Annotated in this window: 103 protein-coding genes, 2 pseudogenes and 1 riboswitch (1 of these 106 running past the window's edge); of the genes and pseudogenes, 63 read left to right on the top strand and 42 right to left on the bottom strand. The window is 67.6% G+C overall.

Annotated features, from left to right (window positions below; translation table 11 throughout):
* Positions 1 to 485 precede the first annotated feature (485 nt).
* Entirely contained in the window at positions 486 to 2141 is a 1656-nt protein-coding gene (locus AB0H00_RS15445) for an ABC-F family ATP-binding cassette domain-containing protein (RefSeq protein WP_357266114.1), read from the bottom strand.
* Positions 2142 to 2287: 146 nt separating this feature from the next.
* On the opposite strand from AB0H00_RS15445, the gene AB0H00_RS15440 reads away from it, so the two are divergent.
* Together AB0H00_RS15440 and AB0H00_RS15435 are read left to right on the top strand one after the other, a co-directional pair.
* On the top strand, positions 2288 to 2479 hold the full coding sequence (locus AB0H00_RS15440; protein ID WP_357266112.1) for a PspC domain-containing protein: 192 nt from the start codon (positions 2288 to 2290) through the stop codon (positions 2477 to 2479).
* Positions 2480 to 2553: 74 nt separating this feature from the next.
* A complete protein-coding gene (locus tag AB0H00_RS15435; RefSeq protein WP_357266110.1) occupies positions 2554 to 2862 on the top strand; it encodes a DUF6802 family protein in 309 nt (102 codons plus the stop codon).
* A 534-nt stretch (positions 2863 to 3396) separates the two neighbouring features.
* Here the strand turns inward: AB0H00_RS15435 and AB0H00_RS15430 are convergent.
* Entirely contained in the window at positions 3397 to 4122 is a 726-nt protein-coding gene (locus tag AB0H00_RS15430; RefSeq protein ID WP_357266108.1) for an ElyC/SanA/YdcF family protein, read from the bottom strand.
* Between the two features lie 566 nt (positions 4123 to 4688).
* Between AB0H00_RS15430 and AB0H00_RS15425 the strand changes: the two genes are divergently transcribed.
* Genes AB0H00_RS15425 through AB0H00_RS15415 form a run of 3 tightly spaced genes read left to right on the top strand, consistent with a single transcriptional unit; the run spans position 4689 to position 7099 of the window.
* A complete protein-coding gene (locus AB0H00_RS15425) occupies positions 4689 to 5000 on the top strand; it encodes a hypothetical protein (protein WP_357266106.1) in 312 nt (103 codons plus the stop codon).
* Positions 5001 to 5058: 58 nt separating this feature from the next.
* Complete coding sequence (locus AB0H00_RS15420) at positions 5059 to 6693, top strand: hypothetical protein (protein WP_357266104.1); 1635 nt, start codon at positions 5059 to 5061, stop codon at positions 6691 to 6693.
* 49 nt (positions 6694 to 6742) lie between these two features.
* Positions 6743 to 7099, top strand: coding sequence for a hypothetical protein (locus AB0H00_RS15415; protein ID WP_357266102.1), 357 nt, complete (start codon positions 6743 to 6745; stop codon positions 7097 to 7099).
* Between the two features lie 10 nt (positions 7100 to 7109).
* On the opposite strand, the gene AB0H00_RS15410 is transcribed toward AB0H00_RS15415, so the two are convergent.
* Entirely contained in the window at positions 7110 to 7967 is an 858-nt protein-coding gene (locus AB0H00_RS15410; RefSeq protein WP_357266100.1) for a hypothetical protein, read from the bottom strand.
* A gap of 36 nt (positions 7968 to 8003) precedes the next feature.
* On the opposite strand from AB0H00_RS15410, the gene glmS reads away from it, so the two are divergent.
* Positions 8004 to 9887 (top strand): glutamine--fructose-6-phosphate transaminase (isomerizing), encoded by a 1884-nt coding sequence (gene glmS, locus AB0H00_RS15405; RefSeq protein WP_357266099.1) that lies wholly within the window; start codon positions 8004 to 8006, stop codon positions 9885 to 9887.
* A gap of 217 nt (positions 9888 to 10104) precedes the next feature.
* Here glmS and AB0H00_RS15400 read toward each other — a convergent pair whose 3' ends face one another.
* Entirely contained in the window at positions 10105 to 10530 is a 426-nt protein-coding gene (locus AB0H00_RS15400; protein ID WP_357266097.1) for a cupredoxin family copper-binding protein, read from the bottom strand.
* A 173-nt stretch (positions 10531 to 10703) separates the two neighbouring features.
* Here AB0H00_RS15400 and AB0H00_RS15395 point away from each other — a divergent pair, with 173 nt between their 5' ends.
* From AB0H00_RS15395 to tsaD, 7 genes are all read left to right on the top strand, one after another.
* Entirely contained in the window at positions 10704 to 12152 is a 1449-nt protein-coding gene (locus tag AB0H00_RS15395; RefSeq protein WP_357266095.1) for an NAD(P)H-hydrate dehydratase, read from the top strand.
* Positions 12153 to 12606: 454 nt separating this feature from the next.
* Positions 12607 to 13830, top strand: a complete 1224-nt coding sequence (alr, locus tag AB0H00_RS15390; protein ID WP_357266094.1) for an alanine racemase — start codon at positions 12607 to 12609, stop codon at positions 13828 to 13830.
* Positions 13827 to 14915, top strand: coding sequence for an alpha/beta hydrolase (locus AB0H00_RS15385; RefSeq protein ID WP_357266092.1), 1089 nt, complete (start codon positions 13827 to 13829; stop codon positions 14913 to 14915). The genes alr and AB0H00_RS15385 overlap by 4 nt, the downstream gene beginning before the upstream one ends.
* Positions 14908 to 15360: a tRNA (adenosine(37)-N6)-threonylcarbamoyltransferase complex ATPase subunit type 1 TsaE gene (gene tsaE / locus AB0H00_RS15380; RefSeq protein WP_357266090.1), complete on the top strand. Its 453-nt coding sequence runs from the start codon at positions 14908 to 14910 to the stop codon at positions 15358 to 15360. Before AB0H00_RS15385 ends, tsaE begins: the two co-directional genes overlap by 8 nt.
* Positions 15361 to 15415: 55 nt before the next feature.
* The gene (gene tsaB, locus AB0H00_RS15375) at positions 15416 to 16135 is read left to right on the top strand and encodes a tRNA (adenosine(37)-N6)-threonylcarbamoyltransferase complex dimerization subunit type 1 TsaB (protein WP_357266088.1); all 720 of its coding nucleotides are present in this window, start codon (positions 15416 to 15418) and stop codon (positions 16133 to 16135) included.
* 5 nt (positions 16136 to 16140) lie between these two features.
* Positions 16141 to 16653 carry a ribosomal protein S18-alanine N-acetyltransferase gene (gene rimI / locus AB0H00_RS15370; RefSeq protein WP_357266086.1) on the top strand — a complete coding sequence of 171 codons (513 nt, stop codon included), beginning with the start codon at positions 16141 to 16143 and terminating at the stop codon, positions 16651 to 16653.
* Positions 16650 to 17693, top strand: a complete 1044-nt coding sequence (tsaD, locus tag AB0H00_RS15365) for a tRNA (adenosine(37)-N6)-threonylcarbamoyltransferase complex transferase subunit TsaD (RefSeq protein WP_357266084.1) — start codon at positions 16650 to 16652, stop codon at positions 17691 to 17693. The genes rimI and tsaD overlap by 4 nt, the downstream gene beginning before the upstream one ends.
* A gap of 397 nt (positions 17694 to 18090) precedes the next feature.
* Here the strand turns inward: tsaD and AB0H00_RS15360 are convergent, their stop codons facing one another.
* Complete coding sequence (locus AB0H00_RS15360) at positions 18091 to 19485, bottom strand: Hsp70 family protein (RefSeq protein WP_357266082.1); 1395 nt, start codon at positions 19483 to 19485, stop codon at positions 18091 to 18093.
* A 573-nt stretch (positions 19486 to 20058) separates the two neighbouring features.
* Between AB0H00_RS15360 and groES the strand changes: the two genes are divergently transcribed.
* Both groES and groL read left to right on the top strand, forming a co-directional pair.
* On the top strand, positions 20059 to 20358 hold the full coding sequence (gene groES / locus AB0H00_RS15355) for a co-chaperone GroES (RefSeq protein ID WP_014981824.1): 300 nt from the start codon (positions 20059 to 20061) through the stop codon (positions 20356 to 20358).
* A 141-nt stretch (positions 20359 to 20499) separates the two neighbouring features.
* A complete protein-coding gene (gene groL / locus AB0H00_RS15350) occupies positions 20500 to 22110 on the top strand; it encodes a chaperonin GroEL (RefSeq protein ID WP_357266080.1) in 1611 nt (536 codons plus the stop codon).
* A 256-nt stretch (positions 22111 to 22366) separates the two neighbouring features.
* Here groL and AB0H00_RS15345 read toward each other — a convergent pair whose 3' ends face one another.
* The 3 genes from AB0H00_RS15345 to AB0H00_RS15335 all read right to left on the bottom strand — a co-directional run bounded on the left by AB0H00_RS15345 (position 22367) and on the right by AB0H00_RS15335 (position 23908).
* Positions 22367 to 22618, bottom strand: a complete 252-nt coding sequence (locus tag AB0H00_RS15345; protein WP_357266078.1) for a hypothetical protein — start codon at positions 22616 to 22618, stop codon at positions 22367 to 22369.
* 1 nt (position 22619) lies between these two features.
* Positions 22620 to 23195: a sigma-70 family RNA polymerase sigma factor gene (locus tag AB0H00_RS15340; protein ID WP_357266138.1), complete on the bottom strand. Its 576-nt coding sequence runs from the start codon at positions 23193 to 23195 to the stop codon at positions 22620 to 22622.
* 419 nt (positions 23196 to 23614) lie between these two features.
* Entirely contained in the window at positions 23615 to 23908 is a 294-nt protein-coding gene (locus AB0H00_RS15335) for a WhiB family transcriptional regulator (RefSeq protein WP_357266076.1), read from the bottom strand.
* A 625-nt stretch (positions 23909 to 24533) separates the two neighbouring features.
* On the opposite strand from AB0H00_RS15335, the gene AB0H00_RS15330 reads away from it, so the two are divergent.
* The 3 genes from AB0H00_RS15330 to AB0H00_RS15320 all read left to right on the top strand — a co-directional run bounded on the left by AB0H00_RS15330 (position 24534) and on the right by AB0H00_RS15320 (position 27265).
* Positions 24534 to 25406: a hypothetical protein gene (locus AB0H00_RS15330; protein WP_357266074.1), complete on the top strand. Its 873-nt coding sequence runs from the start codon at positions 24534 to 24536 to the stop codon at positions 25404 to 25406.
* Positions 25407 to 25539: 133 nt separating this feature from the next.
* Positions 25540 to 26118, top strand: a complete 579-nt coding sequence (locus AB0H00_RS15325; RefSeq protein ID WP_357266072.1) for a sigma-70 family RNA polymerase sigma factor — start codon at positions 25540 to 25542, stop codon at positions 26116 to 26118.
* On the top strand, positions 26111 to 27265 hold the full coding sequence (locus AB0H00_RS15320) for an anti-sigma-D factor RsdA (RefSeq protein WP_357266071.1): 1155 nt from the start codon (positions 26111 to 26113) through the stop codon (positions 27263 to 27265). The genes AB0H00_RS15325 and AB0H00_RS15320 overlap by 8 nt, the downstream gene beginning before the upstream one ends.
* Before the next feature lie 156 nt (positions 27266 to 27421).
* Here AB0H00_RS15320 and AB0H00_RS15315 read toward each other — a convergent pair whose 3' ends face one another.
* A complete protein-coding gene (locus AB0H00_RS15315) occupies positions 27422 to 27835 on the bottom strand; it encodes a DUF5319 domain-containing protein (protein ID WP_011207424.1) in 414 nt (137 codons plus the stop codon).
* A 329-nt stretch (positions 27836 to 28164) separates the two neighbouring features.
* On the opposite strand from AB0H00_RS15315, the gene guaB reads away from it, so the two are divergent.
* Positions 28165 to 29709, top strand: a complete 1545-nt coding sequence (gene guaB, locus AB0H00_RS15310; RefSeq protein WP_357266069.1) for an IMP dehydrogenase — start codon at positions 28165 to 28167, stop codon at positions 29707 to 29709.
* Between the two features lie 284 nt (positions 29710 to 29993).
* The gene (locus tag AB0H00_RS15305; protein ID WP_357266067.1) at positions 29994 to 31154 is read left to right on the top strand and encodes a GuaB3 family IMP dehydrogenase-related protein; all 1161 of its coding nucleotides are present in this window, start codon (positions 29994 to 29996) and stop codon (positions 31152 to 31154) included.
* A gap of 213 nt (positions 31155 to 31367) precedes the next feature.
* Here the strand turns inward: AB0H00_RS15305 and AB0H00_RS15300 are convergent, their stop codons facing one another.
* Positions 31368 to 32168 (bottom strand): alpha/beta fold hydrolase, encoded by an 801-nt coding sequence (locus tag AB0H00_RS15300; RefSeq protein WP_357266065.1) that lies wholly within the window; start codon positions 32166 to 32168, stop codon positions 31368 to 31370.
* 120 nt (positions 32169 to 32288) lie between these two features.
* Here AB0H00_RS15300 and guaA point away from each other — a divergent pair, with 120 nt between their 5' ends.
* Complete coding sequence (guaA, locus tag AB0H00_RS15295) at positions 32289 to 33860, top strand: glutamine-hydrolyzing GMP synthase (protein ID WP_357266063.1); 1572 nt, start codon at positions 32289 to 32291, stop codon at positions 33858 to 33860.
* 331 nt (positions 33861 to 34191) lie between these two features.
* On the opposite strand, the gene AB0H00_RS15290 is transcribed toward guaA, so the two are convergent.
* Both AB0H00_RS15290 and AB0H00_RS15285 read right to left on the bottom strand, forming a co-directional pair.
* Positions 34192 to 34413 (bottom strand): hypothetical protein, encoded by a 222-nt coding sequence (locus tag AB0H00_RS15290; RefSeq protein ID WP_357266061.1) that lies wholly within the window; start codon positions 34411 to 34413, stop codon positions 34192 to 34194.
* Positions 34406 to 36013: a PspC domain-containing protein gene (locus AB0H00_RS15285; RefSeq protein ID WP_357266060.1), complete on the bottom strand. Its 1608-nt coding sequence runs from the start codon at positions 36011 to 36013 to the stop codon at positions 34406 to 34408. Before AB0H00_RS15285 ends, AB0H00_RS15290 begins: the two co-directional genes overlap by 8 nt.
* A gap of 309 nt (positions 36014 to 36322) precedes the next feature.
* Between AB0H00_RS15285 and AB0H00_RS15280 the strand changes: the two genes are divergently transcribed.
* Positions 36323 to 37615 carry a PspC domain-containing protein gene (locus AB0H00_RS15280; RefSeq protein ID WP_357266136.1) on the top strand — a complete coding sequence of 431 codons (1293 nt, stop codon included), beginning with the start codon at positions 36323 to 36325 and terminating at the stop codon, positions 37613 to 37615.
* A gap of 222 nt (positions 37616 to 37837) precedes the next feature.
* Positions 37838 to 38473: a response regulator transcription factor gene (locus tag AB0H00_RS15275; protein WP_357266058.1), complete on the top strand. Its 636-nt coding sequence runs from the start codon at positions 37838 to 37840 to the stop codon at positions 38471 to 38473.
* A gap of 111 nt (positions 38474 to 38584) precedes the next feature.
* On the opposite strand, the gene AB0H00_RS15270 is transcribed toward AB0H00_RS15275, so the two are convergent.
* Positions 38585 to 39706, bottom strand: coding sequence for a serine/threonine-protein kinase (locus AB0H00_RS15270; protein ID WP_357266056.1), 1122 nt, complete (start codon positions 39704 to 39706; stop codon positions 38585 to 38587).
* A 438-nt stretch (positions 39707 to 40144) separates the two neighbouring features.
* Here AB0H00_RS15270 and AB0H00_RS15265 point away from each other — a divergent pair, with 438 nt between their 5' ends.
* The 6 genes from AB0H00_RS15265 (at position 40145) to AB0H00_RS15240 (ending at position 44329) form a co-directional block, all read left to right on the top strand.
* Positions 40145 to 40579, top strand: coding sequence for a MarR family transcriptional regulator (locus AB0H00_RS15265; protein ID WP_357266054.1), 435 nt, complete (start codon positions 40145 to 40147; stop codon positions 40577 to 40579).
* Positions 40576 to 40920 carry a nuclear transport factor 2 family protein gene (locus tag AB0H00_RS15260; protein WP_357266052.1) on the top strand — a complete coding sequence of 115 codons (345 nt, stop codon included), beginning with the start codon at positions 40576 to 40578 and terminating at the stop codon, positions 40918 to 40920. Before AB0H00_RS15265 ends, AB0H00_RS15260 begins: the two co-directional genes overlap by 4 nt.
* Positions 40921 to 41326: 406 nt before the next feature.
* A complete protein-coding gene (locus tag AB0H00_RS15255) occupies positions 41327 to 41602 on the top strand; it encodes a hypothetical protein (RefSeq protein ID WP_357266050.1) in 276 nt (91 codons plus the stop codon).
* Positions 41603 to 41829: 227 nt separating this feature from the next.
* A complete protein-coding gene (locus AB0H00_RS15250) occupies positions 41830 to 42588 on the top strand; it encodes a hypothetical protein (RefSeq protein WP_357266134.1) in 759 nt (252 codons plus the stop codon).
* Positions 42585 to 42740 (top strand): hypothetical protein, encoded by a 156-nt coding sequence (locus tag AB0H00_RS15245; protein ID WP_357266048.1) that lies wholly within the window; start codon positions 42585 to 42587, stop codon positions 42738 to 42740. The genes AB0H00_RS15250 and AB0H00_RS15245 overlap by 4 nt, the downstream gene beginning before the upstream one ends.
* Before the next feature lie 68 nt (positions 42741 to 42808).
* Positions 42809 to 44329 (top strand): DNA polymerase Y family protein, encoded by a 1521-nt coding sequence (locus AB0H00_RS15240; RefSeq protein ID WP_357266132.1) that lies wholly within the window; start codon positions 42809 to 42811, stop codon positions 44327 to 44329.
* On the opposite strand, the gene AB0H00_RS15235 is transcribed toward AB0H00_RS15240, so the two are convergent.
* Positions 44320 to 45030, bottom strand: a complete 711-nt coding sequence (locus AB0H00_RS15235; protein WP_357266046.1) for a class I SAM-dependent methyltransferase — start codon at positions 45028 to 45030, stop codon at positions 44320 to 44322. The genes AB0H00_RS15240 and AB0H00_RS15235 overlap by 10 nt on opposite strands.
* Positions 45031 to 45237: 207 nt before the next feature.
* Between AB0H00_RS15235 and AB0H00_RS15230 the strand changes: the two genes are divergently transcribed.
* Complete coding sequence (locus tag AB0H00_RS15230; protein WP_357266044.1) at positions 45238 to 45993, top strand: alpha/beta hydrolase; 756 nt, start codon at positions 45238 to 45240, stop codon at positions 45991 to 45993.
* A 77-nt stretch (positions 45994 to 46070) separates the two neighbouring features.
* Here AB0H00_RS15230 and AB0H00_RS15225 read toward each other — a convergent pair whose 3' ends face one another.
* Positions 46071 to 47060, bottom strand: coding sequence for an SDR family NAD(P)-dependent oxidoreductase (locus AB0H00_RS15225; RefSeq protein WP_357266042.1), 990 nt, complete (start codon positions 47058 to 47060; stop codon positions 46071 to 46073).
* A 225-nt stretch (positions 47061 to 47285) separates the two neighbouring features.
* Between AB0H00_RS15225 and AB0H00_RS15220 the strand changes: the two genes are divergently transcribed.
* From AB0H00_RS15220 to AB0H00_RS15195, 6 genes and pseudogenes are all read left to right on the top strand, one after another.
* Positions 47286 to 47741 (top strand): hypothetical protein, encoded by a 456-nt coding sequence (locus AB0H00_RS15220; RefSeq protein WP_357266040.1) that lies wholly within the window; start codon positions 47286 to 47288, stop codon positions 47739 to 47741.
* 55 nt (positions 47742 to 47796) lie between these two features.
* On the top strand, positions 47797 to 51231 hold the full coding sequence (locus AB0H00_RS15215) for an error-prone DNA polymerase (RefSeq protein ID WP_357266038.1): 3435 nt from the start codon (positions 47797 to 47799) through the stop codon (positions 51229 to 51231).
* Positions 51232 to 51589: 358 nt separating this feature from the next.
* Positions 51590 to 51859: a helix-turn-helix domain-containing protein gene (locus tag AB0H00_RS15210; RefSeq protein WP_357266036.1), complete on the top strand. Its 270-nt coding sequence runs from the start codon at positions 51590 to 51592 to the stop codon at positions 51857 to 51859.
* Positions 51772 to 52059, top strand: a pseudogene (locus AB0H00_RS15205) (zinc ribbon domain-containing protein); the annotation flags it as partial. The gene AB0H00_RS15210 and the pseudogene AB0H00_RS15205, both read left to right, overlap by 88 nt.
* A complete protein-coding gene (locus tag AB0H00_RS15200; protein ID WP_357266034.1) occupies positions 52056 to 53057 on the top strand; it encodes a DUF4349 domain-containing protein in 1002 nt (333 codons plus the stop codon). The pseudogene AB0H00_RS15205 and the gene AB0H00_RS15200, both read left to right, overlap by 4 nt.
* The gene (locus tag AB0H00_RS15195) at positions 53014 to 53244 is read left to right on the top strand and encodes a DUF167 domain-containing protein (RefSeq protein ID WP_357266032.1); all 231 of its coding nucleotides are present in this window, start codon (positions 53014 to 53016) and stop codon (positions 53242 to 53244) included. Before AB0H00_RS15200 ends, AB0H00_RS15195 begins: the two co-directional genes overlap by 44 nt.
* Before the next feature lie 40 nt (positions 53245 to 53284).
* Here the strand turns inward: AB0H00_RS15195 and AB0H00_RS15190 are convergent, their stop codons facing one another.
* Genes AB0H00_RS15190 through AB0H00_RS15180 form a run of 3 tightly spaced genes read right to left on the bottom strand, consistent with a single transcriptional unit; the run spans position 53285 to position 54455 of the window.
* Positions 53285 to 53749: a tRNA (cytidine(34)-2'-O)-methyltransferase gene (locus AB0H00_RS15190; protein WP_357266030.1), complete on the bottom strand. Its 465-nt coding sequence runs from the start codon at positions 53747 to 53749 to the stop codon at positions 53285 to 53287.
* A gap of 44 nt (positions 53750 to 53793) precedes the next feature.
* Positions 53794 to 54207 carry a PIN domain-containing protein gene (locus tag AB0H00_RS15185; protein ID WP_357266028.1) on the bottom strand — a complete coding sequence of 138 codons (414 nt, stop codon included), beginning with the start codon at positions 54205 to 54207 and terminating at the stop codon, positions 53794 to 53796.
* Entirely contained in the window at positions 54204 to 54455 is a 252-nt protein-coding gene (locus AB0H00_RS15180; protein ID WP_357266026.1) for a hypothetical protein, read from the bottom strand. Before AB0H00_RS15180 ends, AB0H00_RS15185 begins: the two co-directional genes overlap by 4 nt.
* A gap of 396 nt (positions 54456 to 54851) precedes the next feature.
* On the opposite strand from AB0H00_RS15180, the gene AB0H00_RS15175 reads away from it, so the two are divergent.
* Positions 54852 to 55166, top strand: a complete 315-nt coding sequence (locus AB0H00_RS15175) for a DUF3017 domain-containing protein (protein WP_357266131.1) — start codon at positions 54852 to 54854, stop codon at positions 55164 to 55166.
* 68 nt (positions 55167 to 55234) lie between these two features.
* Here the strand turns inward: AB0H00_RS15175 and AB0H00_RS15170 are convergent, their stop codons facing one another.
* The 3 genes and pseudogenes from AB0H00_RS15170 to AB0H00_RS15160 form a co-directional block, all read right to left on the bottom strand.
* Complete coding sequence (locus AB0H00_RS15170) at positions 55235 to 56353, bottom strand: homoserine O-acetyltransferase (RefSeq protein WP_357266129.1); 1119 nt, start codon at positions 56351 to 56353, stop codon at positions 55235 to 55237.
* A gap of 38 nt (positions 56354 to 56391) precedes the next feature.
* Positions 56392 to 56664 (bottom strand): annotated as a pseudogene (locus tag AB0H00_RS15165) (PLP-dependent transferase); the annotation flags it as partial.
* 205 nt (positions 56665 to 56869) lie between these two features.
* Positions 56870 to 56980, bottom strand: a riboswitch (SAM riboswitch).
* A gap of 52 nt (positions 56981 to 57032) precedes the next feature.
* The gene (locus AB0H00_RS15160; protein WP_357266024.1) at positions 57033 to 57761 is read right to left on the bottom strand and encodes a TetR family transcriptional regulator; all 729 of its coding nucleotides are present in this window, start codon (positions 57759 to 57761) and stop codon (positions 57033 to 57035) included.
* 128 nt (positions 57762 to 57889) lie between these two features.
* Here AB0H00_RS15160 and AB0H00_RS15155 point away from each other — a divergent pair, with 128 nt between their 5' ends.
* Both AB0H00_RS15155 and AB0H00_RS15150 read left to right on the top strand, forming a co-directional pair.
* Entirely contained in the window at positions 57890 to 59407 is a 1518-nt protein-coding gene (locus AB0H00_RS15155; RefSeq protein ID WP_357266022.1) for an MFS transporter, read from the top strand.
* Between the two features lie 336 nt (positions 59408 to 59743).
* Positions 59744 to 60961 carry an NADP-dependent isocitrate dehydrogenase gene (locus tag AB0H00_RS15150; RefSeq protein ID WP_357266020.1) on the top strand — a complete coding sequence of 406 codons (1218 nt, stop codon included), beginning with the start codon at positions 59744 to 59746 and terminating at the stop codon, positions 60959 to 60961.
* A gap of 144 nt (positions 60962 to 61105) precedes the next feature.
* Here AB0H00_RS15150 and AB0H00_RS15145 read toward each other — a convergent pair whose 3' ends face one another.
* Positions 61106 to 61999 carry an NAD(P)-binding domain-containing protein gene (locus AB0H00_RS15145; protein ID WP_357266019.1) on the bottom strand — a complete coding sequence of 298 codons (894 nt, stop codon included), beginning with the start codon at positions 61997 to 61999 and terminating at the stop codon, positions 61106 to 61108.
* 126 nt (positions 62000 to 62125) lie between these two features.
* On the opposite strand from AB0H00_RS15145, the gene AB0H00_RS15140 reads away from it, so the two are divergent.
* Positions 62126 to 63163, top strand: coding sequence for a helix-turn-helix domain-containing protein (locus AB0H00_RS15140; RefSeq protein ID WP_357266017.1), 1038 nt, complete (start codon positions 62126 to 62128; stop codon positions 63161 to 63163).
* A 441-nt stretch (positions 63164 to 63604) separates the two neighbouring features.
* The gene (locus tag AB0H00_RS15135; protein ID WP_357266127.1) at positions 63605 to 64750 is read left to right on the top strand and encodes an MFS transporter; all 1146 of its coding nucleotides are present in this window, start codon (positions 63605 to 63607) and stop codon (positions 64748 to 64750) included.
* Between the two features lie 346 nt (positions 64751 to 65096).
* On the opposite strand, the gene AB0H00_RS15130 is transcribed toward AB0H00_RS15135, so the two are convergent.
* Positions 65097 to 66014 (bottom strand): alpha/beta hydrolase, encoded by a 918-nt coding sequence (locus AB0H00_RS15130; RefSeq protein ID WP_357266015.1) that lies wholly within the window; start codon positions 66012 to 66014, stop codon positions 65097 to 65099.
* A 62-nt stretch (positions 66015 to 66076) separates the two neighbouring features.
* On the opposite strand from AB0H00_RS15130, the gene AB0H00_RS15125 reads away from it, so the two are divergent.
* Genes AB0H00_RS15125 through AB0H00_RS15115 form a run of 3 tightly spaced genes read left to right on the top strand, consistent with a single transcriptional unit; the run spans position 66077 to position 67841 of the window.
* Positions 66077 to 66856 (top strand): exodeoxyribonuclease III, encoded by a 780-nt coding sequence (locus tag AB0H00_RS15125; RefSeq protein WP_357266013.1) that lies wholly within the window; start codon positions 66077 to 66079, stop codon positions 66854 to 66856.
* On the top strand, positions 66853 to 67350 hold the full coding sequence (locus AB0H00_RS15120; protein WP_357266011.1) for a ribonuclease domain-containing protein: 498 nt from the start codon (positions 66853 to 66855) through the stop codon (positions 67348 to 67350). The genes AB0H00_RS15125 and AB0H00_RS15120 overlap by 4 nt, the downstream gene beginning before the upstream one ends.
* On the top strand, positions 67350 to 67841 hold the full coding sequence (locus tag AB0H00_RS15115; protein WP_357266009.1) for a barstar family protein: 492 nt from the start codon (positions 67350 to 67352) through the stop codon (positions 67839 to 67841). The genes AB0H00_RS15120 and AB0H00_RS15115 overlap by 1 nt, the downstream gene beginning before the upstream one ends.
* A 9-nt stretch (positions 67842 to 67850) precedes the next feature.
* On the opposite strand, the gene AB0H00_RS15110 is transcribed toward AB0H00_RS15115, so the two are convergent.
* Positions 67851 to 68486 carry a TetR/AcrR family transcriptional regulator gene (locus tag AB0H00_RS15110; protein WP_357266007.1) on the bottom strand — a complete coding sequence of 212 codons (636 nt, stop codon included), beginning with the start codon at positions 68484 to 68486 and terminating at the stop codon, positions 67851 to 67853.
* Between the two features lie 408 nt (positions 68487 to 68894).
* Here AB0H00_RS15110 and AB0H00_RS15105 point away from each other — a divergent pair, with 408 nt between their 5' ends.
* Genes AB0H00_RS15105 through yhjD form a run of 3 tightly spaced genes read left to right on the top strand, consistent with a single transcriptional unit; the run spans position 68895 to position 71951 of the window.
* The gene (locus tag AB0H00_RS15105; protein ID WP_357266005.1) at positions 68895 to 69827 is read left to right on the top strand and encodes an oxygenase MpaB family protein; all 933 of its coding nucleotides are present in this window, start codon (positions 68895 to 68897) and stop codon (positions 69825 to 69827) included.
* Between the two features lie 21 nt (positions 69828 to 69848).
* On the top strand, positions 69849 to 70880 hold the full coding sequence (gene trpS / locus AB0H00_RS15100) for a tryptophan--tRNA ligase (RefSeq protein ID WP_357266003.1): 1032 nt from the start codon (positions 69849 to 69851) through the stop codon (positions 70878 to 70880).
* Positions 70881 to 70919: 39 nt separating this feature from the next.
* Complete coding sequence (yhjD, locus tag AB0H00_RS15095; protein WP_357266125.1) at positions 70920 to 71951, top strand: inner membrane protein YhjD; 1032 nt, start codon at positions 70920 to 70922, stop codon at positions 71949 to 71951.
* A gap of 92 nt (positions 71952 to 72043) precedes the next feature.
* On the opposite strand, the gene AB0H00_RS15090 is transcribed toward yhjD, so the two are convergent.
* Positions 72044 to 73324, bottom strand: a complete 1281-nt coding sequence (locus tag AB0H00_RS15090) for a D-alanyl-D-alanine carboxypeptidase family protein (protein ID WP_357266001.1) — start codon at positions 73322 to 73324, stop codon at positions 72044 to 72046.
* Between the two features lie 128 nt (positions 73325 to 73452).
* Here AB0H00_RS15090 and AB0H00_RS15085 point away from each other — a divergent pair, with 128 nt between their 5' ends.
* Both AB0H00_RS15085 and AB0H00_RS15080 read left to right on the top strand, forming a co-directional pair.
* Positions 73453 to 74967: an MFS transporter gene (locus AB0H00_RS15085; protein ID WP_357265999.1), complete on the top strand. Its 1515-nt coding sequence runs from the start codon at positions 73453 to 73455 to the stop codon at positions 74965 to 74967.
* Positions 74957 to 75577 (top strand): TetR family transcriptional regulator, encoded by a 621-nt coding sequence (locus AB0H00_RS15080; RefSeq protein WP_357265997.1) that lies wholly within the window; start codon positions 74957 to 74959, stop codon positions 75575 to 75577. The genes AB0H00_RS15085 and AB0H00_RS15080 overlap by 11 nt, the downstream gene beginning before the upstream one ends.
* Positions 75578 to 75658: 81 nt before the next feature.
* Here AB0H00_RS15080 and AB0H00_RS15075 read toward each other — a convergent pair whose 3' ends face one another.
* Positions 75659 to 76558 (bottom strand): phenylalanine 4-monooxygenase, encoded by a 900-nt coding sequence (locus AB0H00_RS15075; RefSeq protein WP_357265995.1) that lies wholly within the window; start codon positions 76556 to 76558, stop codon positions 75659 to 75661.
* A 122-nt stretch (positions 76559 to 76680) separates the two neighbouring features.
* Entirely contained in the window at positions 76681 to 77214 is a 534-nt protein-coding gene (locus tag AB0H00_RS15070; RefSeq protein WP_357265993.1) for a DUF4396 domain-containing protein, read from the bottom strand.
* Between the two features lie 109 nt (positions 77215 to 77323).
* Between AB0H00_RS15070 and AB0H00_RS15065 the strand changes: the two genes are divergently transcribed.
* Both AB0H00_RS15065 and radC read left to right on the top strand, forming a co-directional pair.
* Complete coding sequence (locus AB0H00_RS15065; protein WP_357265991.1) at positions 77324 to 77527, top strand: type II toxin-antitoxin system VapB family antitoxin; 204 nt, start codon at positions 77324 to 77326, stop codon at positions 77525 to 77527.
* Between the two features lie 126 nt (positions 77528 to 77653).
* Complete coding sequence (gene radC, locus AB0H00_RS15060) at positions 77654 to 78337, top strand: DNA repair protein RadC (RefSeq protein WP_357265989.1); 684 nt, start codon at positions 77654 to 77656, stop codon at positions 78335 to 78337.
* A gap of 90 nt (positions 78338 to 78427) precedes the next feature.
* Here the strand turns inward: radC and AB0H00_RS15055 are convergent, their stop codons facing one another.
* The 4 genes from AB0H00_RS15055 to sdhC are packed head-to-tail and all read right to left on the bottom strand — an operon-like array spanning position 78428 to position 81832.
* A complete protein-coding gene (locus AB0H00_RS15055) occupies positions 78428 to 79201 on the bottom strand; it encodes a succinate dehydrogenase iron-sulfur subunit (RefSeq protein ID WP_357265987.1) in 774 nt (257 codons plus the stop codon).
* The gene (gene sdhA / locus AB0H00_RS15050; RefSeq protein WP_357265985.1) at positions 79201 to 80982 is read right to left on the bottom strand and encodes a succinate dehydrogenase flavoprotein subunit; all 1782 of its coding nucleotides are present in this window, start codon (positions 80980 to 80982) and stop codon (positions 79201 to 79203) included. Before sdhA ends, AB0H00_RS15055 begins: the two co-directional genes overlap by 1 nt.
* 15 nt (positions 80983 to 80997) lie before the next feature.
* Complete coding sequence (locus AB0H00_RS15045) at positions 80998 to 81429, bottom strand: succinate dehydrogenase hydrophobic membrane anchor subunit (RefSeq protein WP_327112926.1); 432 nt, start codon at positions 81427 to 81429, stop codon at positions 80998 to 81000.
* Between the two features lie 4 nt (positions 81430 to 81433).
* On the bottom strand, positions 81434 to 81832 hold the full coding sequence (gene sdhC, locus AB0H00_RS15040; RefSeq protein WP_357265983.1) for a succinate dehydrogenase, cytochrome b556 subunit: 399 nt from the start codon (positions 81830 to 81832) through the stop codon (positions 81434 to 81436).
* Positions 81833 to 82099: 267 nt separating this feature from the next.
* Here sdhC and AB0H00_RS15035 point away from each other — a divergent pair, with 267 nt between their 5' ends.
* The 3 genes from AB0H00_RS15035 to AB0H00_RS15025 all read left to right on the top strand — a co-directional run bounded on the left by AB0H00_RS15035 (position 82100) and on the right by AB0H00_RS15025 (position 85265).
* On the top strand, positions 82100 to 82501 hold the full coding sequence (locus AB0H00_RS15035) for a cytidine deaminase (RefSeq protein ID WP_357265981.1): 402 nt from the start codon (positions 82100 to 82102) through the stop codon (positions 82499 to 82501).
* 237 nt (positions 82502 to 82738) lie between these two features.
* Complete coding sequence (locus tag AB0H00_RS15030; RefSeq protein ID WP_357265979.1) at positions 82739 to 84028, top strand: thymidine phosphorylase; 1290 nt, start codon at positions 82739 to 82741, stop codon at positions 84026 to 84028.
* A 139-nt stretch (positions 84029 to 84167) separates the two neighbouring features.
* Positions 84168 to 85265, top strand: coding sequence for an adenosine deaminase (locus AB0H00_RS15025; protein WP_357265977.1), 1098 nt, complete (start codon positions 84168 to 84170; stop codon positions 85263 to 85265).
* 400 nt (positions 85266 to 85665) lie between these two features.
* On the opposite strand, the gene AB0H00_RS15020 is transcribed toward AB0H00_RS15025, so the two are convergent.
* From AB0H00_RS15020 to AB0H00_RS15000, 5 genes are all read right to left on the bottom strand, one after another.
* On the bottom strand, positions 85666 to 86910 hold the full coding sequence (locus AB0H00_RS15020) for a primosomal protein (protein WP_357265975.1): 1245 nt from the start codon (positions 86908 to 86910) through the stop codon (positions 85666 to 85668).
* 26 nt (positions 86911 to 86936) lie between these two features.
* Positions 86937 to 87284 (bottom strand): YbaB/EbfC family nucleoid-associated protein, encoded by a 348-nt coding sequence (locus AB0H00_RS15015; RefSeq protein WP_357265973.1) that lies wholly within the window; start codon positions 87282 to 87284, stop codon positions 86937 to 86939.
* Positions 87281 to 87622, bottom strand: coding sequence for a hypothetical protein (locus tag AB0H00_RS15010; RefSeq protein WP_357265971.1), 342 nt, complete (start codon positions 87620 to 87622; stop codon positions 87281 to 87283). Before AB0H00_RS15010 ends, AB0H00_RS15015 begins: the two co-directional genes overlap by 4 nt.
* Positions 87623 to 87692: 70 nt before the next feature.
* Positions 87693 to 88796, bottom strand: coding sequence for a C40 family peptidase (locus AB0H00_RS15005; RefSeq protein ID WP_357265969.1), 1104 nt, complete (start codon positions 88794 to 88796; stop codon positions 87693 to 87695).
* A gap of 4 nt (positions 88797 to 88800) precedes the next feature.
* Positions 88801 to 89163 (bottom strand): hypothetical protein, encoded by a 363-nt coding sequence (locus tag AB0H00_RS15000; protein WP_357265967.1) that lies wholly within the window; start codon positions 89161 to 89163, stop codon positions 88801 to 88803.
* Between the two features lie 102 nt (positions 89164 to 89265).
* Here AB0H00_RS15000 and upp point away from each other — a divergent pair, with 102 nt between their 5' ends.
* The gene (gene upp / locus AB0H00_RS14995) at positions 89266 to 89889 is read left to right on the top strand and encodes a uracil phosphoribosyltransferase (protein ID WP_357265965.1); all 624 of its coding nucleotides are present in this window, start codon (positions 89266 to 89268) and stop codon (positions 89887 to 89889) included.
* 33 nt (positions 89890 to 89922) lie between these two features.
* Here upp and AB0H00_RS14990 read toward each other — a convergent pair whose 3' ends face one another.
* Both AB0H00_RS14990 and AB0H00_RS14985 read right to left on the bottom strand, forming a co-directional pair.
* On the bottom strand, positions 89923 to 91419 hold the full coding sequence (locus AB0H00_RS14990) for a phospho-sugar mutase (RefSeq protein WP_357265963.1): 1497 nt from the start codon (positions 91417 to 91419) through the stop codon (positions 89923 to 89925).
* On the bottom strand, positions 91420 to 92199 hold the full coding sequence (locus AB0H00_RS14985; RefSeq protein WP_357265961.1) for a purine-nucleoside phosphorylase: 780 nt from the start codon (positions 92197 to 92199) through the stop codon (positions 91420 to 91422).
* A 107-nt stretch (positions 92200 to 92306) separates the two neighbouring features.
* Here AB0H00_RS14985 and AB0H00_RS14980 point away from each other — a divergent pair, with 107 nt between their 5' ends.
* From AB0H00_RS14980 to AB0H00_RS14970, 3 genes are all read left to right on the top strand, one after another.
* Positions 92307 to 93011, top strand: coding sequence for an enoyl-CoA hydratase-related protein (locus AB0H00_RS14980; protein ID WP_357265959.1), 705 nt, complete (start codon positions 92307 to 92309; stop codon positions 93009 to 93011).
* A gap of 130 nt (positions 93012 to 93141) precedes the next feature.
* On the top strand, positions 93142 to 94383 hold the full coding sequence (locus tag AB0H00_RS14975; RefSeq protein ID WP_357265957.1) for a M20 family metallopeptidase: 1242 nt from the start codon (positions 93142 to 93144) through the stop codon (positions 94381 to 94383).
* 83 nt (positions 94384 to 94466) lie between these two features.
* On the top strand, positions 94467 to 95627 hold the full coding sequence (locus tag AB0H00_RS14970; RefSeq protein WP_357265955.1) for a M20 family metallopeptidase: 1161 nt from the start codon (positions 94467 to 94469) through the stop codon (positions 95625 to 95627).
* A gap of 73 nt (positions 95628 to 95700) precedes the next feature.
* Here AB0H00_RS14970 and AB0H00_RS14965 read toward each other — a convergent pair whose 3' ends face one another.
* On the bottom strand, positions 95701 to 96177 hold the full coding sequence (locus AB0H00_RS14965) for a gamma-glutamylcyclotransferase (RefSeq protein ID WP_357265953.1): 477 nt from the start codon (positions 96175 to 96177) through the stop codon (positions 95701 to 95703).
* A 169-nt stretch (positions 96178 to 96346) separates the two neighbouring features.
* Between AB0H00_RS14965 and AB0H00_RS14960 the strand changes: the two genes are divergently transcribed.
* From AB0H00_RS14960 to AB0H00_RS14945, 4 genes are all read left to right on the top strand, one after another.
* Positions 96347 to 97750 carry an NAD(P)H-quinone dehydrogenase gene (locus AB0H00_RS14960; protein ID WP_357265951.1) on the top strand — a complete coding sequence of 468 codons (1404 nt, stop codon included), beginning with the start codon at positions 96347 to 96349 and terminating at the stop codon, positions 97748 to 97750.
* Positions 97751 to 98046: 296 nt separating this feature from the next.
* Entirely contained in the window at positions 98047 to 99045 is a 999-nt protein-coding gene (locus tag AB0H00_RS14955; protein WP_357265949.1) for a hypothetical protein, read from the top strand.
* Positions 99046 to 99119: 74 nt separating this feature from the next.
* Positions 99120 to 100124 carry a hypothetical protein gene (locus tag AB0H00_RS14950; protein WP_357265947.1) on the top strand — a complete coding sequence of 335 codons (1005 nt, stop codon included), beginning with the start codon at positions 99120 to 99122 and terminating at the stop codon, positions 100122 to 100124.
* Positions 100125 to 100215: 91 nt separating this feature from the next.
* A complete protein-coding gene (locus AB0H00_RS14945; protein ID WP_357265945.1) occupies positions 100216 to 101394 on the top strand; it encodes a PLP-dependent aminotransferase family protein in 1179 nt (392 codons plus the stop codon).
* Positions 101395 to 101428: 34 nt separating this feature from the next.
* Here AB0H00_RS14945 and glpK read toward each other — a convergent pair whose 3' ends face one another.
* On the bottom strand, positions 101429 to 102928 hold the full coding sequence (gene glpK, locus AB0H00_RS14940; RefSeq protein ID WP_357265944.1) for a glycerol kinase GlpK: 1500 nt from the start codon (positions 102926 to 102928) through the stop codon (positions 101429 to 101431).
* A gap of 403 nt (positions 102929 to 103331) precedes the next feature.
* Here glpK and AB0H00_RS14935 point away from each other — a divergent pair, with 403 nt between their 5' ends.
* On the top strand, positions 103332 to 105065 hold the full coding sequence (locus AB0H00_RS14935) for a glycerol-3-phosphate dehydrogenase/oxidase (RefSeq protein ID WP_357265942.1): 1734 nt from the start codon (positions 103332 to 103334) through the stop codon (positions 105063 to 105065).
* Positions 105066 to 105139: 74 nt separating this feature from the next.
* Here the strand turns inward: AB0H00_RS14935 and AB0H00_RS14930 are convergent, their stop codons facing one another.
* On the bottom strand, positions 105140 to 105322 hold the full coding sequence (locus tag AB0H00_RS14930) for a hypothetical protein (RefSeq protein WP_357265940.1): 183 nt from the start codon (positions 105320 to 105322) through the stop codon (positions 105140 to 105142).
* A gap of 81 nt (positions 105323 to 105403) precedes the next feature.
* Positions 105404 to 105614: the 3' end of a DNA-formamidopyrimidine glycosylase family protein gene (locus tag AB0H00_RS14925; RefSeq protein WP_357265938.1), read on the bottom strand. It continues 602 nt past the right edge of the window; 211 of the gene's 813 nt are visible here — the last part of the coding sequence; its start codon lies beyond the right edge, outside the window; its stop codon occupies positions 105404 to 105406.

Here is a 105614-nt window from a genome sequence, read left to right as displayed (position 1 = left end):
CGCGGCCCCCTGTTGGCTCGCGTCCGAGCGCCCGCCACTGGCGACTTCGTCGCGGACGCGCCGGCCGCTCGGACGCGAGCCGGGCCGCGAACGGCGAATGCTTGATCTCGCTTCGCTCGGAAGTGGGGGTCCGGCCGATTCTGCTGCGTGGGGCGGCGATCGCAAGTGCTTCGGCTGTGCCTTGGAAACTCGGCGTTTGCGGCCTCTGGTCCTCGAGTTCGATCGGCCCGCTGGCGACTGCTTTCGCATGCGCTTCGCCCCGCTCGGGCGGCGAGTCGGCCTGTGTTGGAATGTGCAGCGCTCGAGGCGCTGATTATTTGCGTCCCCTCATGGCTTGCGGGGCGGGCGAACGGGCGATGCCAGGTCTCGCTTTGCTCGGAGGTGGCGCTGGGTCGATGCGGTTGCCTGGGCGGCGGCCACACGTGCTCTCAGTGGTGCATCGGCCTTGCGGTGTCGTTCGGGTTCTCGACTGGAGACGACTGTGTTCAGAGCGTCTCGCTGAGAGTGCCCGCTTCCATGTGCCAGCGGCGGGTCCCGTGAACGGTGTCGAGCATGCGGCGGTCGTGAGTGACCAGCAGGAGTGTGCCGGTGAACGATTCGACGGCCTGCTCCAGTTGTTCGATGGCGGGGAGGTCGAGGTGGTTGGTCGGTTCGTCGAGCACGAGCAGGTTGACGCCGCGGGCCTGGAGCAGTGCGAGGGCGGCGCGGGTGCGTTCGCCGGGAGAAAGGGTGTCGCAGGCGCGCAGTACCTGCGCGCCCCGCAGGCCGAACTTGGCCAGTAGCGTGCGGATCTCGGCGTCCGGCCAGTCCGGCATCTCGGCGCCGAAGGTGTCGGCCAGCGCGACAGTCCCGCGGAACAGGCCGCGCACCTGGTCGACTTCGCCGATCTCGACGCCGGAGCCTAGGCTCGCGGTCCCGCTTGCCGGGGGGATCCTTCCGAGCAGCATCGCAAGTAGCGTGGACTTGCCGGAGCCGTTGGCGCCGGTCAGCACAATGCGATCGGCCCAGTCGATCTGGGTGCTGATCGGGCCGAGAGTGAAAGCGCCGCGCGTGACGGTCGCGTTCGAGAGCATCGCCACCACAGAGCCGCTGCGTGGGGCGGTGGCGATGCTCATCCGCAGCTCCCACTCCTTACGCGGTTCCTCCACCACCTCCAGCCGTTCGATGCGGCGCTGGGTCTGCCTGGCTTTGGCGGCCTGCTTCTCGGTGGATTCGGCGCGCATCTTGCGGCCTGCCTTGTCCGAGTCCAGCTTCCTGGGGTCGCGCGCCTTGCGGCGGGCGTTGCGAACGCCGTGTTCGAGCCAGTTGCGCTGCATCTGCGCGCGGGACTCCAGGCCCGCCTTGGTGTCCGCGTACTCCTCGTAGGTTTCGCGAGCGTGCTGACGGGCGATCTCCCGCTCCATCAGATACGACTCGTATCCGCCGTCGTACATGCCTACCTGCTGCTGCGTGAGGTCCAGCTCCACGATCCGATTAACGGTGCGGGCCAAGAACTCCCGGTCGTGGCTGATCACCACCAGCGGAACACGGACACCGGTGACGAACTGTTCCAGCTGGGCGAGGCCGTCCAGGTCCAGATCGTTGGTCGGCTCGTCCAGCAGCAGGATATCGAAGCGCGACAACAGGACCGAGGCCAATCCGGCGCGGGCGGCCTGGCCACCGGACAGGCCGGTCATCGGCGTGTCGAGGCCGTTCGGCAGGCTGTCGGCCAAGCCGAGATCGGCCGCCACCTCGTGGGCGCGCTGGTCGAGGTCCGCACCGCCGAGTGCCAGCCAGCGCTCCAGCGCGGGGGAGTATTCGTCCGCGCCGCCCTCGGTGAGTCGTTCGGCGGCCGCGTCCATGGTCTGTTGCGCCTCGGTGACTCCCGTTCGGCGACCGAGGAACGCGAGCACTGTCTCGCCCGGCACCCGCTCCGGCTCCTGCGCCAGGTAGCCCACTGTGGCGTCCGGCGGGCTCAACGTGATGCTGCCGGTCGGAGCGTGGCGATCGGCAAGCATACGCAGCAGTGTCGACTTGCCCGCACCGTTCATGCCGACCAGACCGATCACGTCACCCGGCGCGAGGGTGAGGTCGAGGCCGGCGAAGAGCGTGCGTTCGCCGTGGCCCGCGGACAGCCCGCGGGCATGCAGAGTGGTGCTCACCTGGACAAGTCTGCCGTGCTCGGGGTTGAACCCCGAGATCGGGCCCTGGAGAAATCAGGGTGGGTATCGGTCGCCGGACCGATGTCGCGGCGGGTGTCGCTCGGCAGAGTGGAGTTCGTAGCGATTACCTCCAGAGAGGGAAGACAATGACCGCCCCTATCCGTCGTTTCGCCCGTTCCACCCACGACAAGTGGATCGCAGGTGTCTGCGGTGGCATCGCCGACTACCTCGGCTGGAACGCCAACGTTGTGCGGCTGCTGTTCGTGGTGTCGTGCCTGCTGCCCGGCCCGCAGTTCGTCATCTACCTGGTGCTGTGGCTGCTGATGCCCAAAAAGTGACTCGGGCTCGTGCGGGATGACAGGATGGAGCGATGCCGCTCGCGGCACCGCACGAGTCCCGCTGAGGAGGAGTCTTGGTCACCTCGGGCGAATTACCCGGTCTGGATCTACCTGGTATCGACGCGTCCTCGCCATTGGACGGCCTGGGTGCGGTCGAATTGCAACACCCCACCCAGGACATCGACGGCGACGGCACCCTCGATACCATCACCACCACCGGTGATGAGGCGATGCAGGTCTGGACCGACTACGACCACGACGGTTTCGCCGACCATGTCACCGTGGTGGAGAAAGACGGCGACTACACCGCATGGGAGTTCCATCGCCACCCCGACGGCACCTCGGAGTGGCTCCGCACGGACAAGGGTAAGCTCGGCAACTGACCCGACACCCGCGCTGCCCGACTCTCCGTGTCCGGGTCACAGCAGATAGCGCCGCTCATTCGGCAGGTGCCGAAGCTCATTCGTATCGCCGGGAACCACAGTTGTCGTGTCGTTACCGTGGCGAATATGCCAGTCCATCGCGAACCGGAAGGCAGCGGTCCGGCAAGCGACGAAGTCCATGCGCACGCCACGCAGATAAACGCTCAGGTGTACGTCCGGCTCTCATCACCGATCACCACATCCCTTCTCGTCGGTCGCCCGCTTGGAATCAAACAGGTCATCGGTCACGCGGACGCCGGTGTAGGAGCAGCCGCCGCCCGCTAGCCCTGTGTGCTCGCCCATAACGCCATCGGCCGCGGGAGTCACACCAACGCAGCGCGGGCGCCCCACGAAGCGAGGATGTCAGCGTTGAAAACCGCACCCACAGGCCGACAATCGAATCGACGGCTCAGGCGAAGCCTCAGGGCATGCACTGCTGCCTTTCGGGATGCCGGCCCCGCCAGCCTCTGCTCAGCACACAGGGCCGTCCAGACACTACTGATCGATGGCGTCGGTGACGGAATGCTCCTGCGGGCCGAGGAACTGGGGGTCGGGTTGGGTCAGTATGTCCCACACCGCTTTGGTCGAAGCTAGTTGGTCGCGAGTCCAGTTGCGCCAGTACGTGGTGTTGTGCGGTTGACCGGTGTCGCCGACGCCGTCGGTGGCGATTCCGGCGGAGCGGCACAGGGACACGGTGCGCGGGAGGCTGAATTCCTGGGTGACGACGATGGCTCGGCGCACGCCGAAGATGCGGTAGGCGCGGGTGCAGGAGCTGTAGGTGTCGAAGCCGGCGTAGTCGAGTGCGATTTTGCGGGTGGGGACGCCATGCTCGATGAGGTAGCGCTTCATGGTTTCGGGTTCGTTGTGATCGGGCCTGCCGAAGTCCCCGGTGAGCAGGAGTGCCCGCACCTTGCCTTCGGCGAGCAATTGCGCTCCGAGGTCGAGCCGCCGGGCGAGGTAGCGCGACGGTTGGCCGTTCGGGTCGATTTGGGCGCCCGGGATGATCGCGACGGGAGCCGCCGGGACCGTGGCGACAGCGTAGCTGTGCCCGGCGGCACGCAGGCGCACGGTGGCGATGCACGCGGCGAGGACGACGATGCCCATGACGACGAGGATCGCGACAGCGCCCACGATGCGGCGCTGCCAGGTCTTTCGGCTGTGTTTCGGTGCTTGTTCGGCGGGCACGTCGTCTTTCGCTGCCGGACTGTGCTCGACTGTCATCCCGCCATCCTGCCTCACCCCCCCGCCCTGGGAGGGGCGATTTCTCTGGCGCAGGAGGACTGGCCGGACTGCCGACCTCGGCGTTTAGGCGGTGTCGAGGTTTGCCGTCTCTGTCGGGCCCTCCAGGCTGTGTCTCCTAGCTCGAGTTCTATCCTTTTCGGCGGCCGGGCCCCAGCGGGCTTGGCTGCTGTTTGGTTGCTAGTGGGCTTGATGTGCACGTCGTAGCGTGGGGCGGGCCGCGGGTTGCGGTGTCCGGCCAGTTGTCCGGGTCCTGGCCCGGTGGGTTCGGCGCATTTGGCGGGCATGGGGTGCGTGCGGAGTCACAACAGCTGGCCGGCCGCGACAACATCGACTCCGCCCCGCCGAAGGTGGACGTCATGGCAGGCAAGCGAATCGGATGAGACTGCGTGTTGGTTGTGGCCCGTTGGGCGCGGACAGTAGGTTTCTCGGGACATCGAGTCGATCGGAAGTCCGGGAACCGAACGTCGGTGGGTTGCGTCGAAGAAAGTATGGCCGCAGTCGGCGCGAAGCGGATTCGGTGACACTACGAGGACGGAGGGGCGTTCATGGGCGGGTCGGAGATGGTCGGGGTTCGGACGGGGGAGCTCGGTGCGCTGGGCAGCGACTATCGAAGATCAGCGGATGCGGTTCGCGCCCAGGCTGAGAGGGTTGCCGACCATATGTTCGGCGACGCCGACGAGGCGGGTCGGAACTACGCGCAGCAGGGCGTAGCGGTGCATCAGGGGCTGGAGCGGATCAGTGCGTGGCTGAAGACTTGGAGCGATGCCACCACCGCGACCGCTGATGCGCTCGGTGCGGCGGTTGTGACGTACGCGGAGACCGACCGGCAGCGCGCGGCAGAGACGAACAAGATGTGAGACCGCCGAATGACTCGTGTTTCCACTGACGACACCACACATTCGAGGAGTCGGGATCATGGCCGTTGCCTGGCAGGGTAAGACGATCGACGCCATTCTGGACGAAGGCAGCTACGGGCTGCAGTACTGGATAGAATTCATGCCGCTGTACGAGACCGCGTTCGGCGGCAATGGCGGCCGGGGGAATCTGGCCGAGCTGCTCGCGATGTACGACGAGCAACGCGGCATGCGGGTGGAAAAGCTGGAGCAGGCGGGGGAAGCGTTGAAAACCGCACTGGCCGAGGTGGATCGCCAGTGGGATGCGCAGCGGAGCTACACAGGTCGTCTCCCCGACCTGTGGCAGGGAGCGGCGGCTGACGCCGCGCTCGACATGCTGAGCAAGCAGTCCGTCTTGGCCGCCGAGGATCGGCAGCTGGCGCAGGCGGCGTGGAAGACGATCGACCCGATGGCGAACTCGCTGCGACAATCCGCCGGTGCGAAAGCCGAGGCCACACTTGGGCTGCTGGAGGATTCGGGGAACGGCAGCAGGGTCGTGAAAATCGACGGCAAGACTCCGGAAGACGTGAAAGTCATTGTCGATGTGCACAGTGCGCACGAGTGGATCAGTGGGAACCAGGTGCGCGACCTCGGCCGGATCTTCCCTACACTCGCCGGGCCCGACTACCAGACCACCCGTAAGCAGAAGCTGACCGACGCCTACGGCGAAAAGATTCGCAATACCGTCAACGATTGGCTGCAGAATCCCTTCAAACGGGACTTCGATGCGAAACTGATGCGCTACGTCGATGTCTGCACACAGACCGATGGTCACTTCAAGCTGCAGTACCAGAACCTGGCCGGTGCGTTGGCGGCGGTGTCCGACCACGTCTACCCGTGTCCGGAGGGGCTGTCGAAGCCATCTTCAGGCAAGCCGGACAACCAGAGCCAGCCCGGTTCCCCTGCGCGGCCCGGCCCTCCTGGCACACCGTCGACCCCCACGGTCCCGGCCGGCACCACGCCGAGCGCAGTCCCCGCCAGCACTGCTCCGACCACACCAACCACGCCGAACACTCCGACAACGCCGGCCCCCAAGATGCCGTCACTGGACGGCCTGGCCGCACTCAACCAGCTGGCGAAGGAATTCTCGCCGCTGACAACGGGTCTCACCCAGGCAGTCAACCAAGGCGTCACCGCACTGACCGGATCCATCAAGAGTGGAATCGACGGCGCGATCGAAAAGTTCAGAGAAAGCATCGATTCGAAGAACGCCGACACCGACGACGCGGATAAGAAGGACCGGGACGGCAAGCCGAAGGCCGAGTTCGACATCGCCGGAAAACATGTGAAATTCGAGATGGGGCCGGATGGCCAGTTGAAACTTGTGCTGTCCGACGCGGAGGGCAGGCAGCAGGAGTTCGATCTCGAGCTGGACGAGCATGGGGTACCGGTCATCTCGATGCACGAGCCGAAAGAGTCCGCGCCTCCCGCCGACACTCTGGCCCCCGAAACGCCAGGGAAGGACAAGCTGGTCGACACCACACCGGTCCCTGAACCGAACATCGGCCAGCCGGGCGTGCCGACCGGGACTCCTCCGACCACACGACGCGAAGAAGACGGCGAGCATTGGCCGAATCCCATCCCGGAGCAGGGCGAACCGGAATCCGAGAGCCCATTCGACAGTGGAGCGGAATTGGCCGAGGCAGGACCGCTGTGAGCCCGGACATGGGAGGTGCGGCCGTGCGTGGTCCGCGAGGACAAGCCGTATGGTGAACTATGCCGAGGAGGCGAGGCGACTCGCCGAGGAGAACCAGCGACGGATGGCGATCCTGATCGATGAACTTCAGGAGATCAACGAGCGGACCGCGGCGAAGGGCCGCGAATTCGCCGAGAACCTGGCGGCCGATATGGATCGGTTTTGGCAGGAGCACGCCGCCGAGCTAGAGCAATCTCGTGCCGAGGACGAGGCGAAAGAGCAGCTGGAAGCCGAGGCGCGCGAACACCGTGAAGCTGTTGCGCGGTCGATGACCGCCCGTCGGGCGAATCAGACGGTCGGGCCGGTCGACGACGAGGACGAAGACGAAGACGCGAAGTTCTATCAGCGCAAGAGTTGGCTGATCTGATCCGCGCTGATCATCGTCGGAGCAGCGCGGCCAACTGGCCGACTTTCAGCTTCGGCGGTTCCTCCTCGCGGGGCGCGTCGGGGTCTATGACCTTGGTGTGCGGAATGGTCTCTTCGGGGTCGGCGAAGGAGCGGTACGCCTTGTCGCCCGCCAGCGTGGCGAGCAGGTAGCCGGCCAGCATTGCGCGGGTGGTGCGGGCTGTTTTCGGTTCGTGCTTGCCCGCCCCGACCGCGGAGAGAACGCGGCGGCCCTCGATGATGCCGTTGTGCGAAGCCCCGTCGATGGCGCGCAGGATCGCCCTGCCGCCCCACGCGGTGGCCAGCGGGATGGCGTTGGAGCTGACCGAGGTGATGTCGGTGGCTCCCGCCAGGATCAGCGCAGGGACGTCGAGGTCAGGCGCGAGGGTTTCGGTGGACGGCGCCGTCGGCGCGGGGAAGAGAGCAGCGACGGCGGCGACCCGACGCTGGGCGGCGGCGATGGCGGCGGCACCCGCACCCATGCCGTGCCCGACCAGGGCGAGGCGTTCGGGGTGCACGCTGATAGCGCCGTCTCCGAGCCGGACGCCGGTGCAGATGTCGAGCGTGGTGAGCAGATCGGCGGCCAAGCCGAGGTGCGACGGGATCGGCCCGCGCTCGGTGTCCGGGGCGGCGGCCACAATCCCCCAGGAAGCGAGATGTTCGAGCAGGCCACGATACTGCGCGACACCGGTCAGCCAGCCGTGCCCGAACGCGACAGCAGGCAGGTTCAACCCGGACTCGGGCGTGCACACCACCCCCGGCTGGCCTGCGATGGCCAGATTGCCGCGCAGCACCCGGTGCGGGCCGCGGCCGGTAAGGGTGCTCAGAAGCGATTTCACAGACGCCGACACGACGTGAACGTTATCCGATAAGTAGTGTGGGGAGCCATGTGCGGAATCGTGGGGTACGTCGGGTACCGAGACGCGCTCGGCGTCGTCGTTGACGCGTTGCGCCGCATGGAATATCGCGGCTACGACTCCGCGGGTGTGGCGATCCTGGACGGCGCGGGGGCGCTGGCGGTGGAACGCAAAGCTGGTCGACTGGCCAATTTGGAGGCCGAGCTGTCGGTAGCCGAAGTCGACCGCTTCGTGGGCACCACCGGCATGGGACACACCCGTTGGGCGACGCACGGCGCGCCGACTGACCGCAACGCGCATCCGCACCGCGACGACAGCGGCAAGGTCGCAGTGGTGCACAACGGCATCATCGAGAACTTCGCACCGCTGCGTCGTGAGCTGGAGGATGCCGGGGTTGAGCTGCGCAGCGACACCGACACCGAGGTCGCCGTGCACCTGGTGGCTCGCGCCTACGCCGCAGGCCCGACCGCGGGCGACTTCGCTGCCAGCACGCTGGCTGTGCTCCGCCGGCTGGAGGGTGCGTTCACCCTGGTCTTCACGCATGCCGACCACCCGGACACGATCGTGGCCGCGCGGCGCTCCACACCATTGGTGGTCGGTGTCGGCAAGGGCGAGATGTTCATCGCCTCCGATGTCACGGCGTTCATCGAGCACACCCGGGAGGCGGTCGAACTCGGCCAGGATCAAGCAGTGGTGATCACCTCGGACAGCTACCTGGTCACCGACTTCGCGGGCAACGACGCGGGACCGCGTACCCGCCCGTTCACGATCGACTGGGATCTGGCGGCCGCGGAGAAGGGGGGCCACGACTACTTCATGCTGAAGGAGATCGAGGAGCAGCCGGCCGCCGTCGCCGACACCCTGATCGGCCATTTCAGCACTGATCAGGATGGTTCCGGCCGGATTGTGCTGGACGAGCAGCGTCTGGCCGACCAAGAGCTGCGCGACTTCGACAAGGTGTTCGTCGTCGCCTGCGGCAGTGCCTATCATTCCGGTCTGCTGGCCAAGTACGCGATCGAGCACTGGACCCGGCTGCCCGTCGAAGTGGAGCTGGCCAGCGAATTCCGATACCGTGATCCGGTTCTGGACCGTTCCACGCTGGTGGTGGCGATCTCCCAGTCCGGCGAGACCGCCGACACGCTGGAGGCCGTGCGCCACGCCAAGGAGCAGAAGGCGCGCGTCCTGGCGATCTGCAACACCAACGGCGCGCAGATTCCCCGCGAGTCCGACGCGGTTCTCTACACCAGGGCGGGCCCGGAGATCGGCGTCGCTTCCACCAAGGCGTTCCTGGCTCAGGTGACGGCGAACTACCTGGTCGGGCTGGCCTTGGCGCAGGCGCGCGGCACCAAATACCCGGATGAGGTCGCGCGCGAGTTCGCCGAACTCGAGGCGATGCCGCGGCTGGTCGAGCGGGTGCTGGAGACGGCGCCGCAGGTGCGGACCATCGCGCGCGAGCTGGCGCACGTGCCGACCGTGCTGTTCCTCGGTCGTCATGTCGGCTACCCGGTGGCGCTGGAGGGTGCCCTCAAGCTCAAGGAGCTGGCGTACATGCACGCCGAGGGTTTCGCGGCGGGTGAACTCAAGCACGGCCCGATCGCGCTGATCGAGGACGAGCTGCCGGTGATCGTGGTGATGCCTTCCCCGAAGGGCCGTGCGGTGTTGCACTCCAAGCTGCTGAGCAACATCCGCGAGATCCAGGCCCGTGGCGCACGCACCATCGTGATCGCGGAGGAAGGCGACGACACGGTCCGTCCGTTCGCCGACGACCTCATCGAAATCCCCACCGCCCCAACCCTTTTCCAGCCACTACTGTCGACGGTTCCGCTGCAGATCTTCGCCGCCGAAGTGGCGCAGGCCCGGGGCTACGACGTCGACAAACCCCGCAACCTCGCAAAGTCGGTCACAGTCGAATAACCCACCCGCTACAACGACGAGTGGCACATTATTGCGCGAAATACCGCAATGGTGTGCCACTCGACGTTTGTGGCGCGCAGCTCGGGTAGGTCACACTCGGGCCGGGACGAAAGGTTCGGTCGGAGTGGTCGGTCCAGTCGTCGTGGTGCGGCGCTCGAGGGTGCCGGAGCGGACGGCAAGGCCGAGGGCGACCAGCACCAGGGCGACGCCGAGCCTCCTACTCGACGGTGACCGTGCCGCGCATCTCCGGGTGCAGCGAGCAGAGGTAGCGGAAGGTGCCGGGGGAACTGAAGGTGTAGCTCCACTCGCCTTTGTCGAAGATGGGGCTGTTGATGCCCATCGCCTTGTCGCCGATGCCCTGCACGGTGTGTGGCACCTTGTCGTCGAACTTCCAGGTGACCGTGTCGCCGACCTTGACGGTGACCTCGCCGGGCGAGAACTTCATGTCATCGACCGCGACGGTGGCGGTGGCCTTGTGCGCGCCTGCCTGCTGGGAGGTCGTGGTGGCCGCGCGGGGAGGTCTCTTCGTGGTCGTGGTGGCCGAGCCGGAATCTCCGCCACCGCATCCGGACAGCACCAGCGCACCGATAACGAATCCCGTGACAACCCACGTGGGCCTTGTGCGACGGCGGACGATTGGCATGATGGCCAAGCGTAGTCTGCCGCCGTCGCGAGCCTATGTGGTGGCGCGGCGGCATTCCGATCGGCTCGGCGCCGCCGAGTCGGTGGGTGTCAGGATCGGCAGGCAGTGCCCATAACGACGAATCGGCCCATGACCATCGGCTCGGCACGGGCAAGACCGACGGAGGGAATGCGATGTCCACGCAGCGGGGCTATTTCACCGCCGACGAAGTGCGCGCGGCCGAGGCCGAGCTGTTCACCCGTGTTCCGGACGGTGTCCCCATGCGGCGCGCGGCGCATGGTTTGGCCACGGTCGTCGCGGCGGAACTGCGGTCGCGCACCGGTGGTATCGCGGGACGTGCGGTGACGCTCCTGGTCGGATCCGGCGACAACGGTGGCGACGTGCTCTGGGCCGGTTCGATGCTGCGCCGCCGAGGTGTCGCGGTGACCGCGGTGCTGTTGAACCCGGATCGGGCCCATGCGAAAGGGCTTGCCGCGCTGCGCAAGGCCGGCGGCCGGGTGCGGGACGAAATCGGCGATCCGGACCTGGTGATCGACGGTATCGTGGGCATCTCCGGTCACGGTGCGCTACGCCCGCGCGCCGCGGAACTCGTTGCGGCGCTGGATGCTCCGATCATCGCGGCCGACCTGCCGAGCGGCGTCGACCCGGACACCGGCGCGGTCGAAGGCCCCGCCGTGCGCGCCGAGGTCACGGTCGCCTTCGGCGCCTACAAACCGGTGCACGCACTCGCCGTGCCGTATTGCGGACGAATCGTCTTGGTCCCCATCGGTTTACGTCTCCAGGAACCGAATCTCGCCGCGCTGGAGCCCGCATCGATCGGCGCCGCATGGCCGGTACCCGGTCCGGCCGACGACAAGTACACACAGGGCGTCACCGGCGTCTGCGCGGGCAGCGCGACGTATCCGGGCGCGGCGGTGCTGTGTACGGGCGCCGCCGTCGCCGCAACCTCTGGCATGGTCCGTTATGCCGGAACCGGCGCGGCCGAGGTGCTGCGTCACTTCCCGGAAGTGATCGCGACCCAGCATGTTTCCGGGACCGGCCGGGTCCAGTCCTGGGTCTTCGGTCCCGGTGCCGGCACCGACAGCGACGCTAGGAAGCGCCTCGCCGAAATCTTGTCCACCGACCTCCCGGTCGTCGTCGACGCCGATGGCCTGACTTTGCTCGCCGCCGAGCCGACGCTGGTTCGCGATCGCCCGGCCCCAACTGTGCTGACGCCGCACGCGGGGGAGTTCGCCCGCCTCACCGGCCGTGAGGCGGGCAAGGACCGGGTGTCCGCAGTCCGCGACCTCGCCGACTCCTGGCGGGTCACCGTGCTGTTGAAGGGCCGTGCCACGCTGGTCGCCACGCCGGGGCACGCCGTTCTGGTCAACGAGGCGGGCGGATCCTGGACCGCCACCGCGGGCGCTGGCGACGTGCTCTCGGGCATCATCGGCACTCTCCTCGCCGCGGGCCGCGACCCCGCCTGGTCCGCCGCCGCCGCGGCTCGCGCCCACTCCCTCGCCGCCGACCTCGCCGCCCACGAGAACCATTCCATCGGCGCTCCCACCTCGGCCATGCCGCTGCTCGATCACGTCCGTCCGGCCATCCGCGCCCTCCGCGCCCTGGCTCTTCCGCAATCGTGAACCGGGTCGTCACCCCCGCATGATCGAGCTGATCCGGCCTGTCGACCGGAGGCTGCCGATCGGCTGGTCGTCATTACACCGACGGGGCCTGACGCCCACCGCGCTTCCAGGAACCGCCACACGAGCTGGCTGCAACCAGAGCCCAGCGCGCCAATACACTCGACCGAAACAAACGCGACAACTGATTCCGAAAGCACATGGGTAACTCGTCGGGTACGTCCAGAACTGAAGCGGTCCCAACGCAGGACCTGAACGAAAATCCCGTGTCACCCGACTGGTATGGCCTGAAGGCCCGGAGAGGCGGGGGAGCACATGGGTAACTCGTCGGGTACGTCCAGAACTGAAGCGGCACCAAACGCAGGACCTGAACGAAAATCTCACGTCACCCCACTGGTACGGCCTCGAGGTCCGGAGAGGCGGGGGAGTCTGAAGGCCCGGAGAGGCGGGGGAGCACATGGGTAACTCGTCGGGTACGTCCAGAACCGAAGCGATCCCAGCGCGGGACCCGAACGAAATTCCCGCGGCACCCGACTCGTCCGGCCTGGAGACCGGGCGAGGCGGGGGAGCGCAGGTCGAGACGGTCATCGATCTGGATGCCATCGCTCACAATGTGCGGATCCTGCGGGAACACGCACGCGATGCCGCGGTGATGGCGGTGGTGAAGGCGGACGGCTACAACCACGGCGCAGTCGAGGTCGCGCGCGCGGCGCTGGCGGCGGGGGCCGTCGAGCTGGGGGTCACCACGGTGGCCGAGGCGGTACGGTTGCGCACGGCCGGGATCACAGCGCCGATACTATGCTGGCTCAACAACTCCGACGCGGATTTCGCGACCGCGATCGCCGCCGATATCGAGATAGGCATCTCCTCGCTCGCCCATCTGCGCGCGGTCGAGGCGGCAGCGCGCAGCACGGGCCGCACCGCCACGGTCACGATCAAAGTGGACACCGGAATGAACCGCAACGGTGTATCGCCGATCGAATACCCTCAGGTCCTGACTGCCCTGCGCGCTCTGGTCGATGAGCAGGCGGTGCGCTTCCGCGCGATCTTCTCCCATCTCGCGCACGCCGACGAGCCGGAGCATTCCAACAACGACGTGCAGCGCGCCCGGTTCCTGGAGGCGATCGCCGCGGCCAAGGAGCACGGGCTCGAACCCGAGCTGGTGCATCTCGCCAATTCGGCCGCCACCCTGACCCGCTCCGACCTGGCCTTCGACATGGTTCGTCCAGGCATCGCCATCTACGGCCTGTCCCCGGTAACCGACCTCGGCGACTTCGGTCTACGTCCGGCCATGACTTTCCAGGCCAGGGTCGCCCTGGTCAAGAAGGTGGCGGCGGGGGAGGGTGTCTCGTACGGGCACCAGTGGACAGCGCCGCGCGACACCACCGTGGCGCTGATCCCCGCGGGCTACGCCGACGGCGTGTTCCGCCCCTTGAGCGGACGTTTCGACGTCTGGCTCGGCGGCGCGCGCCGCAGGAACGTCGGCCGGGTATGCATGGACCAGTTCGTCGTCGATCTCGGCGACAACGCTGCGGGCGTCCGCGAGGGTGACACCGCGGTACTGTTCGGCGTGGAACCGCACGCCCAGGACTGGGCGGACTTGCTCGGCACCATCCATTACGAGGTGGTGTGTTCGCCCCGCGGCCGGGTCGCCAGACGTTTCACCGGCGGTGCCCGATGAAACGCCAGCTGGTCACCCCGGTGCGCGGCGGGCTGGCCACCGTCGGCTTGGTCGGCGCATTGGCCGGCGCGCACGCGCTGCGCCGTGCCGGTGCGCGGATGCTGTGGCCCGCGCGTCGTGACGAATACCGCGACGAGAATTTCGCCCTCCTGGACGGGGACCGTCCCGGCGCGGTGTTCACCGAGGACGGCGTTCGACTGGCCACTCGCGAATGCGGTCCGCCGGATGCGCCGGTCACGGTGATTTTCGTGCACGGTTTCTGCAACAGCATGGAGTCTTTCCATTTCCAGCGCCGTGACCTGGAAAAGCGCTGGGGAGCACAAGTGCGCATGGTGCTGTTCGATCTGCGCGGACACGGCCGCTCCGGTACGCCGAGCACCGCGAGCTGCACCGTTGCCCAGCTCGGGCGCGACATCGTCACTGTGCTGGAGTCCACCGCCGCGACCGGACCCATCGTGCTGGTCGGGCATTCGCTGGGTGGGATGGCGGTGCTTGCCGCGGCCGCGCGGTACCCGGAGTTGTTCGCGGCCAGGGTGATCGGGATCGCCCTGTTCTGCACCGCCGCCGCCGAGGTCACTTCGGCGGGCATCGGACAGCTGCTGCGCAACCCCGCGATCGACGGCTTCCGGCTGGCCGTACGCACCGCGCCCGCACTCGTGCAGGTGGGCCGCACCACCGCACGCCACGTGATTACACCGATCTTGCACGTCAGCGCCTTTCACGGCCATGTGAGTCCGACCTTGTCGCGCTACTCGACGATGATGATCGATCAGACGCCGGTCGAGACCATAGTGAGCTTCCTCGAGGCGATCGAGCTGCACGACGAATCGGCGGCGTTGCCCACGTTGGCGGACACGCCGGTCCTGGTGCTCGGCGGCGCGCACGATCTGGTGATTCCTTGGCGCAATTCCCGCGCTCTCGCCGACGCGCTGCCGAACAGCGAACTGGTCTTGCTTCCGGGTGCGGCGCACATGCCGCAGCTGCAGTACCCGGAGATCGTCAACGCCGCACTCGACCGGTTGCTCCTGCGGGCGGGCGCGGTCGAACCGGCACCGCTGAGCGCACCGGAGGTGTCCGGTGGCTGAACGGCGGCAACGGATTCTGCCCACCGTCGCAGACACCGAGGCACTCGGCCGGGAACTGGCCAGAGACCTGCACGCCGGTGACCTGGTGGTGCTGGACGGCCCGCTCGGTGCGGGCAAGACCGCACTCGCCCGTGGCATCGCCGCAGGCCTCGGTGTGCAGGGCCGGGTCAGCTCACCGACGTTCATCATCGCCCGCCAGCACCGCGCCGGGCATCGCGAGGGCGCTCCCGCGGTGCCGATGGTGCACGTGGACGCGTATCGGCTCGGCGGCGACCTGGACGAGCTGGACGCGCTCGATCTGGACACCGATCTGCATCAGGCGGTGGTCGTTGTGGAGTGGGGCCGTGGGGTGGTGGAGCACCTCACGGATCGGCACCTGCGCGTGCTGCTCTCGCGCGAACCGGATTCGGATGTGCGCACCGCGATCTGGGAATGGGTGGATTAACTGCTAGATAGCTACGCGCCGGTGGCAACTACCAAGCGGTATCGTTAGGCCAATCATGCTTGTACTAGCCGTCGACACCGCGACACCCGCCGTCACAGCGGGACTGGTGGAACTGGAGCAAGGCGCCGATCCGGCCACCCCTGCCCAGACGCGCATTGTCGCCTCCCGGGTGCGGGTCGACCCGCGGGCGCATGCCGAGGTGCTCACCCCGCAGATCCTCGAATGCCTCACCGAGGCAGGCCGTTCCAGGACCGACATCGCCGCGCTCGTGGTCGGCGTCGGTCCTGGTCCGTTCACCGGCCTCCGGGTCGGCATGGCGACGGCGGCCGCATTCGGTGACGCGCTCGGCATTCCGGTCTACGGCGTGTGCAGTCTCGACGCGATCGCCGCCGACGCGGCGATCGATCTCGGCCAGCGCCCCGAGGCGGCCGTGCTCCCGCCGACCAGCGAGCTGCTGGTGGTGACCGACGCCCGCCGACGCGAGGTGTACTGGGCGCGATATCGCGAAGGTGCCCGCGTGGCGGGGCCAGAGGTGTGCAAGCCCGCCGACCTCGACGCAAATCAGGCCACGGCGATCGCCGGATCCGCGTCGCATGTCGACTTCTTCGATCTCCCCGTGCTTCCGGCCGAGACCCCCTCACCCGTCGGGCTGGTGCGGGTCGCGGCGGCAGAGGTGCTCGCCCGCACCGTGCCCGAGCCTTTGGTACCGCTGTATTTGCGCAGGCCGGACGCCGTCGAGAACGCCTACCGCGCCCTCGACCGGACGGGAGCGTGAGGCGGGTGGGTTTCCGGATCGAGCCGATGGTGGCTGCGGACATCGAGCGCTGTGTCGAATTGGAGCAGCTGCTGTTCCCCGAGGACGACCCATGGCACGCGATCGCGTTCCAGTCGGAGCTGGCCGGCCCGCACAACCGCTATATCACCGCTCGGGACGACGACGGGCGAATGGTCGGCTATGCGGGGATAGCCCTGCTTGGTGATGCCGAACACCCCGAGGCCGAGGTGCATACCATCGGTGTCGACCCCGGCTGTCATCGCGCGGGCATCGGCACGTTGCTGCTCGAGGCGCTGCTCGCCGAGGCGGGCGGCCGCGGCGGACCGGTGTTCCTCGAGGTTCGCACCGACAACGCGCCCGCGATCGCGCTGTATGCCAAGCACGGCTTCCACATCATCGGGTTGCGCAAGAACTACTACCACCCCAGCGGTGCGGACGCGTACACGATGCGCCGTCCCACGCTCACCGCCGAGGACCGGGAGTGGCGAGCGAGCAAACCGGATGAGGTGCTCTCGTGATCATCATGGGGATCGAGAGTTCCTGCGACGAAACCGGTGTCGGCATCGTCCGAAGGGACCCTGACGGCACCTGCGAACTTCTCGCGGACGAGGTCGCCTCCAGTGTCGACCAGCACGCGCGCTTCGGCGGCGTTGTGCCCGAAATCGCCTCGCGCGCACATCTCGAGGCGATCGTGCCTGCCATGCGGCGCGCGCTGTCCGCGGCGGGTATCGCGAAGCCGGATGCGCTGGCCGTGACGATCGGGCCGGGTCTGGCCGGTGCGCTACTCGTCGGTGTCGCGGCGGCGAAAGCGTATGCGGGGGCATGGGATGTGCCGTTCTACGCGCTCAATCACCTCGGTGGGCATGTCGCGGTGGACACCCTCGAACACGGTCCTATGCCGCCTTGTGTCGCGCTGCTGGTGTCCGGCGGGCATACGCATTTGCTGCATGTCACGGACCTGGCCGAGCCGATCGTGGAACTGGGCAGCACCGTCGACGACGCGGCGGGGGAGGCGTTCGACAAGGTGGCGCGCCTGCTCGGGCTCGGCTTTCCCGGTGGTCCCGCACTCGATGCCGCCGCGATGACCGGTAATCCGCGCGCGATCGCATTCCCGCGCGGCATGACCGGGCCGCGTGACCCGCGCTACGATTTTTCCTTCTCCGGTCTCAAGACCGCGGTCGCCCGCTATGTGGAGGCAGCGCAGCGCGACGGCATCGGCGCGGAGGACCTGCCGATCTCGGACATCGCGGCGTCGTTCCAGGAGTCGGTCGCGGACGTGCTCACCATGAAGGCCGTGCGTGCGGCCAAGGACATCGGTGTCGGCACGCTGGTGCTCGGCGGCGGCGCGACGGCCAACTCGCGGATCCGCTCGATGGCCGAGGAGCGGTGCGCGTCGGCCGGTTTGGCCCTTCGCGTGCCCAAGCCCCGGCTGTGCACGGACAACGGTGTGATGATCGCCGCGCTCGGCGCCCATGTGATCGCGGGCGGCGCGGCGCCGTCGCCGCTGACGGTCGCCACCGATCCGGGTCTGCCGGTGTCGGTCAGCTCGGTCCGGTGACCCGATCCGGACTCTGCGAACTCTGTCCGATTCGCTGATGCCTGCGGAGCAGGTGCTTCGGCCGCTCGGACGCCAGCCGTCCCGCGGGCGGTGCTCGTAGGACTCGCGCTCGACAGGGTCGGTTCTGGAGGTCGCGTCAGGTGGGATATGTCGGCCCTCGCCGTACTAGTGGTCACAGCGAATGCCGGTCCGGGAGTAGGCCCGGTTCGGGTGCGCCGCGACTGACATGGACTGCCGGTCGGTCGGGTTGGGCTGTGCCGGTCGGCGTCAGTGCTCGCCGCCGAAACCGAGTTCGCGCGCGAGGGGAACGGGATACCAGCCCGTGCGGGCGCTGGATCGTGTGCGGCTCGTGCTGGGTGCCCGGCTCGCGTGCGGGCCTGGTTGGTGTGCGGCTCTGCTACTGGCCGGACGAACCCCCCTGCGCCGACCTCGGATGGCCGAACAGTGGGCCGAGCAGTTCGGGGAACGGAATCGGCGGGAGGTTCGGATCCGGACGCAGCGTGGGCTGCGCCGGTGTGGTCGCCTGCGTTGTGGACGGAATGCCGGTCGGGCTCGGCTGCGCGCTGTCCGGGGTTGGTCCGGCGCTATCGCCGGGCCTGCTGGTGCTCTCCTGGTTCCGGCCTCCAAGGGCGGGTCCCGCTCCGTTCGGCGGCAGTATCGGCGGCGTCGGCGGCTGGGGGGCCGTACTCGTCGTTCCTGCTGGGGAAACCTCGTCGTCCGACGTGGGCGCGAACGTCTTCACGCCGTAGCCGATGATCAGGCCGACGACCACGATCGCGCCCGCGAGCGTGCCGACCACCTTGGCGAACGTCCCGGCGGGTGCATCGCTGCCGCGCGCGCCGACCGGAAACACCGAGGGCTGCACCGAATCGGCCACCAGCGCCGCGCCTTTGGCGGTGACGGCCTCCGGATCGGGCACGGTGAACACCGGCATGTTCAGCGTGCCGGTAAGCGTGTTCAGCGCGGCGGGGATGTTGGCTCCGCCGCCGATCAACGCGACTGCCTGCGGGAACTTCGGCGCCCGCGCGCACACCGCCGCGACGAACACGGCCATGTCGCGCAGTAGGTCGGCGATCAGCACCTCGAAGTCGGCCTTGGTCAGCTTCAGCGGACGTCCGGCGACGTGGTCGATGGTGACGGCGGGCGCGATCGACAGGTGCTCCTTGGCCGCGCGGCCCCGGTTGGTCAGCATGCCGCGGTTCGGGCGGGTGCCGCGCCGGGCGAAGTGCTGGTCCACCAGATGGTGGTAGACGAGGTCGTCGATGGCTTTGCCGCTGATGGTCGCGGTCCGATCGGACCGGAGCATGGCGTCGTCGGCCAAGTCGGCGATGGTGACGGTGAGCCCGGACGCGCCGAGGTCGACGATGGCGACGGTGTCGTAGCGGTCGAGCAGGCCGGTGTGCCGCAGATAGGTCAGCGCTGCGGTGCCCTCCGGGATCAGCCGTAGCTCGCGCTGCTTACCGGTTGCCGAGCGGATGGCCTGTGCCTGCTCCCTGGTGCGGTAGGCGACGGCCACGCTGGTGGGCGGCCGGCTGGTGGCGGACGCGTGCCCGCGCTGCGTGCCCGCGCTGCGTGCCCCGAGCGGATGGATGACCTCGCGCGGCGGCTGGGTGGTCGGCAGCTGAGTGGTCATCAGTTCGATCGAGGACGCCACCAGGTCGCCGAGATCGGAATTGGCCGCGTCGGCGGAGACGACGCGGTAGTCGAAGCTCTGCGCGCCGTTCGGCGCGGTAGCGACCAGCGCCGAGCACACGACCTCTGCCCCGGCCGAAATGCCCAGGGATGTTCGCATGTTCACCTCCCTTCGAGCGGATGGTCGTGGTGTCGTCGACCATCTCGAATGAACTGCCGGACCGTTGTATGGATGACGCACGACCCGAACCGGGGATAGGGCAGGCCCCTTGTCCGGGTGGGTCTCGGGGACCGGCCATGAATCACGTCTGGCTTGCTCTCTGGTGAAGCTGGGGTGGAACGATTGTTCTGTGACGCTGTCTATTCCGATGACGCTGCGGTACCCCTGCGTAGCCTCGGCGGCGCCGAGGCGCCGGACAGCGACCGTCGTCAATAGTGTCACAATCCGTTATCCGAACGTTACAGATTTCCTGAACCAATAGGAAGTCCCGACCATCATGGGCGAGCCGTCCGCAAACTTGGCACCGCCCGCCCTTGAGCGCTGGCACTCTCATGTATAGAGTGCTAGTCGGCACTGTGTTGTAGTGCGTGTGCCAGCAGTGTGACTACTGAGCAGGGGTCCCGGCACCCGCGACGACGGGGCTATGCGCAGGCGTCAGCATCGTGACCGAACCGACGAGTCCGGAACAACAGTTCCGGACGACCGAAATCCCCTGAAAGTGGAGGGCTCAACGTGGCGAGCGTGAACATCAAGCCGCTCGAGGACAAGATCCTCGTCCAGGCCAACGAGGCCGAGACGACGACGGCCTCCGGCCTGGTCATCCCCGACACGGCGAAGGAGAAGCCGCAGGAGGGCACCGTCATCGCCGTCGGCGAGGGACGCGTCACCGACAAGGGCGACCGCATCCCGGTCGATGTCAAGGAGGGTGACACCGTTATCTACAGCAAGTACGGCGGCACCGAGATCAAGTACCAGGGCGAGGAATACCTCATCCTGTCGGCGCGCGACGTGCTGGCCGTCGTCACCAAGTAGCCGATCAGGCACGAATGTGTTCCGCCCCGGTGTCTCTTTCGACCCGGGGCGGAGTGCGTTGTCCAGCGCCTTCGGCGTATTGCCTGGCGTGGTTTCGGTAACCACCCGGAGCGCCGTGAACCCGATACAGGAGCAAAATACATGGCAAAGCAGATCGCGTTCGACGAGAAGGCTCGTCGAGCTCTGGAACGCGGTGTCGACAAGCTCGCCGACGCCGTGAAGGTCACCCTCGGTCCGCGCGGACGCCACGTCGTGCTCGCGAAGGCCTTCGGCGGCCCGACCGTGACCAACGACGGCGTCACCATCGCGCGCGACATCGAGCTGGAAGATCCGTTCGAGAACCTCGGCGCACAGCTGGTCAAGAGCGTCGCCACCAAGACCAACGACGTCGCGGGCGACGGGACGACCACCGCCACCGTGCTGGCCCAGGCGCTGGTCCGGGCCGGACTGAAGAATGTGGCGGCCGGCGCGAATCCGATCTCGATCGGCTCCGGCATCGCCAAGGCCGCCGACGCGGTCTCCGAGGCGTTGCTCGCGCAGGCCACCCCGGTCTCGGGCGAGCAGGCGATCGCACAGGTCGCCACCGTGTCCTCGCGCGACGAGGAGATCGGCGCGATGGTCGGCAAGGCGCTGACCGCCGTGGGTAAGGACGGAGTCGTCACCGTCGAGGAGTCCTCGACATTGCAGACCGAGCTGGTGGTCACCGAGGGCGTCCAATTCGACAAGGGCTACCTCTCGCCCTACTTCGTCACCGACGCCGACAGCCAGCAGGCCGTCTTGGAGGACGCGTTCGTCCTGCTGCACCGCGAGAAGATCAGCTCGCTTCCGGACTTCCTCCCGCTGCTGGAGAAGATTGCCGAGAGCGGCAAGGCCGTCCTGATCATCGCCGAGGACGTCGAGGGCGAGGCGCTGTCCACCTTGGTGGTCAACGCGATTCGTAAGACGATCAAGGCAGTCGCGGTGAAGGCGCCGTTCTTCGGTGACCGTCGCAAGGCGTTCCTCGACGATCTTGCCGTGGTCACCGCGGGCACCGTGATCAACCCCGATCTCGGCATCTCACTGCGCGAGGCGGGCATCGACGTGCTGGGTAAGGCCCGTCGCGTGGTGGTCACCAAGGACGACACCACCGTCATCGATGGTGCGGGCACCGCGGAGGACATCGCAGCGCGCAGCGCGCAACTGCGCGGCGAGATCGAGGCCACCGATTCCGACTGGGACCGGGAGAAGCTCGAGGAGCGGCTGGCCAAACTGTCCGGCGGCGTCGCGGTGATCAAGGTCGGCGCTGCTACCGAGACCGCGCTCAAGGAGCGCAAGTACCGCGTCGAAGACGCGGTGAGCGCGGCCAAGGCCGCCGTCGAGGAGGGCATCGTGCCCGGTGGCGGCACCGCGCTGGTGCAGGCGAGCGCCAAGCTGGTCGAGCTGCGCGACTCGCTGTCCGGCGACGAGGCCGTCGGCGTCGAGGTGGTGCGCACCGCGCTGCGTGCGCCGTTGTACTGGATCGCCACCAACGCGGGGTTGGATGGGGCCGTGGTGGTCAGCAGGGTAACCGAGGGCAAAGAGGGCTTCAACGCCGCCACGCTCAGCTATGGTGACCTGCTCACCGACGGTGTCGTCGACCCGGTGAAGGTAACCCGCTCGGCTGTTGTCAACGCGGCTTCGGTCGCCAGGATGGTGCTCACCACCGAGAGCGCTGTGGTCGACAAGCCTGCCGAGGAGCAGCACGAGCACAGTCATCACGGACACGCGCACTGACTCCGTCGCCGCTCGGATAACGCAGGACGACGATAACGCAGGACGACAAGGCCCTCGGACCGCCTCTTGGCCCGGGGGCCTCGTCTGTGCACTCGACAACCCGAAGTCGCTACCTCGACCTGTGGCTCGCGGTGAGTACCAGGTATTCCGAAGCTCGACACACTGTCGACCGCGGGGCCGGAACAAGGGCCGCGGGTCCGTCCGACTGCTACGGTTCTGGACATGCGGAGCGGGAAATCCGTGGCGAAGCGCCGGATCAGCTGGCGACTGGTGGCTGTTCCGCGGCGATGGCCGCGAGTAAGCGAGCACGCAGCGCGGGCGACGGCGTAGCCGCCGTCGCTGCGGCAAGAAGGGAAAGAGCTTCCTTCGTATCTCGTACTTCCTGGCTGAACGCCGCGCGTAGCACGGGGTCCTCGCTGTCGAGCAGTTTCTGCACCTCGTGATGGTCTTCGTCGTCGATCGATCCGAGCGCGACGGTGTGCGCGAGATCGATCTGGTATTCGTTCATCTCACGTCACCCCCAAACTTCTTTTCAGTCGTGTCAATCCGTCCCGAATACGGGACTTAACGGTCGGTAACCCGATGCCGAGGTAGTGCGCTACCTCCGCATAGGTTCGCCCGCCGTAGTAGGCGAGCGAGATGGCTTCCCGCTGGGTCTCCGTCAGTGTGGCGAGACTCCCCAGGACGGCCTGTTGTTCGAGCCTACGCTCGACTTCTTCGGTGACCTCGTCGAATTCGTTGCCGAGAACCCGTATCCCATAGGCGGCTTCACGCTGGGTATGGGCCTGCTCGGCGCGGACCCGGTCGACGGCGCGTCGGTGCGCGAGAGTCATCAACCACGTCACTGCCGAGCCCTTCGCCGGGTCGAAACTCGCTGCCGTTCGCCAAATCTGCAGATAGACCTCCTGGGTGGTCTCCTCCGCATATCCGGGATCGTGTAGGACGCGCAGCACAAGACCGAAGACGCGCGCGCACGTCCGGTCGTACAGCTCCGCGAATGCTTCATGGTCCGACAGGCCGCATCGATGCAAAAGCGCGGCGAGCTCGATACTTTCGGCTGCGCGTGCCGTAACCGCAGAATCCACTGTGGGTGGGAAGGCTTCTCTTCGGAACGAGTCGCCCTCTGCGGCTGGCGGCCGCGTTGTCACAACGCTCCATTCTGTGTCATCGGTCACTACCGTAGCGTGCCGCTATGACCTCCCTTCCGGTGGGGTGCCGACAAACCGCCTGTAGGCCAGCGGCTTTACGAAAAGCGCCGACACGCAAGGCGGCTCAGGAGTGGACACGCCGTAACGCGCCGCGCGATGTCGCAAAACGCCGGACCGGCAGCTGCGCGCTGCGGCGGCCGGCGGATCGGTGGTGACCGATCGGAGCCCACGCGCCGATCCTCGGTGCGGAACCGATCACCGTGTTGCCGTGACCGGCTCGGCCGAGGCCAATTGCAGTGGCCCGTTGTTTGCTAGGCATTCGGCGCCCAGCGGCGTGTGGATGGGAAGGAATTCGTCTATACGGCCATGCGGCGGCGGTTGCGCCGCGTGTGCATCTCGCGCTCGGTCTCCGACATGCCGCCCCAGATGCCATAGGGCTCGCTGACTTTCAGCGCGTGACTGCGGCACTGCATGAGCACCGGGCAGCTGCGGCAAATCTCCTTGGCGCGCATCTCGCGCGCCGTGCGGGCTCTGCCTCGCTCGCCGTCGGGATGGAAGAACACCGCGGAGTCCTGCCCGCGGCAGGACCCTCGCATCTGCCAATCCCAGACATCGGCGTTCGGTCCGGGGAGGTGGGTCGGCATGGGCATGGTGAACTCCTCGTAGTGCGAGCTCGTCAGCATTGTCGAGCAGTTGTTCTGCAACAGTTGTGGGCCACGGCGCCGGGTCGGCGAGGGTGCCCTCGGGCTTGCCTTCGGTCGCTGCAATTTCGCGCGGCGCCGTCCGTGACGATGAGCTACGTTAGGTCCAGCCGCGAAATTCCGTCAATAGTTCCACGCAGCCGTTCTCCGAATTCTAGGCTGGGAAATTTAACCTCAGAGCTATTTACTTTTTGCGTCGGTTCCGGCGATACTGGTCGGTTGGCTAGCGGTTCGTGGCTTCGTGCTGCGTAAGTGGCTTCCCTATTTGCGCAGGTAGAAGCGTTTTATGGGTCTGGTCCCTTTGGCGGCCCGCCTTGGTCGGCTGGTTGGTGGGGTGGTCGCAGTGGTCGTCGGCGCGTTCGCGGTGTATGGAACCGAGATGGCGAAAAATGGGGCGCTCAGGTTAATTACTCGAAGCGCGGGTGAATTCCGATCGCGCACACCCCGAGGTTGCCGGACGAGATTTACCTGATGGAAACATCGAGAGACGGCGAAAATGCTGAGAAGTTGCCGGTTTGCCGCGGCCTCCTTTCTGCGGGCCGAGCCCGCGCGCACCACAGGATAGAGTGCGCCCGTGTTCGCGCCCGCTCCGCCAGGAGATCCTGACCTCGCGCTCCTCGCCGAGGCCGCCTTCGGCATCGACCCTGGTCGCGCCGTCGCCGAGTTGCCACCCGCCTCGGACGCCCTCGGCTCCTGGTATCGCGCGGTGGTACTCGGCGGCCAGGGGCGTTACGCTGCGGCTCGGGTCGAACTGCGAAAGGTATGCAATCACAGCACCGACCCGGTACTCCTCTCACTGGCGGGAAGTACGGCGGGTTCACTGTTGCGCCAACTCGGCTGGCATGCGCGCGCTGCGGCATTCGACGGACGCGCCGCCGCCCTGATCCTCGCGACCGATGCCGCCGCGACCGAGACCACTCGGAAACGGTCCGATGACGACGGCCCCGACCGCCACGACGCCCTCTGCGACGCGCTGACCGGGCTCGCCGCCGACGCGCTCGGCGTCGGGCGGCTCGCGCTGGCCGACCGGCTTCTGCGACGCAGTCGTGCGGCGACAGCGCCGGGGGAGATGGGTTGGCGCTCCGCGCTCAGGTGGCACTGGGTCTGCGCGGAAACCGCCCTGATCGCAGGAAATTCGGGGCCTGCGACCGGGCACGCCGATGCCGCGATGGAGTTGGCCGAAAGCGCACCGTCGGTGCGGCACCGGGTCAAATCCCGCCTACTGCTCGCCGCAGCCGCCGCGGCGGGGGGTGAGCACGACCGGTCCATGTCGCTTGCCGAAGAAGTCGCCGAGCAGTGTCGCGAGTACGGGCTGCTACCGCTGCGGTGGGCAAGCGATATGCTGCGCGCCGGGCTGGGGGTCGAGGGCGCTGCGGCGGAGGCTGCCGAGTGCGCCGCGACCATCGCTCGCCGGGGCGGGGTATTCCGTCCCATGGGTGGTCGGTAGGTGATCGCGGAGATGACCGTGTTGCCCGGTTCCCGGCAGCGGGTCGCTATTGTTAGATCCGTTCCGCCCCTTCGGTGGAAGCACTGGTCGTCACCGGACGGTGCCACTTGTAACGCCAGGAATATCTCTGACGATGACGCATACGGGCGAAGAGTTGGACCTCGCCGTCACTGCCGCTGCGCAGGGCGACAGATCCGCTTTAGCTCAGGTACTCGAGATGGTCCGCCCGCTGGTGGTGCGCTACTGCCGCGCGCGGATCGGAGCCGCGGAGCGTGGGCAGCTCTCCGCGGACGACGTTGCGCAGGAGGTTTGTCTGGCTGTGATGACCGCCTTGCCCAGGTATCAGGACCAGGGCAGGCCCTTCATGGCCTTCGTCTACGGAATCGCTTCGCACAAGGTCGCTGACGCGCATCGCAACGCCGCCCGTAACAAGGCGGAGGCGATGGCCGAAGTACCAGATGTCATATCCACCGACCAGGGACCGGAACAACGAGCTCTCGAGTCCGAGACGAGCAGGCAGATGAACCGTCTGCTCGCAACGCTTCCTGAGAAGCATCGGGAGATCTTGATCCTGCGCTTGGTCATGGGTTTGTCGGCAGAAGAAACCGCAGTCGCCGTGGGCAGTACGGCGGGCGCGATACGGGTGGCCCAACACCGGGCACTCGCGAAACTCAAGTCACAAGTGGCGAGGGCAGGTGAAATGTATGGCTAGGGATGGCGAGCGCGGTCGGGGTGACTGGAAGGCGCGGCTTGGATCGCGAAACAGCGGTCCCTACGCCGAGGCGTCCGGTGATTCCGGCCCGGTCGACATCGCAGCGGTACGCCGCGACGATGCTCTGATCGATGCCATCGCCAGCGATGGTCCGGTGAGCACCGACAGCGCCGAGGAGTATCAGCTCGCGACGCTGCTCGCGGATTGGCGGGCGGAGCTGATCGCCCCGCCGATGTCCGCGGAGCCGGACTTGGATGTGATCGTGGCAGCGGTCAATCAGGAGATCGGCGCGCGTCAGGTCCGCATCGGCGCGCACAGCGGAGGGCGGCTACGGCTACTTCGTCCGATCGCCGGAACCGCGGCGGCACTGGCCCTGGTCTTCGGCGGCATGACGGCGTTCTCGTACAACGCCGAGCCGGGTGATCCGCTGTGGCGGGTCAAAGAGGTCGTGTTCAGTGAACAGGCCCAGACCACCGTCGTGCAGCGTGCCGACAACGACCTGGCCGAGGCATCGACGTTGGTCGCCCAGGATCCGGTGCAGGCGAAGGCGCGTCTGGAGCGGGCCAAGGAGAACGCCGCGCAGATCAACGATCCGCAGAAGCGCAACGAAGTGATGACCGAGTGGGACCGTCTGCTCGTCGAACTGCGCAAGTTGTCGCCGGAGCTGGCCGATCAGCTCGACACGACGGTGCCGAAGTCGGGTGAACCGAGGCCGACCTCCGAGACTCACGCGACCTCGAAGCCGAAGCCGACCAGCGGAAGCACCGCGCCGACGATCCTGCAGCAGCCGGGGGAGCCATCCGGAAAGCCCTCGGCGCCGTCCGGGAAGCCCTCGGATTCCACCGATGCGACCACGCCGAACGGCAGCAAGCCGACGACCGCGTCGCCGCCGGTGGTGACCACGCCGCAGCAGCCCCCTGTCGAACCCAGCACGCAGGTGCAGTCGCCTCCGACTGCGCCCGACACCGGGAGCAAGCCGACGGTTGCCGTGCCCACGGGCGACACCGGGCCGCCGAGCGTGCCGCCGCCGCAGCAGCCGATCACACGGGTGCCGACTCAGATCCAACCGACCCAGGACTACCAACCGCCGACCATTGTCATACCAGGCCTGCCGGGTGTGCCGGGATCATCCCTGCCCGGTCGCTGACAAGAACCTCGAACAAGACATAACCGATCGCCCTCCGGCGGTCGGTTTTCTGTCGTTCCTGTGCGGCAACCGTGATCGTGTGCGTCGAAGATCACGGCGGCGTACGTCGAATTGCGCGAGCCTCGAAAGGCTCGCGCAGGAATCAGTAGGACTCGCTCAGCTATCGAATCCGTCGAACCCGTCGCCGTGGAATGCCTCATTCATCGAGGCGTCCGCGTAGCCCCGGCAGTAATCCCAGGTGACGTACGCTTCCGGCGTCGGATCATAGGCGGGCTCGTGCGGGCGGACCGTCCCGTCGACCAGCAGTTGAAGCAGGTTGGCGCGCAGCATGTCCCAGTCGTGGTAGTGGTCCTGTCTGCAGTCTTCGCAGCTGACCACGAGTCCGCGAATGCCACGGTGGGCCAGCAGTGCCTCGTATACCGCCAAGTCGGCGAGATCCTCCTCGACCGCAAGGCGCTCGTGGGGATCCAGCGGCTCGCCGGGCTCGATGGCATCGAGCGCGGCGGACGGGTCGGAGGGGTCTCCGGCGAACGGATCCGGCGGCAAGCCAGGTGGTAGATGGTCACGCACATCCCCACGGTACGCAGAACAGGGTGGTCTGCGCCAGCTATGCGGCGTGCAAGTTTCGGCGATGGGCTCACTTCCGTGAGTCAGCGTAGCGAGTGAACCATGGGCGCGTAACGAATGAACCATCGGCCCAGGCGCCCTCGCGCGCGACGGATCCCGAGCGTCAGCGAGGCGCGGTCGGGGCGAGTTCGCGGGACAGATACCATGGGTGGCAGGCGACGGCGGTCCCGAACACCATTTCCGCCGACCGCCACCGTCCATTCCATCAGCCGCCACGATGCCGGTTCGTCCGGCATCGGTCGCTAATCGACGTCCAGGAGGGGTCGATCCGAATGAGTAATCCCGTATCGGGCGAACGAATCGCAGTCCGCCCTCCTACGGGTGGCGACGATCCGAACAAGATCGCCATGCTCGGCCTCACGTTCGACGATGTGCTGCTGCTGCCTGCCGCCTCGGATCTCATCCCCAGCTCTGTGGAAACATCCAGCCGGTTGACCAGGGAGATCCGCCTGCGCACCCCGCTGGTCAGCTCGGCCATGGACACGGTGACCGAGGCCAGGATGGCCATCTCCATGGCCCGCGCGGGCGGCATGGGCGTATTGCATCGCAACCTTTCGGCATCTGATCAGGCTGCTCAGGTGGAGACGGTCAAGCGGTCCGAGGCCGGCATGGTCACCGACCCGGTCACCTGCCGTCCGACCGACACTCTCGCCGAGGTCGACGCGATGTGTGCCCGGTTCCGTATCTCCGGCCTTCCGGTGGTGGACGAGACCGGTGCGCTTGTGGGCATTATCACCAACCGCGACATGCGTTTCGAGGTGGATCAGAATCGCCGGGTCGCCGATGTGATGACCAAGGCTCCGCTGATCACCGCGCAGGAGGGCGTGACCGCGGAGGCCGCGCTCGGCCTGCTGCGCCGCCACAAGGTGGAGAAGCTGCCGATCGTCGACGGGAACGGACGGCTGCGCGGTCTCATCACCGTCAAGGACTTCGTCAAGACCGATCAGTACCCGAACGCCACCAAGGACCGCGACGGCCGCCTGCTGGTCGGCGCCGCGGTCGGTGTCGGCGAGGACGCGTGGTCGCGCGCCATGACGCTGGCCGACGCCGGCGTCGACGTGCTCGTGGTGGACACCGCGCACGGTCATCAGGTGCAGGTACTGCAGATGGTCGCCAAGGTGAAGACCGAGGTCGGTGACCGGATCCAGGTCATCGGCGGCAACGTGGCCACCCGGGAGGGCGCGGCCGCCCTGGTCGAGGCGGGCGCGGACGCGGTGAAGGTGGGTGTCGGTCCCGGCTCCATCTGCACCACCCGCGTGGTCGCCGGCGTCGGCGCGCCACAGATCACCGCGATCATGGAGGCGGTCGCCGCGTGCAAGCCCGCCGGGGTCCCGGTGATCGCCGACGGCGGCATCCAATTCTCCGGCGATATCGCCAAGGCGATCGCCGCGGGCGCGTCCACCGTAATGCTCGGCTCGCTGCTCGCGGGCACCGCCGAATCGCCGGGCGAGCTGATCCTGGTCGGCGGCAAGCAGTTCAAGAGCTACCGCGGTATGGGCTCGCTCGGCGCTATGCAGGGTCGGGGGCAGGCCAAATCGTTCTCCAAGGACCGCTACTTCCAGGACGACGTGCTGGCGGAGGACAAGCTGGTGCCGGAGGGGATCGAGGGCAGGGTGCCGTTCCGTGGTCCGGTCAACCAGGTCATCCACCAGCTCGTCGGCGGCCTGCGCGCGGCCATGGGCTACACCGGTTCACAGTCGATCGCTCACCTGCAGGAGGCGCAGTTCGTGCAGATCACCGCGGCCGGTCTCAAGGAGAGCCACCCGCACGACATCACGATGACCGTCGAGGCCCCTAACTACACCGGCCGCGGCTAGCCCGCTAGGTTCATATACAGGACCGATCGGTCCGTGCATGATCGAGCTTGCTCAGAGGCCGTGGCGGTGAGTTGGCTGGCGGCACCGTCCGATCGTCCCGCTACCGGTAACCACTGCAGGCGCGAGTTCGCGAGCGCCGTTCGCGGCCCGGCTCGTTCGAGCGACCGAAGCGCATGCGCCGCAGGCGAGTCTCGGTCACTCGGACACGAGCCGGGCCGCGAACACGCAGCGCCGCAGGCGCTGCCAAACAAACACAGCCGCGGCCAATATTAAGGAGATTTCGCGTGCGCGACATGGTGGAGATCGGCATGGGCCGGACCGCTCGGCGTACCTACGAGTTGGACGATGTCGACATCGTCCCCTCGCGCCGGACCCGCTCGTCGAAGCAGGTGTCGCTGTCGTGGCAGCTGGACGCCTACCGCTTCGAGATCCCATGCCTCGCGCATCCGACCGACGCGCTGGTGTCGCCGGAGTTTGCCATCGAGCTCGGCCGCCTCGGCGGTCTCGGCGTGATCAACGGTGAGGGCTTGTGGGCGCGGCATGCAGACGTCTCCGCGAAGATCGACCAGTTGGTCGAGCTCGTCGGTAAGGGCGGCTATGAACGGGCCGTGTCGCTGCTGCAGGAATTGCATGCCGCGCCCATGCAGCCGGATTTGCTCGCCTCCGCGGTTGCGCGGGTTCGTACGGCCGGTGTCACCGTCGCGGTGCGGGTGAGCCCGCAGAACGCGCGCACGCTCACTCCCGCGCTACTGCAGGCGGGCGTCGACCTGCTCGTGGTGCACGGCACGATCATCTCCGCCGAACATGTCAGCGATGGTGAGCCGCTGAATCTCAAGACCTTCATCGCCGAACTGGATGTGCCGGTGGTCGCCGGCGGTGTGAGCGATCACCGTACCGCGCTGCACCTGATGCGTACCGGCGCGGCGGGCGTGATCGTCGGCTACGGCTCCTATCCCGGCGCGACCACCACCGGCGAGGTGCTCGGTATCGGGGTGCCGATGGCCACCGCGATCGCGGACGCCGCCGCGGCAAGGCGCGACTACCTCGACGAGACCGGCGGCCGCTACGTACACGTCATCGCGGACGGTGACATCGCCACCTCGGGCCAGCTGGCGAAGGCGATCGCGTGCGGAGCCGACGCCGCTGTGCTCGGCGTGCCACTCGCTGTCGCCGCGGAGGCGCCGGGCCGCGGCTGGTACTGGCCGTCGGCCGCCGCGCACCCGTCGGTGCCGCGGGGTTCGCTGCTGCACGTGGACGACCCGTGGGATCTCGGTGGCGAGGACGGCGCTTCCGTGCGCCCGAGCCTGGAGCGGGTGCTCTACGGTCCGTCGGACGAACCGTTCGGGTCGCTGAATCTCGTGGGCGGTCTGCGGCGTTCGATGGCCAAGGCCGGGTACTCGGATCTGAAGGAGTTCCAGAAGGTCGGGCTCAGCGTTCGCGCCTGAGCTGTCTCTGATTCGCAGCGCCTGCGGCGCCGCGAACGGCGCTCATAAGACTCGCACCTCCAACGTCTGCCAAGTGGCAGATAGGTTGCGCAGGTAGGTGGCAAAGGCCGCGCCGCGTTGTTCGCTCACCGTCGGCCGTCGTTGAGCATGCTGCCTCCAGCCTTGTCCCGAAAGGCTTTCCGATTACGGACGCGGTGCCCGTGTGGGCGGGTTTCAACGCGCCCGGGTCGGTGCCGTCCTGGCCCGCAGGAACTGCCGGATCGCATGGTTCACCGGCTCCGGGTGGGTCATCGTCACTGCGAGTCGCGCGTTGGCGATTTCGACGAACGTGGCGCCGGAGAGCCCGCGGGCCAACTGCTGGGCGCGCTCGCGGGCGATGCCGCTGTCGGTGGCGTGAATCACCAAGGCCGGGCAGGTGATTTCGTCGAGCCGCTCCAGCACCGAATCCCGGCTGAGCAGACATCCCGCCGCGACCTCGATCTCGCGCCGGTCGCGCACCAGCCAGCGTTTGGTCCAGATCGAGCGGTACCACTCGTCGTCGCCGATCAGCCAGGAGGCCAACTGGTGCACGGCCCGTTCGCGGGAGCCGTTGTCGTACCATTCGGCCAGGAATTTCTGGGTGGCGGCGGACTGTTCGGGGGTAGGGCCGTGTGCGTCGGTGCTGATCAAGATCAGTGCGGAGACGCGTTCGGGCGCGATCAGCGCGGTGCGCAACGCCGTGAAGCCACCCTGTGCGGTTCCGCCGACTACAGCCCGTTCGGCGCCGAGGTGATCGAGCACCGTCAGGGCGTCGCGCGCGGCAGTCCAGTAAGTGAACGGCAAACCTTCATCCCTGGTGCGGCCGTGGCCGCGCGCATCCCAGGAGACGATCCGGAATTCCGGTGCCAGCGCGGCCATCTGGGCGGCGAACATGGTGCGGTCCATGAAGAACTCGTGCGCTAGCAGCACCACCGGACCGCTGCCGCCGCTGTCTTCATAATGGATATCGGCATCGATCGCGCGGGCGAATGGCACGTGCAAGAGGATAACCAGCGGCGCCGGGGCGCGCGGGGGGATTTGGGCGGTCGGATCCGCCGTTCACGCGGCCGCTGTGCCGATGATTCGTTCGAACGGCCCGCTCACTAAACTGTGCTGGTGGCAAAAACCCAGAGACCGGTCCTCGTCGTCGACTTCGGAGCACAGTACGCCCAGCTGATCGCACGGCGGGTCCGCGAATCGAGCGTGTTCTCCGAGGTGATTCCACATACCACGACGGTGGAGGAGATCGCGGAGAGGCAGCCACTGGCTGTGATCCTGTCCGGCGGCCCGGCCAGCGTATACGCCGAGGGCGCGCCGAAGCTGGATGCGCGACTGTTCGATCTCGGTCTGCCGGTCTTCGGCATCTGCTATGGCTTTCAGGCGATGGCGCAGGCCCTCGGCGGCACGGTCGCGCACACCGGCACCAGGGAGTACGGCCGCACCGAACTCAACATCGACGGCGGTTTGCTGCACGGCGGCCTGCCCACCATCCAGCCGGTGTGGATGAGCCACGGCGACGCGGTCACCGACGCGCCCGAGGGCTTCGAGGTCACCGGCACCACCGCGGGTGCCCCGGTCGCCGCGTTCGAGAACCGAGACCGCCGCCTGGCCGGTGTGCAGTACCACCCCGAGGTGTTGCACTCGCCACACGGACAGCAGATCCTCAGCCGCTTCCTGCACGAGCTCGCGGGCATTCCGGCCACCTGGACCCCCGCCAATATCGCCGACGCGCTGGTCACCTCGGTGCGTGCGCAGGTCGGTGCCGGGCATGCGATCTGTGGCCTGTCCGGCGGTGTGGACAGCGCGGTGGCCGCGGCGCTGGTGCAGCGCGCCATCGGCGATCGACTGACCTGCGTGTTCGTCGACCACGGCCTGCTGCGGGCGGGCGAGCGCGAGCAGGTGCAGCAGGACTTCGTCGCCGCGACCGGCGCCAAGCTGGTGACCGTGGACGCGGTCGACAAATTCCTCGGTGAGCTGAAGGGCGTCACCGATCCCGAGGAGAAGCGCAAGATCATCGGGCGGGAGTTCATCCGCTCCTTCGAGGACGCCGTGGGCGATGTGGTGCTCGAGCAGGGCACCGACCATGCGACGCCGAAGGTCGAGTTCCTGGTGCAGGGCACGCTGTATCCAGACGTCGTGGAGTCCGGCGGCGGCAGCGGTACCGCGAACATCAAGAGCCACCACAATGTCGGCGGTCTGCCGGACGATCTGGAGTTCGAACTCGTCGAGCCGCTGCGGCTGCTGTTCAAGGACGAGGTCCGTGCGGTGGGCCGCGAACTCGGGTTGCCGGAGGAAATCGTTGCCCGCCAACCGTTCCCCGGTCCCGGTCTCGCCATCCGGATCGTCGGCGAGGTCACCGCGGAGCGCCTGGACACGCTGCGCCAGGCCGACGCGATCGCCCGAGAGGAACTGACTGCGGCCGGTCTGGACCGTCAGATCTGGCAGTGCCCTGTGGTGCTGCTCGCGGATGTCCGCAGCGTCGGCGTGCAGGGCGACGGCCGAACCTACGGCCACCCCATCGTGCTGCGCCCGGTCTCCAGCGAAGACGCGATGACGGCCGACTGGACTCGCCTCCCGTACGACGTCCTGGAACGGATCTCGACCCGGATCACCAACGAGGTCCCGGAAGTCAACCGCGTGGTCCTCGATGTGACCAGCAAGCCACCGGGCACCATCGAGTGGGAGTGAGCCGTATCTAATTTGCAGCGCCGCGAACGGGCAATGCTCGGTCTCGCTGCGCTCGGAAGCGGGGGTTGGGCCGATGTGGTTGCGTCGGGTCGTGAACGCGGTATTGATCTGTCCGCTCGTGGCGCGGGGTGTCCGCGGCCTGCGTGGCTCTATGCGGAGCGACTGCGGCTGGCGCGCTTCGTGGCGGATGCATCGGTTGCGCGGATGCGAGCCGGGCCGGGAACGGGTGATGCTTGGTCTCTGACACTTTCGTGTTCCATCGGGCTTTCCTGTCGTCCAATGACGATGGCCCGTCGTGTGGACGGGCCATCGGGTTCGCATCGTCGTGTGCTCAGGGCTGTTTTTGTGGGGAGATGACCAGCACGATGCCGATGATGATCGCGGCGAGCACCACGATCCATCCGATCGGGATCATGCTGGCCGCGGGCCAGGACGCGGGGCCGACGAATGCCCACACGCTCACCGCGAGGGCCAGCAGCCCGACGATGAGCAGCGAGGCGGACGGGCCGCGGGGACGCTCGGTGGTCGCTTCGGTGTTCTCGGTCTCAACCACGTTGCACCTCCGCACTTCCGGCACGGACATCGACGTTCAGGTCGAGCACCGGCGCACCAGGGGTGTTCGGGCCGCTGATGCCGTTGACGCACCGCGCTTCACCCATGGTCGCCGTGCAGTTGGTGCGCACCGTCATGGTTGAGGGCACCAGCACGTGGACGTCGCCCATCTGGACGTCGACGTCCACGGTGCGGTTCTCGGTCAGGTTCAGCGCACGCAGGTCGAGCGTGCCGGAGCCCATGGTCACCTTGTAGTCCGATGACAGGTCGGTGACCGAGGTCGGCGCCCAGGTGTGCTCGCCCATCGTGCCACGGTCGAACTCGACCGGGCCGATCGCGGAGGCGAGCAGTACGAATCCGGCGAGCGGGGCGGTGAGTACCAGCAGACCGTAGCCGCGACGCAGGAACGCGCCGAGCACCAGGCCGAGACCGATCACCGCCAGCGCCGCCGCTCCGATCCGGCCGGGCGTCATCCATTCCACGCCCGAGGCTGCCGCCGCGCCCGCGCCGGCAGCCGCGAGGATGGCCAGGCCGATCACCACCGGGGTCAACCGGGAGCGGGGACGCTTCGGTGCCGGGGCGACGAGGGCGTGGGCGGGTGGGGGCTCCGGGAGGTCCCAGGCGAGCGGGGCGACGCCGAGGGGGTCCCAAGAAGGTGGGGTGGGGCTGCCGGTGAATGCGGAGCCTGCGACCGCCGCGGAGCGGTTCGCGCTCCGGACGGGGGTGGGTTTGTTGCTGGCTGCCGGGGAGTCCCCGGACTCTTTTCCGAGCGAAAGGGAGCCGGTCGTCGGTGACGATGCCGTTGTCGGGCTGAGGCGCTCGGTTTCGGCAGCTATCGAGGTCGTGTGCACTGCCGACTTGTCGGACAGCGCGGGTTCGGCGTCACTGCGCGCGTCCTCATGCATGCCGGACGCGTCCTCGGTATCGCGCTTGTCCAGCAGGGAGGTTTCGGCGTCACCGTACGCAGGTTGCGCTCCGGGCACCGGTGCCTCGGGGATGTATGAATCCGGCAGCTTCGTGTAGGGCGTGTAAACGCTGGTCGGCGGCGTGTACATGGCACCGACGGTCCGGGGTGATCCCTGGGGGAAGACGGCGCCGGGGTAGCCGGTGGCGGTGATCCCGCCGTCCGGGGTGAACTCTCCGAACACGGTGGTCGTACCCGGCGGTGGCTCAGGGGTGCGCATATGCAGCATCCACCAGCCTGCCAGCATCAACGCGAGGCTGATCAGGCCGGATCCGCCGAGACCCACTCCGACCGGGCCCATCGTGCTGACCGCGATGGCCAGCGCCACGATCAGCACGATGGTCTTGGTCTGGGACTGCGAACTCTGCCCCTTGCCGAGCAGCGACTCGGCTGCCGACGCTTGGTAGCCCGACTCGCTCAGCAGCAGCCAGGCCAGCAGGTAGAGCACGATGCCCGCTCCGCCGAAGATCGTCGACACCACGAAAGCCACCCGGACCAGCACCGGGTCCACGTCATAGCGCTGACCGAACCCCGCCGCGACGCCCGCGATCGGGCCCTGCCGCGGCAACCGCACGGGCCGCGTGTGCCATATCTGCTGGAGCTGATCGCCGAAGCTCGTTTTCGTCATGTTTCTCATGGTGGGCCCGATTCACGCACCGGCACATCGGGGGGAACCCTGAAAAATCTCTGGATCCTTTTGGACCATCAACTGAATACGCAATTGTTCGGCTACTACGTGATCGGAGCATCGAAGACCGCGCGACCCCGGTCGGAGCGGGTGATATGGCGGGATCAGGGTGATTCCCGATGCCGATGGTGGGATGCTCGTGCCAGTATCGAAGGCATGTACCCGTCTGCTCCAGCGTCCGACATTCGGGGATTCGACGCTGCGCGCGGGCTCGGCCCCGCGCCCGCGCTGGCCCCGGGACAGGAGCCGCCGGTGCGGATGGTGCGCCGGTCCGGTGGCCGGATCGTCGGCGGGGTGGCAGGCGGTATCGCTGATCATCTCGGTGTCGATGTGTTCAAGGTGCGGATGACGTTCGTGCTGCTTTCCGCACTGGCGGGGGCAGGCATCGTCGGGTATGGGCTGCTGTGGATTTTCACGCCGGGTGGCTCCGACCTGGTGAAGCCCTCCGGCACGGAGCGGCGCCAGGCCATCGGGCTCGCCATGCTCGGGCTCGGTCTCGCGATCGCCGTGTCCTGGGTGTTCAGCGGGACGGCGGCGAAGGTGATCGCGCCGGTGATCGTGGTCGCGATCGGCGCGGCGCTGGTGTGGCGGGAATACGACGTCGACGGGCCGCGCTCATTGCTCGGTCTGCCCGCGCGGCCTTCGGTGGTGACCTGGTCGCGCATCGTCGCCGGCGCGACACTGGTGGTGGTCGGTCTCGGTGTGGTGGTGCTGGCCAGGATCGATCTGAGTTCGCTCGGGTCCGCGCTGATCGCGGTGGCGGTCACGCTGGTCGGCGCGGGACTGTTGACCGTGCCGCTGTGGCTGCGCATGATGCGTGCGCTGAACGCTGAGCGCGCTGCCCGCATCCGTAACGAGGAACGTGAGGAGATCGCTTCCCATCTGCATGATTCGGTCTTGCAGACCCTCGCTCTCATCCAGCGGCAGGCCGACGACTCGCAGGAGGTTGTGCGGCTGGCCCGCAGCCAGGAGCGGGAACTGCGCAAGTGGCTGTTCGAGGATTCCGCTCCGGCCCAGTCCAGTCTGGCGGCCGCCCTGCGCACCATCGCGGGCGAGGTGGAGGATCAGCACGGTGTGAAGGTGACGCCGGTCACCGTGGGAGACGTCTCGATGGACACCGACGGCTCCGAAGCAGGTCTGCCGAAGGAACGCTTCACCGCGCTGCTCGGCGCAAGCAGGGAAGCGCTGGTCAACGCAGCGAAGCACGCGGGCGTCCCTGAGATCGACCTGTTCGCCGAGACCGAGCCGCACCAGGTGAGCATTTTCGTCCGCGACCGCGGTGCGGGCTTCGACCTCACGTCCGTGCCACAGGACCGCCAGGGCCTGGCAAAATCCGTCCGGGGCAGAATCGAGCGCCGCGGCGGCCAGGTAGAAATCCTGTCGACACCGGGCCGTGGCACCGAGGTTCGAATCATCATGCCGCGCAGCGATTCCGGCGGTCAGTGCGATGAAGCGAATCCCACCGCCGCATCTCAGGATTCTCCGGCGATGACTGAACCGGCTAAGGTGGCAGAGCAAACCGGACAATTGATCTTGCGCGAACATGAGTAACTCACCGGGTACGCCCAGAACGCGCGTGATACCCAACGCCGGACCTGAACGCAAATCCCGCGCTACTCAACTAGTACGGCCTGAATACCCGGAGAGGCGGGGGAGCGCATGGGTAACTCACCAGGTACACCCAGAACACGGGTGGTACCCAACGCCGGAGCTGAACGCAAATCCCGCGTCACCGAACTAGTACGGCCAAAAGACGCGGAGAGGCGGGAGAGCGTGCGGGTCTTTCTCGTTGATGATCACGCCGTGTTCCGGTCGGGTGTGCGGGCGGAGCTCAGCCGGGAAACCGATATGGAGGTGGTCGGCGAGGCCGGGGGGGTGGCCAACGCGATCGCGGGGATCAACGTTGCGCGACCGGATGTCGTCCTGCTCGATGTGCACATGCCCGACGGCGGTGGAGTCGCGGTGCTGTCGGGCATCGAGCCGGGGCCGGTGTGCCTGGCGCTGAGCGTGTCCGACGCCGCCGAAGATGTGATCGCGGTGATCCGCGCCGGAGCCAGAGGGTATGTGACCAAGACTATTTCGGGATCAGAACTGGCGGACGGTATTCGTCGGGTGGCAGGCGGCGACGCGGTCTTCAGTCCCCGGCTGGCCGGCTTCGTGCTCGACTCGTTCACCGGAAAGTCTTCGGTGCCCGAGCCCCCGCTCGACCCCGAGCTGGACTCCCTGACACCCCGTGAACTGGAAGTCCTGCGCCTGCTTGCCCGCGGCTACACCTATCGTGAAATTGCCGAATCTCTTTTCATATCGGTCAAAACCGTGGAGACCCACGCCTCTAACGTGCTCCGCAAAACCCAGCAGTCCAATCGCAACGCCCTGACCCGATGGGCTCACCGCCGCCGCATCGACTGAACCGCTGCACAAGCCAGCGCGACTCCCCGCATATGCCACAGGGTGTGGGAGGACATACCAGGTATGCGAAGAGTCCCTTTCGAAGCATGCAGTGTGGCTGCGGCCCGCGGGCTACATGACGGCGACGATAATGGCGATGATGATGATCAGGCCGATGAGGAGGCCTACGGCAATGGCGAGCGGGGCATTGCTGGGCTGGGAGGTTTTGGCGCGTTGGAGTGGGGGGGCCGCGGTGGCGCCGACGGGGTTGCGGTGCGGTCGGGGGAGCGGAGTGGAGTGGGGGCTGCGCAGGCCGGATGCGGAATTGCGTGCTGCCCAGGCGGGGATGGTTCCGTCTTCGGTCCGTACCGGAGCACCGAGGATGTACGGTCCGGTGCCGGGACCGAAAGCGGCAGTGAGGATTTCATCCCTCGCCTCGGCCATGGTGGGACGTCGCTGCGGTGCGGGCTCCATCATGTGCAGTAGTGCCTGGGTGAGCACGCCGCTGCGGCTCGGCGGGATGATCTGCGCCATGGCGGCACGCTGCACGATGACGTCGCTGTTCTCGTCGAAACCGAACGGCGGCTGCCCCTCGATCGCGGTGTAGAGCGTTGCGCCGAGCGAGAACACGTCGCTGGCCTTGATCGGCTGCGCGCCACGCGCCACCTCCGGGGGAAGGTAGGAGGGGGTGCCGGTGATCACGCCGTCCGGTTCGTCGGACAGATCTCCCGCGCCGCGGGAGATACCGAAGTCGCTGAGTTTGGCCATGCCGACGATGGGGCCACGGTCGGCCACAAGGATATTGCCCGGCTTGATATCTCGATGCACGATGCCTGCCGCGTGTGCGGCGGCCAGTGCGTCGGCGACCTGCGCGCCGATCTGCGCGACCTCGATCGGCGGCAGTGTGTCGACCAGTGCCAGCGCTTTCGCGACGCTGCGCGAGGGCAGGTGCTCCATCACCAGCCAGGGCTCACCGGCCTCGAGCACCACGTCGTACACGGCGATGGCGTGCTCATGCGAGAGCTTGGCCGCGACCCGGCCCTCGTGCATGATCTGATTGCGGACGGCGTTGGCTTCTTCCTCGTCGAGCCCGGCCGTGGTGAGGACCTGTTTGATCGCGACGTCCCGGTCGAGCAAGCGGTCGTGCGCCAGCCAGACCGCGCCCATGCCGCCGCCGCCCAGCTTCGACTGCAGACGATAACGGCCTGCGACGAGGTAATCGGGGCCGACAGTGGGACGAGCGCGTTCGGTCACGGGTGCAGGGTAGCGGAAAATGAGGCCAGCGGGCCTGATTCGTGGCCACGCCGGGACGAGACATGGGGGACTGGGGGCTCGCCACGCCGACCTTTGGGGCAACCGGTTCGGATGCGTGCCACTCACCATACCGATGAACGGTGGGCGGATGTCGTAGCCGGGCACGCGCCGGATTCGCACCACATCGGGTAGCGGTGAATCCCCGCGCGGTCGGCGATCGAATCGCGTGGTCGTCGGCGATATGCACACTTCTCGCCGGCCAGACCGTGTACGGCGTACCGGTGATCTATCACGAGCAGGCATCCGTAGGCACCCGCGCGGGATACCGCGGGCGACCCCGGAATGGTTTACAGGCTGTAACTGTCACCGACCGCGCGGATTGCGGTAAGACCACGCTAATTCTTGATGCCGTCAATAGTTGATGATACTAATAGATGGGTGCGTGCAGAGCCCCCCGAAGACATGTTCTTTCGTGAGCTCGGCAGCGCCTGTTCCGAACTTCGGCAGGCGTTTGCCCGGCATGTCAACCGCAGTCCCCATCAGGTCCAGATACTGGTCCGGTTGCGGCGTGACGGGGAGACCAGCCACAGCAACCTGCGTCGAGCGTTGGGTATCGACGGGGCGAGCCTCACTCGGCTGGTCAAGCAGCTGGAAACCCAGGGACTGCTCGGCCGCCGCCTCGACCCGGCCGACAACCGCTACACCCTTGCTGCGCTGACGCCCGTCGGCGAGCGAACGGCTGCCGATCTCGAGCGAGCTCACGAGCAATATCAGCAACGGTTGCTCGACGGCATCACCGCGCGGCAACAACAGGTCGTGCTCGATGTGCTGAAGCGCATCCGCGCGAATACAACCGAACTGGAGAACTCGTGACCGACGACGTGCGGGCGGTGGCTCGAGGTATGTATGCGGCGTTCAACGCCCGCAACCACGATGCCGCGGAAGACATCTTCACCGCCGACTTCTACAGCCACCCTCTCGACATGACAGGTCCCGACAGCGTCACCCGATCCTGGCAGCGGTTCCACGAGACATTCCCTGAGGCGCAGGTCATCGTCGAGGATATGATCGTCGAGAACGACACCGTCGCCGTCCGCACCAGCGTGCACGGCATTCCCGATCAGCCAGAGCCGACAATGCTCGAAATCTTCCGGGTGCGCGACGGCCGCATTGCTGAACTATGGGGACTGTCCTCCCTGCAACGCCGCCCCTGAAACCTCACCCCATGACGGAACGTCTTCTGTGCCGGGCCAGTGGTGGCCTGGTGCTGTCGAGCGGCAATCGGTTGTCGGGATGTTGTTTCGGTGAATTTCCGCATGTCGTGTTGCGGGGTGGTCTTGGATGTCGCGGTTGGACGTGACCTCGGCGCCGATCTGGTCTCATTCGTGCGGCTGGCGATGGCAGCACCATCCAGCAACGCCACGGCGGCCCCTGGAAGAGGGCATGGCGTTTGCTCATCACCTTCTGCTGCCTCACCACCACAGGCTCCTGGAACACCTCTGCCCCAATGCCAGGAACCGGTGAACAGCCGCCAGGCCCGAACGCCCAGCAGCGACGGCACCGACCTGCTGATCGCCAACAGTCGCGCAGATCTGCACCCGGCACAAATGCCGGAACCCCATGCGCGTCGCCGATCGCAAACGGACCGCCGGAGAATCCTGCGCCTTGCTCGCCACCGCGACCCAACTACTGGCCACCACCAACAACACCGAAGCCTCCACAATGCTCGACGAACTCCTCCAACACGACCTGAGCAACACCCCGCACCGCAACATCTGGCAACGCCGATTCCTCCCCGCCAAAGACTTTTGCTCACCAGGACTACACGCCGCCATCACCGCCTACACCCATGCCCACCCCAACCCACCACTCGGACGCCGACCACGCACCCGGTGACAGATACAACCTGCAAGTGACAACTACAACCTGCCGTCACAGGGCCCTTGACGAAACCTGGGGGTCGGTTTCTACTGGGGCGATATCGAACGTATATTCGATACAGATCGATAGCTGAATCGGTGCTGGCCTCTCGAATCGGGCAGGCCACTCCGCATGCTTCGCCTCGGGTCCCTCGTGGGAAGTGGGTGATAGAGATGGGTTCGGATGCGACATCGCAGGAGGGGATGAGCCGGGGCGCGATGCCGCGCGGAAACCGGCGTGAAGACCCGCCTTCGCTGGCTGAACTGCGCAGAAGCATCGCCGCCGTACCCGGTCGCGGAGAGTTGGCGGCGGATCGGGTTCCGCTCGGCGCCGAAATGCGCAGAGAGGTGCTGCCGGTGCCGCCTGCGCTCGCTCCGCTGTTGCCCGGTGGTGGCTTGGTCAAGGGCTCCGTCGTGGCATACACGGGGGCCAGTTCGCTGCTGGCGGGTCTGCTCGCTGCCGTGACCGAGGGCGGTGGTCATGCCGCGGTGGTGGGGATGCCCCGGCTCGGGTTGCTCGCCGCGGTGGAGATGGGGGCTCAGCTGCCGCGGCTGGCCGTGGTCGCCGACCCCGGCCCGGACCCGGTGGAGGTGGCCGCGGTACTGCTCGACGGGCTCGACCTGATCGTGCTCGGGCTCGGCGGCACTGCCGTCCCGCCTGCCCGCACCCGGGTCATCGCGGCCCGCGCACGCAACAAGGGCGCCACCCTCGTAGTCGTCGATGGCCGCTGGCCCGGAGCGTCCCTCCAGCTCGATGCCCGCATCGCGGGCTACGTCGGTCTCGGCCGCGGTCGCGGGCGGCTGCGGTCGCTCGGCCTCGCGGTCGAGGTGCGCGGCAAGGCGGGGCCGCCGCGGCGCGGGCGGCTCGAGTTATGCCCGAACGCGGGGCGCGTGGAATGGGTGCTGCACGAAAAGTCCGCTCGAACAGTCGAAACGGCCGTGGCGCGCGAGGCGGTGTCATGAGTTCCCTGAGTCGACCCCTACGTGGCAATCGGCTTCTCGGCCGGCTGGTGTTCGTTGGGGTGGAGGGTGTCACCAGCGCGGTCGGAGATATGGGCGGCGCAGGTGGTGCGGGCAACGGTGCGGCGATCGACGAATGCGGTGCGGGGCCGTGATTCGGCCGAACTCGAAGCGGGTGCTCGCCCTGTGGTGTCCGGACTGGCCCGCGGTCGCCGCCGCGGCGATGGCGGAACTACCCACGACGCGGCCGGTGGCGGTGCTGTTCGCCAACCGGGTGGTGGCGTGTTCGGCGATAGCGCGGGCGGAGGGCGTGCGCCGCGGGCTGCGGCGGAGGGAGGCGCAGGCACGATGCCCCGAGCTTTTTCTCGCGCAAGCGGATCCGGATCGGGATGCGCGACTGTTCGAGCCAGTGGTCGCGGCCGTGGCCGCGACGGTGCCCGGAGTAGAGGTGCTGCGCCCCGGGCTGCTCCTGCTCGGTGCGCGCGGTGCGGCGCGGTTCTTCGGGTCCGAGGAGGCGGCGGCCGAGCGTCTCGTCGACGCGGCGGCCGCGGTCGGGGTGGAGACTCAGATCGGGATCGCCGACGAGCTGTCCACGGCGGTGATCGCGGCCCGCCGTGCCGCGATCGTGCCCGCCGGGGCGGGAGCGCGGTTTCTCGCGCCGCTGCCGGTGGGCGAACTCGCGGTCGAGCCGAGCCTGGCCGCGCCGGCGCGCGCCGACCTGGTCGATCTATTGCACCGCTTGGGTTTACGCCGAGTCGGTGATTTCGCCGCGCTGTCCACGATCGAGGTCGCCTCCCGGTTCGGAGCCGACGCTGTGCGCGCGCATCGCTGTGCGCGGGCCGAGCCGGAACGTCCGCCGTCCGCGCGGCGGCCATCGCCGGATCTGGTGGTGGAGTACCGCTGCGATCCGCCGATCGAGCGAGTCGACGCCGCCGCCTTCGCCGGTCGCCTGCTCGCCACCCGCCTGCATGTCGCGCTCGCGGCTGCCGGGCTGGCCTGCACCAGACTGTCGGTGTTCGCGGAAACAGAGGCGGGGGAGGAGCTTTCGCGTATCTGGCGGTGTGCCGAGCCATTGACGCCGGAGAGTACTGCGGACCGGGTGCGCTGGCAGTTGGACGGCTGGCTGACCCGGCGGGACGGTGGACGACCCACCGCACCGATCACCGTCCTGCGGCTGGAACCCGTCGAAGTGGTCGCGGCGGGCGCGCTGCAACTCGGGTTGTGGGGTGGGGTCGGCGAGGAGGACGAGCGAGCCCGCCGCGCGTTGATCCGGGTGCAGGGCCTGCTCGGCGGGGAAGCGGTGCGGGTCGGCGTGCTCAGCGGCGGACGCGGCCCCGCCGAGCGCATCACCATGGTCGCACTGGGTGACGAACTCGTCCCCGCGGCCGACCCCACGCAGCCCTGGCCCGGGCGCCTGCCCGAGCCCGCACCCGCCGTGATCCTGCTGAACCGTCCGTTGGTGCGTCTGGAAGCCGCCGACGGCACCCCCGTCGAAGTCACCGGCCGTGCCATGTTCGACGCCGACCCCGCGCTGCTGCGCTGGGGAAGCAGACAGTGGCGGCTGACCGGCTGGGCGGGGCCGTGGCCGGTGGACGAACGCTGGTGGGCGCCGGATCCGGACGACACCTCTGCGGAATGCGCTGCCCGCGCACAGGTCCAACTCGACGGCGCGCCCGCCGACGTCCGGGTGCTGCTGCTGATCTACTATGACGAAACCTGGCGTGTCGAAGGGCTTTACGGCTGAAACCCAGGGCGGGACCACACCGTCGCCATGGTGAACGGATGTCCGCGCAGCTCAGCCCATTTCGGCTTCTTCGTCAGGAACGCGTCGTCCACCAGCGCCTCGGCGACCTCGGTGAGCACCCACCCGGCGGCCAACCCGGCCGACATGTGCTCGCTGAACAGATGCAGATGCGTGCTGATCGCCACCGGCTCACCGGAGGCGCCTGTGTAGTGCGTCGGCATGCCGGACACCATGATGAATTGCGGATGGTAGCTGACCAGCACGCACAGCGCTCCTGGCGCGGCCAGCCGCCACGCCTCCGCGTAGAACGGCGCCAGTTCCGGCAGGTGCTCGTCGATCAGCGAGGCGATCACCAGGTCGTACGCGCCCTCGGTCAGCCCTGTCGCCCGTACGTCACCTTCGGTCAGCGTGGTGTGGGCGCCGCGTTGGATGGCCTGCTCCAGCATGCCCGGGCTCAGGTCGACCCCGTCGATGTGTGGGATTCCGTGTTTCCGCAGCCAGGCTCCGGTTCGCCCGGTACCGCAGCCCAGGTCGGCCGCCCGCCGCACCCGGCCGAGGTCCAGCCGCCGCAGTCGCCCCAGCAGCGCGAGATCCATCTCGTCCAGCACCGTCTGCTCGTAGGTCGGCGCCCATCCGTCGTACCCGCTGGTCACGTCGACGGTGCGGTAGTGGCGACGGTCGAAATCGGCGAAGGACGGCATGCGGGCGAGTATGTCTCCTGAGATCGATTCCACGCCAGGAATTTACCGACCGCGCACGTGGTGTGCTATCCGCCGAAACGGCGTGCCCACCTGGGGCTTCGGCCGCCTCGGTATTCGGCGCGCCTGATTCGGCGGCACCGCAGCACATTCGAGTGATCCGCGCTACAACTCGCGCCGGGCGAATAACGGCAAGTATTCTCGAAAGTCGTGGATCTGACGGTGGACCGGGTGGCATTCGGAGACGTGCGGGTCGCCTACCGGGATTCGGGGGTGGGCGCGGTCAGCGACGTTCCCGTGATGCTGGTGCACGGCATGGGTGGTGACGGGTACACCTGGGACCGGTTCGCCCGTGTCCTGGTGCGGTCCGGGCGCCGGGTGGTCATTCCCGACCTGCGCGGACACGGTCGTAGCTCGCACACCGATTCCTACCGCTTCGACGACTTCGGCACCGACCTGCTACGACTCTGCGATCGGCTGGACCTGACCTCGGTCGATCTGGTCGGGCATTCACTCGGCGGCTACGCGGCGTCCTGCGTCGCGCAGGAGCGGCCGGAGCTGGTGCGCAGGCTGGTCATCGAGGAGTGCCCGCTGCCACTGCGCTCCGGCGCCGAGGAAATGCGGCTGACCCGCCGCTTCCCGACCGTGCCCGAACTGTGGCACGCCACGTCGAGCCTGGCCAGGCACCCGCGCGCGGTGCTCACGTTCGACCGGTCCATGACGAGGACCGCGCTGGAGCAGTTCCGCAAGCCGAACCCGGAGTGGTGGGACCGGCTCTCCGACATCACCGCGCCGACGTTGGTGCTGCGCGGCGGTCCCGGCGGCATGGTCGATCCGGAGAAGCTGCCTGCCCTGCAGGCCGGTATCCCTGACTGCACTGTGGTGGCGTTTACCTGCGGCCACAGCATCCACCGCGACCGTTACCAGGAGTTCGCCGCGGTAGTCCGCCCATTCCTGGCGGGCTGAGCACAGGTGCGGCGTCCGGCTTTCTGGAGTGCGGGACACCGAGCCGATCGGGCAGCACGGTGCGGCGGCTGCCGCGATTACCAGTGCGTGCCGGGAACCCAGCGGGCCGCCCGACGCAGGGCGGTGCCGGTCACGCGGCCGGCCATCGACTGCCTTCGTGGCTTCGGTCGAGAGGCGCCGGGTTCGGCATGGCCCTCGGCATGTTCGGTGTGCTCGCCCCTGGCGGCGGGGGAGTCCGGCAGGGCGCGGTAGTAGCGGTGCAGGATGCGGTCGCGGATATTCGGGGTGATCAGGGCGCAGTATTCGGCGATGGTGCCCAGCGGCACGTCGATGCGCTTCGGGCGTTCGGTCAGTGCGCGCACGATCGTCGCGGCCGCCCACTCAGGGGACTCGGCGGGTGGGCCCTGATCGCCGCTCGGGGTGATCATCGGGGTACGCACCAGCGGCATGTGGATGGTGGTGAAAGTGACGCCGTCGGCCATGGTTTCGATCGCGGCCACCTCTGTGAACTTGTCCAGCGCCGCCTTGCTGGCCAGATATGCCGAGAACCGGGGCGTGGCCACCTGCACGCCCGCGCTGCTGATGTTGACGATGTGCCCGAACTTACGTTTCCGCATCTGTGGCAGCAGTGCCAGCGTCAGCCGCAGCGCGCCGAAGTAGTTGACCGCCATGGTGCGTTCGAAGTCGTGCAGCCGGTCGGTGGAGCGGTGGATGGCGCGGCGGATGGATCTGCCCGCATTGTTCACCAGCATGTCGACGTGTCCGTGCTCGTCCAGGATGGTCTTGACCGTGTGCTCGACGGAGTCGGAATCGGTGATGTCGCACGGGTATGCGTAAGCGACGCCGCCCGCGGCCCTGATCTCTTCGACCAGGGCGGTGAGCTCGCCGCCGCGCCGCGCGAGCAGGAATACGGTGGCGCCTTTGCCGGCGACGGCCGACGCCGCGGCTCGTCCGATCCCGGAGGAGGCTCCGGTGATGAGGACATGCCGTTCGGCCAGGTCGCGGTCGCGGCGGTGGCGCCGGATCTTCCCGGGTAAGCCGGCGGTCTCGGCGGATGCGTCGGACATCGCTACCTCCTGTGCGGGGTCGAGTCGACATTAACTTACTTTGAAGTAAGTTTACTCGTCGAGTGGTCCTGGTCGCGTCCAGGATCGGGCCGCTCTCGCCGTGATGGCGGGTGTCGCACCGACGCGATCCGCGCATTCGAGATTCCCCGTGCAGGGGGAGTTCCGGCGCGGCGAGCCGGGTCGAACACTCTCGAATCAATCGAACATATGTGCGATACTCGGCGCATGGCGGACGATCGGATGGCGGAGGTTTTTGCCGCGGTGCGGCTCGGGGGCGTTGACTCGACGGCGGCGCGGCAGACGCTGGAGAAGCTGTGGAACGAACTCGGTGAACATGCGGACGCGTTGCACCGCTGCGTCATCGCGCACCACTTGGCCGACCTGCAGGACGAGGCCGCCGATGCGCTCCGCTGGGATCAGCGGGCGCTTGCCGCGGTGTTCGGGCCCGGTATTCCGCTGGACGAAGGACTGCGCGGTTTTCTTCCCGCGCTGTATCTGAATCTGGCCGACAGTCATCGTCGCGTCGGGGAGTTCGAGGTGGCTCGGATGCAGCTGGCCATCGCTCGCGGACATCTCGACGTCCTTGCCGCCGACGCCTACGGCGCTTTGATCCGGGGTCGGCTCCGTGGCGTCGAAGCCGCCCTTGCCGTCGGTTCCGCGGAGCGACTTCCGGGCTCCTGACCTGGCTGTACAACGGCGTTGTTCGAATGTACGTTCGAGCATGAGGAGGTGTGGTGTGGGCTGGGCCAACGGGCCGCCGAGCTGGGCGGAAATGGAGCGGGTGCTGTCCGGGCGGTCCGGACGAGCCGACCCGGACGCCAGGCACCCCGGCGATGGTGGCGACAGCCCGGCGTGGTCGCGCAAGCGTGTCGAGTATCGGCCCGAGCCGGTTGAGCGTGCCGACGAACCGTCGGTGCCCTACGCGGAGCTGCACGCGCATTCGGCCTACAGCTTTCTGGACGGTGCGAGCCAGCCGGAGGAACTGGTGGAGGAGGCGGTGCGGCTCGGCCTGGAAGCGATCGCGCTCACCGACCACGACGGCTTCTACGGCACCGTCCGCTTCGCCGAGGCGGCCAAGGAATGGGGAATGCCCACGGTCTTCGGCGCCGAGCTGTCGCTCGGCGTCCAGCCCGAGCCGCGCGGTCCCGCGACGGAACATGGGCACGACGCCGCCAACTCGGCGGCGCGTACCGGCTCGCCGGATCCGGCCGGGCCGCACCTGCTGGTGCTGGCCCGTGGCCGGGAGGGCTACCGCCGACTGTCCCGTGCGATCGCGGCCGCGCACCTGGCCGCGGGGGAGAAGGGCATCCTGCGCTACGACTTGGACGCGCTCACCGCCGCGGCCGAGGGGCACTGGCACATCCTGACCGGCTGCCGAAAGGGGCACCTCCGCCAGGCGCTGGAGCGCGACTTGCGCACCGGGAGTACACGTCTCGTGCACGCGGAGGCCGCGCTGCGCGACCTGGCCGAACGCTTCGGCGCCGAACGGGTGAGTGTGGAACTCACCCACCACGGCATCCCGGAGGACGACGAGCGCAACGCCCACCTCCTCGCCCTGGCCGATCGCCTCGGCCTGCCGGTGCTCGCCAGTACCGGAGCGCATTTCGCCGCGCCGGGGCAGCGCAGGCGAGCCATGGCGCTCGCGGCGATCCGGGCGCGGCAGAGTCTGGACGAGGTGGCGGGCTGGCTGGCGCCCGCGGGCGGCGCGCACCTGCGTTCCGGGGCGGAGATGGCGCGGCTGTTCGCCGACTGTCCCCATGCGGTGGCGAACGCGGCGGCGCTGGCCCGCGAATGCGCTTTCGACCTGAAGCTGATCGCCCCGAGACTGCCGCCGTTCGACGTGCCCTCCGGACACGACGAGCAGTCCTGGCTCCGCGAACTCGCCTTAGCGGGTGCCGCGCGGCGCTACGGCCATCCGGAACGGAACCCGCAGGCCTACCGGCAGATCGAGCACGAACTCGCGGTGATCGCCGCCCTGGAGTTCCCCGGCTACTTCCTGGTGGTGCACGACATCGTCAGCTTCTGCAAGGACAACGACATCCTCTGCCAGGGGCGCGGTTCCGCGGCCAACTCCGCGGTCTGCTACGCGATCGGCATCACCAATGTCGACCCGGTGCGCAACCAGCTGCTGTTCGAGCGGTTCCTCTCCCCGGAACGCGATGGCCCGCCCGATATCGATGTCGACATCGAATCCGACCGCCGCGAAGAGGCGATCCAGCACGTCTACGCCAAGTACGGCCGCGAGTACGCCGCGCAGGTGGCCAACGTGATCACTTATCGCGGCAAGTCCGCGGTGCGCGATGCCGCACGGGCACTGGGTTTTTCGCCGGGTCAGCAGGACGCGTGGAGCAAGCAGGTGAGTCGCTGGAGCAGTGTTGAATCGGCGGCGCTCCCGGGGCTCTCCGTGGTTACGCAAGCTACCGCCTCCGAGCCCGTCGCTCGCGCCGGCGTCGGCGCCGAGTCGAACACCGACATTCCCGCCGAGGTGCTGGAGCTGGCCGCCGACATCGAGGGGCTGCCACGGCATCTGGGCATCCACTCCGGCGGCATGGTGATCTGCGACCGGCCGATCGCCGACGTCTGTCCGGTGGAGTGGGCGCGCATGCCCGGCCGCAGCGTATTGCAATGGGACAAGGACGATTGCGCCGCCATCGATCTGGTGAAGTTCGACCTGCTCGGGCTCGGCATGCTCTCCGCGCTGCACTACATGATCGACATGGTGCGCGAGCACAAGGGCGAGACCGTCGAGCTGCACACGTTGGATCTTGCCGAACCCGCCGTCTACGAGATGCTGACGCGCGCGGACTCGGTGGGCGTCTTCCAAGTCGAGTCGCGGGCGCAGATGGCCACGTTGCCCCGGCTGAAACCACGGAGCTTCTACGACTTGGTGGTCGAGGTGGCGCTGATCCGTCCCGGCCCCATCCAGGGCGGTTCGGTGCACCCCTATATCCGGCGTCGCAACGGGGCGGAGGAGATCGTCTACGACCATCCCGCGCTGCGGAATTCGCTGGAACGCACTCTCGGTGTTCCGCTGTTCCAGGAACAGCTCATGCAGATGGCCGTCGATGCCGCCGGGTTCACCGCGGTCGAAGCCGATCAGCTGCGCCGCGCCATGGGCTCGAAGCGGTCTCCGGAACGCATGGACCGCCTGAAGGAACGGCTCTACCAGGGCATGCGCGAGCGGCACGGCATCACCGGCGAAGTCGCCGACCGCATCTACGAGAAGCTCTACGCTTTCGCGAATTTCGGTTTTCCGGAAAGTCATTCGCAGAGCTTCGCCTCGATCGTGTTCTACTCGGCCTGGTTCAAGCTGCATCACCCCGCCGCCTTCTGCGCGGGTCTGCTGCGCGCTCAGCCGATGGGCTTCTACTCGCCACAGTCCCTGGTCGCCGACGCCCGCAGGCACGGCGTCGCGGTGCACGGCCCCGACATCAACGCCAGCCGCGCCGAACCCACCCTCGAAGCGAAGGGCACCGAGGTGCGCCTCGGCCTCGCTGCCGTCCGCCATATCGGCACCGACCTCGCCGAACGCATCGTCGTTGCCAGGGGCGAGCGGCCCTACACCTCCTTCCTCGACCTGACCGGACGGGTGGAACTCACGGTCGCCCAAGCGGAATCCCTCGCTACGGCCGGTGCGCTCGGCAGCCTCGGCAGTACGCGCCGGGAAGCCCTGTGGGCGGCGGGCGCCGCCGCCGGTGAACGTCCGGACCGGCTGCCCGGCACCGGTGCGGCCACCACCGCGCCCGCTCTGCCCGGTATGAGCGATCTGGAAATGGCCGCCGCCGACGTCTGGGCCACGGGTGTCTCCCCGGACAGCTATCCGACCCAGTTCCTGCGCCCTCGGCTCGACGCCCTCGGCGTCACACCGGCTTCCGGCCTGCTCGACGTCCCCGACGGCTCGCGCGTCCTGGTGGGCGGCGCGGTAACGCACCGGCAGCGCCCCGCCACCGCCGAGGGCGTCACCTTCCTCAACCTGGAGGACGAAACCGGGATGGTGAACATCGTCTGCTCGGTGGGTCTGTGGAGCCGCTACCGCCGTCTCGCCCAGGGCGCTCCCGCCTTGCTCATCCGCGGCCGGGTGCAGAATGCCGAGGGCGCGGTCAGCGTTGTCGCCGAACACCTGCAGCGTTTGAATTTGCGGATGGAGTCGAGATCGCGCGACTTCCGCTGATTCGAGAGAGGGGCGCGCAGACCCCCGGATCTTCTGTAAGGCAAGCGTCAGTCCGAGGCCAACGTCGCCAGCGTCATCCATCCGACGTCGGATAGGTGTCGGCATGGGGAGGACGTCAAGAAGTGTTGGAAGTGTTCTGGAGAAGGATTATCAGGAGCTGTTCGCGCCGGGTGCTATCGGGTGTGGGCTGGTGCTGCCGCCCTTCCGGGCGGTGGTGAAGGCCCTCACGGGAGCCCGTCAGGGTCGAGCGTGCCCTGAACCGGGTGGTCATGTACCAAGATCGCGTGCAGCATGAAAACGCCGTGTTTGCCGTGCGAATAGTGCATTTTCGGTCATGAACCGACGGTAGGATCGGAGTGTGCGGCTTCGGTACAACTTCCGCTTGTATCCCTCTGTGGGACAACAGCGGTCGTTGGCGAAGGCATTCGGAGGCGCGCGGGTGGTGTACAACGATGCACTCCGGGCGCGGCGGGAAGCGTTCGAGGCCGGGCAGCGGATCAGCGATGGAGAACTGTCCAAGCGGCTCACCGAATCGAAACATCGTCTACGCAGCTGTGCTCGGTGTGCGGAGCGCTGGGCGGAAAGAAGCCGTTGTATGTCCGGGAGTGGACGTGCATGTGTGGTGTGACCCATGATCGCGATGTGAACGCCGCGAAGAATATTCTGGCCGCAGGGCGTGCGGACAGTCCAACGCTTGGGGAGCTGGTGTCAGCCTCGGCCTCGGTCGAGCAGTCGGAGTTGCAGCAGGAACCCACCGGAAGCGCGGCACAGCCCGCACAGGCCGGAATCTCCTGCCTTCGGGCGGAAAGGACGTCGTGCGAGCAATGAGGAAGCTTGCTGTGCTGTGCGTCGCTGTGCTGGGTTTGACTGTGCTCGCCGGGTGCGGTGATGACGACGAGAAGTCCGTGCCTGGCCGATCGTCGACGCTGGCCACCGGGCCGGCTCCCGCGATGGTTCCTCCAGGGCTACGCGAAAAAGCGCCGCCGAAGCGGGACGACAACTCCCGCGGAGAAACGGTTTCCGTGCGCAAGGAGGTCGTCACCGGCAGTGTCGAGATCACTGCTGACGCGCCCGTCGCCGCGGCGGGCACGATCGCCGATCGGGTGCGCGAGGTAGGCGGCCGGATCGACAGCCGCACCGAGCAGCCCGGCACCGACGACGACGAGCCGAGCGCCACGCTCACCGTCCGGGTACCCGCCGACAAGACCGACAGGTTCATCGATGCCCTCGGCGGCGTCGGGCGTGTCACCCGGGTCAGCACCAATCGGGACGACGTCACCATGCAGTGGGAGGACCTGGACGCCAGGATCAAGGCGCTACAGGCTTCGGTCGACCGGCTGCGCGCGCTTATCGCGGGCGCCACCAACACCGCCGACCTGCTCAATGCGGAGCAGGCGATGACCAGCCGACAAGGTGAACTCGACAGTCTCACGGCGCAGAAGCGGCATCTCGACGATCAGGTCGCCCTGTCCACGCTGACCATCGATATCACCACGGGAGACAAGAAATCCGACGACGACGCCGACACCTTCTGGGACGGCATCGTCTCCGGCTGGAACTCGCTGGTGAACTGGCTCGAGGACGCGGTCGTGTTCACCGGCAAGGCCATACCGTGGCTCGGCTTCGTGCTGGTGATCGCCGCCCTGGTGTGGGGCATCGCCCGGCTGGTGCCGCGGCGTAGGAAAGCCGTGCGTGGAGGGGAAGAATCGGCACCGGCTCCGGTGGAGCCTTCGACCAGCGCCGAACCCTCGCGAGGCGCGGATACCAGCGCAGGAGACAAGGGTGACGACGGTAGTAAGGGCGACGATCAAGCCGAACAGTCGTAAGGGCCCGCTGGTGGAAACCTTCGACGACGGGAGCCTGCAACTGTACGTGCGGGCTCCCGCTGTCGAAGGCAAGGCCAACAAGGCCGCGATCGAGCTGATCGCCGAGCACTACGGGGTGCCCAAGTCCGCGGTCCGGCTGGCGGCGGGCGCCGCGTCGCGTTTCAAACGGTTCGAGATCAACGTCTGATCCGCGGTTTCGTTGACGGACAATGCTTTCCGTCCGTCGTCTAAACCCCTCCGGGGAACCCCAGCTGGCGCCACGCCTCGTACACCGTCACCGCCGCCGCGTTCGAGAGGTTCATCGAGCGGCGTCCCGGCAGCATCGGGATGCGCAGCAGATCGGTGACGCGCGGATCGGTGAGCACCGCCTCGGGCAGGCCGGTGGGTTCGGTCCCGAACAGCAGCACGTCGTTCTCGCGGTACGTCACGTCGGTGAACCTGGTAGTGGCCTGCGTGGTGAACGCATAAACCCGCTCCGGGCGCAGCGCTTCCCACGCCGCCGCCAAATCGGAGTGCACCGTCACCGACGCCAGATCGTGGTAATCCAACCCGGCCCGCCGCAACTTCGGCTCGGACAGATCGAACCCCAGCGGCTCGATCAGATGAAGATGGCACCCGGTCCCCGCGACCAATCGAATCGCGTTCCCGGTATTCGGCGGGATGCACGGCTCATGGAACATCAGATGGAACACAGGTGTCAGTCAATCAGGTCGTCGAGCGCCACTGACAACTTCTGTCAGTCGGGCAGCAGTCGGAGCGGAATCGGATGACGGGTTCGGACCGCGCTGAAGTGTCGGCGATCCAATGTAGCGACTTCCTTCACGTCGAGTCGTTCGGTGACGGCCAGTACGGCAGCATCGACAGCACCGAGCGGGAAGTCGGCGTACTTTCTGACCAACTCGGCCATCCGAAGCAGATCGGCCCGGGTGAGATCGACAAGCTCGATTTCCTCGTTGGCGATAGATTCCAGGAACATGGCTTCGGCCGAAGGTCCAACCCGCGTTTCCAAGAAATAGCAGACTTCTGCGAGAACCGGACCGGGAACCAGTAGTGGCCCAGGGTGCGTCTCGAGGAGATCAAGGCAGCGTCGATGATCCGCGTCGTTCTCGTTGAGCACAGCGACGAGCGGGCCGGTGTCGCAGACGATCACTCGGCTTGTCTATCACGTTCCTCGCGGAGCAACTCTTCCGACCTTGCCGCTAGATCAGACTCAGCGTGCATCAAACCGGCAAATGAGAGGCGCCGACGCTGCTCGCCTGGAGGCTCGGTGGCGGGACCTCGCTCAGCTGTCTCGGTGACGACCAACTGCAACGCCACAGCCCGCAACGCATGCGCTTGGTCCGGTGTGAGCCGATCGACCAGACGATGGAGATCTTCGTAGTCGTACGCTGCGGTCATGGGACTGATTGTAGTGAGAACTGCACGCCATAGCGTTGACTGCGCACCATCCCTGCCGTAGCACCGAACACTCCGGGCTGTCATGCCGTCGCTGACGTTCTGCGAACGGTGATGTACGGCTCATGGAACATCAGATGGAACACAGGCCAGTTAATCAGGTGGGCTGGCCGGTCACGTCGGCGGTGATGACGTCCTTCGTCGACGCATAGTCGTGATTCCCGGTGGGGCATTCCTAGGCACGTGCACAGCGCACGTGCATCTGTCCGTTCGGGTTGGCGAAGGATGTGGCGTTGTTATTGTCACCGAAGATTTTCCGGTGTCGTCGTTGTACCTGATGCCTGTCATCGGAGCGGGGTGGGTGCGTCTGCAAGAATCGGAGGCGTGACCGACGCTGACATGCCCACCGCCGAACACCGGTCCGGCAGCCGCAGCCTGGGTGCGCAGTTCCTGCGCTGCCATCTGCCGATGGTCGTCGTCACAGTGGTGATTGTGGTGGCCGTGGTGTTCGTCGCCTCCGACCGGTGGCGACGTGGGGCGTTGTTCTTCGGTGGTGCGACGCTGCTGGCCGCGGCGTTCCGCCTGTGCCTGCCGACGGCGCGGGTCGGTCTGCTCGCGGTGCGCAGCAAGCCGTTCGACGTGGGTGCGCTCACCCTGCTCGGCTCCAGCATCGTTTTCCTCGCGGTCACGATCAACACGATGGGTGTCGGCTAGCGCACGATGTTTCGTGTCGGTGGCGGCTGACATTCAGGCGTACAAGCCCCCGCCCGGAGGTCAGCGGCTCAGCGTCCGGACCGCAGGCCGATCCGCGCCAGCCGCATGGTCTCGGTCAGCAGCTTCGAGACCGCGGCCGCCTCGGTGAGGAAACCGTCGTGCCCGTCGCGCGAGTGCACGACCTCCAGCCCGTCGCAGCCGGGTAGCAGATCAGCCAGCTCCTGCTGGGTCCAGAGCGGATAGAGCCGATCGGAATCGACGCCACCGACCACGCAGGGCACCGGCGTGGCCGCGAGCGCCGCCGCGACACCGCCGCGCTCGCGGCCGACGTCGTGGCGGTTCATCGCCTCGGTCAACAGCACGTATGTGGCGGGATCGAAGCGCTTGCACAGCTTCTCGGCCTGGTGGTCCAGGTAGCTCTGCACCGCATAGCGGCCGCCGCGCAACGGATCCTCATCGCCCTGGGGCTTGTTCTGGAACCGGTGGTCGAGCTCGGACTCGGTGCGGTAGGTCAGGTGCGCGATGCGCCGGGCGATGCCCATGCCGGCCATCGGGGCGCGGCCGGTGTCGTGATAGTCGCCACCCTGCCAGTCGGGGTCGGCTTTGATCGCCGCGATCTGCGTGGTCTGAGTGCCGATCTGGTCGGCGGTGGCACGCGCGCCGACCGCGAGTACCAGCGCGGAGGCGACCCGTTCCGGCGCGCCGACCATCCACTCCAGCACCCGCATGCCGCCCATCGACCCGCCGACGACGGCGGCGAGCCGCCGGATGCCGAGCAGGTCCATCAACGCCGCCTCCGCGGTCACCTGGTCTCGGATGGAGATCTCCGGAAACCGTGCGCCCCAAGGCTTTCCGTCCGGAGCGCGGGTGGCCGGGCCAGTACTGCCCATGCAGCCGCCGAGCACGTTCGTCGCGATCACACACCATTCGTCGGTGTCCAGCGGCGCGCCGGGACCGACCATCCCGTCCCACCAGCCCGGCAGCGGGTGGATGTCATCGGCCCTGCCGACGACGTGCGAGTCGCCGGTCAGCGCGTGTTCGACAAGCACGACATTGTCCAGCGCGGGGGAGAGCTCACCCCAGCGCTGCACCGCCAAGTGGACGTCCGGAACGACCGCGCCGCTCTCCAGCAGCGCATCCCCGATGGCGATGATGCCGAGCCGCCCGTCTGGAGGCGGCAGTACCACGCCGGACGAACAGGCGATATTCGGTTCGATACGCACGGTCACGACGCAGCCACCGCGAAACCGGCGCGAGGGTCGGCGTCGGAATCTCGGATACCAACTGCCAGGCGGACCAGGCGGTAGATCGCTCCGGAGGCCGATCTCTCGTCGGGTGTCAGGTGAGAATGCGTCCTCGGCGCGGGGTCCATCACGAGAGAACGCACATCCCCGATGTTAGCCACATGGCTCTGCGGGGCCGATCCGTCGACGAACTTCTTGCCCGCGCCGACGCCGCCGCGCGGCGCGAACGCGGCGACCGTGCCCTTCGGGACCAGTCGCTGCCGGTGCGGACGAGCGCTCGTCATGCCGGAACGAACCTGTCCGACCTGGATCTGCTCAGTGTCGAACGGCACCTGCGGCAGGTAGTTTCCGGTCGCGGGCGCGGTGAAATCACTCATGGTTTTGCTCCAAAGCAGGTGTTCGCCGGTACTGAAGGGTTATCCGGGTATGTGTGAACAACAACACATTTCGGCGACCTCCTGTGCGCGCTTGCTCCCGACTTTCGGGAGCCAGGTCATCACCCGGAGCACCCCACCGCAGCTGGAGGGTTGCCGGCCAGCGAGCCGGGGCTTGGCGCTGGCACTCATGACCTTTTCGGCATCATAGCTGGCAGGCGGTCAGCCTTAGAAATCTTCCGGCGAACTCACTGGCCATCGCTGGTCCGCGCGACGCAGCAGGTGCGTACGAACTCGTCGAAGGTGGCGATGAACGCGGCGCGTCCTGCCGCGGCCGCGGCCGCGGTCGCAAGGTCGTCCTGAACGAACGCCTCGCCTGAGCACTCCATGCCGACGTGGCCGATCAGCTGCCAGGTTCCGACGATCAGGCGCACCGCGGGTGAGTCGGGTTCGGTGCCGAGCCGCTCGGCCACCACGGCCGCGATCGCGGCGGTCTTGTCGTCGGCCTGTTCGAGGCTGCGCGCGCTGACCGACGGGTTGCTGCGCAGAATCCGCTGCATCTGCTGGAACTGCCGGAACGAGATCGGTCCCGTGTCGCCTTCGTCGGCAGCCCGGCCCACTACGCGCAAGAACGCCTCGCGCAGCGACTCGAGTTCGTTGCCTGCGACCGGAAGGTCGCGCAGAGTCTCGGCGACGGCGAGCCCGAAGTCCTTCACCGGGCCGAGGACGATGTCCTCTTTGCTGTCGAAGTAGCGGTTGATCGTTCGCGGCGAGACATCGGCGGCGTTGGCGATCTGCTCGACCGTTGTCGCGTCGAAGCCCTGGGTGTCACACAGGTCGAGGCCGACCTCGATGATGCGCAGCCTGGTCTGCTGCTTCTTGCGTTCGCGCAGGCCGGGCCGCCCCGGGTTAGCTGGTGGGCTCGCGGAGGTGTCCGCCGCTGCGCTCGCGCCGATCGGCGCTGATGACTCGAGCATCTGCACATCGTATCGCGATCTGACAGTTTCATGTCTAGAACAGTCAAATGTCGGATTGCGACATTTTTCTCTTGACGACAAATGTCGCTAAATGACAGGATGGCTCCACTACTTCGACCAACGAGGAGATGACGGTGACCGAGACTGCGAAAGCGGTAGACGTTCCGGAAAGACAGGGCAGTTCGGCGCGCTGGCTTGCGCTGGGGGTGATCGCATCAGCCCAGCTCATGGTGGTTCTGGACGCCACGATCGTGACCATCTCGCTGCCGTTCGCCCAGCGCGATCTCGATATCAGTGACGGCAACCGGCAATGGATGCTCACGGCCTACACGCTGATCTTCGGCGGCCTGCTGCTGCTGGGCGGTCGGCTGGCCGATTACCTGGGGCGTCGCCGGATCTTCCTCATCGGGCTGGTCGGCTTCGCGGGGGCCTCCGCTCTGGCCGGTCTCGCGCAGAATGGCGCCGAGATGTTTGCCGGGCGTGCGCTCCAGGGTGCGTTCGCCGCACTGCTCGCGCCGGCCGCGCTCTCGCTGCTGTCGGTGACCTTCACCGAACCCGGTGAGCGCGCCAAGGCCTTCGGCCTGTTCGCCGGCGTCTCCGCCGGCGGCGCGGCGCTCGGATTGATCGCGGGCGGCGCGCTCACCGAGTACGCCTCCTGGCGCTGGTGCCTGCTGGTCAACACGCCGGTCGCGTTGCTCGCGCTGCTCGGCGCGCTGGCCTGGGTGGTGAAGGACGTGCCGACGCCGCGCAGCGGAGGTTACGACGTGCCGGGCGCCGTCACCGTGACGACGGGCCTGATCGCCATTGTGTACGGCTTCAGCCGCGCCGCCGACGACGGCTGGCTGGCGGGCAGCACCCTCGCGCTGCTCATCGTGGGGCTGGGCTTGCTCGTCGCCTTCGTCGCGATCGAACGGCGCTCGTCGAACCCGCTGTTGCCGCTGCACATTCCTGGGGAGATCAACCGGGGTGGCGCGTTCCTTGCCGCGTTGCTCATCCCGATCGCCATGTTCGCGATGTTCCTGTTCCTGAGCTACTACTTCCAGATCACGCTCGGCTACTCCGCGCTGAAGGCAGGCTTCGCGTTCCTGCCCTTCCCGGCGGGCATCGCGATCTCCGCGGGCGTCACCAGCGCGTTGCTGCCCAAGCTCGGGCCGCGACCGCTGATGGTGGGCGGCGCCGTGCTCGGGGTCATCGGCCTGGTGCTGCTCGCGCAACTGGGCTTCGGCGACAGTTACCTCGCGGGTGTGCTGCCCGCGCAGGTGTTGATCGCGCTGGGCATGGGTCCGCTGTTCGTCGGCATGCAGACCGTTGCCCTGCATCAAGTGGAGGAAGCAGACTCGGGTGTGGCCTCCGCGCTGCTGAACGCGGCGCAGCAGGTCGGCGGCGCGGTCGGCACAGCGTTGCTGACCACCATCTCGGTGCAGGTCGCCAAGACCTTCGCGGCGAACAATCCAGCCATCGACAACTTGGCCGCGCGTGCCGCGATCCACAGCTACGACGTGGCCTTCTACGTCGGCGCCGGGTTCTTCCTCGCGGCTATCCCGGTCATCGCCCTCATGATCCGGGATCGGCCCGAGAGCCTGATCGAAGGCTCCGAACAAGGCGCTGCGGACGCCTCGGACGCCCGGGTTCCGGTCGCGGTCTGATTCGGTCGCACGAGGTCCGCGTATCGCACCGGCGATGCGCGGACCTCGTCGTTTCCCTGTGTGTCGCGGTATCGAGGGGTTGCCGACGGCCACGGTGGTTGCGCGCCGCGAAGAGGCCGCCGACCTACCGATCGGTAACTATCGTGGCTCAGCTCACTCGGGGGGCTGCCCGCGTGGTGAGATGTCCGGAACCAGTACGCTTGTCTTGTTTGCACCAGAAGTCTCGCGGACAACGCGGGACATATACGTTGTCTGTTGGAACAGCTGGGGTCCGCTCACAAGCGTGTTCGCCTGGCCGTGCAATAAGGGCACCATCCTAGGAGGACACGAAGATCCATGTCCAAGATCAAGGTTGAAGGCACCGTCGTCGAACTCGACGGCGACGAGATGACCCGGATCATCTGGCAGTTCATCAAGGACAAGCTGATCCACCCGTATCTCGATGTGAACCTGGAGTATTACGACCTGGGCATCGAGTACCGGGACAAGACGGACGACCAGGTCACGATCGACGCCGCCGAGGCCATCAAGAAGCACGGCGTCGGCGTGAAGTGCGCCACCATCACACCGGACGAGGCGCGCGTCAAGGAATTCGGCCTGAAGAAGATGTGGCGGTCGCCGAACGGCACCATCCGCAACATTCTTGGCGGGACCATCTTCCGTGCCCCGATCATCATCTCCAACGTTCCGCGGCTGGTGCCGGGCTGGACCAAGCCGATCATCATCGGCAGGCACGCCTTCGGCGACCAGTACCGCGCTACCGACTTCAAGGTGTATCAGGCGGGCACGGTCACCGTGACCTTCACTCCTGACGACGGCAGCGAGCCGATTCAGCACGAGGTCGTGAAGATGCCCGAGGACGGCGGTGTCGTGCTCGGCATGTACAACTTCAAGAAGTCCATCGAGGACTTCGCGCGGGCCTCGTTCAACTACGGCCTGCAGCAGAACTACCCGGTGTACCTCTCCACGAAGAACACCATCCTGAAGGCCTACGACGGCATGTTCAAGGACACTTTCCAGGACGTCTTCGACGCCGAGTTCAAGACCCAGTACGACGCGGCGGGCCTCACCTACGAACACCGCCTGATCGACGACATGGTCGCCTCGTCCATGAAATGGGAGGGCGGTTACGTCTGGGCCTGCAAGAACTATGACGGCGACGTGCAGTCCGACACCGTCGCGCAGGGCTTCGGTTCGCTCGGCCTGATGACCTCCGTGCTGCTGACCCCGGATGGCCGCACCTGCGAGGCCGAGGCCGCGCACGGCACCGTCACCCGGCACTACCGCCAGCACCAGCAGGGCAAGCCGACCTCGACCAACCCGATCGCGTCGATCTTCGCCTGGACCCGCGGCCTCGAGCACCGCGGCAAGCTGGACAACACTCCTGAGGTCATCGGCTTCGCGCAGACCCTGGAGGACGTCGTCATCAAGACCGTCGAGGGCGGGCAGATGACCAAGGACCTCGCGCTGCTCGTCGGCGGGGACCAGGGCTACCTGAGCACCGAGGAGTTCCTCGGCGCGCTGGACGCCAACCTGGCTCACGCGCTGCGCTGAGCCGATCCGGAGTCTCGGCGGCGAGCTGCGTACCGAGACATAACGCACGGCCGACTCCGGCGCTGGGTAGGTACCCAGCGCCGCGCTGAACGGAATCGGGCACCCGACCCTGTGGTGGAACGGGTGCCCGGACCGCTTCCTGGGTCAGTTCCGGCTCGCCGCACCGCTGCCGATCAGGCCGGCGACGGCACGGGTGAAACTCGCCGAACCGTTGCCGCGTTCGACTTCCGCGTCGAACAGTCGCTGCAGCGGGTCGAGCAGATCCGTAGGCACGCCCTGGGCGCGGCTGACTGTTCGGATATTGGCCAGGCCCGCCTGGTTGACCGCCAGGTCGGAATAGTTGACCGGGAACTTCCCGGAGTCGACTTCCGCGGCGAGTACCGGCAGCATGTCCAGCAGTGCGCGGAACCACGGGACAAGGAAGCTGTCGGTGAATTCGCCCGCAGTGAAATTCTCGCTGCCCACCATCGCGACGGCCTGGAAGAAGCCGCCGAACATGCCGTACATGCCCGCGAGCACCGCCATGTCGTGCAGTCCTGCCAGGCCGGCGTCCGCACCGAGGTACTTCGCGTTCCCGAGTTCGACGATGGTGTCGGCGTGCTCGGCCTGCGCGATGGGGGAGCCGCTGTACACCAGCAGGGTGTCGGGCGTGCCGAGGGTCTGCGGCACCCCCAGGATGCCGCCGTCCAGGAAGTAGCCGCCTCGGCCGCTGAGCGCGCTGTCCAGTGCGCGCGCCTCGTCCGGGCGTCCGGTGGCGACGTTCAGGATGGTGCGCCCGTCCAGCCCACCCGGTGTCGAGCCGAGCAGGGCGGCGGCCCCGCCGGTGTCGGCTACCGCGACCACGATCAGCCTGCCCGCGGCGATCGCCTCGGCGGGCGTCGGCGCCCTCCGCGCGCCCAGCTCCGCGAGTCGGGTTCCCTTGTCGGCGGACCGGTTCCACACGGTGGTCGGGTGACCGTTGCGTAGGAAGATCTCGGCGATCGTCGCGCCGATGCGCCCCAGGCCGAGGACGGTCACCGGAGTCCGGTTGTCGTTCATTGGTTTCTCCGTCGGTTCGTGAGTTCGAGTGTGCGGGGCGCCCGGAGACCAGTCTCGGTGCTCCGGGCAGCGGGGAGTGAGTGGCAGAACTGCCCATAATCGAACGCTTCCTGCCATGCTGGTGGTATGACTGGTCGAACCGTCGCGATGGCACTCGCTCCCGGCGCCATGCATCCCTGGGATCTCTACGAGCTGGGCGTGGTGGCCTCGATCTTCGGCACGCCGCAGCCCGATCTGGCCGACCCGTGGTACGACCTGCGCGTCTGCTCGGTGACGTCGGCGAAGGACGCGCAGCCGATGGGCTTCGGCGCGTTCCTGCGGCCGGAGTACGGGCTGGCGGAACTCCTGGAGGCCGACACGGTTATCGTCCCTTCGGTCGCGCAGGACTGCGTCACTGCCGAACGTGAATTGCCGCGGGAACTGCTCGACGCCCTTGCCGAAGCCCATCGCCGCGGCACGCGCATGGTCGCCCTGTGTGACGGCACGTTCGCCCTCGCCGCCGCCGGGATCTTGCACGGGCGCCGGGTCACCGCGCACTGGGAACACGCGCCCCTGCTGGCCAAGCGCTACCCGAGTATCGAGGTCGACGGCTCGGTGCTCTATGTCGACGATGACGACATCCTCACCAGCGCGGGCATGACCGCCGCGCTCGACCTCTGTCTGCACCTGGTCCGGCGGGATCTCGGTGCGGTCGTCGCCAATGGGCTGGCCCGGCGCATGGTGATCCCGCCGCACCGCTCCGGAGGACAGGCGCAGTTCGTCGACCTGACCATTCCGGCGCGCACGGAGGACGATCTCGGCCCCGTGCTGCAATGGGCCATCGCGCACCTCGACGAGCCGCTCACCGTCGAGACCCTCGCCGCCAAGGCCAATATGAGCCAACGCACCTTCCACCGCCGCCTGCAGCAGGCCACCGGCGTTACCCCGATGCAGTGGCTGCTCGGCCAGCGCCTCGCGCACGCCCAATCCCTGCTGGAATCGACCGATTACGGCATCGAACGAATCAGCCGCATGTCCGGCCTCGGCACCGCCACCAACCTGCGCCGCCACTTCTCCGGCGTCATCGGGGTTACTCCGGCGGAATACCGCCGCACTTTCCAGCGGCGCTCGCCGGCCGGTTCCGGTGCGGGTAGGAAACCCCGGGTCGGATCGGCGGCGGACTGAAGCGTTCCACGCATCATTCTCTCGCCTACTAGCGAATTCTCTTGTCTTGCAGCGGAACACGCAGGCGTGCGTCGGCGGCCTTGTGATCGCCGCAGGCTTCAGCTGTACCACCCCGTCACCGTGGGCGTCCCCCTCGCGGTTCTCGGCATTCTCCCGCGGGTCCGTCGTGGGCCCGCGCTCTCGGGAGCTACCGGCTCGTCTACTGCTGTCGGGTCGGGGTAGCAACTGCGGCGCCGTCCTTGTCACGTGCGGGAGGTTCGTCCCTTTGCGGCTTCCGGAGCTGGCCCACATGATTTCTCGATGGCACGGTGGTCGAACTCACGTCTGCTCCAGGAAGCGGATCCGCCGGCCGAGCGGTTGCATGACCGTGTGACCCCAGTAGCTATTCGTACGCTCGTACGTCCCGACAAGGCCGAGCGGACTACTTGGCACATTCCCGCCATGCTGGCGCTGGCGCTCGGCGGATTCGGGATCGGCACAACCGAATTCGTCACTATGGGTTTGCTGCCAGACATCGCTTCCGCCATGCGAATCTCCGAACCGATCGCGGGCCACGCGGTGTCGGCCTACGCGCTCGGTGTGGTGGTCGGCGCTCCGGTGATCGCCGCACTGTGCGCGCGAGTTCCGCGCAAGCGATTGCTCGTCGCGCTGATGGTCGCGTTCACCCTCGGTAACGTGGCTACAGTGCTGGCACCCTCGTTCCAGACGTTGGTGCTCGCGCGGTTCGTCTCCGGGTTGCCGCACGGCGCCTACTTCGGTGTCGCCTCGCTCGCCGCCGCCACGCTCGCCCCGGTGGGGCATCGGGCCAAGGCGATTGCCGCAGTTATGCTGGGGTTGAGCGCCGCCAATGTCGTCGGCGTTCCCGCCGCCACCTGGCTCGGCCAGCATCTCGGCTGGCGCGACGCATTCGTGGTGGTCGCGATGATCGGCGTCGCCACCGTCGCGGCCCTGATCCGTTTCGTCCCGGAACTCACCGGCATCAAAGGGACCAACCCGATGACCGAACTCGGCGCGCTGCGTCGCCCGCAGGTGCTGTTGACCCTGCTGGTCGGTGCCGTCGGCTTCGGCGGCATGTTCGCCGTCTACACCTACATCGCGACCACGCTCACCGAGGTCGTGGGCATGCGGGCCGGGCTGGTGCCCGTGGTGCTGATGCTGTTCGGCGTCGGCATGGTGGTCGGCAACATCATCGGTGGCGTGCTGGCCGACCGCGGCGTCGACCGTACGATCTTCGCGGCCATGATCGCCATGGCCGTCATCCTCGCCGGTTTCGTCGCCGCCGCGCACAACCCCTATACCGCGGCTGTCGGAGCATTCCTGGTCGGCGCCTCGGGAGCCATGTTGTCGCCTGGCCTGCAGACCCGCTTGATGGACGTCGCCGCCGACGCCCAAACGCTCGCCGCCGCCCTCAACCACGCCGCTCTGAACACCGCCAACGCTGTCGGTGCCTGGCTCGGTGGTGTCGTCATCGCCGCGGGCCTCGGCTATTCCGCCCCAGCCATTGTCGGCGCGGGTCTCGCTGTGCTCGGCATCCTCCTCTTCCTCCTCACCACCTGGATCGCCCGCCGCCACACCACCCACTTCTGACCCCAGCGTCAGCGGCAGTGGGGCATCGGAGCAGAGGTCCCCTTGCCATCCGCACGGCAGAAGATACAGAGCTGTATGCAAGTGGAGTATCGGGGGATGGTCATGGTGTAGCGGTGAAGCAGCAGCGGCGTACGCAGGAGCACCGCAGCACCGAGATGCGCACCCGGCTGCTGGAAGCGACGGTGGATTGCCTATGGTGTTCAACACTCTCGAACGAGGTAGGGCGGGCAAGCCGCAATCAGTATCGCGTTCGCCAACCGACGCAACACAGAGGCCGACTCCCCCTCCGAGCGAAGCGAGACCGAGCATTGCCCGGGCCGCGAACACGCCGCGCCCGCGCGGCCGATTACACAGCGCGCAGGCGATTCCGGCTGGCGTAGACGTGTTCGGCGATGAGGGTGGCGATGCGGTCCGGTGCCTCGAGCATCGGCACGTGGCCGACTCCGTTGACCAGGATGCGGTCGGCGGATTCCGGCAGTTCCTTCAGATAGCGGCGTGCGTAGACGCGATTGGGGATGACCCGGTCGTATTCCGACAGGAGCAGCCGGACCGGCGTCTGAAGGGTGGATAGATCTTCCTGCTCCGGCGAACGGATGCTGCCGAGAATCATCGGAATCATGGCAGGGCAGTGCAATGCTGCGGCGATGGCGGCAACGGTGTCGCGCCGCGATACCGCTGCGGCGTTCTTGCTCAGCGCGAGCAGGGCGATGCGCTGGGCGATCGGGTTGTTCACCGCGAATCCGCCCAGGCGCTTGGCGATTTCGACGAACGGAACCAGCGCGAGGAACTTCAGGCTGACCCGCAGCTGGGTGAGCGAGGGTTTGTGCCAACCACCGGTGGGCGCGATCAGCGTCAGCGTGCGGGCCCGGCCGCGGCGGGCGAGTTCGACGCCGACCCAGCCGCCGAGCGCGTTTCCCGCGATATGGCAGGTGCGCCAGCCGAGATCGTCGAGCTGATCCTCGATCCGGTCGGCGAGCGCGTGCACGTCGACCGACCAGTCGTCCGCGGGCACGCCGCCCCAGTGACCCGCGAGCGCGGGCGCGAACACCTCGCACTGCGACGAAAGCCGCGCCGCGGTCTGCTCCCAGCAATGCGGCGACAGCATGAATCCGTGTAGCAATAACAGCGGGTCGCCGGAACCCAGGTGCAGCGCTTTGATCGGCCGGGGTTCAGTGGCGGCGCCGTGCGCGACGGTCTTTCGCGGGGCGGTGCCGGAGCGATCGGCGGCAGAGGAGGACTTGGAGGTGTCAGACGACATCGTCATCACCCCTTCCTGGACGGCGGTGTCCGGGGGAGTTCATCTGACCAGCATTGTACGGTCGTGTAGTGCCGTACATCATCTCAACAGTGAACGTGAACGGTGTCCGCGCGGCAACCGGCAAAGGCATGCTCGCTTGGCTCGCGGCCACCGAGGCCGACATCGTCTGTGTGCAGGAAACACGCGCCACCGACGAACAGGTCAGGGCGGCGCTGGCGCCCGCGCTCGATGCCGGGTGGTGGCTGTCGCACGCCGAGCCGGAGTCCAAAGGGCGCGCCGGTGTCGGCATCCTGTCCCGGCGTGCGCCGCATGCGGTACGAATCGGCTTCGGCAGCAGCGAGTTCGGCGCATCCGGCCGCTACCTCGAGGCGGACTTCGACCACGTCACCGTAGCCAGCGTGTATGTGCACTCAGGGGAAGCGGGCACCACGCGCCAAGACGAGAAGTACCGCTTCCTGGCCGAACTAGGCGTTTCCATGACCGCGCGTACCGGCGATTTCGTGGTCAGCGGGGATTGGAACATCGCGCACACCGAGCTCGATCTGAAGAACTGGAAAGGCAACCTGAAGTCGGCCGGGTTTCTGCCCGAGGAGCGCGCCTGGATCGACGAGATGCTCGCCGCGGGCTATGTCGACGTCGTGCGCAGGCTGCATCCCGAGGTCGAGGGACCGTACAGCTGGTGGTCCTACCGCGGGCGCGCTTTCGACAACGACACGGGCTGGCGCATCGACTACCAGTTGGCCCGCGGCGATCTCGCCGCACGCGCCAAGCAGGCGGTGGTGGAACGCGCCGCCGCCTACGACCAGCGCTGGTCCGACCACGCGCCCGTCACGGTGCAGTACCGATGAGCCTCTCGCCGAAGGTGCTTCGCGCCCTCGCCGTGCTCGGCGCGGTCGCGCTGGCACTGGTGGTCGTCGCGGTGCTCGCGTTGCGCGGCGGCGGCGATGAGAACACCGCCGCCACCACGGTCGCGACCGCTCGCGCCACCACGGTGCAGACCTCCACAGCCGGGGCCACCGGCCCGCGCGGATCGTCCGTGTCGCCGGTAACCCAGGCGCCCGGCGTCCCGGACCGCGCCTACACCACCCTGCGTGAGATCGATGCGGGCCGCTGGCCCGACTCGGCGAACTCCCCTGGCACCAAGGGGGGCGAACGCTGGATGAACCGCGGTGGCGACCTGCCCGCCTCGGACGCATCCGGTAAACCCATCACCTACCAGGAATGGGATGTCAATCCGAAACAGCCCGGCCGATCCCGGGACGCCGAACGCATCGTCACCGGCAGTGACGGCTCGGCCTGGTATACGGGCGACCACTACAAGAGCTTCACGAGGATGCGCTGATGCCGAAACCGGTCACGTTGTCGCAGTTCCTTGCCCGTCCTGTCGGCGATGGCGCCGAGCACGCTCCCGCTCGGTCCGCGCCACTCACGCTCGGTGCCTTCGCGGGCGACGCCGCCGAGTTCAGTGGGCTGCGAGACAAGGTGCCCTCCGGCTACCTGGTGCGCGAGCTGCGCGGCGCGAAGATGCGCACCACCGGGGGTGTCTTCGACGAGTTCGCCGCCGTGTTCCAGTTCCCGTACTACTTCGGCGAGAACAAAGACGCCTTCGATGAATGCCTCCGTGACCTTGACGATTTCATCGGGGACGCGCCCGGATACATTGCCGCGGTCCGCGACTCGGCCGAGCTGCTCGCCGACGAGCTGGTCGAGCGAGACTGGTTCGCCGAAGCCATGCGCGACTGCGCGGCCTACTGGTCTCGGCGCGAGGTGGCTTTCCGTGTGGTGCTGCAGGGGGACGCGCCCGACATCCAGGACGTACCGCTGCGCCTGTGACGTGCGCGCTTACGTCAGCTTGTCGGCCAGATCCTCGCCAAGCAGCACGAATACGTCGACGGTGTGTTCGATCAGTTCGTCGCGGGTGAGGTCCAGATCGCCATGGAGCCAGGCGGTCAGCGTCTGCACCAATCCGCCGACCAGGTACATGGCGCGGAAATCGATCGCGGGATCGGGGGCAGCGTCGCTCATCCGGTAGAAGTCGATGCCCTCCGCGGCCACCATCCGCGCGAATACCCGCACGGTCTCGGTGGTGCGGGCGCGCAGCTCCGGCGTCGCCATGCCCGCGATCAGTGCGACCTTCGCCTTGCGGGGGTCGTCGGTGAGCAGATGCACGCCCGCGGTGATGGCGGCGTGCGCGGTCGCGCGGGTGTCCGGCGGTGCGGTGCGCACCGCCGAGACAATCGCGGCCGCGAGTTCCTCCGCGATCCCGTCGATCAGCGCCGCCAGCACGGCGTCACGGCCGGCGAAATTCTCGTAGTAGTACCGCTCGTTGAGCCCGGCCTGTGCACACAGCCCGGAGACGGTCAGCTTCGCCAGCCCCTCGGTCCCGACGATCTCCAGCGCGGCCTCCAGCAGCGCCGCGCGCCGCTGCGCCCGGCGCTGCTGCGCCGAGATGCCCCCGTAGGTCCGCTGCACGGTCACGGTGTTTATTCTGCAGCGCCTGCGGCGCGGCGTGTTCGCGGGCTGTGTTTTCGGCCGCGCGGGCGCGGCGTGTTCGCGGCCCCTTCTGGCTCGCGTCCGAGCGACCGCCGCTGGCGACTTCGTCGCGGACGCGGCGGCCGCTCGGACGCGAGCCGGGCCGCGAACGGGGAATGCTCGGTCTCGCTTCGCTCGGAAGCCGGGTGGGGCCGGGGTGGTCGTATGCGAGGCAAACGCAGCAGCATTGATCTGCGCACTGTGATTGTTGTGCGGTGGCGGCCGGCTACGAACGGGCGCGATGGCCGGTGGCGTGGGCAGGTCAGGTTGCGGTCTCACTTCTGGTAGGGAGTATTGCCAGAAATGTAAATCTGGTGGATGCTGTTGCCAGATGCTCTCGATGAGGAGACGACGATGTCCGAGCCCGGCTATTTCAGTGACCACTCCATGATTCGACGAGTCATGAGCAAGCGCGCGGTAGGTGTCACGTACGGCCTGCGCGCCCTGGTCGTCGGGGCGGTGCACCCACTGCTCTACGTCGGTACCGCGGAGAACACCGAGCATCGGATGACGCCTTACACCAGGCTGGCACTGACCGGGCATCTGTTCGAGGCCGTGTTCCTCGGCAGCAAGGCCGAGGCCGACCGCGCGCTGGCCTTCACCACGAAGAAGCACGCAAGGGTGCGCGGTGCGCTGCCGGAGGACGCGGGCCCACGCCATCCGGCGGGCACCGGTTATTCCGCGCTCGATCCACATCTGATGTTCATGACGATGGCCTTCACCTTCGACTCCGCCGAGGTGACCTACGACCTGCTGGTGCGCACCATGACCGATGGCGAACGCGACGGCCTCTACCAGGATTACCTGCGCTGGGGCGAGCTGTTCGGCATGCCCGCGGACGCCGCGCCGGGCAGCTACCGTGAGTTTCGCGCGTTCTTCGACGGCTACCTCGCCTCCGATGAGCTGTTCCTCACCGACGAGGCGCGGCTGGTCGGCTCCTACCTGGCCGGACAGCGTGTGCCCTACGCGCAGGGTGTGCCGCTGCACCAAGTCACCTCCGCGTTCTACCTGCTGGTACAGGGCAGCCTGCCGCCACGGATTCGCCGGATGTACGGGATGCGCTGGGGTGTTGCCGACGAGGTCGCCTACCGGGTGCTGTCGCGGGCCGTCCGCACCGCGCACGTGTCGTTCCCGCTGGTGCCCCCGGTGCTGCGCGGCGCGCTCGCCGGGCCGAGCGCGCCGGTCTACAAACTGCTCTCCAAGCGCGAACACGAACTGGCCGGCGCCGGGCGGCCGAGCATGCCAGGTATCGATCCGCGCAACTGGGTGCAGCGAAATTCGGCTTGAGCCCCATGCGAAGATCGGGGTATGTCCAGTCCTGCGCAAACCCCGGCCGCTGAACGCAAGCAGCGGGTCCTGTCCGGGATCCAGCCGACCAGCTCCTCCTTCCATCTCGGCAACTACCTTGGCGCGCTGCAGTACTGGGTGACCATGCAGGACGACTACGACGCGCTGTATTTCATCCCGAACCTGCACGCGATCACGGTGCCGCAGGATCCCAAGGAGCTGAAGGCGCGCACCAGGGCCGCCGCCGCACAGCTGCTCGCGCTCGGCATCGACCCGAAGAAGTCCACCCTGTTCGTGCAAAGCCAGGTACCCGAGCACGCCGAGTTGACCTGGGTGCTCAGCTGCGTCACCGGTTTCGGCGAAGCCAGTCGGATGACCCAGTTCAAGGACAAGTCGGTGAAGCAGGGCGCGGAGAACGCGACCGTAGGCCTGTTCACCTACCCGGTGTTGATGGCCGCGGACATCCTGCTCTACCGCGCCCACCAGGTCCCGGTCGGCGAAGACCAGCGCCAGCACCTGGAGCTGACCCGAAACCTGGCCCAACGTTTCAATACTCGATTCAAGAAGACGTTCGTGGTTCCGGAGGCGCACATCGTCAAGGGCACGGCGAAGATCTACGACTTGCAGGACCCGACCGCGAAGATGAGCAAGTCGGCCGCCTCCGACGCGGGCCTGATCAACCTGCTCGACGATCCGAAGGTCACCGCCAAGAAGGTGAAATCGGCGGTCACCGACACCGAACGCGAGATCCGCTACGACCTGGAGCGCAAGCCGGGCGTCAGTAACCTGCTGGTGATCCTGAGTTCCCTGACCGGCGCGCCGATCGTCACGCTGGAAAAGGATTTCGAGGGCAAGGGCTATGGCGATTTGAAAGCCGACGTCGCCGACGCGTTGGCCGAATTCGTCACGCCGTTGCGCGCGAAAGTGCAAGAGTACTTGTCGGATCAAGGCGAACTCGACCGCATCCTCGCCGCCGGGGCGGAGCGGGCGCGCGAGATCGCCGGCAACACCCTCGCACAGGTATACGACCGGGTCGGCCTACTGGGTCGCTAGGGCGGCGCCTGCGAGATCTCTTGTTCGAAGGGGCGAATGGTGCAGGTGATCGACAACATCAAGGCCGGGATCGAACGCCGGGTGCAAGTGCTGCCGTGGCTGGATCACTTGGTGCGGGCCGGCGGACGATATCAGCGACAGCGCGGTGACTACTACGCGGCAGGAATCACGTATTTTACTGTCCTGTCGCTGTTTCCGCTGTTGATGGTCGCTTTCTCGATCGCAGGCGTCGTGCTGTACAGCAATCCGGAACTGCTCGGCGAGCTACGGGCCAAGATCGTCGACAACATCCCGGGCTCATTCGGCACTCAGCTGAACGACCTGGTCGATCGGGCGGTCGAATCGCGGCGGACAGTCGGCACCATCGGCTTGCTCACCGGCCTCTATACCGGTCTCGGCTGGATGACCCACCTGCGCGCAGCGCTCACCGAGCAGTGGGAGCAGAAGAGCCCGGACGGTAACTGGCTGATGACCAAATTCTCGGATCTGGGCGCGCTGATCGGCCTCGGCCTCGCGTTCGTCGTCTCGCTGGGTCTGTCGGCGTTGGCGTCGAGCACCCTTGGGGCGCAGCTGCTCAGCACCCTGGGTCTCGGTAATCTGCCCGGCGCCCGGCTGCTGCTGGCGCTGGCGTCGATCCTGCTCGGGTTCCTGGCCTCTTGGGCGGTGTTCGCCTGGATCATCGCACGGCTGCCGCGGGAGCCGGTCACGCTGGCCAGTGCGGCCAAGGCGGCGGCACTGGCCGCGGCGGTGTTCGAGGTGTTCAAGATCGTCGCCTCGATCTACCTGCACTCCGTGCTGAGCAGTCCCGCGGGCGCCACGTTCGGCTCGATCATCGGTCTGATGGTGTTCAGTTACATCACCTACCGCATCATCCTGTTCGCCACCGCCTGGGCCGCCACCGCCGCCGAGAACGAACCCGAGGCCGACGTTCCCGCGCCCGGTCCCGCCGTCATCGCGCCGCGGGTCAGCGCCCGCGACGTGTCCGTGGGAGTAGGCGCCGCCTTCTTCGGCGCGGGTGCCCTTGCGGTCCTGGCGCTTTCGGGACTGCGTCGACCGCCTGGTCGCCGCTGACCAACGCACCCCGTGATCGGCGCGGAAATTCCGATATCGGCCTTTTCGGCGGCTTTCAGGGCCGGGTGGACGCCGCCCTCCGCATGCCCGGACTACCGCCGCCGTTTGGCCTGTCGCGCGCCGACCAGCAGGGCAAGAATTACGATGATGCCGCCGACGATCAGCAGGGTTCTGGTACTGACACGCCGGTCTTCCGCAGGGGGCGCGGCGGAATATCCACTCCCACTCGCGGGTGGTGCGGCGAGAGCCACGTCGGTCTCCGTGGACTGGACGGTGGCCTCGTGCATGTCGCCGATCGATGTGCCGCGGGGGAGCGCGAAGCCGTAGTCGAGCAGACGGGCCGCCTGTTCCCACGGGCGCAGCGGGAGCACATCGGCCTTCAGCAAAGTGACGGCGAGCCTACGGCCGTCACGCTGGGCGGCGGCGACGAACGTCTGCCGGGCGTCGTCGGTGAACCCGGTCTTGCCGCCGAGGGCGCCCTCGTAGTTGTAGAGCAGGTGGTTGTCGTTGCCTATGAGGAAGCCGGGGTGGTCGGTATCTCCGGGGATCTTCGGGTCTGCCGGATAGCCGGGGAAGTCGACCTGCTCGGTGTGGATCAGCTCGGCGAACAGCGGAATTGTCATGGCCTCCCGGAACAGCAGTGCCAGGTCGTAGGCTGAGGTGCTCATGCCGGGGCCGTCCAGGCCGGAGGGACTGGCCGCGCGAGTATCCCAGGCGCGCAACGACTTCGCCATTTCGTTCATCTTCGCGACGGTGGCAGCATCGCCGCCGAGCTGGGCGGCGATGGCGTGTGCCGCGTCGTTGCCGGAGGCCATGATCAGCGCCTGCAGCAGCTGTCGATTGGTGTAGACCCCGCCGGAACCGATACCGACCTTGGTGCCGTCGACATCGGCGTCCGCTTGCGTGCCGACCACTACCTTGTTCAGATCCAGTGTCCGCAGTGCCACCGTGGCGAGCAGCACCTTGATCGTGCTGGCAGGCCGGTAGCGTCCGTGCGGGTCCTTCGCCGCCAGCACCTCGCCGGTGTCCAGATCGGACACGAGCCAGGCCGTCGCCGAAATGTCCTGGGGCACCGGCGCCGCACTCTGTGGCAGCACCACACCGCAGTCGCCGAGTCGGGCGCCGCCGACCACGGGTGTGGGGACCGGCAGCGGCGTCGGCGTCGGCTGTCCGGGGGCGGGTACCTCGGATTCGTCGATCGGCGCGGGCGGCTGCGTCTTCTGCGGACAGCCGTCGGTGTTCGGGGTGGCGAACGGCGTGGTTGTCGTACTCGGTGCGGCGAGCGAGGGCGTGGCCGCCGTCCCGATCGCGGCGACGGCCAGCACGGCGCCGGCGCAGAGCGTGGCGCGGCGACGGAACTCCCTGATCTTCATCGGCAATGAGCCTAGCGAGCGATCGGCCCGGCGGCCGAAGGCGAGCCAGATTACTGCCAACAGATTGACAGTTACTACTAAATGGAAGTTACTATCAAAAAGTATTAACTTTCATTTACGGAGGCTTCATGAAGACCGACTCGACCCGCCGCTGGCTTGCCCTCGGCGCGCTGGCGGTGGCGATGCTCACGATTGGGCTCGATGTCACGGTGCTGACCGTGGCGCTGCCCACGCTCGCCGTCGACCTGAACGCGAATACCTCCGCGCTGCAGTGGTTCAGCAGTGCGTACACGCTGGCGCTGGCCGCCGTGATGCTGCCCGCCGGCGCGCTCGGCGACCGCTACGGTCGCAAGAAGTTCCTGCTTGCCGCGCTACTGCTGTTCGGAGCCGCGTCCATCGCCTGCGCCGTGTCCACCTCGGCCGGTCAGCTCATCGCAGCGCGTGTCGTGCTCGGGATCGCGGCGGCGGCCATGATGCCGCTGTCGATGTCGGTGCTGCCCGCGATGTTCCCCGAGCCGGCCGAACGGCAGCGCGCGCTCACCATCTGGATCACCTCGACCGCGATCGGGCTGCCGCTCGGCCCGATCGTGGGCGGTTGGCTGCTGCGCAACTTCTGGTGGGGCTCGGTGTTTTTGATCAACGTGCCCATGGTGGTGATCGGCGCGGTCGCCGTCGCCGTGCTGGTGCCGGAATCGCGCAGTGCCCACCGCTTCCGTATCGATCTGCCCGGCGTCGTGCTGTCGGCAGCAGGCATGCTCGGACTCACGTATGGCTTCATCCGGATCGGCGAGGGAGGATGGGGTGACGGCCCTGCCTGGATCACTGTCCTGGCCGGAGCGTTATTGCTCGGCGCATTCGCAGCGTGGCAGCGCAGGACCGCGCAGCCGCTCGTCGACCTCGCACTCTTCGCCACCGATGGATTCCGGTGGGGTACTGCTTTTTCCATCATGGTGAACTTCGCCATGTTCGGTATGTTCTTCACCGTTCCGCAATACTTCCAGGCGGTGCTCGGCGTGGACGCACTCGGCAGCGGGCTGCGGCTGCTTCCCCTGATCGGTGGATTGCTGGTCGGCAGCAGGCTCGTGGACCGGGCACTGCCGAAACTAGGTATCCGTGTGGTGCTCACAATGGGATTCGCACTGCTCGCGGGCTCGCTCACGCTGGGCGCGCTGACCACTGTGGACAGTGGATACGGGCGCACCGCGCTGTGGATCACGCTGCTCGGCGCGGGGATGGGTCTGGTGATGCCCGCCGCCATGGGCCTGGCGATGGGCGAGCTGACCGCCGAGCGGTCCGGGTCCGGGTCCGCGCTGCTGCAGGCGCTGCGCCAGGCCGGCGGCACCATCGGCGTCGCGGTGCTCGGCAGCGTCCTGTCCACCCGGTACCGCGCGGAATTGGGTGAACTGAACCGCGATCCGATCGCCGACGGCGTCAACGCGGGAGTAGCGATCGCGCACAAGCTCGGGGATCCGTCGATGCTGCAGCAGGTGCAGAGCGCGTTCGTCGGCGGGATGGGCGCGATGCTGTGGGCCTGTGCCGCACTCTGCCTGCTTTCGGCCGCGGTCGCGGTGGTGTTCATCCGCTCGAAGCGACCTGCGGAGGTGCGGGAGCCTGGTACGGCAGAATCGATGCATGTCGGTTGAGATACCCGCGAACGGGACGGCGCAGGGTCTGCGCGAGCGGAAGAAGGAACGGACTCGCCGCACGATCCGCATGGAGGCATTCCGGCTGTTCCGCGAGCAGGGGTACAACGAGACGACGATCGAGCAGATCGCCGCGGTCGCCGATGTCTCGCCGAGCACCTTCTTCCGCTACTTCCCGACCAAAGAGCAGCTGGTGCTCGCCGACGATCTCGATCCGCTGTTGTTCGAGGCGCTGCGGCGCCAGCCGCGCGACATCTCGCCGATGGCCGCTTTCCGCAACGCGGTGGTCGAGGTCTTCGGGACGCTGCCTGCCGCCGAGCTGGCCTTCGAGCAGGAGCGGCAGGCGCTGCTGTACCACGTGCCGGAGCTGCGGTCGGCTATCGGTTTGGAGATCGTGCGCAGCATCGATCTCATTGCGGGTCTGATGGCCGAACACGTCGGCCGATCGCCCGATGACTTCGAGGTGCGGGTGGCGGCGGGCGCGATGGCGGGCGCCGCCTTGGCCATCTCGCGGATGACGCCGATGAATGTCGAGAACATCACGCACACATTGGATTTCCTTGCCGCGGGGCTCCCGCTGGGCTCGGGTCCCGAGGCGGGGCGGGACTGAGGATTCGACTGGTCGGAGTACGTCGCCGGGAGCAGCTGTCGCCGGTCCCGCAGGCCGAACGCGGGGAATCCGCCCGCGAGCCTACTGCGCCTCGGCGGCGCTCGCGTGCCTCAGGCGTTCGGGAGTCTCGTCGTTCACCGTCGCGAAGAAGCCGCCGATCACGTCCTCGATCTCAGCGATCGATTCCGCACAGTAGAGGGTCGGCTGGTAGTGGGTGATGTCGTAGATCGCGCTGCCCATTTCGGCAACGTCGAGGGGGCGCAGCTCGGCGTGCCGGAACTCCTCGATCTCGCCGTAGGAGGACAGCAAACCTGCCCCGTAGCAACGGATCTCGTCGCCTTCGCGGACAACGCCGAATTCCATCGAGAACCAGAACACGTTGGCGAGGAACTTCAGCGCGCTTTCGCTGCTCAGTCGCCCCACGGCGGCGCCGACCTCGGCATAGACGGCCGCGAACCGGGGGCTGGCGATCTGGTTGGCGTGCCCGATGATCTCGTGGATGGCATCTGGCTCCGGGGTGTACAGCGGTGCCGAGTGGTGCCGGATGTACTGCGTGGAGTGGAAGATCCGATCAGCGAATGAGCCGAAGAACTCCCGCAGCGGCACCAGGCCCGCGGCTGGGACATAGCGGAACCCGCTGAGCGGCGCGAGCGCTGCGGATACCTCGTCCAACTGCGGGATGTGATCGTCCGGCAGAGCGAGCGCTTCGGCGGCCGCGAGCACCTCCGCGCTGGCGTATGTGCGGTGCTTGCGGGCGAGTTCGGCGGACGCGATGCGCCATACCTGCTGTTCCTCATCGGTGTAGGCGATGTGGGGAAGCGGTGAGCCTGGTGTGTAGTTCAGCGCCAGCGCAGCGATAGCGTTGCGCCGTGCCTGATAGTCCGAGTCGTGCACGCCGGGATGTTCGTCGCTCAGGTGCACCTTCACATCACCCTCGCCGGTGCGGGTCACCGGCGAATACAACTGAGCCTCGCTGAACATCCCTCGATGCAAGCACCGCTCGGCGCTTCCGACAACAAAAGCCCGTTCAGCTGGGCACATTGCCTAGCTGAACAAGCTTTTCCATGCGATTTTGGCGGACGTCGTAGCTCGACGGGCTCTGATCAGTGGTGGGCGTGCAGCGAGTGCACCACCGCGTGTCCCTTGCCGCGCCCGATCATCCACTTGTTCACCGGGGTGGTCAGTACGAACGCCACCGCGAGAGAGAACACGAGGGTGGCCCAGAACAGCGCGCTGTCCAGATGGGCGTCCATGGCACCGGGGACGGCGAGGATCACGGCGTTGTCCACGATCTCCATGACCGTGATCGACACGGTGTCGGCCGCGAGCGCCGTGGTGACGGCGGCGGCTAACGGCAGCCCCGCCCGCAGCACGCCGCGCATGGTGAACGCGTAGCCGAACAGGAATGCCAGCACGATGGCCAGGGCCATCGTCGAGGCGTTGTTCCAGCCCAGCGCGGTGCCGATCACCATGCCCAAAATTTCGCCGATGGCACAGCCGGTCAGGCAGTGCAGTGTCGCCGCGGCCGCCATCCGCCAGGTAGCCGGAGCGTACCGTCCAGCATGGTCTTCGGCAGTGCGCGTTGCCTGCGCGGAGTGGGAAACGTGTTCTCTGGCCCCCTCGTACCTGTGCTCCATGCGTCGTACGATACCCCTGTAAGGTATGAATGCGGAAGATGGAGTTCGCGATTTGCCAGACATGAGCGGGCCTCGTGCCGCAAGATAACGAAAGGATGAAGGAGGGCGCATGAAATCCGTGCGGATCGATCTCGACCAGAAGTTACTCGACGACGCGGCCGCCATCATGGGCACGTCGACGAGTCACGCCACCGTCAACGAGGCTCTGCGCCGAATCGTCGTGCACGAGCGCCAGCTGCACCACCTCGAAAAGCTGGCTGCCAACGCTTTCTTCGACCTATCCGAGCCGAAGGCGGTAATAGTCGACCGATAGCCGCCGCGGCCACGCAGCCTACTGCCGGGCGGTGGGAGTAACCCACGGCACCGCGCATCGTGTGCGCAGTGTCGGTGGGGGCTGGCAGAATCCGAGGGACTGTTGATGCGGTCGAGGGGTGGAATTATGGCGGTCTCTCTTGTCGATGTGCCTGCCGCGCAGCGGCCGCGGGAGCGGTTGGTGGCGCTCGGGCCGCAGGCGCTCACCGATGTGGAGTTGCTCGCGCTGTTGTTGCGGCACGGCAGGCGTGGCGCGAGTGCGTTGGATCTGGCAGTGGAATTGCTGGTCGAGCACGGGGGGCTCGCGGGGTTGGCGGCGGCGCGTCCGGAGGAGTTGTCACGCCGAGCCGGGGTCGGCGTGGCGAAGGCGTCCGCCATCATCGCCGCGTTTCACCTGGGCGCGCGGGCGCGGGGCGGAGGGGATCCGTCGATCCGGCTGACCACTCCCGCCGACGTCGCCTCGGCCGCCCGGCCGCTGTTCGCCGGTGCGCGGGTGGAGCGGCTGCTCGTCTTGGTGTGCGATGCGCAGAACCGGTTGCGGCGCAAGGTGTTCGTCGCGGAAGGCGCCGTCGACCAGGTCGCCGTCCCGGTGCGGGAGATCATGAACACCGTCCTGCGGCACGACGGCCGCGCCTTCGCCGTGGTGCACAACCACCCCTCGGGCGACCCAACCCCCAGCGTGGACGACCGACGCGCCACGACCTTTCTCGCCGACGCCGCCCACACGGTGGGTCTGCGATTCCTCGACCATGTGGTGATCGCGGGAGAGGAATGGGCCAGTGCGTCCGGGTTGGCAGGTGGTGACGGGTAGGTTCACCGTGGACTGAGCAACCCTGGCGCGAGAGCGAAGGCCGCCACCGTCGAAAGACGGAGGCGGCCTTCGTTTTCGAGATCAGGGAGGTCAGCGGGTGAACAGCAGTGCGCGCTTGACTTCCTGGATGGCCTTGGTGACTTCGATACCGCGGGGGCAGGCGTCGGTGCAGTTGAAGGTGGTGCGGCAGCGCCAGACGCCTTCGACATCGTTGAGGATGTCGAGGCGTTCGCGGGCGGCTTCGTCCCGGCTGTCGAAGATGAAGCGGTGCGCGTTCACGATCGCGGCCGGGCCGAAGTAGCTGCCGTCGCTCCAGTACACGGGGCAGGAGGTGGTGCAGCAGGCGCAGAGGATGCACTTGGTGGTGTCGTCGAACCGGGCGCGGTCGGCCTGGCTCTGGATGCGTTCGCGCGTGGGCTCGTTACCCGTGGTGATCAGGTAGGGCTTGACGGCGCGGAACGCGTCGAAGAACGGCTCCATGTTCACCACGAGGTCCTTTTCCACGGGCAGTCCGCGGATCGGCTCGACGGTGACCGTGATCGACTTGCCGCCCTTGGGCAGCATGTCCTTCATCAGCACCTTGCACGCCAGCCGGTTGACGCCGTTGATACGCATCGCATCGGAACCGCAGACACCGTGCGCACAGGAGCGGCGGAAGGTGAGCGTGCCGTCCAGGTAGGACTTGATGTAGATCAGCACGTTCAGGAAGCGGTCGGTCGTCAGGACCGGTACTTGGAAGGACTCCCAGTGCGCGCCCTTGTCGTCCTCCGGGTTGAACCGGGCCACCTTGACGGTGATCATCACCGAGCCCTCGGGGACCGGTGCGGGAGCCTGTGTCGCGGGTGCTTCGGCTACAGCAGTCATCAGTACTTACGCTCCATCGGCTCGTAACGGGTCTGCACCACCGGCTTGAAGTCGAGACGGATCTCGGAAACAAGCTCCGGAGGAGATCCCGGTTCGACTTCCTTGTAGGCCATCGTGTGCCGCATGAAGTTCACGTCGTCGCGGTCCGGGTAGTCCTCGCGGGCGTGGCCACCGCGCGATTCCTTGCGGTTGAGCGCACCGACCACGGTGACCTCGGCCAGCTCAAGCAAGAAGCCGAGTTCGACGGCCTCGAGCAAATCGCTGTTGTACCGCTTTCCCTTGTCCTGCACCGTGATCCGCGCGTAGCGCTCTTTGAGCGCGTGGATGTCGGTGAGGGCCTGCTTGAGCGTGTCCTCGGTGCGGAAAACCGAGGCGTTGTTGTCCATCGAGCGCTGCAGCTCGGTGCGGATATCGGCCACCCGCTCGTTCCCGTGCTCGCTCAGCAGCATGGCCAGCCAGTCCTGCACCATCTGCGCCGGCTGTTCCGGCAGATCCACGAAGTCGCTGCGCTGCGCGTACTCCGCGGCGGCGATGCCCGCGCGGCGACCGAATACATTGATGTCCAGCAGCGAGTTGGTGCCGAGCCGGTTGGCGCCGTGCACCGAGACGCAGGCGCACTCGCCCGCCGCGTACAGACCGGGCACGATGTCGGAGTTGTTGCGCAGCACCTCGCCGCGGATCCGGGTCGGGATGCCGCCCATCACGTAGTGACAGGTCGGGAACACCGGCACCAATTCCTTCACCGGGTCGACACCGAGGTAGGTGCGGGAGAACTCGGTGATGTCGGGCAGCTTCTCCTCGAGCACGTCTTCGCCGAGGTGGGTCACGTCGATGTAGACGTAGTCCTTGTTCGGTCCCGCGCCGCGGCCTTCCAGCACCTCGAGCACCATCGACCGGGCCACGATGTCGCGCGGCGCGAGGTCCTTGATGGTGGGGGCGTAGCGCTCCATGAAGCGCTCGCCGTCGGCGTTGCGCAGGATGCCGCCCTCGCCGCGGACCGCCTCGGAGATCAGGATGCCGAGCCCGGCAAGACCTGTCGGGTGGAACTGGTGGAACTCCATGTCCTCCAGCGGAAGACCCTTGCGGAACACGATCGCCATGCCGTCGCCGGTCAGCGTGTGCGCGTTCGAGGTGGTCTTGTACATCCGGCCCGAGCCGCCGGTGGCGAACACGATCGACTTGGCATGGAAGACGTGGATGTCGCCGGTGGCCAGCTCGTAGGCGACGACGCCGGTCGCGACCGGGCCGCGTTCGGTCTCGGTAAGCACCAGATCCAGCACATAGAACTCGTTGTAGAACTCCACGTCGTGTTTGACGCAGTTCTGGTAGAGCGTCTGCAGGATCATGTGGCCGGTGCGGTCGGCGGCGTAGCACGCGCGGCGGACCGGGGCCTTGCCATGGTCGCGGGTGTGGCCGCCGAAGCGGCGCTGATCGATCTTGCCTTCGGGCGTGCGGTTGAACGGCAGGCCCATCTTCTCCAGGTCGAGCACCGCGTCGATGGCCTCCTTGGCCATGATCTCCGCGGCGTCCTGGTCGACCAGGTAGTCACCACCCTTGACGGTGTCGAAGGTGTGCCACTCCCAGTTGTCCTCTTCGACGTTGGCCAGCGCGGCACACATGCCACCTTGTGCGGCGCCGGTGTGGCTGCGGGTCGGGTACAGCTTGGTCAGCACCGCCGTCCGAACACGCGGACCCGCCTCGATAGCGGCGCGCATACCAGCGCCACCCGCCCCGACGATCACGACGTCGTAGCGATGCTCCTGAATCCGGGATTCAATCATCGAGGTGGCCTGTTCCTAACTGATGTTGGGGTCGAAGGTGAAGATGACGTAGGTGCCCACGCCCATGATCAGGATCATCGAGATGGCCAGCAGCGTGTTCAGCCAGAACCGGGTCGAATCCTTGCGGGAGTAGTCCGCGATCACGGTGCGCAGCCCGTTGCCGCCGTGCAGCTGGGCGAGCCACAGCATGGTGAGGTCCCAGAACTGCCAGAACGGGCTGGACCAGCGACCGGCTACGAAGGCGAAGTTGAGGCGCTTCACGCCGCCGTCGAGCAGCAGCATGATCGACATATGGCCGAGCACGAGCACGATCAGCAGCAGGCCGGAGAAGCGCATGAACAGCCACGCGTACTTCTCGAAGTTGTTGCTCGAGCGGGCGCGCGGCGAGCGGGGCAGATCCAGGCTGGCCGGACGGTCGTACGACTTCCCGATGACAGGTGCGGTCATTGTGTCAGTGCTCCGTGAACAGGTAGAAGAACTGGCGTCCGATCGCGGGAACCGCCAGCAGGAACCAGATCGCGAGGATGATCCAGAGCATCAGGCGCTGGTACTTCGGGCCCTTGGACCAGAAGTCCACCAGGATCACGCGGACGCCGTTGAGCGCGTGGAACAGCACGACGACGACAAGGCCCATCTCCATCAAAGCGACGAGCGGGTTCTTGTAGATCTCGATCGCCTCGTTGTAGGTGTCAGGGCTGACCCGCACCAACGCGGTGTCCAGGACATGGACGAAGAGGAAGAAGAAGATGGCGACGCCGGTGATCCGGTGCAATGCCCATGACCACATTCCGGGGTCGCCTCGGTACAGCGTCTTCCGCTTCGGCTGGGCCGGAGCTTCAATCGTGGTCATAGCGTGCGGTCGCCTCCAACGTCGTTGATGGACCCGGTTGCAGGCCGCGTTGGGGGGCGAATGCCCAGGTGGCTGCACTCCGACCCGCCGAAGGGAACCTGAACCGATCTGTTGTGGACTCTAATCCTCTCGCAATGCCGGAACTAATTCGGAGTGCCGTGCGTTGCGCGACAACCGGCCGGGTTAGGTTTACCTTTCTCGATGTGCGCGGGGTTCTTTCGTGGCCCTCGCGCGGCCATGTTCGGCTCGGTCCGAGAGGGGCTTCCCGTGTCGCAAATAGACTGGAATGTCTTGCGTGCCAAGGCTATTCAAGTTAGGCATAACGCCTATGCGCCGTACTCGCGGTTTCCGGTCGGCGCCGCCGCTCTCAGTAGTGATGGCCGAATTGTGAGCGGTTGCAATGTGGAGAATGTCTCATATGGATTGGGCCTATGTGCCGAATGTGTACTGATCGGTAACTTGATTGCGGGTGGCGGAGGACGTCTTCTGGCGATCTCCGTGACCGATTCCCGCGGTGAAATCCTCATGCCCTGTGGTCGCTGCCGTCAATTGCTCTATGAGCACGGCGGCGCCGAACTCCTGGTCGATCACCAGGCCGGAGCGGTGCCGCTGCGCACGCTTCTTCCGGATGCCTTCGGACCCGACGACCTGGACGCGGGGCAGATGTGAGCCGAGTGGTCAGCAGTCGGTCTCGAGCGCCGAGGCCGCTCATCCATCGCGTCAGCGCGAGCCGAGTCTCGCCGCAGCCTTTCCGGATATCGGCGCTCCGGGCTCGAGCCCGAGGATCCGCTGGTCCGCCTGCGTGTGTTCCTTCCCCAACCTCGCCCGAATGATGCGGTGAGGGCTGGCTGACCGATGCACCGGTAAGAATCGGGATCCGCGTCGGCTCGTGCCAGACTGACGGATGTGACGGCACTGGACGCGGTTTCGATCATCACGACCAAGCGCGACGGAGGGGAACTGTCCGACGCGCAGATCGACTGGGTGATCGACGGGTTCACCCGCGGCGAGGTCGCCGACGAGCAGATGTCCGCGCTGGCCATGGCGATCGTGTGGCGGGGTATGACGCGGAGCGAGACGGCCAGGTGGACATCCGCGATGATCGCGTCGGGGCAGCGCATGGACTTCACCGATCTGCCGCGCCCGACGGTGGACAAACACTCGACCGGCGGGGTCGGCGACAAGATCACGCTTCCGCTGGCGCCGCTGGTCGCCGCGTGTGGCGCCGCCGTGCCACAGCTCTCGGGGCGCGGGCTCGGCCACACCGGAGGGACGCTGGACAAGCTGGAGGCCATTCCTGGCTGGCAGGCGGACGTGGCGGTGCCGCGGATGCGCGACATCCTGGCGGACCCGGGCATCGGCGCGGTGGTCTGTGCGGCGGGCGCGGATCTCGCACCGGCGGACAAGCGGCTCTATGCCCTGCGCGACGTTACCGGCACGGTCGAATCGATCCCGCTGATCGCCAGCTCGATCATGAGCAAGAAGATCGCCGAGGGCACCGCGGCGCTGGTGCTCGACGTCAAGGTCGGCTCCGGCGCCTTCCTGAAGACCCTCGATGGCGCGCGCGAACTGGCCACGGCCATGGTGGAACTGGGCACCGACGCGGGCGTGCGGACGGTCGCGCTCCTCACCGCCATGGACACCCCGCTCGGCCGCGCCGCGGGTAACGCACTCGAAGTGGCGGAATCGGTGGAGGTGCTCGCGGGCGGCGGCCCCGCCGACGTCGTCGAGCTGACGCTCACCCTGGCGCGCGAGATGGTGGCGCTGGCCGGACTGGAGATCGATCCCGCTGATGTGCTCGCCGACGGCAAGGCGATGGACCACTGGCGCGCGATGGTTCGCGCTCAGGGTGGCGAGCCGGACGCGCCGCTGCCCATCGCGAAGCACACCGAGACCGTCCGGGCCGAGAGCGATGGTGTGCTGACCAGGCTCGACGCGCTGGGCGTCGGCCTCGCCGCCTGGCGGCTCGGTGCGGGCCGTGCGCGGCAGGGCGACCCGGTCCAGTTCGGCGCGGGCGTCGAAATGCATGCCAAGCCAGGCGATTCCGTGACGGCGGGACAGCCGATGCTCACCATGCACACGGATACCCCGGCGGCATTCGCGGGCGCGTCGGCGGCCCTGCGCGACGCCGTCACCGTCGAGGCCGCCGCAACGCCCTCGCCCGCCCCACTGGTCCTCGGACGAATCGGAGCTTGATCCGCGCCCGGCGTGGCGCAGGGGCGGTGCCGGTCGGTTCGGTGTCCCGTTGGGAACCGGGCCGAGTCGAATCGGCGACGAGATGGTTGCCATGGAGGAGTTCGCTGCCGTTTCGGCGTGATGCGGCTACCGTCGATACATGACTGGACCGATGCCTCTGACTCTCGCCTCGATCCGCCAAGCACCCAAAGCGCTGCTGCATGACCACCTCGACGGTGGTCTGCGGCCGGCTACGGTGCTCGAGCTCGCCGCGACCTGCGGTTACGACGAACTACCCGCGACCGACGCGACCGCGCTCGGCGCCTGGTTCCGCGACGCGGCCGACAGTGGTTCGCTGGAGCGGTATCTGGAGACCTTCGCGCACACCGTCGCGGTGATGCAGACCCCGGAGGGTCTGCGCCGGGTCGCCCGTGAATGCGCCGAGGACCTCGCCGCCGACGGCGTGGTGTACGCCGAGGTCCGCTTCGCTCCTGAGCAGCACTTGGAGCGCGGGCTGACGTTGGACGAGGTGGTCGACCACACCCTCGCCGGTTTTCGCGAGGGCGAGGCGGCCGCCGCGGAACAGGGCCACACCATTGTGGTGACCTGCCTGCTCACCGCCATGCGGCATGCGGCGCGCTCGCGGGAGATCGCGGAGCTGGCGGTGCGCTTCCGCGACCGCGGCGTCGGCGGCTTCGACATCGCGGGTGCGGAGGCGGGTTTCCCACCCAGCAGGCACCTCGATGCGTTCGAGTACATGCGCGCCAACAGCGCGCACTTCACAATCCACGCGGGCGAGGCATTCGGGCTCCCCTCCATCCACGAGGCGCTCGCGTTCTGCGGGTGCGACCGGCTCGGTCACGGCGTGCGGATCACCGACGACATCAGCGCACCGGGCGCGGTCGAGGACGCGCGGCTCGGATTGGTGGCGAACTACGTGCGGGATATGCGTATTCCGCTGGAGCTGTGCCCTTCGTCGAACGTGCAGACCGGCGCCGTGCCTTCGTTGGACAAGCATCCGTTCGACCTGCTTGCCCGGCTGCGCTTCCGTGTCACGGTGAACACCGATAACCGGCTGATGAGTGACACCAGCATGAGCCAGGAGATGCTCAAGTTGGTCGAGACATTCGGTTACGGCTGGAGTGATCTGGAGCGGTTCACCATCAATGCCATGAAATCGGCATTCATCCCGTTCCCCGAGCGACTGCGCATCATCGACGACATCATCAAGCCCGGATACGCCGTGCTGATCGGATAGCTCGTGTTCAATTTGCAGCGCCTGCGGCGCTGCGTGTTCGCGGCCCCCTCTTGGCTCGCGTCCGAGCGACCGAGACTGGCGACTGCGTCGCATGCGCTTCGGTCGCTCGGACGCGAGCCGGGCCGCGAACGGGCAATGCTCGGTCTCGCTGCGCTCGGAAGCGGGGGTCGCGCCGAGTAGTTGCGGTGAGGTGGCAACCGCAGCATTGGTGCGCCATGCCCGCGCGGAGCTTGCGCCGGGTCGAGCAAGTCGGAGATAGCCCCATGTCAGACACGTCGGACCGTATCCGCCCGAAGCTTGCGCCGGGGCGAGCGGAGGCGGAGGTAGCCGGATGTCGGACACTGCCGGGATCGTGTCCGTCATCAGGCTGCGCCGGGTCGAGCGAAGGCGAGGCAGCCGCCTACTGCTGGTCGAGCCGGGACTCGAGATTGCGTTCCAGCTCGCGCCAGGCTTGCGCCTCGGCGGTGAACGGTGGGTTGGGCGCCATCCGGGTCGGGTCCGGGTTCAGCAGGTAGGAGATGTACCAGCCGAGTGGAGTGGACTGCGCCAGCGCCTGCTCGACGGTGTCGTCTTCGGCGTAGTCGGCGGCGTCGGTGAATAGTTCGACCGCAAGGTCGAGCTGTTCGATGTCGACCGCCTCCGGCCCCTCGGCGAGGTCGTCGGCCAGGCCGGGCAGCACGTAGACATTCTCGTCGGTGACCTCGACCTCCAGGGAGCCGTCGACCGCTGCGGTTTGCACGTCGGCGAATGTGCTCACCCGGGCCAGGTCGTGCTCATGGTCGTCGGCGAGATAGCGGGCCAGCGCGCGCTCGGAGGAGAAGACCGTGATCGAGCGCTTCGCACCGAGGAAGATCGGTTCGTCATCGAGGTAACAGCGCAGTGTGAAGAAGCTGCCCTCGGAGGTGACGATCTTGACCGGGTCGATACCGACCTCGTTCCAGAACGACTCGTCCTCCTCCTCGTCTTCCTCGTCGAGGTCGACGGACTCGAACTCCTCGTCCTCCTCGCTGTCGGACGCGTCGTCGGCGTCGACCACGTTCTCCTCGGCGGCGAGCAGCTCGGCCTCCGCGACAGCGACCGCCTCCGCGTCCACCTCCGGGGTCTGGACCACGGAGTCGATGGCGTCCAGGACGTCGTCCCAGCCCTTGGCGATGGCAGCGCCGATCTGATCCCACAGCTCCTCGCCGTCGCGCCCGACGAAGGCGCTGACCCCGCCGGGCAGGGCCCCGAGCACCGGGTGCGAACCGAAGAACTTGGTCACCGTCTCCAGCTCGCAGACCTCGCCGATGTTGCGCACCATACCGAGGGTGTCCTCCAACTCGGCGATGGTGTCCACGTCGGGGTCGCCCGCAGCCAGTTCCGGCACCGCGACCAGGTCGAAGGTGAAGTCCTCCTCCGGCTCCAGTTCGACCGCCGAGAGGCCGGCGACGACCTTCCATGCCGGATGGTCGACTAGGTCGTTGTCGGAGTTGGTGCGGATGAACGCGGCCAGCTCCGCAACGGAGTCGAAACCGTAGAGGGAGTCCTCGTGCCCGAGGAACGCCTCCCACTCGTCGTCACCGTCTCGCCAGCGCGGTGCCCACAGGGTGACGAGATCGCCGTCGGTCAGGCCGAGCTCGATCGGGACGATGTCTCCAGAAGCCATGAGCGGAAGCCTATCGACCTTCCGCGTCAGGCACTATCCGGCCCGCCCCCATTTGTTCCTCCGGGCTCCTGCCCGGCCGGAACGAATGACTCGTTCAGTGTTGCAACGACCTTCGAGCGCTGTGTGCCGGCATCCTCGGCGGCCCGCCGGCACGCCCAAACAATCAGCTGTCCGACCTCGGCGGGCGACAACGTCGTGACCGACTCCGCCAAGCTGAGACCGACCAGTGCACCGTCGCTGTCCACCTCGACGCCGACCGAGCCGTCCTCGCTGGTGAACTGTCCGCGCACCTGCTTCAGGCCGAACAGCGCCGCCTCCAGCGCTTCGAGCTTCTGGGTCGCCGACGCGACCAAGGCGTCCATTTCCGCACTCATACCGGCCTCATCCAGCTCGTGGGTCCCGTGTCCGCGTCATCGATCCGGTCCAGCTCGTCCACTGCCTGCTGACGGGTGGGTAGGCCGAGCCGATCGAGAATGTCCGCGGGCATGCCCGCCTCGGCGAGCAGTTCGCGCCGTCGCGCCCGCGCCGCGATAGCAGAGCGCTGGGTGAGCCGCAGGATCTCGTTGGCGAGAGACTGCGCACCGTAACGGTATTCGCTTCGCTCGAATTTGATTTCCACCGGCATGCCCTGATCGGTCGCCCGCACCGAGATGGTGCCGGACCGGTTGCTGCTGCTCGCCACCGTGACGTTGGGGACCTGCGGTCCGGTCATGCGTTGTCCTTTCTGGCATGACCGGGGCCCTCCGTGGTCACGCTTCGCTGCCGCCTCCGGGCCTGACCGGTCATGCCGTCGGCCTGTAGAAGCCGTGGAAGTCCATGCCTGAATTCTCCGTTCGAATCGAGCTGATCTGGACCGGGTCACCCGCCTCGACGAACTGCCCGTTGCCGACCACCATGGCCACATGGCCGTCCCAGATCGCGAGGTCGCCGGGCATCAGATCACCGGCGGATACCGCTGTGGCCCCGTTGCCTTGATCGGCTGCGAGCCGAGGCAGGTCGACACCCGCCTCGCCGTAGGCGTACTTGGTGAGGCCGCTGCAGTCCAGCCCGGCGCCCGGACTGTTGCCACCCCACACGTAGGGGGTGCCGACGGCGCCGATCGCCGAGCGGACCGCCGTCGCGGCCTGCTCGTTCGGCGCCTCCACGATGCTGCCGTCGGGCAACGTGATCTTCACGCCCTTGCCGTCGGCGGGCCTTCCCGACGAGCCGGTGTCGGGCCGTGGCGCACCCGGGGTGCTGGGACTTCGTTGGGACTGCGGCGAGGGACGCGGTGTACTCATCGCAGTGCTCATCATCTGGCCCGCGCCGGTGAACACGCCGGACGCGGTGGACGCCAGCTGCTGCACAGGGGCGGAGACGGGCAGACCGGCGGGCGGCGGAGTCGGCGGCGGCGGGGTGAGGTCGTTCATCGACGCGGTATGCGTCTGCAGCTCGTTCTGCACCCGGCCGACCACGTTGAGCGCCTGGCCGAGGTGGTCGATCGCCGAGCCGACGATCACCGTCAGCCCCTCGGGCGTCGCCAGAGCGGGGCCCATGCTCGCCGCGGTGTTCACGAACGACTGGGCGATGCCGGTGAGTTCCTTCTGGCCCGCCTCGACCTCGGCCGCGGCCTGGTTCACCACGGTTGCCATGTCGTTGCCACGATCCGAGATCGTGGCTGCCGAGGTCTGCACCCGTAGTGCTTTGGCGGTGGCGGCGTCGGCGGCGCGGCCGTCCCACGCGGAGTTCATGCCGTTGATGCTGTCGCGACCCATGTGGTGGATCTGGTCGACCGCGGTCGAGGTGTTGCGTAGTGCGTCGGCGGGGCCGCCGGTGGGCAGCACGCCGGAGCCGAAGCTGGCGAGCAGGTCGAAGAGCGGCTTGGCCAGCGCGTTGACGTCGATCACAGGCTCACTCCAGTTCGGTCGCCGCGTTCCGCAGCGCGCTCGCGTGGGATGTATCGGTCTCGGTGAGTACGGTCGCCGCGCCGGCGGCCGCGCCACCCATGCTGGCGAGTACCGCCGAGAGCTGGCCGATCGAGGCGATGTGCCCAGCGTGCGCCGCGGTGTAGGCGGCCATGAAATCGCCGCCGATGAGGCCCATGATCGGACCGAGTAACACCGGCTCGGCCGCCGCCGCGCTCACCCCCGCCGCCGCCATCTCACTCGCCATGTCTTGGGCGGTGACACCATAGGCTGCGATACCCTCGGTGTCCGCCGACATCTTTCGCATCAGAGCTTCCCCCATCTGTTGTTCCCAGGCAGAGTACGTCATCCACTTGATTCGACGCGCGCTCTTCCCGTTCGGTTCCACCGGTTCGCAAAAAAGTCGGGCGGAGTTCGACGGAGTACCCGCGACCGACCTTATCGTTCCCTCATGCGCACCCACACCGTGGACCATCCACTCGTCACCGCACTGCTCACGACGATGCGGGACAAGCGAACGGCGAACGCGGCTTTCCGTGCCGCGCTGCGCGATCTCACCGGAATCCTGATCTACGAGGCGCTGCGCGAGGCGCCGGTCGAGCGGTTCGAGATCGTCACGCCGGTCGCCACCACCGAGGGCATCCGGCTGGCCGAGCCGCCGCTGCTGGTTCCGGTGTTGCGTGCCGGGCTCGGCATGGTCGACGCGGCCGCCGAGCTGATCCCCGACGCCAGGGTCGGATTCGTCGGCATCGCCCGCGACGAAGCGACCCACCAGCCGGTCCCCTACATGCAGTCGCTGCCCGCCGACCTCGCCGGACTGCCGGTCTTCGTGCTCGACCCGATGCTGGCCACCGGCGGCTCGATGCGCCACACACTGCATCTGCTCACCGCGCGCGGCGCCACCGACATCACCGCGGTATGCGTCGTCGCGGCTCCGGAAGGCATTGCGGCGCTGGCCGACTCGGGACTTCCGGTGCGGCTCGTCACCGCTGCCGTCGACGCCGGACTGAACGAGAACGCCTACATCGTGCCCGGCCTGGGTGACGCGGGCGACCGGCAGTTCGGCTCGCGCTGAATCTCGCCCGCGCGGGTGGGCCGCGTCAACCGGTCAGAGTGTTCGGCAGAAGTCGCGCAGCGTCGAAAGTCGCACTTGCGCAGCGGCTCGCGCGGCGGCCAGGTCGGCGCGCGAGGCGACCGGCTCGACCACTTCCAGGTAGCACTTCAGCTTCGGCTCGGTGCCGGAGGGACGGACCACCAGGCGTGACGAGCCGCCCTCGAAGATCAGCGCGTCGGTCCGCATCCGGCCGCGCACCTGGAGCTGGTCGGTGTATTTCACCGGCTCACCCGCGATTTCGTCCGGCGGATTACCCCGTAGCCGTTCGACAACCGCGGCGGCGTCCTCGGCCGACGCAAGCCGCAGTGACAGCTGGTCGCCGGCGTGCAGGCCGAATTCGACGGCATAGTCATCGAGTTCGTCGCCGAGAGTGCGGTCCATGGCCTTCAGGCGGGCCACCAGATCGGCGGTCAGCACGGCGGCGGAGATGCCGTCCTTGTCTCGGACGGTTGCCGGGTCGACACAGTGCCCGATCGCCTCTTCGTAGGCATACACCAGGCCGTCGCCCGCGCGGGCCAGCCATTTGAAGCCGGTGAGGGTTTCCGCGTAACGCCCGCCGCGGGCGGGAGCCAGCTTGGACAGCAGCCGGGACGACACGATTGTCGTGGCCACCAGCGCGCCGGGACGCGCGGTGCGCAGCGTGCAGTCGCCCAGCAGCACGCCTGTCTCGTCGCCGCGCAGCATCCGCCAGGTGTGGTCGGGCAGCGGGATGCCTACGGCGCACCGGTCGGCGTCCGGGTCGAGTGCGATCGCCAGGTCGGCGCCGACCCGTGCGGCCAGCGCGAGCAGCAAATCGGTGGCGCCGGGCTCCTCCGGGTTCGGGAAGGCGACCGTGGGGAAGTCGGGGTCGGGCTCGAACTGCTGGTCGACCACGTGGATGTCGGTGAATCCCGCCGCGGTGAGCGCTTGCACGGCGAGAGCGCCGCCGACGCCATGCAGGGGGGAGAGCGCGATCCTGATCCCCGCGCGCTCGCCGGCACCGCCGATCAGCATGGGCAGTTCGGTCACCCGGTGCAGATAGTGCCGCACCGCATCGTCGTCCGCGGCGGCGACCGGCGTGCGGGCGACCGGCTCGGTGACCGCCTCGATGCAGCGCTCGATTTCGGTGTCGGCGGGGGCGATCAGCTGCGCGCCGCCGTCGAGGTACACCTTGTAGCCGTTGTCGGTGGCCGGGTTGTGCGACGCGGTGATCTGCACGCCGGCGACGGCACCCAGCTCGCGCACCGCGTACGCGACCACCGGCGTGGGCAGCGGACTCGGCAGCAGCGTTACCCGAAAGCCCGCCGCGGCGAAGATTTCCGCCGTCGCCGTGGCGAATTCGGCGGACCCGTGCCTGGCATCGCGGCCGACGACCACCGCGCCGCCGCCGAGGCAACGACCGCGCAGCCAGTCGACGATCCCCGCGGTCGCTCTGGTCACCGTCGCGACATTCATGCCGTCCGGACCCTCCTGCAGCGGTCCGCGCAGGCCGGCCGTGCCGAAGCGCAGCATCTACACCCGTTCCAGCACGCCGCGCAGCAGTTTGCCGAGCCGCGGCGCTGCGGCGTTGCCCTCGGCGAGCACCTCGGCGTGCGACAGGTGCGCACCTGTGACGCCCGCGGCCAGGTTGGTGACCAGCGAGATGCCGAGCACCTTTGCGCCGAGTGCGCGGCAGGCGATCGCCTCCAGAACCGTGGACATCCCGACCAGATCCGCGCCGATCGTGCGCAGCATCCGGATCTCGGCCGGGGTCTCATACTGCGGACCGGTCAGACCCGCGTACACGCCCTCCGTCAGACTCGGGTCGAGTTCCTTTGCCAGAGATCGTAATTCGGGATCCCACGCGTCGACCAAGTCGACGAAGGTCGCGCCGGCCAGCGGGGTGCGGCCGGTCAGGTTGAGGTGATCGCTGATCAGCACCGGGTCGCCGACCCGGAGTCCGGGACGGATGCCGCCCGCGGCGTTGGTCAGCACGACGATCTCCGCGCCCGCGGCGACGGCAGCGGTCACCGGGTGCACCACATCGGTGGGCTGGTAACCCTCGTAGAGATGCTGGCGGCCCATCAGTACCAGCACGGCGGTGTTGTCCAGCTCGACGGAGTGGATTACGCCGACGTGGCCCTGCGCGCTCGGCGTTCCGAACCCCGGTAGCTCGGGCATCGGCACCGACGCGCGTGGCGGCCCGATCTCCGCGGCCGCGTCCTGCCAGCCTGATCCCAGCACCACCGCGACCCGGTGGCGCGGTACTCCTGTACGTTCGGCGATCGCCTCGGCGGCCTGTTCGGCAAGCATGATCGTCACGATAGTGTGTTTGTTTCGCAGCGCCTACGACGCTGCGAAACGAACACAGCCCCTACCCGCGAGTAGGGTTGTCGGCGCATGCCCGATACGCTGCACACATGCCGCATCTGGAACGTCAAGGGGAAGTGTTCGTCGTCTACCTCGGCAACGACGGACAGACCGACAGCGAGAACCGCTTCCACCCGAACTGGATCGACGAATTCCACGGGCTGCTGGACCAGGTCGAAAGCTTCGAGGGACCCGCGGCCCTGGTGACCACCGCGGACGGAAAGTTTTACAGCAACGGCCTGGACACCGATTGGCTGTTCGGCAACCTGGACAAGATGCACGGCTACCTGGATCGTGTGCACTCGCTCTACACCCGTCTGCTGGCCTTCCCGATGCCGACGGTCGCCGCGATCAACGGCCACGCCTTCGGTGCGGGCGCCATGCTTGCCACCTCGCACGATTTCCGGGTGATGCGCGCAGACCGCGGCTTCTGGTGCCTGCCCGAGGTGCACTTGGGCATGCCTTTCACCGTCGGGATGAACGCTCTGCTCACCGAGCGGCTGGCCAACCAGGTCTGCGTACAGGCGATGACCACCGGGCACCGCTACCCGGCCGACGAGGCGATCGCCGCAGGCATCGTGGACGGCAAGGCAGATGCGCCTTCGTTGCTACCGGCCGCGATCGAGCGGGCTGGGACACTCGCCGGCAATCGCAAGCCGAATCTGCCGGTGATCAAGCGCGCGCTGCACGCGAAGGCGCTGGCCGGCCTCGCGGTACCGACCGCCCCGGAGAACTTGGCCTTCGCGGCCGGCTGATCGGTGTTGCCGTTCTCCGCGGCGGCGAACACTCAGGTCCTGCGGCTACCGCGGCAAAGCAACCCCGCTGGCAGAGAGGCACCGAAAACAAACACAACCGGTTTGCCGACGCAATGCAAGACTGTGTTTCATGCCACCACCGCGCAGCGGACACCATGAATCGCACCGCGACGATCACATCCTGCGCACCGATGTCGACGACGCGGCGGGCCGCTCCGATGCCGCGATCAAAGCGGCGTCCGCCGAGCTGATCGCGCTCTCGCATGCGATTCATGCCGAACCGGAGTTGGCGTTCGAGGAGACTCGCAGTGTCGCCAAGGCCATCGCTCCGCTGGCCGAACGCGGCTTCGAGATCGAGACCGGCGTCGCCGAACTGCCCACCGCGTTCCGCGCACGCTTCGGCAGCGGGCCTATGACGGTCGGTATCTGCGCGGAGTACGACGCGCTCCCCGAGATCGGCCATGCCTGCGGCCACAACGTCATCGCCGCCGCCGCGGTCGGCGCGGGGCTCGGCCTCGCCGAGGTCGCGGACGTGCTCGGCCTCACCGTGCTGGTGTTCGGCACCCCTGCCGAGGAGAGTGGCGGCGGCAAGGTGCTCATGCTGGAGCGCGGGGTATTCGACGACGTCGCGATGGCGATGATGGTGCACCCTGGTCCACTCGACATCGTCGGTGCCCGCTCGCTGGCCCTTGCCGACGTGTCGGTGGTCTTCCACGGGCGCGAGGCGCACGCCAGCGCGGCCCCGGAGCTGGGCCGCAACGCGGGCGACGCGGTCACCGTCGCTCAGGTTGCTCTCGGATTGCTGCGGCAACATCTCCTGCCCGGCCAGCAACTACACGGTATAGTCGGCGACGGTGGCGTAGCTCCCAACATCGTGCCCGGACGTGCGGAACTGCTGTATTACCTACGCGCAGTCGACTCCGCATCCCTCGACGATCTGATGCGACGAGCGTCGGCTTGTTTCGAGGCGGGTGCCCTCGCGACCGGCTGCACCCACGAGATCCGGACACTCGCGCCGACATACACCGAGCTCACCCCGGATCCGGAGTTACTGTTCGCCTATCGTGAGCAGATCACCGGATTGGGACGTGTGCCGATCGCACCGGAACTCGAGGCGCAGCGGCCGCTGGGCAGCACGGACATGGGCAACGTCACCAACGTCATTCCGGGCATACACCCGGTTATCGGCATCGATGCCGGTGGTGCGGTGACACATCAGCCGGGCTTCGCCGCGGCGAGCATCAACGCCTCGGCGGATCAGGCGGTTCTCGATGGCGCGCTCGCGCGTACCGCGATCGCCGTCGCCCGCGATGACATACATAGGGACAGGTTGTTGCAACGGCTCGTTCAACGACAGGAGGACATTCGGTGAGCACTACCGGCCGTACGGCGGCGCGGGCGACGGGCCCATGCGTAGCCACGGAGGGTTCCGGGACCCCGGCATCGTCGGACGCCGTGAGAACCGGGCAGGAAGCGGTCGAGTCGTGGTTGGCCGAGCACGCAGTCGACCTCGTCCAATGGCGCAGGCACATCCACGCCAACCCGGAGCTTTCTCGCACGGAGTTCGCCACCACCGAGTTCGTCTCGTCCTGGTTGACCAAGGCCGGCCTCGCACCACAGGTACTGCCTGGTGGCACCGGACTCATCTGTGACATCGGTCCGGGGGGACCGCGCATCGGCCTGCGTGCCGACATGGACGCGCTCCCGCTACAGGAGTTCACCGGACTCGCCTTCGCCTCCACCGTGCCGGGCGTCTCGCACGCGTGCGGCCACGACGCGCACACCACGATTCTGCTCGGCACGGCTCTGGCGCTGGCCGAGGTAAAGCTGCCGGTCGGAGTGCGGCTGATCTTCCAGCCCGCCGAGGAGGTCATGCCGGGCGGTGCGATCGACGTCGTTGCCACCGGCGCGATGGCGGGCGTCGAGCGGATCTTCGCGCTGCACTGCGACCCCCGCCTCGAGGTGGGCCGGGTCGGCATCCGCGTCGGCGCGATCACCTCGGCCGCCGACACCGTCGAGCTGGTGCTGGACTCGCCGGGCGGCCACACTTCGCGCCCGCATCTGACCAGCGACCTGGTCTACGCGATCGGCACGGTGATCACCGGCCTGCCCGGTCTGCTCAGCCGCCGCATCGACCCGCGTACCAGCACGGTGATGGTGTGGGGTGCGGTCAGCGCGGGCAAAGCGCCGAACGCGATTCCGCAGACGGGCATGCTCACCGGCACCGTCCGCACCGGCGACCACGCGACCTGGTCGCTGTTGGAGCCGATGGTGCGCGAGATCGTCGACGGCCTGCTCGCCCCGACGGGTGTGCGCTACCAGTTGAACTACCGGCGCGGCGTGCCGCCGGTCGTCAACGACGAACACTCCACCCGGATGTTCGAGGATGTGATCCGCGAGCTCGGCCCCGACGCGCTGGCCGACACCATGCAATCCGGCGGCGGCGAGGACTTCTCCTGGTACCTGGAGGAGGTGCCGGGTGCGATGGCGCGCCTCGGCGTCTGGTCTGGGCAGGGCGAGCAGTTGGATCTGCACCAGCCGACCTTCGACATCGACGAGCGGGCGCTCGCGGTCGGCGTCCGGGTGCTGACCAAACTCGTGCTGAACGCGCGCTGAGTTCTTCGTCACAGCGGTGTAGCCGGCCTTTCGGGGGCGGCCACACCGCTGTCGCCTTTCGACTGCCCCGCCGTCAGCCGAAGTTGCCAGGTCCGACGTTGCGGCTGTTGCGGGTACGCAGCGCGTGGACGTAATCCTCTGGCGCACCCGCTTTTTCGGCGGCGTCGGCGATCACGCCGATGTAGCGGGCCGACGGTAGTCCGCCCTCGTAGGCGTCGAGCACATACAGCCAGGCCAGCGTGGGTTCGCCGCCACCGTCCGCGTTGCGGGTGACGCGCAGGCGGATCTTCTTGTGGATACCGAAGTCCGAGCCCTCCCAGCGGTCCAGTCGCTGCTCGTCCTCCGGGGACACGTCGTAGAGCACGACGAACACCCGGGAACCCGGCTCCTCTACAACCGTCGCGAGAGGCCCTTCCCAATAGATATCGTCACCCGCGAAGGTGAGCCGCCAGCCCTCCAACCAGCCCGTCCCGGACATGGGGGAGTGCGGACAGCGCTCGAGCATCTGCGTTGAGTCCATGTTGGACCCATAAGCGGCGTAGATCGGCACCTGCAAAGGGTAGCCAATAACCGTCGGAGACTGCGTTTGATTGCCGCACCCGGGGCGCGCGCCGCGGAACTGTTGCGCACCGGTAATGCGATCGGGGGTGCGGGGCAGTTGCCGGATAACGTTTAGTACGTGCCGGAGATCCCGGCGCGAAGCTCGAGCGGAGGTATCAATGACCCGCATCGCGATCATCGGTGGTGGACCAGCCGGCTACGAGGCGGCGTTGGTGGCGGCCCAGCACGGCGCGTCGGTGACGCTGATCGATGCCGATGGCATCGGTGGCGCGTGTGTGCTGTGGGACTGTGTCCCCTCCAAGACGTTTATCGCCTCGACCGGTGTGCGCACCGACCTGCGCCGCGCCCGCGATCTCGGCATCACACTCGACCCGAACCAGGCGCGGGTGCAGCTGACCGAGGTGAACGCGCGAGTGAAGGCGCTCGCGCTTGCCCAGTCCTCCGATATCCGCTCGAAACTGCAGACCATCGGGGTGACGGTGCTGTCCGGGCGCGGCGAGTTGATCGATCCCGCCTCGGGCCTCGCCGCGCACCGGGTGCTCGCCAAGCTTTCCGACGGCGCGCAGCTGACCGTCGAGGCCGAGGTGGTGCTGATCGCGACCGGAGCGAGCCCCCGCGTGCTGCCCGGTGCCGAGCCGGACGGCGAACGCATTCTCAACTGGCGTCAGCTCTACGACCTGGAGGAACTGCCGGAGACGCTGGTAGTGGTCGGTTCCGGCGTGACCGGCGCCGAGTTCGTCTCCGCCTACACCGAAATGGGCGTGCGGGTGAAGCTGGTCTCCAGCCGGGACCGGGTGCTGCCCGGCGAGGACGCCGACGCGGCGCTGGTGCTCGAAGACGCGCTCGCCGAGCGCGGCGTCGAGCTGGTCAAGCACGCGCGCGCCGACGCGGTGGAGCACACCGCCGAGGGCATCGTGGTCAAGCTGTCCGACGGCCGCACGGTCTCCGGCTCGCACGCGCTGATGACCGTCGGCTCCACTCCGAACACCGGGGGGCTCGGGTTGGAGCGGGTAGGCATCGAACTCGACCGCGGCGGCTACCTGCGGGTGGACCGGGTGTCTCGCACGTCGGTGCCGGGCATCTACGCCGCGGGCGACTGCACCGGCCTGCTGCCGTTGGCCTCGGTGGCCGCGATGCAGGGCCGCATCGCGATGTACCACGCGCTCGGCGAGGGCGTGAGCCCGATCCGCTTGAAGACCGTCGCCTCCGCGGTGTTCACCCGCCCGGAGATCGCGACCGTCGGCGTCAGCCAAACCGCCATCGACAACGGCGAGATTCCCGCGCGCACAGTGATGCTGCCGCTGAACACCAACCCGCGGGCCAAGATGTCCGGGCTGCGACGCGGTTTCGTCAAGATTTTCTGTCGGCCCGCGACCGGTGTGGTGATCGGCGGCGTCGTCGTCGCGCCGATCGCCTCGGAGCTGATCCTGCCGATCGCGCTTGCGGTGCAGAACAATCTGACGGTCAACGACTTGGCGCAGACTTTCTCGGTCTACCCGTCCCTCACCGGTTCGGTGACCGAGGCAGCGCGTCTGCTGATGCGGCACGACGACCTGGATTGACGCGTGCGGTGCCGTGTCCGATATCGGACATAGGGCCCCGTGAACATGGCGCAGGCGTTCGGGGTGGGTGCTCTTGCCACCCTTGGATATTCGCCGCGTTGCCCATCGTGCACACATGTGGTTCACTCCTCGACAGAGATGCGATCGGAGGGCGGTCGCGAGGTTCGGTGTGGGGGGATAGGTTCTTTCCAAATCGGAACGGCGAACGACTCGGCTTAGTTCGACGATCAGGCGTCTCACCCAGGGACCACAGAGTGCGGTCTATTCGGTCCGCACCCCGGGAAGGATTGCGAAAAGTGAAACATCGTAAGCCGAGTCGAACGCAGCGAGCGATGGCGAGCACCTCGTTGCCACTGGCCACCGCGGCTGCGGTGGCCACTCTCTTCGCGGCGCCGGCGGGGGCGGCTCCCAACGATCAGCCGACCACTCCGCCGACGCCCGCTCCCGCGCAGCCGGGAGTGAACGAGACGCCGAGCACCCCGGAGACCACCAAGCCGGATCCGGACAAGCCGGAATCGAAGCAGGATCCAGAGAAGCCGGAGAGCAAGCCGACACCGAGCCAGCCCGGCGTCACCACCCCGGATTCGGACCATGCCATGCCCGACCAGAAGGATCCGCGGCTGCCCCGGCCGACGCAGCCGGGCGTGACACCCCCGCGCGTCGCGCCGCTGCCCGTCCCCGGTCAGCAGCCGGGCGAGCCGCAGCCTGCGGTCACGCCGGAGCAGGGCGCGCAGCCGGATGCCACCCAGCCGGACGCCCCGGGTGGCGAGAACGCCGAGGCGCAGCAGCCGGAGACCTCGACACTGGTACAGCCGAGGTGGGAGGCGCCGCGTATGCAGGCCGCCCCACCCGCACCGGTCGTGGAGATGACCGGTCCACACGGAGAGGTCGGCGCGAATGTCGACGGTGGCACGTTGCTGCCGGGCTACGTGGCCAACACCCACCACTTCAGCAACGAGGCGGGTTACGTCGGGACCATCGGCTACCGCACGCCCACCGGTGCGGGCGAGGCCGGCGTCTCGGTGGAGTTCGTCGACAAGAACACCGTCAAGCTGACCACCTACACCGGTGGCGAGGGCTTGGCCGACAACAACACCACCGCGGTCTTCGATACCACTCAGCTGAACGCGGCCAAGGCCGCCGTCGAGGACTGGATCCGGGAGCAGCCGGGCGGCGCCGCTGCCCTCGAGGCCGCCGCACAGGTTAAGCTTCCGCTTCAGTCGGGCGATATTGCTCCGCAGACCGTTGAGGTGGCTGGTGTCGTCACCCAGTGGGGTGGTTCACTCCAGTACTGACACGAGCCTGATTTCGGCGAGTGGGGCGGTCGTTCACGACCGCCCCACTCGTGTGTCCTTGGAAAGGATTGGGTGTGACCTCCGAGGGTGATGCGAGGGAAAACGAATCCGGCCGGTCCGGGTCGGAATTCGGTCCGCCGTTGGGGGAGTTCGGGCCGCCCGTTTCGGAGTTCGGTCCGCCCGTTTCGGAGTTCGGTCCGCCGATGAGCGCCGACGCTGGACCGCTCTGGGAGGTGCCGCAGCAGCCGACCGACCCCGAACTCAGCTGGCGTCCCGCGGGCGACCCGGAGGCGACGCTCGCACCGCCGCCGCAGTATCGCGCGCCGGATTCCACGGTTCACGCCGAACGGCTGCCCGCGCCTGCCGAGCCCGAGCAACCCGCCGCGGAGACCGCGCGCCCGCAGCCCATAGACGGCGAGCAGGACTCATGGTGGAACCGGCCGACCGCCGAGGGCGGCGTACCGAAACCGCCTCTACCGTCCGAGTCGGGCCTGTCCTGGGCCGAGGACCCGATCGCCATGCGGCTGGCGCTGCGCGTACCTGCAACGCCTCCGCCCGCCGGCCGGTCCGGTTCCTCGGCTCGGGGGCGTGTACTCGGCGCGCTTGCGGCGGTGGTCGTGCTGATCGCGCTGACGGTGACCATCATCGCAGTCTCACGCGACAACGGGGACACCAGCGCCGCTCCCGACGTCGGCGGCACCACGGCGGCGTTGAGCTGCCCGTCCAGCAAGGACGGCACAGTGACCGTCGGCAACGGCCCCGGCGACACCGCCAGTGGGGCCGGGGCCATTCTGGGGTTCCAGAACGCGTTCTACGTTGCGCGCAATGGGGAACGGGCCAGGTCGTTCGTTGCGTCGGATGCGGATTTTTCGACCGCCACCGTCCTCCAGAAGGCCATTGATGAGCAGATCCCGGTGGGCACCACGCATTGCGTGCGGATCACCCAGTTGGGCCAGGACACCTTCGACGTCGACCTGACCGAGCATCGCCCCAACGGCACGACGATCGTGTACCAGCAGAGTGTCACAACCGTCGACAGGGACGGCAGGAAACTGGTCTTCGTCATCCGGGAACGGTGACATCCTCTCATATATTGGGAATAGGATTTCATATCCTGGTAGCGGTGTGTGAGAGTGAGGTCTCACCATCGTGGCGCCCCTCGGAGGTTTCATGTCGCCGACCACTCCACCGCTGGCCCGGCACCTCGAAGGCCTGACGAGTTCGGCGATTCGCGACCTGTTGAAGCTGACCGCCCGCGACGACGTCATCAGCCTGGCCGGTGGGCTGCCCGACGAGCAACTCATGCCGCGCGATCGGATCGCGCTGGCGGCCGAGTCGGCTCTCGCGGACCGCGCACGGCTGCAGTACACCGAATCGGCGGGCTGGGGACCGCTGCGCGAGGTGCTGGCGGCACGCGAGACGGCACGACTCGGTCGGCCGGTGCCGCTCGAGGAGGTGTTCGTCACGCACGGCTCGCAGCAGGCGCTGTCGCTGCTTGCCGAGGTGCTGCTGGATCCAGGCGCTCTCGTCGTGGTCGAGGATCCGGCGTATGTCGGCGCGCTCCAAGTGTTTCGGGCTGCGGCAGCGCGAATCGTGACGGTTCCGCTGGATGCCGAGGGCATGCGGATCGACGTGCTGGTCGAACTGCTCGGCCGTGGGGAGCGCCCCGCGCTGGTGCACACAGTGAGCAATTTCCACAATCCGCGTGGCGTCACCATGAGCCTGCCGCGTCGCCGCGAACTCGCCGAACTCGCCGAACGGTACGGATTCTGGGTGATCGAAGACGATCCGTACGGCGAGCTGTGGTTCGATCGGCCATCGCCGGAGCCGGTTGCGCGCTACTCGGCCAACGTGATCCGGCTGTCGAGTGCGTCGAAGACGCTGGCGCCGACACTCCGGGTGGGGTGGATGATCGCACCGAATACGGTGTGCCGTGGCGTGGAGTTGCTGAAGCAGGGTGCGGACCTGTGTGGTTCGGCGCTGACTCAGCAGATCGCCGCCGACCTGCTCGACGACACCGATTGGCTGGAGGCGCATCTGGACAAGATCCGGCGCGTCTACGGTGAGCGGGCGCGCGTCTTGGTGGGGGGTATGCGCGAGCGCTTCGGTGACCGAGTGGTGAGTACCGAAGCCGCTGGCGGCATGTTCGTGTGGGTCGACTTCACCGATGGAACCGACACCGTGGACCTGCTACCGCGCGCGGTCGATCTCGGCGTAGCCTACGTCCCCGGCGAGGCTTTCTCGATGTCCGGCGCCCACCGCGATTCGATGCGCCTGTGCTTCACCACTTCCGAGGCGGATACCCTTCAGCAGGCGACCGTCCGCTTGGCCCATGCAGTAGGTGAATAACTGTGTTTGTTCGGCCGCGGCGTGTTCGCGGCCGCTAATCTACCCAGCCGTAGGTACGTTCGACGGCCTTGTCCCATGCTTCGAGGTGCTTGGTCCGGTCCGCGTCCGACATGGTCGGGTGCCAGGTCTTGTCGGCCGCCCAGTTGGCGCGGATATCGTCGGTGCTCGGCCAGAAACCGACGGCCAGACCCGCCGCGTAGGCGGCGCCGAGCGCGGTGGTCTCGTTGACCACGGGGCGCACAACGGGCGCGTCGAGAATGTCGGACTGGAATTGCATGAGCAGGTCGTTGCCGACCATGCCGCCGTCCACCTTCAGTGTGGTGAGCTCTAGGCCGAGGTGTTCGGACTCGGCGTCGGCGCGCATCGCGTCGACGACTTCGCGGGTCTGGAAGGCGGTGGACTCGAGCACCGCCCGCGCGAGATGCGCTTTGGTGACGAACCTGGTGAGCCCGGCGATCACACCCCGCGCGTCCGGTCGCCAGCGCGGCGCGAACAGCCCGGAGAAGGCGGGGACGATGTAGGCGCCGCCGTTGTCGGCGACGCTGCGGGCCAGCGGCTCGATCTCGTCGGCGGCGGAGATGATGCCGAGATTGTCGCGAAACCACTGCACCAGCGAGCCGGTGACCGCTATGGCGCCCTCCAGCGCGTACACGGCGTCCGCGTCACCGAGGCGATAGCACACCGTGGTGAGGAGACCGTGCCTGCTGAACACCGGCGTGGTGCCGGTGTTCAGCAGCATGAAATTGCCGGTGCCGTAGGTGTTCTTGGCCTCGCCGGGCGCCAGACATGCCTGGCCGAAGGTGGCGGCCTGCTGGTCGCCGAGAATGCCGGCCACAGGTACCCCGGCCAACGGCCCGGAATTGATCTCCGCGTACACCTCCGAGGAGCTACGGATTCGCGGCAACATCGCCTCCGGCACGCCGAACTCCGCGCAGATCCGCGAATCCCACTGCAGCGAACGAAGATCCATCAACATGGTGCGCGAGGCATTGGTCACGTCGGTGAGGTGCTCGCCGGTGAGGTTCCACAGCACCCAGCTGTCGACCGTGCCGAAACACAGCTCGCCCGCCTCGGCGCGGGCCCGCGCGCCCTCGATATTGTCGAGGATCCAGCGCAGCTTCGGCCCCGCGAAGTAGGTGGACAGCGGCAGGCCGGTGCGGTCCTGGTAGCGGGTCGCTCCCGCCTCGCCGCCCAGCTCGGTGCACAGCCGATCGGTGCGGGTGTCCTGCCAGACGATGGCGTTGTGCACCGGCTTGCCGGTGTTGCGATCCCACACCACCGTAGTCTCGCGCTGATTGGTGACCCCGGCCGCGGCGATGTCGTCGCGGGTGAGCCCGTTGCGCTCCAGCACCTCGCCGAGCACGAGTTCGACATTGCGCCAAATGGTTTCGGGATCGTGCTCGACCCAGCCTGGCCGTGGGAAGATCTGTTCGTGTTCCCGCTGGGCGACACCGACGACGCGGCCCTGGCGGTCGAAGACGATGCACCGACTCGAGGTCGTGCCTTGGTCGATGGCGGCCACATAGCGACGCATGTGTTGTATTTTGCAGCGCTGTGTTTGTTTTTGCTGTGTCTTTGGCCGCGCGGGCGCGGCGGGTTCGCGGCCCCCTGAGCCGGGCCGCGAACGGGGAATGCTCGGTCTCGCTGCGCTCGGAACCGGGGAATGGGCCGATGGGCGTGCGGTAGGTTGCGCCCTCGATTTGACCGGAGGTGCCCACGACGTAGCGAGCCCGACCCTCGGTTCACGCCCGCAATGAGGGGTCGGGCCGGTGCGGTTGCGAGGGCCGCGCGATGGCCGGCCGCTCGGTTAGGGTGGTCTTGTTACCGAAGAGTAGTGCATGACGACACGGACGCGTCCGGTCGAGCAACGGCGATTCGCCTAGCCTGGAGTCGAACGGCTCGATCGGATACATCCGCATCGGTTGGAGGAGTCGAGCATGACCAAGAAACCGGTTTCGCAGTTCCTCGGCCCGGAGCAGCGCAGAACGGCGTGGGAGCGCTTCGACAAGGATCATTTCGACGTGGTCGTGGTCGGCGGTGGCGTGGTCGGCGCTGGGATCGCCCTGGACGCGGCGACCCGGGGCCTGCAGGTCGCACTGGTCGAGGCGCGCGATCTCGCCTCGGGCACCTCCAGTCGCTCGTCGAAGATGTTCCACGGCGGACTGCGTTATCTGGAGCAGTTGGAGTTCGGACTGGTGCGCGAGGCCCTGCGGGAACGTGAACTCGCGCTGTCGACCCTGGCGCCCCATCTGGTGAAGCCGCTGCGCTTCCTGTACCCGCTGACCCATCGAGCGTGGGAGCGTCCGTACGTCGCGGCCGGGCTGGTCCTCTACGACACCATGGGTGGTGCCAAATCCGTCCCTGGACAACGACATCTCACCCGTGCCGGCGCGTTGCGGCTGGCGCCGGGGTTGCGGCGCGACGCACTGATCGGCGGCGTCAGCTACTACGACACGGTGGTCGACGACGCGCGCCACACCATGACCGTGGCCCGCACCGCCGCACACTACGGTGCGGTGATCCGTGCCTCCACCCAGGTGGTCGGTTTCCTGCGCGAGGCCGACCGGGTGGTGGGCGTGAAGGTGCGCGACACCGAGGACGGGCGCACCGGAGAAGTGCGTGGACACGTGGTGATCAACGCGACCGGCGTGTGGACCGACGAGGTCCAGGCTCTCTCCCAGCAGAGGGGCCGGTTCCACGTCCGCGCCTCCAAAGGGGTGCATATCGTGGTGCCGCGCGACCGGATCGTCAGCGACACCGCGATCATTCTGCGCACCGCGTCCTCGGTGTTGTTCGTCATCCCGTGGGGTACGCACTGGATCATCGGTACGACCGACACCCACTGGAACCTCGACCTCGCGCATCCGGCGGCCACCAAGGCCGACGTCGACTACCTGCTCGACCGGGTGAACCAGGTGCTGGTCACCCCGCTCACCCCGGACGACATCGACGGTGTGTACGCGGGACTGCGGCCGCTGCTGGCGGGCGAGAGCGACGAGACCTCCAAGCTGTCGCGTGAGCACGCCGTCGCTCGGGTGGCACCCGGACTGGTCGGCATCGCGGGCGGCAAGTACACCACCTACCGCGTGATGGCCTATGACGCGGTAGACGAAGCGGCACAGGACATTCCGGCCCGGGTCTCGCCCTCGATCACCGAGAAGGTGCCGCTGCTCGGCGCGGACGGCTACTTCGCGCTGGTCAATCAGACGGTGCAGCTGGCCGAGGCATACGGTGTGCACCCGTATCGGATCAAGCACCTGCTCGACCGCTATGGCTCGCTGATCGACCAAGTGATGGCCTTCGCCGATGGCAAACCCGAACTATTGCAGCCGCTCACGGACGCTCCGTCGTATCTGCAGGTGGAGGCGGTATACGCGGCGGAAGCCGAGGGCGCGCTGCACCTGGACGACATTCTGGCCCGGCGGACCAGGATCTCGATCGAGTACCCGCACCGGGGCGCCAACTGTGCCGAACAGGTGGCCGGATTGGTCGCGCCGATCCTGGGCTGGGACGCGGACGAGATCGACCGGGAAGTCCAGACCTATCAGGCGCGCGTCGAGGCGGAGATCCGCTCGCAGACCCAGCCGGACGACGCCTCCGCCGACGCCCTCCGCGTCGCGGCGCCCGAACCCCGGCCGGAACTCCTGGAGCCCGTGCCATGGGAAGGCTGATCCAACCGTCTGCCCGAGCTTCGTGCTAGACCACCTGTGGCAGCCTCATCCAGATCGGGTGGGTTGGTCGAGTGTCAAGGATGCGGCGACATCGTCGACACGGGCGCGCGCGGGGATTCCGGGGCGCGGGTCGACGAATTCGGGTGCAGCAGAAGGTAAGTGAACGCGACGGTGGCGAGGGCCGCCATGGCGGCGACCAGAAGACGCATGGAGATCGCGAGGAGCAGCCGCGTGCTCGATTGCGATACCGTCGTCATGTGTCTGCTCCCGTGCTGGATCCGGCCTGCCACACTGCATGTCGTGGCGCGGGCGTGGATCGTTAGCAATGGAGTGGCGAATTACATTCCAGTCGCGGCATCCCGCCTGATCCAGGTAGCCGGCATCGGCTGACAGCGCGGGCAGAAGTAGATACCGCGTTCTCGTTGGACGACACGGTCGGAGTCGGGAGCGGTGTCGCCGAGCAGGTCGGCGACCAGCGGTGTACCGCAGCGTTGGCACGGGCGGTGCGTGCGGCCAAAGGCCAGCGGGCGGCGCGGGGGTTTGTCGACG

Source organism: Nocardia sp. NPDC023852, from assembly GCF_040639505.1.
In the GTDB taxonomy this organism is placed as follows: Bacteria; Actinomycetota; Actinomycetes; order Mycobacteriales; family Mycobacteriaceae; genus Nocardia.
The sequence above is the reverse complement of the archived record's forward strand: the minus strand, read 5'-3'. Positions and strand labels throughout refer to the sequence as shown.

Coding starts and splice junctions, on each gene's coding strand:
- AB0H00_RS15440 (WP_357266112.1), top strand. CDS start 2,288: ATGACCGCCCCTATCCGTCGTTTCGCCCGTTCCACCCACGACAAGTGG.
- AB0H00_RS15430 (WP_357266108.1), bottom strand. CDS start 4,122: ATGACAGTCGAGCACAGTCCGGCAGCGAAAGACGACGTGCCCGCCGAA.
- AB0H00_RS15425 (WP_357266106.1), top strand. CDS start 4,689: ATGGGCGGGTCGGAGATGGTCGGGGTTCGGACGGGGGAGCTCGGTGCG.
- AB0H00_RS15420 (WP_357266104.1), top strand. CDS start 5,059: ATGGCCGTTGCCTGGCAGGGTAAGACGATCGACGCCATTCTGGACGAA.
- AB0H00_RS15415 (WP_357266102.1), top strand. CDS start 6,743: ATGGTGAACTATGCCGAGGAGGCGAGGCGACTCGCCGAGGAGAACCAG.
- glmS (WP_357266099.1), top strand. CDS start 8,004: ATGTGCGGAATCGTGGGGTACGTCGGGTACCGAGACGCGCTCGGCGTC.
- AB0H00_RS15400 (WP_357266097.1), bottom strand. CDS start 10,530: ATGCCAATCGTCCGCCGTCGCACAAGGCCCACGTGGGTTGTCACGGGA.
- AB0H00_RS15395 (WP_357266095.1), top strand. CDS start 10,704: ATGTCCACGCAGCGGGGCTATTTCACCGCCGACGAAGTGCGCGCGGCC.
- alr (WP_357266094.1), top strand. CDS start 12,607: ATGGGTAACTCGTCGGGTACGTCCAGAACCGAAGCGATCCCAGCGCGG.
- AB0H00_RS15385 (WP_357266092.1), top strand. CDS start 13,827: ATGAAACGCCAGCTGGTCACCCCGGTGCGCGGCGGGCTGGCCACCGTC.
- tsaB (WP_357266088.1), top strand. CDS start 15,416: ATGCTTGTACTAGCCGTCGACACCGCGACACCCGCCGTCACAGCGGGA.
- AB0H00_RS15360 (WP_357266082.1), bottom strand. CDS start 19,485: ATGCGAACATCCCTGGGCATTTCGGCCGGGGCAGAGGTCGTGTGCTCG.
- groL (WP_357266080.1), top strand. CDS start 20,500: ATGGCAAAGCAGATCGCGTTCGACGAGAAGGCTCGTCGAGCTCTGGAA.
- AB0H00_RS15345 (WP_357266078.1), bottom strand. CDS start 22,618: ATGAACGAATACCAGATCGATCTCGCGCACACCGTCGCGCTCGGATCG.
- AB0H00_RS15335 (WP_357266076.1), bottom strand. CDS start 23,908: ATGCCCATGCCGACCCACCTCCCCGGACCGAACGCCGATGTCTGGGAT.
- AB0H00_RS15325 (WP_357266072.1), top strand. CDS start 25,540: ATGACGCATACGGGCGAAGAGTTGGACCTCGCCGTCACTGCCGCTGCG.
- AB0H00_RS15320 (WP_357266071.1), top strand. CDS start 26,111: ATGGCTAGGGATGGCGAGCGCGGTCGGGGTGACTGGAAGGCGCGGCTT.
- guaB (WP_357266069.1), top strand. CDS start 28,165: ATGAGTAATCCCGTATCGGGCGAACGAATCGCAGTCCGCCCTCCTACG.
- AB0H00_RS15285 (WP_357266060.1), bottom strand. CDS start 36,013: ATGAGAAACATGACGAAAACGAGCTTCGGCGATCAGCTCCAGCAGATA.
- AB0H00_RS15280 (WP_357266136.1), top strand. CDS start 36,323: ATGGTGCGCCGGTCCGGTGGCCGGATCGTCGGCGGGGTGGCAGGCGGT.
- AB0H00_RS15255 (WP_357266050.1), top strand. CDS start 41,327: ATGCGCGTCGCCGATCGCAAACGGACCGCCGGAGAATCCTGCGCCTTG.
- AB0H00_RS15250 (WP_357266134.1), top strand. CDS start 41,830: ATGAGCCGGGGCGCGATGCCGCGCGGAAACCGGCGTGAAGACCCGCCT.
- AB0H00_RS15245 (WP_357266048.1), top strand. CDS start 42,585: ATGAGTTCCCTGAGTCGACCCCTACGTGGCAATCGGCTTCTCGGCCGG.
- AB0H00_RS15240 (WP_357266132.1), top strand. CDS start 42,809: ATGGCGGAACTACCCACGACGCGGCCGGTGGCGGTGCTGTTCGCCAAC.
- AB0H00_RS15235 (WP_357266046.1), bottom strand. CDS start 45,030: ATGCCGTCCTTCGCCGATTTCGACCGTCGCCACTACCGCACCGTCGAC.
- AB0H00_RS15225 (WP_357266042.1), bottom strand. CDS start 47,060: ATGTCCGACGCATCCGCCGAGACCGCCGGCTTACCCGGGAAGATCCGG.
- AB0H00_RS15220 (WP_357266040.1), top strand. CDS start 47,286: ATGGCGGACGATCGGATGGCGGAGGTTTTTGCCGCGGTGCGGCTCGGG.
- AB0H00_RS15200 (WP_357266034.1), top strand. CDS start 52,056: ATGAGGAAGCTTGCTGTGCTGTGCGTCGCTGTGCTGGGTTTGACTGTG.
- AB0H00_RS15180 (WP_357266026.1), bottom strand. CDS start 54,455: ATGACCGCAGCGTACGACTACGAAGATCTCCATCGTCTGGTCGATCGG.
- AB0H00_RS15175 (WP_357266131.1), top strand. CDS start 54,852: ATGCCCACCGCCGAACACCGGTCCGGCAGCCGCAGCCTGGGTGCGCAG.
- AB0H00_RS15160 (WP_357266024.1), bottom strand. CDS start 57,761: ATGCTCGAGTCATCAGCGCCGATCGGCGCGAGCGCAGCGGCGGACACC.
- AB0H00_RS15155 (WP_357266022.1), top strand. CDS start 57,890: ATGACGGTGACCGAGACTGCGAAAGCGGTAGACGTTCCGGAAAGACAG.
- AB0H00_RS15150 (WP_357266020.1), top strand. CDS start 59,744: ATGTCCAAGATCAAGGTTGAAGGCACCGTCGTCGAACTCGACGGCGAC.
- AB0H00_RS15145 (WP_357266019.1), bottom strand. CDS start 61,999: ATGAACGACAACCGGACTCCGGTGACCGTCCTCGGCCTGGGGCGCATC.
- AB0H00_RS15140 (WP_357266017.1), top strand. CDS start 62,126: ATGACTGGTCGAACCGTCGCGATGGCACTCGCTCCCGGCGCCATGCAT.
- AB0H00_RS15135 (WP_357266127.1), top strand. CDS start 63,605: ATGCTGGCGCTGGCGCTCGGCGGATTCGGGATCGGCACAACCGAATTC.
- AB0H00_RS15130 (WP_357266015.1), bottom strand. CDS start 66,014: ATGACGATGTCGTCTGACACCTCCAAGTCCTCCTCTGCCGCCGATCGC.
- AB0H00_RS15120 (WP_357266011.1), top strand. CDS start 66,853: ATGAGCCTCTCGCCGAAGGTGCTTCGCGCCCTCGCCGTGCTCGGCGCG.
- AB0H00_RS15115 (WP_357266009.1), top strand. CDS start 67,350: ATGCCGAAACCGGTCACGTTGTCGCAGTTCCTTGCCCGTCCTGTCGGC.
- AB0H00_RS15105 (WP_357266005.1), top strand. CDS start 68,895: ATGTCCGAGCCCGGCTATTTCAGTGACCACTCCATGATTCGACGAGTC.
- trpS (WP_357266003.1), top strand. CDS start 69,849: ATGTCCAGTCCTGCGCAAACCCCGGCCGCTGAACGCAAGCAGCGGGTC.
- AB0H00_RS15090 (WP_357266001.1), bottom strand. CDS start 73,324: ATGAAGATCAGGGAGTTCCGTCGCCGCGCCACGCTCTGCGCCGGCGCC.
- AB0H00_RS15085 (WP_357265999.1), top strand. CDS start 73,453: ATGAAGACCGACTCGACCCGCCGCTGGCTTGCCCTCGGCGCGCTGGCG.
- AB0H00_RS15080 (WP_357265997.1), top strand. CDS start 74,957: ATGTCGGTTGAGATACCCGCGAACGGGACGGCGCAGGGTCTGCGCGAG.
- AB0H00_RS15075 (WP_357265995.1), bottom strand. CDS start 76,558: ATGTTCAGCGAGGCTCAGTTGTATTCGCCGGTGACCCGCACCGGCGAG.
- AB0H00_RS15070 (WP_357265993.1), bottom strand. CDS start 77,214: ATGGAGCACAGGTACGAGGGGGCCAGAGAACACGTTTCCCACTCCGCG.
- AB0H00_RS15065 (WP_357265991.1), top strand. CDS start 77,324: ATGAAATCCGTGCGGATCGATCTCGACCAGAAGTTACTCGACGACGCG.
- radC (WP_357265989.1), top strand. CDS start 77,654: ATGGCGGTCTCTCTTGTCGATGTGCCTGCCGCGCAGCGGCCGCGGGAG.
- AB0H00_RS15055 (WP_357265987.1), bottom strand. CDS start 79,201: ATGACTGCTGTAGCCGAAGCACCCGCGACACAGGCTCCCGCACCGGTC.
- sdhA (WP_357265985.1), bottom strand. CDS start 80,982: ATGATTGAATCCCGGATTCAGGAGCATCGCTACGACGTCGTGATCGTC.
- AB0H00_RS15045 (WP_327112926.1), bottom strand. CDS start 81,429: ATGACCGCACCTGTCATCGGGAAGTCGTACGACCGTCCGGCCAGCCTG.
- sdhC (WP_357265983.1), bottom strand. CDS start 81,832: ATGACCACGATTGAAGCTCCGGCCCAGCCGAAGCGGAAGACGCTGTAC.
- AB0H00_RS15025 (WP_357265977.1), top strand. CDS start 84,168: ATGACTGGACCGATGCCTCTGACTCTCGCCTCGATCCGCCAAGCACCC.
- AB0H00_RS15020 (WP_357265975.1), bottom strand. CDS start 86,910: ATGGCTTCTGGAGACATCGTCCCGATCGAGCTCGGCCTGACCGACGGC.
- AB0H00_RS15015 (WP_357265973.1), bottom strand. CDS start 87,284: ATGAGTGCGGAAATGGACGCCTTGGTCGCGTCGGCGACCCAGAAGCTC.
- AB0H00_RS15010 (WP_357265971.1), bottom strand. CDS start 87,622: ATGACCGGACCGCAGGTCCCCAACGTCACGGTGGCGAGCAGCAGCAAC.
- AB0H00_RS15000 (WP_357265967.1), bottom strand. CDS start 89,163: ATGACGTACTCTGCCTGGGAACAACAGATGGGGGAAGCTCTGATGCGA.
- upp (WP_357265965.1), top strand. CDS start 89,266: ATGCGCACCCACACCGTGGACCATCCACTCGTCACCGCACTGCTCACG.
- AB0H00_RS14990 (WP_357265963.1), bottom strand. CDS start 91,419: ATGCTGCGCTTCGGCACGGCCGGCCTGCGCGGACCGCTGCAGGAGGGT.
- AB0H00_RS14985 (WP_357265961.1), bottom strand. CDS start 92,199: ATGCTTGCCGAACAGGCCGCCGAGGCGATCGCCGAACGTACAGGAGTA.
- AB0H00_RS14980 (WP_357265959.1), top strand. CDS start 92,307: ATGCCGCATCTGGAACGTCAAGGGGAAGTGTTCGTCGTCTACCTCGGC.
- AB0H00_RS14975 (WP_357265957.1), top strand. CDS start 93,142: ATGCCACCACCGCGCAGCGGACACCATGAATCGCACCGCGACGATCAC.
- AB0H00_RS14960 (WP_357265951.1), top strand. CDS start 96,347: ATGACCCGCATCGCGATCATCGGTGGTGGACCAGCCGGCTACGAGGCG.
- AB0H00_RS14945 (WP_357265945.1), top strand. CDS start 100,216: ATGTCGCCGACCACTCCACCGCTGGCCCGGCACCTCGAAGGCCTGACG.
- glpK (WP_357265944.1), bottom strand. CDS start 102,928: ATGCGTCGCTATGTGGCCGCCATCGACCAAGGCACGACCTCGAGTCGG.
- AB0H00_RS14935 (WP_357265942.1), top strand. CDS start 103,332: ATGACCAAGAAACCGGTTTCGCAGTTCCTCGGCCCGGAGCAGCGCAGA.
- AB0H00_RS14930 (WP_357265940.1), bottom strand. CDS start 105,322: ATGACGACGGTATCGCAATCGAGCACGCGGCTGCTCCTCGCGATCTCC.